Genomic DNA, 115343 nt, shown 5'->3' on the forward strand with positions numbered 1-115343 from the left:
CGGGCATTCTTATGGGTGTTCATCCGGCTGGGTTCCTGGAAGGTTGGGTGTTTGGCGACTTCCAGTCTCCCAGACTCAGTCCGGATGAACCATCGATACAACCTATTGAAGCTTCACACCTAGGCGGCGATCTCGGCCTTGGCCTTGGCGATCGCGGCGGCCTTGATCTCGTCGCCCATGTTGAGGCCTTCAGCACGCACGACCTTAATGTCGGTCAGGCCGATGAAGTTCAGCACGCTTCGCAGGTAGGTTTCCTGGAAGTCGAGACCAGCGGCCGGGCTGTCGCCAGTGTAGACGCCGCCGCGCGAGGAGGCGATGAACACCTTCTTGCCCTTGGGCAGCAAGCCTTCGGGCCCGTTCGCGCCATATTGGAAGGTGCGGCCGGCAACGCAGACGCGATCGATCCAGCCCTTCAGCTGCGATGGAACGGAGAAGTTGTACATCGGCAGGCCGATGACGATGATGTCGGCGGCGAACAGGTCGTCGATGTAGGCGTCACCAGCGGCCAGGTCCGCCCCGAGGCCCGGGTCCGACACCGCGCCGCCCTGGAAGACGGCCATGTGCCGATCTGACAGGTGCAGGGCGGCGTCTGCCACCAGATCCCGGTAGATCACCTTGGAGTCCGGGTGCAGGGCCTGTTGTCGGGCCACGATGTCGGCAGAAAGCGAGCGGCTAACCGAGTAGCCCCCGAGAATACTGGAGTCGATGTGTAGGATCGTCATGGATTTGACCTCCGGCTTGCGCTCGGGCCTGGGCATTGGGCGGAACAGGAGTTTTCTGAGCGCTTCAAACATGTGCGCATTATCCTGCCGCCTACTCTCTCTGACTAGTCGCGATATTCCGAACCGATCCATCGGCTAGGCAGATGGATGGCAGGATCGGCGGTTGCCGACCCAGAACGGCCCTTCAGATTTATCCAAAGCGGCCAATCGTTGTGACCTGCGGCGGGATTTTATAGCCTCGCTCGATGAGTATCTTGGCCTCGGCGCGACTGCGGAATCATTCCCGATTAAATCGCTTCTCCCGCAGCGTGCCGTTGGAGCCTTCAACGGAGTCGTTCTGCCAAGGGCGGCAAGAACGGACACAGCGTGTACGATCTGGTCTTCAAGAAAACCATCCAAGGAGAGAGGAATGAATCCCGAACAGGCCCGAGCCGAAGAAACCCAGGCGATGGAGCGCATGGTGGCCGCCACGCTGCGCGTGCAGAGTACGTTCACCTCGATGCAGAAGCAATTTCCGCCGCAAGGCAGCGGCGAGCCTTCGCCGTTCGCGCTGCAAACCTTTGATGCCGCCCTGCAGGAACTTGAAGACGCACAGGCCGCGTTCGATGCGCTGCTGAACGATCTGATCGACGGTAACCGCTAAAGGCTACGCCCTTATCCGCACCGATTGCCGACGATCTAAAAAGCTGTGTCGAGCGTCCGTTCGTGGCCGAACGCGGCCGGCCACCGCCCTGCACGACCCTAAGCGGCCAGTCGGCGCTACGCACTTTGCATCAGCGCACGTGCGTTGACCATCGGGCTTCAAACTCGTCTGCGGAAATCATGGTGCCAGCGAATTCGGGATCAGCGGCAGTCCCACACGTCGCATGGCCGGCGCACGCATAGCCGACCTGCCCATCCCTAAAAAACTCGAGCTTTCGGGTTTCCATGCGATGTTCGTCAAGCTCCGGGACGAGACGCGTGGGTTCCGCTTCAAAATGATGGCGCCATCGAACATCAACGAATTCGAATTGCATGAGTTCACATGCCCTTTCGTTCGAGCGTGGTGGACGTCAAATTATTAACGAAGTGCATCGCACATGTCGACCGACCGTTCGTGGTCGATTGCCGACCGATGTAGCCAGTTGCTGCGGCCTCCGTCGGTTCTCCACGAAACCTCATCGAACACGTTCGGGACCTGCCGGGAAATTTTTCGGCCACTGGTCGCTCGGCATGGCCCAAATCAATCTGAGCTAGCTCCGATGAAGATGGTGGCTTCCGAAGCAGCCCGGAACAAGAATGCAAAGTCCCAGAAAACCGGATAGAAGGGGTGCCCCTCTTTTAGCGTGAACGCCTCAACCTTTATCGCGTGCGATATTGTGAGCCGTAAGTCGGATACAAGCTTCTCGAGCATCCCCATCAAAACGTCCGATTCGAGCGTTCCTTTCGAGGTCCAGCAGCATCGTCCCCGGCGTAAAGGAGACAGCATTTCACCATCTCAATAACTGATTCAGAACTTATCTCCGCAAAATCGATCGCAATCGCTCCGCCTCCAAGAGCCGTTGAGACTATCTCCGTAGATTGAAGCGGTTCGGCAAGAACAACGGCGTAGGCCTTGAGAAACACGCAGTAATTCAAGCTACCACCGGCCAACTCATCGGAAATATCATCGAGCAGTAACTGATCAATAGTCATTCTTTGGTATCTCGGCCGGCTTCATGAAGAGGCAGGGGGTTACCGGAATAGCCCCGGACCCGATTGTCGACGATCCAGTCTGCGATGTCGAATGTCCGAAAATGCCGAACCCGACCACGGCTCAGCGACGCGCGGCTGTTGCAGGGCGAACGCAATCGAGCATCAGTCGACCGATTGCTATCGGCGGGTACTACAAAACGTGATGATCCCATGGAAACCGACCTCGGCAAGGTCAATCGCCAGTTGCTTGGCTGATGCGACGTCCCTCACTGCGACCCCTACCTCATGCCCGGCAAGACATTGATCGACCGCATGCTTTGCCTCCGCAAGACTCACGGGTGAATGTTGACGGATCAGCCGTATCGCTTGAACCTTGTTCGCCCCGACAGACCATCGCACGAGTCGAATCTGCGACTCTTCATAACCGTTAGCGTCCCCGCATGCGCGGTAGGCTTGGATCGACTCGGCAATTGGCCTGTGATAGCTGATGGAGGTGGCTTGGCCATCAGCTCGACTGACAAACAATGGCGCATTCCCCGCCAGGCGATCTCTCATGTCGCCTGATTCAAGGAAGCGCGATGATTGATAGAAGAAGACCCAGCCAACATCGAACTCCTGAGTGTATTCATCGATAACAACCGCTTCGCAGCCTTCCCCAACTGTCTTGGTGATGGCACGTTGGGCGACTTCCTTTGCTTGCTCGGCTGTGAGTTCCATCAGTCGTTAGTGTGGTGGAGTATACGATCCGTCAAAGTTCCGCGGCGGGAAGCAGCTGCTCGGCGTTGAAGAGCACAAAGCGTGTACACCTTTTCGCGCGCGTGTGAACCAAGTCAGCGCGAGAAAAACCATGGACCGGTCGACGCCCCCGACTCGACCCACCTCCCTACCGCCTACCCAACGCCTGCGCCAGCGCATCCCCCGCACCCAGAATATGCGCGGACAAAACCGCACACGCTGCGTCCACATCCCCCTCGCGTATCGCCCGAACGATGTCCCGATGCTCGTCGTTCGAGCGATCCTGCCAGTCAAGCTGCTGCCACGTCGCATACAAATGCCGCGCACTAGCCCGATGCATGTCGCCAATCGCGGCGACGAGCCGCGGCATCCCGCACCGCGCTGTCAATGCGCGATGAAACCTCAGGTTCAGCGTGCCAAGCACGGCGATGCCACGCGCCGCCGTCTCCTGATCGAGGATCGCATCGAGCTCCTCCAGCGCACGTGCGTCGAGAGCGGGAATCGCCTCCCGCAGCGCCAGCGCCTCGAAAGCAGCACGCATCTTCGCCATTTCAAGCACGTCCGCCGGCTCGAGCGGCGCCGCCCGCACGCCTCGTCGCGGCTCCACCACGGCCAACCCCTGCGCTTCCAGCCGCCTGAACGCCTCGCGCACCGGCACATGGCTCGCGCCGAACTCCGCCGCGATATGGTCCTGACGCAGCCACTCTCCCGGCGCGATGACGCCGGAGATGATGCGGTCCGCCAACGCGACAGCGATCCGATCGGCCAGCGAGCGATCCTCCTTGACTTCCAAATTCATCCCGACCACCATGCATAGATTATCTATTAAATTGTAACAAAACCGGAGGCTCGATGCGCCACCACCGCCCTGTCCGTCTGCAGCACATCGCCGGCATCGGCGTCGATCGCATGGGTTCGATCGCCGATCATGCCGACGTCGACCTTTTGCGACTCGAAAATCTCGATACTGACATCCCGCCTACCTCAGAAGCGCTCGCCTTCACCCGAGAAGCAATCCAGCGAGACTCGGCCAACTCCTATCTGCCATTCGTCGGCCAGGATCGGCTACGCGCGAGCGCTGCCGCACACGTGTCGGCGCTTTCCGGGCAGCGCTTCACGGCCGACCAGGTGGTGGTGTCGGCGGGCGGACTCTCCGGCATTCTGAACACGCTGCTCGCTACCGTCGAGACCGGCGACGAAGTCATCGTCACCGATCCGACGTACGCTGGTCTGCTGAACCGCGTCCGCCTGGCGGGCGGCGTGCCCCGCCAAGTCCCGTTCGCCTTCACACCGGGCGGCGAATGGAAGCTCGACCACGCCGCGCTGCGGGCCGCAATCGGTCCGAAAACGCGGGCCATGCTGCTGATGTCTCCTTCGATGCCTTCGGGCGGCTTCTTCGATGCGTCCGACTGGCAACTGATCGCGAGCCTGTGTGTGCAGAACGATCTGCTGCTGATCCTCGACAGCGCGATGGAACGGCTGCTTTTCGATGGGCGCACGGTCATCCATCCCGCCGGCCTGCCCGGCATGGCCCAGCGTACGGTCACGGTCGGCGCGGCGTCGAAGGAGCTGCGCATGATCGGCTGGCGGGTCGGCTGGATCGTCGCGCCGGAATGGCTGATTCCCGATCTCGTGGCCGTGTCGCTCGCCAATGTCGTGGTGCCGGTCGGCATTGCCCAGGAGGCTGCGGCGGTTGCGCTCGAACATTCCGCCTCCGATCTGCCTGGCTACGTGAGCGAACTCGAGAGACGGCGGGACACGGTCGCCGCGGAACTATCCGGGCTCCCGTTCGGGATGCCGGCGGGCGGCTGGTCGATGCTGCTGCGCGTGTCCGATTTCGGCCTGACCGGATCGCAAATCTCGGAGCGGTTGCTGCGCCGCGGCGTATGTGCGACGGCCATGACCGGATGGGGTGTCGCACACGGCGAGCAGTACGTCCGTTTCGTGTTCTCGAACGAGCCTGTCGAACGGTTGCGCACGCTCGGGGACAAGGTGCGCTTCGCACTGGAAGACGCTTGACGGCCGCTCACGAGAAAAGCGAGCAGCGCGCCGGGCGTCGCTGTTGGAGGTATCCGGAATTCCGTCGGTGATGGTCGAGCGAACTCACACGAGATCAATCCACATGACGTGATGCATCCGGCGCCGAGGCAGCGCGATGTCGCAGCCCCGGCCAAACGTAACGTCCCGCGAACGCCCTACCGCCCCACCGGCGGCCGCAAAATATCGCGCGGAATCGACGCGATCAGCACGCAGCTGACCAGCAGGCAAGCGCCCAGCGCATAGGTGCCGTTGTTGATGTTGCCGGTCATTTGCTTGGCGACGCCGGTGATCATCGAGCCCGTGAAGCCGGACAGGTTGCCCACCGAGTTGATCAGCGCGATACCGGCGGCCGCGGCCGTGCCGGACAGGATCTGCCCCGGAAAGGTCCAGTAGATCGGCATCAACGCGAGGATGCCGCAGGTGGCAATAGTCAGGAATACGATCGACAGCGCCACGTTCTGCGCGAACGCCGCGCTCAGGATCAGGAAGACGCCGCCGATCAGCGCGGGAATCGCCGCGTGCAGGCGGCGTTCGCCGGTTTTGCGCGAGTGCGACGCGTTCCACACCATCGCGAAGATCGCCGTCAGGTACGGAATGGCCGTCAGCACGCCGATATGCAGCGGGCTGTGCACGCCCGACGCGCGAATGATCGACGGCAGCCAGAAGGCCAGCCCGTAGAAGCCGGTATTGAACGTCAGCAGGATGAAGGTGAGCAGCCAGACGCGCGGGCTGCGCAGCGCGGCGCCGATGCTGTGCGACTTGTGCGCGGCCTCGGATTCGAGGTTGCGCGACAGCACCGCCTTTTCGTCGGCGGACAGCCACTTCGCCGTCTGCGGGCCGTCGCCGAGGCAGGCCAGCACGATGAACGCCACCACGATCGACGGCAGCCCTTCGAGCAGCAGCATCCATTGCCAGCCGCTCATGCCCGACAGGCCATGCGTCTGCTCCATCAGCCAGCCGGACACCACGCTGCCCAACGTCAGGCTCAGCGGAATCGCGACCAGGAAGCCCGACATCGCCACACTTTGGCGGCGCGCCGGGAACCAGTAGTTCATGTACAGGATGACGCCCGGGAAAAACCCCGCTTCGCACAGCCCCAGCAGGAAGCGCAGCGTGTAGAACATCGTGGTCGTCTGCACGTGGAAGAACTGCGCGAGCGGCACGATGAACGCCATCGACGACGACACGATGCCCCACGTGATCATGATTCGTGCGATCCAGAAGCGCGCGCCGTAGCGGTGCAGCAGCAGGTTGCTGGGCATCTCGAACAGGAAATAGCCCCAGAAGAAGATGCTGGCGCCGAGCGCATAGACGCCGTCGCTCAGGCTCAGGTCGTCCAGCATCTGCAGCTTCGCGAAGCCCACGTTGACGCGGTCCAGGTAGGCCACGACGTAGCACAGCAGCAGCAACGGCAGGATGCGCCGCATGACCTTGCGGTAAAGGGCGTCTTCGGACGAGTCGGCCGCGGCCGGTGCGGCAGCGGCCTGCGTAAGGGATGGCATCGGTCTGTCTCCTGATTGTGTAGGTCTTCTTCGTACCGTCGCGTGCGCTTCGCGCATCGATGTTACCGATAACATTCTGTGGCAAAAAAAAGCCGACGAGGCGACGGGAGCGATCGGCACGCTGATACCGGTAACAACGTTGAAGGTAGCATGCTGCAATACGCGCATACAAGTGCCGCCGAACGCGTGGTTTCCCTAGTACAGCCCTCCCCGCGACGGGTACGGCGCGACCCGCCTGCGCGGTATGCCGCACCGGTATGATGTAGCCTTTCCGGCTTTCTCCCGATCGCGATTCCGATGCCCAGTCCCACCGCCGTCCGGCCCGCCGGGCCGCCCCGCATGTCCGACGTAGCGCGCCTCGCCGGCGTATCGAAGATGACGGTGTCGCGCGTGCTCGCCGGCCACAGCGTGGCCGCCGAGACGCGCGCACGGGTCTGCGAGGCCATCGAGCAGCTCGGCTACGTGGCGGATGCCGCCGCCGGTGCGCTGTCGTCGGGGCGCTCGGAATTCGTCGCGGTGCTGGTGCCGTCGCTGTCGAGCTCCAACTTCTCGGACACCGTGCGCGGCCTGACCGATGCGCTCGAGCCGCATGGTCTGCAATTGCTGCTCGGCGATACCGATTACGACCTGGAACGGGAAGAACGGCTCGTCCGGTCGATGCTGCGACACCAGCCGCGCTGCATCGCGCTGACGGGGTCGCAGCATACCGATGCGACGCGCAAGGTATTGGAGCGCTCGGCGATTCCGGTGGTCGAGATGTGGGACCTGCCCACGCGCCCGATCGACACCGCCGTCGGCTTCTCGAACGTGCGCGCCGCCCGTGCGATGGTGCGTCATCTGGCCGAGCGCGGTTATCGACGCATCGGCTTTCTGGTCGGCGCGAGCGAACTGGATCGTCGCGGCCTGGACCGGCTCAAGGGATACCAGGCGGAGATCAAGGCGCTGGGCCTGGGCGAACCGCGCGTCGTGCGGCTGGGCGAATCGCCGATCACGATGAGCCACGGCGGGCCCGCGATGGCCGCGCTGCTGGAGCAATGGCCGGATACCGACGCGGTGATGTGCGTGAGCGACATGTCGGCATTCGGCGCGATCATGGAATGCCACCGGCGCGGGCTCGCCGTGCCTGCCGACATCGCTGTGGCCGGCTTCGGAAACTTCGAAGTGGCCGAGTGCTGCCACCCGACCATCACCACCGTGTCGGTCGATGCGTACGGCATCGGGCTGCGCACCGGCGAAGCGTTGCTGGCGACACTGCAAGCGCGCGACGGCGGCGAGCCGACCGAGTCGAAAAGCATCCGTATCGACTACACGATCATCGCGCGGGAAAGCGCCTGACGGGCCGACGGCCGCGCGCATCCCAGGACGCGACGCACGCGGCTTCGCACCGGCCCCTGCCCCACGCCTTCGCCACGCGCGCACGAAATCCCTTCCGCTACGCAAAAAAGCCGTGCTAACATCCAGTCGATGTTACCGGTACCATCCGGCACGCAAAATGAAGAAGGCCCCTTAGGAGACAGCCTGCCATGTCACACACCCCTCGCCGTCTGCGCAGCCAGGAATGGTTCGACGACCCCGCGCACGCAGACATGACTGCGCTCTATGTCGAGCGCTTCATGAACTACGGGTTGACGCGCGAGGAACTGCAGTCGGGCCGTCCTGTCATCGGCATCGCGCAGACGGGCAGCGACCTCGCGCCGTGCAACCGCCACCACATCGAGCTGGCCGAACGCACCAAGGCCGGCATCCGCGACGCGGGCGGCATTCCGATGGAATTCCCCGTACATCCGCTGGCCGAGCAGAGCCGCCGGCCCACCGCCGCGCTCGACCGCAATCTCGCCTACCTCGGGCTGGTGGAAGTGCTGCACGGCTTTCCGCTGGACGGCGTGGTGCTGACGACCGGCTGCGACAAGACCACGCCCGCGTGCCTGATGGCCGCGGCCACCGTCGACATGCCCGCGATCGTGCTGTCGGGCGGACCGATGCTCGACGGCTGGCACGACGGCAAGCGGGTCGGCTCGGGCACGGTGATCTGGCATGCGCGCAACCTGCTCGCGGCCGGCGAGATCGATTACGAAGGCTTCATGCAGCTGACCACGGCATCGTCGCCGTCGATCGGCCATTGCAACACTATGGGCACCGCACTGTCGATGAACAGCCTCGCCGAAGCGCTCGGCATGTCGCTGCCCGGGTGCGCGAGCATTCCCGCCGCCTATCGTGAGCGCGGCCAGATGGCTTACGCGACCGGCAAGCGCGCGGTCGAGCTCGTTCGCGAAGACCTTCGCCCGTCGAAGATCATGACGCGCGCGGCATTCGAGAATGCGATCGTCGTGGCCTCCGCGCTGGGTGCATCGACGAATTGCCCGCCGCACCTGATCGCGATTGCACGCCACATGGGCGTCGAACTGAGCCTGGACGACTGGCAGCGCCTGGGTGAAGCCGTACCGCTGCTCGTGAACTGCATGCCGGCCGGCGAATACCTCGGCGAGAGCTTCCACCGCGCCGGCGGCGTCCCCGCCGTGCTGCGCCAGCTCGATGCGGCCGGCCTGCTGCGGCGCGATTGCCTGACCGTATCGGGCCGCGCGATCGGCGAGATCGCCGACACCGCGCAGGACGCCGACCGCGACGTGATCCGTACGCCCGACGCGCCGCTCAAGCATGGCGCCGGCTTCATGGTGCTGTCGGGCAATTTCTTCGACAGCGCGATCATGAAGATGTCGGTGGTGGGCGACGCGTTCCGCCAGACTTACCTTTCCGAGCCGGGCGCGGAGAATACGTTCGAGGCGCGCGCGATCGTGTTCGACGGCCCCGAGGATTACCACGCGCGCATCAACGATCCCGCGCTGAACATCGACGAGCGCTGCATCCTCGTGATCCGCGGCTGCGGCACGGTCGGCTACCCGGGCAGCTCCGAAGTCGTGAACATGGCGCCGCCGGCCGAGCTGGTGAAGCGCGGCGTGACGTCGCTGCCGTGCATGGGCGACGGACGCCAGAGCGGCACGTCGGCCAGCCCGTCGATCCTGAACATGTCGCCGGAAGCCGCGGTCGGCGGCGGCCTCGCTCTACTGCGTACGAACGACCGCGTGCGCGTGGACCTGAACCGCCGCAGTGTCGACGTGCTCGTCGACGAGGACGAACTCGCGCGCCGCCGCGAAACCGCCAGCTTCACCGTGCCGCAGGCGCAAACGCCGTGGCAGGAACTCTATCGCCGGTTCGTCGGCCAGCTGTCCACCGGCGGCTGCCTCGAACCGGCCACGCTGTACCTGAAGGTGATCGAGCAGCGCGGCAACCCGCGCCATTCGCACTGACCCACCGTCCCCGACTCTTGCCGAGCTGACCATGCGTACTCCTTCCGTTTCCGACTGCCTGCCGCACGACCTCGACCACGCGCTGCTGATCGGCCGCGTCTGGCGGCACGACGGCGCCCACGCGGGCCCGAGCGTCGTCGCCGTGCGCGGCGGCGAAGTGTTCGACATCACGCGCACCGTGCCGACCACCGCCGACCTGTTCGACCGCCCCGATGCGGTCGCCATCGCGCGCACCGCGGCCGGCGAATCGCTCGGCCGCGTCGAGCCGCTGCTGCAGGCGGCGCTCGACGGCACGCCTGGCGCGACGCACCTGCTCGCGCCGTGCGACGTGCAGGCGATCAAGGCGTGCGGCGTCACCTTTGCGGTCAGCCTGATCGAACGCGTGATCGAGGAACAGGCCGGCGGCGATCCGGCCAAGGCGCGCGAAGTGCGCGACACCATCGCCGCGACCATCGGCACCGACCTGTCGAAGATCGTGCCGGGCTCGGAAGCCGCGCTGCGCCTGAAGGCGGAACTCGAGCGCCGCGGCGCGTGGTCGCAATACATGGAAGTCGGCATCGGCCCGGATGCCGAGGTGTTCTCCAAGGCGCAGCCGATGTCCGCGGTCGGCTTCGGCGCGGACGTGGGGCTGCTGCCCATATCGGTGTGGAACAACCCCGAGCCGGAGATCGTGCTGGCGGTCGCCAGCGACGGCAGGCCGGTCGGCGCGACGCTCGGCAACGACGTAAACCTGCGCGACGTCGAAGGCCGGTCGGCGCTGCTGCTCGGCAAATGCAAGGACAACAACGGCTCGTGCGCGATCGGCCCGTTCGTGCGGCTGTTCGACGACGGCTTCACGCTCGACGGCGTGCGGGCATGCAGCGTGTCTCTGCGCGTCGAAGGCGCGGACAACGGCTTCGTGCTCGACGGCATCAGCCACATGCGCGAGATCAGCCGCGACCCGGCCGACCTCGTCGCGCAGACCTGCGGCGCGCATCACCAGTATCCGGACGGCTTCATGCTGTTCCTCGGCACGATGTTCTCGCCGATCCAGGATCGCGACGCGCCCGGGGGCGGATTCACGCATCACCTCGGCGACCGCGTCACGATCTCCACGCCCGCGCTCGGCGCACTCGTCAACACCGTGCGGCTTTGCACGGAGATCGCGCCGTGGACCTTCGGCGTGCGCGCGCTGTATGCGAATCTGGCCGCGCGCGGGGTGCTTGCCGGATGAAAGCGGGAAAGGCGACGACCTGAAGCCCTTCGCGAACGACGTCGACGGACAATAAGCGAAGCGGTATGAAATGGCCGTTCGCGCCGGCACGCACGTGGCCGGCCTTCGCTGCGCGACCCGAACACTCGCAGAGCCGGAACGGCGCCGCCAGCCGATCCCGCCATCCCGCAGTCTTTCCGGCGGCACTCCACGGCCTCGACGGACGCGATTCGCCCCCACCGACGCCTCGTCGGCTGCGACAATACTGCGGCTGAGTCAATTCGAGGTGTCGATGGAACTGAGGCAACTGCGCTATTTCGTCTGCGTCGTGGAACACGGCAGCATGGGCAAGGCCGCGCTGGAACTGGGCGTGGTGACGTCCGCCCTGAGCCAGCAGATCAGCCGGCTCGAGAGCGAGTTGTCCACGCGCCTGCTGCAACGCACCTCCACGGGCGTCGTGCCGACGGACGCCGGCCTTGCATTCTGGAGACAGGCGCAACTCGCGTTGCGCCACGTCGACGATGCGGCGCTTGCCGCGCGTCAGGCGCGCCTGTCGGGGCACGTCAGCGTCGGGCTTGCACCCAGCACGACCGGCGTACTCGGTCTCGCGTTCATGCGGGCGATGCGACAGCGCTATCCGGATGTCCGCTTGCGCATGGTCGAGAGCCTGTCGGGCTATCTGGGCGCGATGCTGAGTGCGCGCCAAATCGACCTGGCGATCCTGTTTCGTGAAGAACCCGCGCAGCGCTGGAGCGTGATGCCGTTGCTCGACGAACATCTGTTCGTGATCGGCGCCCCCGGCCTGCCGGGGATGCCAGACGGGCCGCACGTCCGTCTGGCGGACCTCGGCGCCGTGCCGCTGATCCTGCCGAGCGGCCCGCATGGCCTGCGCGCGTTGCTGGATGCCGCATTCGCCCGCACCGGCTTCACCCCGCACATCGCCGCCGAAGTCGACGGCCTCGCGATGTTGATGGATGCGGTGCGCGGCGGGCTCGGAGCAACCATTCAACCGGGCGCGGCGCTTGCGCGGCTCGAGAACGCCGCGCTTACGAGCGTCCCGGTCGCGGACGCCCACGCGACGCGGCCGAACCTGATCGCGAGCGTCTCCGACGACGAGTTGTCGCCCGCCGGGCTCGCCGCGCGGGTCGTCCTCGCCGACGTCGCGCGCGAGATCGTCGCGGCAGGCGGGTGGCCCGGCGCCACGCTGCGCGAGCCGCCTCTTCACAAAAACTGAAGACGTGTTGCCGCTCCGCTGATGGCGACACGCGAGGCCGATCCGTAGAGTGCGTCTCAAAGGAGACAACTCAGATGGTCGATGTTCTCGTAATCGGCGGCGGCAACGCGGCGCTGTGCGCCGCCTTGATGGCGCGCGAAGCCGGCGCGTCGGTGCTGCTGCTCGAAGCGGCGCCGCGCGAATGGCGCGGCGGAAATTCCCAGCACACCCGCAACCTGCGTTGCATGCACGACGGCCCGCAGGACGTGCTGGTCGGCGCCTATCCGGAAGAAGAGTACTGGCAGGACTTGCTGAAGGTCACGGGCGGCATCACGAACGAGGCGTTGGCCCGGCTCGCGATCCGCGCATCGGCGACCTGTCGCCCGTGGATGCGCGCACATGGCGTGCGGTTTCAGCCGCCGCTGTCCGGCGCACTGCACGTAGCGCGCACCAATGCATTCTTCATGGGCGGCGGCAAAGCGCTCGTGAACGCGTATTACCGCAGCGCCGAAGCGCTGGGCGTCCAGATTCGCTACGACACGCCCGTCGACGCCATCGAACTCGACGGCGAACGCTTCGTCGCCGCGCGTAGCGGAAACCGGCGCTTCGAGGCGCGCAGTTGCGTGCTCGCGGCGGGCGGCTTCGAATCCAACCGCGCATGGCTGCGCGACGCGTGGGGACAAAACGAGCGTGGCGAATGGCCCGCCGATAATTTCCTCATCCGCGGCACGCGGTTCAACCAGGGCGTCCTGCTCAAGGCGATGCTCGACGCCGGCGCGGATGCGATCGGCGACCCGTCGCAGTCGCATTGCGTCGCAATCGACGCGCGCGCGCCGCTCTACGACGGCGGCATCTGCACACGGATCGATTGCGTGTCGCTCGGTATCGTCGTCAACCGAGATGCGCAGCGCTTCTATGACGAAGGCGAAGACTTCTGGCCGAAGCGTTACGCGATCTGGGGCCGCCTCGTCGCGCAGCAGCCGGGGCAGACCGCCTACTCGATCATCGATGCCAAGGCCGTCGGACGCTTCATGCCGCCGGTATTTCCGGGTGTCCGCGCCGATTCGTTGCCGGAACTCGCGCGCGGGCTGAACCTGCCCGAACGAGCGTTCGTGGAAACACTACGCGCGTACAACGCCGCATGCCGGGCAGACACGTTCGATCACACGACGCTCGACGACTGTCGCACCGAAGGCGTCAGCCCCGCGAAAACCCACTGGGCACGCCCGATCGATACGCCGCCCTTCTTCGGCTACGCGCTGCGTCCCGGCATCACGTTCACGTATCTCGGGCTCAAGGTCAACGAGCGCGCGCAGGTTCACTTCGGCGGACGGCCGAGCGACAACCTGTTCGTTGCCGGCGAGATGATGGCCGGCAACGTACTGGGCAAGGGTTACACGGCGGGCGTCGGGATGTCGATCGGCACCGCGTTCGGCCGTATCGCGGGCACCGAGGCGGCGAAGGCCGCGCAAACGACCGGAGTTCAACGTGCACAATATTGAAGAACAAGTTCGCGACACCCACGCGCTCACGCCCGCCGGCCGGCCGTCGACACGCGCGAGCGGCGCCGCCGTGATCCGCATCGTGCCCGTCACCGACCACGAAGCGGAAGTCGCGCGCCAGATGCAGATCTGCAATGCGTGCCGCTACTGCGAAGGATTTTGCGCGGTCTTTCCGGCGATGACGCGCCGGCTCGAGTTCGCGAAGGCGGACGTCAACTACCTGGCCAACCTGTGCCACAACTGCGGCGCGTGCTATCACGCCTGCCAATATGCGCCGCCGCACGAATTCGCGGTGAACGTGCCGAAGGCGATGGCGCAGGTCCGGCTCGATACGTATGTCGAATATGCGTGGCCCGCCGCGCTGAGCAAGCTCTACCGGCGCAACGGCCTGACCGTCGCGCTCGCGCTCGCGATCGGGCTGGTGCTTTTCCTGATGCTCGGCGTCGCGATGCACGGCTCGCTGCTGAATGGCCCGTCGGGCGGCCGTTTCTATGCGATCTTTCCGCACAACCTGCTCGCCGCGATGTTCGGCTCGGTGTTCGGGCTCGCCGTTCTGGCGCTCGGGGTGGGCGTGACGCGTTTCTGGCGCGACGTGTCGTCGGGCACGGCAAGCATGCCGGCGGTTGCCGAGGCGGCGAAGCACGCGCTCGCGCTCACCTATCTCGACGGCGGCCACGGTAATGGCTGCAACGAATCGGACGATGCGTTCACGCTCGCGCGGCGCCGGTTTCACCACTTCACCTTCTACGGTTTCATGCTGTGCTTTGCCGCCACGCTCGTGGCGACCGTCTATCACTACGCGCTGGACCTGCACGCGCCTTACGCGTTCCTGAGCCTGCCCGTGCTGCTCGGCACCGCCGGAGGAATCGGCCTGCTGATCGGGCCTGCCGGCCTCTTGTGGCTCAACCTGCGGCGCGACCCCGCGCGGACCGATCCGGCACAACGCCCGATGGACCGCGGCTTCATCGCGCTGCTGATGCTCGTGAGCGCGTCGGGACTGGCGCTGCTCGCGTGGCGCGACAGCAGCGCGATGGCGACCCTGCTCGCCGTTCATCTCGGCATCGTGATGGCGCTGTTCGCCACGTTGCCGTACGGAAAATTCGCGCACGGGATCTTTCGCTGCGCGGCGCTGCTCAAGTCGTCGATCGAAAAACGCCAGGCCGCCCGCCTGCAACTCGGCTCGGACTGAATCGGGCCGGTCGAAGCGGTCCGGCTTCCGGGCCGCTTCGCACAATACATCCAATTACATCCAACGGAGACACCCCATGCATCCCTCACCGTCGATCGCGCCGGACAGCACGGCCGCAGGCACGTCGAAGCTCGGCGCGGTCCTGCGCGTGACCAGCGGCAATTTTCTCGAGCAATTCGACTTTTTCCTGTTCGGCTTCTATGCGACCAGCATCTCGCGGGTCTTCTTTCCGGCCGCAAGCGAGTTCGCGTCGTTGCTGCTGACGTTTGCCGTCTTCGGCGCCGGTTTCCTGATGCGTCCGCTCGGTGCGATCGTACTCGGCGCCTACATCGACGAAGTCGGAAGACGCAAAGGGTTGATCGTCACGCTCTCGATCATGGCGAGCGGTACGATCCTGATCGCGTGCGTGCCGGGGTACGCGACGATCGGGCTCGCCGCACCAGCGCTGGTGTTGCTGGGACGCCTGCTGCAGGGTTTCTCCGCCGGGGCCGAGCTGGGCGGCGTGTCGGTCTATCTCGCGGAAATGGCCACGCCCGGGCACAAGGGCTTCTATACGAGCTGGCAGTCGGCCAGCCAGCAGGTCGCGATCGTCATCGCGGCGGCCCTGGGCTATCTGCTGAACCATCTGCTGACGAGCCAGGAAATCGGTGCATGGGGCTGGCGCATTCCGTTCTTCATCGGCTGCGCGATCGTGCCGGTCATTTTCGTGCTTCGCCGGACGCTGCAGGAAACGGACGAATTCAAGGCACGCACCCATCATCCGCGTGCACGCGAGGTGTTCGCGACGATGCTGCGGAACTGGCGCACCGTGTTTGCCGGCATGCTGCTCGTCGCGATGACCACGACGACGTTCTACCTCATCACGGTCTACACGCCGACGTTCGGCAGGGCCGTCCTGAAACTGTCCACGGCGGACAGCCTGATCGTCACGCTTTGCGTGGGCGTGTCGAATTTCTTCTGGCTGCCCGTCGGCGGTGCGCTGTCGGACCGCATCGGACGCAAGCCGATTCTCGTGGCCGTCGCGGTCGCGGCCATCGTGACGTCGTATCCCGCGCTCGCGTGGCTTTCATCCGCGCCCAGCTTCGGCCGCATGCTGGCCGTGCTGTTGTGGCTCTCGTTCTTCTTCGGCATGTACAACGGCGCGATGGTCGCGGCGCTGACCGAAATCATGCCCGCCAGCGTTCGCGTGGCCGGTTTCTCGCTCGCATTCAGTCTCGCGACCGCGGTCTTTGGCGGCTTCACGCCCGCGGTGTCGACCTATCTGATCGAGGTGACGGGCGACAAGGCCGCGCCCGGCTACTGGCTCAGCTTCGCCGCATGCTGCGGGCTGTGCGCGACCCTGTCGCTGTATCGCAAAGGCGGGACGGCGCGGCGTTCGGCGTCGCCTGTGTGAGAAGCGGTGCTCGCCTGCACGGACCGGCTTCGCGCCACCGCCATGCTCCGACAGTGCGTCGCATGAAGCCGAGGATTGCCGGCCCCCGTCAACCGGACCATCACGCCGGCACCGCACGCTCCGCCAGCTTGAACTCGCCGACCGTCTGCGCGAGCCGGGCCGCCTGCTCGCGCAGCGACGTCGCGGCAGCCGCCGATTGCTCGACGAGCGCCGCGTTCTGCTGCGTCGTATCGTCGAGTTGCGACACCGCCTGATTCACCTGTTCGAGCCCCGTGCTCTGCTCCTTCGCGGCGACGCTGATTTCGGCGATCACGCTCGTGATGTTGCGCACGCCGTCGACGATTTCGTCCATCGTCGCGCCGGCCGTCTGGACGAGCCCGGAGCCGCCCTCGATCTTCTCGACCGACGAGTGGATCAGCTGCTTGATTTCGCGCGCGGCCTGCGCGCTGCGCTGCGCGAGCGCACGCACCTCGCCGGCGACGACCGCGAAGCCGCGGCCGTGCTCGTTCGCGCGGGCCGCCTCGACGGCGGCGTTCAGCGCGAGAATGTTGGTCTGGAACGCGATGCCGTCGATCACGCCGACGATGTTGGCGATCTCCGCCGACGCCTGCGTGATGTCGTTCATGGTGGACACGACCTCGCGCACGACCGTGCCGCCCCGCAGCGCGACATCCGACGCCGATTCCGCCAGCCGGTTCACCTGGCTCGCCGCATCGGCCGAGTTGCGCGCCGTGCCGGCGATCTCCTCGAGCGCCGCGGCCGTTTCCTGCAAGCTCGACGCCGCGTGTTCGGTGCGGGCGGACAGATCCTGGTTGCCCTGCGCGATCTCGGCGCTCGCGAGGTTGACGGACGTGCTGAACGCGCGGATCTGCAGCAGGATCGCACTGATCTTCTCGGCGAACGCGTTGAACGCGCGCGCGATCTGCGCGGCTTCGTCCGCGCCGTCGGCCGGCAGGCGCTTCGTCAGGTCGCCGCTGCCGCTCGAGACGTCCGTGAGCGCGTCGCGCACCATCAGGATGCGCTTGAACGCCGCGTTCGTCATCGCGCCGACGAGCGCGGCGGCGATGCCGGCGACGATCACGATCGCCAACAGCGTCGTCGTCGCGACCGCCCGCATGCCGGCCGTCACGTCGCCCTTGTCGAGCGCGAGCACCAGCGACCAGTCGGTGCCGGCGATCGGTTGCGCGCGCATCAGCTTGGCGGCGCCGTCGATGTCGACCGCGACGGGCGCGGACGCCGCCTGCAGCGCGCCGAGGTGATCGGCATCGAGTTCCGGCGACAGACCGGTGGCCGGTTTCATGATCAGGTCGGTCTTGGCCGACGCGATCACGCGACCGCCCTTGTCCACGAGGAACGCGAAGCTCGCCGGCGTCGGGTGAACGGAGGTCACGATCGAGCTCACGTTCTCCATGAACAGGCTGGCGGCCAGCACACCCTTCACCGCGCCGTCGCGCACCACCGGCACCGCGAACGCGACGGCCGGCTTGCCGCTCGTCGCGTCGCGGTAGAGCGCCGTCACGACCAGATGGCCCGCGCCGACGGCCTGCTTGTACCAGGGTCGCGCGGTCGGATCGTAGCCGGGGGCGAGCGGCACGTTCGAGAAGGCGGTCTTGTCCGGCAGGCCGAGCGTCAGCACCTCGAAGCCGCCCGACTTGCCGAGCAGCTTCAACGCCGGCACCGGGTCGCCGTCGCCGATCGCGATCGTGTCCGCGAGCGCCTGGGTTTCGCGCGACCGGCTGGCCACCCATTCGTCGATCGCCAGTGCGTGGCCGGCGAGGATCGATTTGTGATTCTGGTCGATGGCCTCGTCGTTGTGAGTCTTGACGACGTAATAGACGAGCCCGCCGGTGACGGCCAGCGCCGTCACGACGATGGCGACACACGTCGCCAGGATCCGTGCGCGAATTGATGACAGCATGATGACTTCGGTCTCCGTTACCGCGTGATTGAACTGGATCGCTGAAAAAGGCGACCCTGATCCGTTTAACGGCACCGTCGGCGGGAAGTTGAGCGATGCCGGCAGGACGGCGACCGGCACGGGTACGTGGCGGCACAAACCGGTTGTGGCGGGCGAGAACGGAGCCGTTCGCCCGCTCGGCGTGACAAATGCGGAGCGCTGCCGGATTTTTTTGACGACAGGCAACCCGCAAACGATTGCCTCGGGCGACGGTCCTAAACTGTTCGTTCCCCGTTCCGTTAATCAGGAAATCTATTTAATACCCTCAACTGGATTCTTCTATGAACGATCGACGATTAACGGTTCGCACGAAGCTGATCATGGCTTTCGGACTTCTTACGTGCACGGTCGTGCTCGTCTCCGTCGTCGGCATCGTCTCGCTCGGCAACGCGAACGCGGCATTCGACCATTATGTCAACGGCATCAACGCCCGCGCGACCCTGGCGGACAAGGTGCTCGCCGCCGTCGACCGGCGCGCGATCGCCGCCCGCAACCAGGTCCTCGCGGCCAGCCCGCGCGACGCGGACATCGAGAAGGAAGCGGCACTGAAGGCCGACCACGAAGTCGGCGCGCTGCTGGGCGAACTGAATAATGCAGTCCGCGAAGGGAGCGGCGCGTCCGACAAGTCTCGCGAACTGGTTCGGCAAATCGGGGCGGTCGAGGCGCAGTACGGCCCGGTGGCGCGCGCTATCGTCGATGCGGCGGCGAACAACCGGCGCGATCAGGCGATCACGATGATCAACGAACAGTGCCGACCGCTGCTGGCCCAGCTCGTCGCGGCCACCGACGCGTACGCGACGTACTCGCGCTTGCGGGCGGACCAACTGGTGAAGGAATCGGACGACCGTTATACGTCGCGACGACTGATGCTGATCGCGATCTGCATCGCCGCCGCCGCCGCGGCCGCGATCTCGGGCGCCTTCATCACCCGCGGCCTGCTGCGCGCGCTGGGCACGGAGCCTGCCGTGCTCAGCGATATCGCCGGCCACATCGCCGCCGGCAATCTCGGCGCCGAATCCACGACCGGCGCCGCGCCGGCCGGCAGCGTGCTGGCTTCGATGCGCGACATGCAGGCGAACCTGATCCGCCTGATCTCGGAGGTTCGTACCGCATCGGGCAACGTCGCGACCGGCGCCGGCGAAATCGCGTCCGGCAACCAGGACCTGTCGTCCCGCACCGAACAGCAGGCGGCGTCGTTGCAGGAAACCGCGTCGAGCATGGAGCAATTGACCTCCACCGTGCGCCTGAACGCCGACAACGCGCAGCAGGCGAGCGGCCTGGCCAACAACGCATCGGAGGTCGCCGAGCGCGGCAGCGCGGCCGTCGGCCTGATGGTCGACACGATGACGGACATCAGCGCGAGCTCCGCCAAGATCGCGGAGATCACCGCGATCATCGAAGGGATCGCGTTCCAGACCAACATTCTCGCGCTCAACGCGGCCGTGGAAGCCGCCCGCGCCGGCGAACAGGGCCGCGGCTTCGCGGTGGTGGCGAGCGAAGTCCGAAGTCTTGCGCAGCGTTCGTCGAGCGCCGCGAAGGAAATCCGCGAGCTGATCTCGCAATCGGTCCGGAAAATCCAGGACGGCTCGCATATCGCGAACAACGCAGGCGATACGATGAGCGAGGTCACGCACGCGATCTCGCGCGTGACCGACATCATGGGCGAGATCGCCGCGGCGTCGAGCGAGCAGAGCCGCGGCATCGAGCAGGTCAATCTCGCCATTACGCAAATGGACGAGGTCACCCAGCAGAATGCGGCGCTCGTCGAGCAGGCGGCCGCCGCATCGAAGTCGCTCGAGGAACAGGGAAATCGGCTTGCCGAGGCCGTCTCGCTGTTCCGGCTGGACACGCGCACGACGAGCGCGTAGGCCGCCGCCCACCGCCCTGTATCTGTGACGGACGGCGGATGAATTCCGCCGTCCGTCATGTTCAGCACCGGAAATTAACCAAATAGTGGGAATTTTCACCCTCGGCGTACGACGCGAAACAATTCCGTAACGACCGCGTAACGTTCGCTCACCACAATCCTCCATCTTCGATCATCAGGATGGAGTCTTGCATGTTTGCGTCACGAAGCCGTTTCCCGCTGCACGTCGCGGCATTGTCGAGTGCGATCGTATTGGCTGCGTGCGGCGGCGGCGACGACGTCGCGTCGACCGCCACGATCGCCGCGGCCGTTCCGGCGCCGCCCGCCGACCCCGGCTTCGTCGACAGCGCGCCGATCCCGAGCGCGCCCGCTTTCGTCGACAACGTCGCGACCAACCAGCGCGGCGACGCGCGCTATGCGACGCTGTCGACCAACGCCGCGGTGCGCGTGTTGAGCCGTTTCCTCGACCTTTGGCAACCGGCGACGATGCTGGTCGACGCGGGCGTGACCGCGCCGGCGAACGGCGCGTTCCCGGCCATCTCGCCGTCGACCTGCTCCGGGCTGCCGACCAGCGGCGTGCCGTGCGGCACGATCCTGAACGATGCGGTGCTGTCGGCCAACGTGCAGTACGTGGTCAACGCGACGACCGCCCGCACGCCGCAACAGGCCGATGCCGCGTACTACGACGACCGGCGCGGCAAGGGCTACAGCGTGACCGACGGCATGGGGCCGCTCACCGCCGCGTGGCGCACCGCCGCCCAGCAGACCACCACCATCACCAGCGTGCCCGCCGATGCGACGACCGTGCTGTACAACGACGCGGGCAACAACGTCGGCGTCGGCAGCAGCGGCGGCAACGCCAGCTTCGGGAAGGTCGTCGACCTGCTCAACGAAATGGGCAACAACGCGTCGACCGAACCGTCGAAGCGCTTCTTCAAATATGCGCGCCCGTACCGCTGGAGCACCAGCGTGGTCGTCGCGCCGACGCTCGTGCCGGCCGAAAGCGCGACGCCCGCGACCGACGGCGGCTTCATCAGCGGCCACACGGCCGAGGCGATGCGCGATGCGACGACGATGGCGTGGCTCCTGCCGGAACGCTTCCAGGAAATGGTCAGCCGCGGCCTCGAACTCGGCGAGAACCGGATTCTCGCCGGCATGCATTCGCCGCTCGACGTGATCGGCGGACGCATGCTCGCGCTGGCCGTCAGCGCGGCGAACCTGACCGCGTACGCCGGCGACGCACAGGCCGCGTACACGCAAGCCCATCAGACGCTGCAACAACTGACGGGCACGAGCGCGACGACCTTCTCCGCCTTCGCGCGCTCCAGCACGACGGCCACCGACCGGTTCGCCGACTACACGACGAACAAGGCCGCGTTCCTTCGCCGCATGACGTTCGGATTCGGCGCGATCGAATCGACGAACGCGCCGCCGGTCGTGCCGAAGGGCGCGGAGATCCTGCTGCAGACGCGCTTTCCGTATCTGAGCGCCGACCAGCGGCGCGTCGTGCTGAAGACGACCGAACTGTCGTCCGGCTATCCGGTGATGGACGATGCGGAAGGCTGGGGCCGCCTGAACCTGTTCGCGGCCGCCGACGGCTACGGCGCGTTCAACGGCAACGTGATCGTGTCGATGGATGCGTCGCAGGGCGGCCTCAGTGCCGCCGACCTGTGGCGCAACGACGTCGCGGGCGCCGGCAAGCTGACGCTGCAAGGCAGCGGCACGCTGACGCTGGCGGGCAACAACGCGTACACGGGCGGCACGCAGGTGAGCGGCGGCACGCTGGCGGCCGCGTCGCCGACGGCGTTCGGCAAAGGCGACGTGTACGTCGGCCCGGGCGGCAGCGTGCGGATCGCGGCCGCCGCGCCGGTGACGATCGCCACCCGCTACACGCAGCTCGACAACACGACGCTCGAACTCAACATCGACGGCAACGGCGGCGGACGGCTGCGCGTGGGCGGGCCGCTCACCGTCACGGGCGGTACGTTGCACGTGAAATTCGTGAACGGCTACGCACCGAAGGCCGGCGACACGATCGCGCTGATCGACGGCGCGGCGGCTGCCGCGAAGTTCGCGACGGTGACGGTCGACGGGTTCAAGGCCACGCCGGTCTACACCGCGACGGGCGTGTCGATCACGCTGTCGGCGGCGTAACCGGCAGCGAAGCTCGATCCTGCAACGGCGCCGCTCACGGGCAAGGCCGCGTACCGAAGCGCCGTTGCAGTTCGATGATCGTCGGCAGGTTGAAATCGTGGACGTCCGGCGCGGCGCCACCCTGCCGCCGGCTGACCTCGACACAGAGTTCCAGCGCACGCGCGCGCGTCTCGGCGAGCAACCTCAGCGCCTCGCCCAGCAAGCCCTTCTCGAGTTCCGACAGCGAGCCGTCCTGATCGATTTCGCCGATCGTCGGCTCGCGCATGCGGGTTTCCATCGCGGCTTCTCCTTCGCTGTCCGATTGCGCGCTCGGTCGCACGTCGCGTCGCACGTCACATGACCGCGCCGCGCAGCCACGGCACGAATTCGCGTTCCCCGATGCCGTTGTCCTCGCTGCGGGATCTGCGTCCGGACGCGACGTCGAGCATCAGCCGGAACAGCCGTTCGCCCGCTTCATCGACCGTCAGCGAACCGGCGACGATCCCGCCGCTGTCGAAATCCATATCCGATTGCATCCGCTCGAACAGGCCGGTCGTCGTCGCGATCTTGATCGTCGGCACCGGCTTCGAGCCGAACACCGAACCGCGGCCCGTCGTGAAGCACACGAGATTCGCGCCGCCGGCGATCTGCCCGGTGGCCGACACCGGGTCGTAACCCGGCGTATCCATGAACACGAGCCCGGCCTGCCGCACCGGCTCCGCATAGTCGTAGACCGCGCGCAGCGGCGAGCGTCCGGCCTTCGACACCGCGCCGAGCGACTTCTCGAGAATCGTCGTGATGCCGCCCGCGAGGTTGCCGGGCGACGGGTTGTTGTTCATTTCGCCGCCGTTGTCGGCGACGTAGCGCTCCCACCACTGCAACCGGCCGAGCAGACGCTCGGCCACGTCGCGCGACGCCGCGCGCGCGATCAGCAGATGCTCGGCGCCGTAGATCTCGGGCGTCTCGGACAGAATCGCGGTGCCGCCGTTGCGGACCAGCAAGTCGACGGCCGCGCCGAGCGCCGGATTCGCGGTGATGCCCGAGTAGCCGTCGGAGCCGCCGCATTGCAGGCCGACCGTCAGCCGCGAGGCCGGCACGGCGCTGCGACGCGCGCCGTCGGCCGCCTCCACCAGTTCGCGCACGATCGACACGCCTTTGGCCACGGTGTCGCGCACGCCGCTCTCGTCCTGGATCACCAGCGTGCGCACGGTGCCGGGCGCGGCCGCGTCGAGCCGTTGCGCGAGCGCGCCGACCTGGTTGACCTCGCAACCAAGGCCGACGAGCAGCACGCCCGCAAAATTCGGGTTCCGTGCATAGCCGACGAGCGTGCGCCGCAACAGTTCGATGCCGTCCCCCGTCGCGGACATCCCGCAGCCGCTCTGATGGGTGATCGCGACGACGCCGTCGACGTGACCGAACGCATCGAGCGCGCCGTGCCGGTAGGCATCGGCGATCGCATGACAGACGCTCGCCGAACAGTTGACGCTCGCGATCACGCCGACGTAGTTGCGGGTCCCCACGCTGCCGTCGGGCCGCACGAATCCGTCGAAGGTATCGCGGCGATCCGTCGCAACGTTGGGCGCGTCGCCGACGAGCCCGTCGTCGTGCGCATGCCGCTCGGGCATCCCGACGTTGTGCACGTGCACGTGCTCGCCCGCGGCGATGTCGCGCAGCGCGACGCCGATCGGCTGCCCGCATTTGACGATCGCTTCGCCGCGCGCGATCGGCGCGGTGGCGACCTTGTGCCCGGCCGGCACCGCGTCCGCCAGTTGCAGCGGCGCGCCGCGCACGTCGATCGGCACGTCCGGCGCCAGCGCGTCGAGTGCGACGGCGACGTTGTCGTTGCCGTGAAGGATCACGACTGCCGGTTGCTTCACGATGTATTTCTCCCAGTGGTTGCGATGCCGGCCGGCTCATAGCGGGCGACGAGTTGCCGCAACCGCGGTTGTTCGGCCGGCATCGCCAGCGAATCCGCGAGCGCGAGCAGCGGCTCGATCCGCCGCGCGACCTTCTCGCGATGGTTGACCGCGATATCGGCGATGCGATGCGCGAGAAACGGATTCAGAAAGCGCTCGCGCACGCTGTCGATGTAGCGTTCGGCCGTTTCGTGCAAGCCCAGCGCGACGAATACCGGCATCACCTCATCGCGCCACACGGCTTCGAGACCGTCGCGCAGCCGCTCATCGTTCATCGCGTCCAGCACCGTTTCCGATGCGTCGCGCCCGGCCGCGAGCCACTGTTCCGCGAGCCAGCTGTGCCCGAGATTGAGGAAGAACAGCTTCAGCCGCTCGTGGCTGCGCAAATCGTCGGTGACGACGATCTGTGCATGCCGGCACGGCAGCGCCATGCCGGCACGCCGCTCGATCGCCCATAGCGCATAGGGCTCCGCGATCGCGCCGACCGGGTGAAGCGGCTCGGACACGATGCGGTCGACGAGCGAGTTGACCCAAATGCAGCGGTTGCCCAGATAGTCGGTGAACGCGTCGGACAGCCGCCACTGATGTGCGAGGCCCAGCACGATGTCGCGCAGCGTGTCGCCGTTGTTCGTCACCAGTTCGCAAGGCAGGATGGACACGCCGTCATCGGGCCGCACCTGCCAGCGCGCATGCAGCAGCGCGAGCACCTTCGCCGGAAAGCCGTGCGGCGCTTGCCCGGGTTGGGCCAGCAGGTCCACGGTGTCGCGCGGATCGGCACGATAGCCTGCGTCGCCGGTATTCGACACGATGACGTGCACCGTCTCGATCGCGGCGCCGCGTATTTCCGCCCAGTCGCGCTCGGCGTCCCATGCGCGATGCACGGCGTGGCACTCGACGACTTCGTCGACCACGCCGCCGCGGTCACGCCCGCGAATCCGCACCGGATAGCGACCGGTGGCGCGCAGCGCGTCGATGCGCGCGCGGCTGGCCGGATTACCGGTCGTCTGCACGATGCCGATGCCGCCCATCGCGTGGCCGTCGTCCAGCGCCTGCGAGACGAACAGGTCGACGTGCGCGAGCAGGAAGCGGCTCGTGCCGAATTGCAGGATCGGCGGCGTCATCGCGTGCGCTCCGCGTGCCGGATTCGCTGAATCAGCATTCGACGAGCGCCTTCACGACGGTCTGCCCCGCATCCAGCAGACGCGGCAGCGCGTCCGGCACCTCGTCGAGCCGCATCCGGTGCGTGTTCAGCGCGCGGTCGGGAATCCTCCCTGCCCGCATCGCGTCGAGCACCGTCGCGAAATCCTCGGCCGTCGCATTGCGGCTCGCGAGCAGCGTGGTTTCCCGCTTGTGGAATTCGGGATCCGAAAACGCGACGTGCCCACGCACGATCGAGATCAACGTGTATTTGCCGCCATGCGCGACGAATTCGAAACCGCGATTCATCGCATCGAGGTTGCCGGTCGCGTCGAACACCGCATCGAAATACTCGCCGTTCGTCAGCGCTGCGAGACGCGCCGCGTCGCCTTCCCCCACCTCAACCGCCGCATCGACCGCCAGATGCTGGCGGCAAAACGCGAGCCGGTCGGCCCGCGTGTCGAGGCACGTGACGTCGGCGCCGCGCAGCTTCGCGAAGATCATCGCGGCCATGCCGATCGGCCCGGCGCCAACGACCAGCGCGCGCTGCCCGGCACGGACGTCCGCGCGCCGCACCGCATGCGCGCCGATCGCGAGAAATTCCAGCATCGCCGCCTGGTCGAGCGAAATGCCGTCGGCCTTGTGGACGAACTGCGCGGGCACGCTCAGGTATTCGGCGAGTGCCCCGTCGCGATGCACGCCGAGCACCTTGATGTTCACGCAGCAGTTCGTGTTGCCGTGACGGCATGCGACGCAGTGTCCGCACGACAGATACGGCATCACGTATACCGCATCGCCGGCGCCGAGCCCCGACGCCGGCTCCGCGTCGACGACGACCGCGGAAAGCTCGTGGCCCATCACGCGCGGATAGTCGAGGTACGGCTGGTTGCCGGTAAAGATGTGCAGGTCGGTGCCGCAGATGCCGACCCGTTGCACGCGCAACAGCACTTCGCCGCTGCCGCGCACGGGCGGTTCGCGATGCTGCACGCGCAGCACGCCGGGGGATTCGCAAATCACGCTGAGCATGTCGGGTTCCTTTCGTTCTGGTTCATTCGTCGTGGCGTGCGGTGTCGATCCGGTAGAAGCGGCGCGCGTTGCCGCCGAAGAGGCCATCCCGCGCCGCGGCGCCGAGCAACCGCGCACAATCGTCCTCGCACGCGGCCAGCCATTCGCCGTAGCCGCCGCATGCCGACGCGAGCCGCAGCACCGGCCAGTCGCTGCCCCACATCAGGCGCGTCGGCCCGAACAGATCGGCCAGCGCATCGACATACGGCCGCGCGCGGGCGCGCACGGCATCCGGGCCGGCCGACGGCCCCGCTTCGGTCCAGAGGCCGGACAGCTTGCAGTGAAGGTTCGGCAGGCGCGCGAGCCGGCTCATCGCCGACAGCCACGGCTGCAATTCGCCGCGCTCGATGAACGGCTTCGCGCCGTGGTCGATCACGATCGGCAGATCCGGATGGCGTCGCGCGAACGCATGCAGCGCATCGAGATGACGCGGCATCACCAGCGCATCGAAACCCAGCGCATGCTTGCGCATCGCGGCGACCGCGCGATCCAGCCGCGGATCGTCGATCCACGCGTCGTCCGGCAGATCCTGCAGCATCGGTCGCAGGCCGCGCGCCTTCGGCGCGGATGCAAACGCCGCGATCCGCGCCGGTGCGTCGTCGGCCTTCAGGTCGACCCAGCCGACCACCGCGCCGACGCTCGGCGTTTCAGCCGCGAGATCGAGCAGAAAGCGCGTATCGGCTTCGCTCGGCAGCGACTGCACGAGGACGGTGGTATCGATGCGCGCCGCATCGAGCAGCGGCGCGAGATCGGCCGGGCCGAAGTCCCGGTGAATCGCATCGAGTTCGGCCGGCGGCCAGCAACCGGCTCGCGCACCGATGCGCCAGTAATGCTGATGGGCGTCGATCCGTGCGGTCATGCGCGTGCTCCCGGCACCGGCGCGTGCGCATCGATCAGACCTTCGTCACGCAACGCATCCCACAGCTCGGCCGGCGCGGGGCGCTCGAACCAGTCGATGCTCTGCTTCAACTGCGTCACGCTGCGCGCGCCGACCACGCACGACACGACGGCCGGATGGCCGAACGGAAACTGCAACGCAGCGGCGGGAAGCGGCACGTCGAAGCGATTGCACAGCGCGCCGAGCCGCGTGGCCTTGTCGATCACGTCGGCGCTCGCGTCCGCATAGTTGAACTTGCCGTTGCCGGCGAGCAGGCCGGAATTGAACACGCCGCCGATCACGATCGCCGTCCCGTCACGCGTGCACGCGTCGAGCAGCGGTTCGAGCGCCGTCTGTTCTAGCAGCGTGTAGCGGCCGGCCAGCAGCACCGCATCGAGTTCCGCTTCGTTCCGCGCGTCGGCCGCGACTTCCCATTCGTTCACGCCGAGACCGAACGCGCCGATCTCGCCGCCCGCGCGCAGCGCGTCGAGCGCGCGAAACCCGCCGCCGCGCGTCAACTGTTCCCAGTAGTGCGCGTGACGATCGCCGTGCGTCATCGCGCCGATGTCGTGCACGTACAGCATGTCGACCCGCGCGAGCCCGAGCCGCTGCCGGCTGTCGTCGTGCGAGCGCATGATGCCGTCGTAGCTGTAGTCGTAGACCGGCCGGAACGGCAGCGGCTCGGCCCAGCCGTCGTCGCCCGGCTGCACGCTGGCGTCGGCGCGCATCAGCCGCCCGACCTTCGTGCTGAGCGTGAACGCACGGCGCTCGCGCGGGGCGAGGCCGGCCCCCACGCGCCGCTCGGACAGCGTGTAGCCGTAATACGGCGCGGTGTCGAAATAGCGCAGGCCGGCCGCCCACGCGGCGTCGACGAGCGCGGCGGCATCGGCGGCCGACATCGGCCGATAAAGGCCGCCGAGCTGCGAGCAGCCGAGGCCGAGCGCGGACACCGTCAGCCCGCTGCGCGGCAAGGTGCGCGTATCGTTTGCGTTCATGAGGCGTGACTGGATGCGGGGTAAAGGGATCAGTACAGGACGTTCTTCGCCGCCTGCGAATCGAGGTTCTGCTTGTCGACCATCACGACGCCGGTATCGATCAGCTTCGGCGCGGGCTTGCGCTCGATCACGTCGAGCGCCGTGCGCACGCCCTGGTTCCCCATCTGCCACGAGCCCTGCACGGCGATCGCCTGCACGGTGCCGTCGCGCACGAAGCCCTGCAAGTCCTCGTTGCCGTCGAACCCGATCGCCACCACCTTGCCCGCCTTGCCCGACTGCTTCAGCGCCCGGCCCATGCCGACCGCGGTCGGCTCGTTCGCGCCGAAGATGCCCTTCAGGTCCGGGTTCGCCGACAGCACGTCGGTCGTCTGGTTCAGCGCGGTCGCCATTTGCGATTGCGAGTAGTACGGGCCGACGACCTGCAGCTTCGAATGACTCTCGATGTACTTGCGGAACCCGCCGACGCGGCTGACCTCGGAGCCCGCGCCCGGCACGTACGACATGATCGCGATCTTGCCCGACTGCCCGACACGGTCGATCAGCGCCTTCGCGCACAGCGCGCCCGCCTTTTCGTTGTCGGTCGACAGGAACGCCTGGTAGTACGGCTTGCCGGCGTCCGCGATCGCCGAGTCGATCAGCACGACGGGAATGTGCGCTTCCCACGCCTTCTTGATCGCGGGCACGAGCGCATCGGGATCGGACGGCGCGAGCACGATGCCCGCCACGTGACGCGTGACCGCGTTGTCGACCATGTTGACCTGCCCGCTGATGTCGGACTCGGCCGCCGGGCCCTGGAACGTCATCGTGTAGCCCTTGGCGCCGTCGAGCGCCGCCTTCGCGCCTTTCTGCACGTTCTGCCAGTAGTTCGAATTGACCGTCTTGACGATCACCGCGATCTCGCCGCCCGCCGCATGCGCGGCGCTGCTGCATACCGCGAACACGCACGCCGATGCCGCCAGCAGGATGGATTTGTTCATGTCTCGCTCCGCTTCTCGTTGGTAGGGACTGCTTGCTGCCGGTCAGGGCCGGCGATTGCGCAACTGGTCGATCCACACCGTGCCGAGGATCACGACGCCGATGATGATCTGCTGGATGAAGCTCGACACGCCGTTCATGTTCAGGCCGTTGCGCAGCACGCCGATCACGAACGCACCGATCGCCGTGCCGGAAATCGTGCCGACGCCGCCCATCAGCGACGTGCCACCGATGACCGAGCTGGCGATCGCGTCGAGCTCGTACATCACGCCTTCGTTCGGCTGCCCGGTGACGAGCCGCGACATCAGCACGCAACCGGTCACGCCCGCGAGCGCGCCGGACAGCACGTAGGTGAACAGCTTCACGCCCTGCACGTTCACGCCCGACAGCCGCGCGGCTTCCGCGTTCGACCCGACCGCGTAGATATGGCGGCCGAGCGACGTTCTCGACAGCAGCACGGACACCACGACGAACAGCACGACCATGATCACGACCGGATACGGAATGCCGGGAAAGGTCGTGTCGGGGAACCCGTCGGCGCCGATGCGCGAGATCCGCAGCAGCGCGCCGTTGCCGAGCGCGCCGAACGCGTCGCCGAGATCCGAGACCGGCCGCGCGCCGGTGATCTGCAGCGCGATGCCGCGCGCGACGAGCATCATGCCGAGCGTCGCGATGAACGGCGGCAAGCCCATCTGCGTCACGCAGATGCCGTATGCCGTTGACGAGCCCGCACAGCGCGCCGACCAGGATGCCGGCCGCCATCGCCGCGGGCACCGGCACGCCGGCCTTGACCAGCAGCGCCGCGCACACGCCGGCCAGCGCGAGCACCGAGCCGACCGACAGGTCGATGCCGCCCGTGATGATCACGCAGGTGGCGGCCACGCCCAGATAGGCGATCGACGTGACCTGCAGGCCGACCGTCATCAGGTTGTCGACCGAGAAGAACGCCGCGCTCGATATCGAGAACGCGAACACGAGCACGACGAGGCTGCCCAGCGCCGCGAACTTCTGGATCAGGTCGCGCCGCCGCTGTCGCGCCGCCCGTTCGTCGGCCTGGCTTCGTTCGGATGTCATTTCAAGCATGGGAACGCCCCGACGCGTAGTGCATGATCTCCTCCTGACTGGTGTGTTGAGTGTCGAGCAACGCGGTCAATCGACCTTCGTGAAACACGGCGATCCGGTCGGTCATGCCGAGCAGTTCGGGCAATTCCGAACTGATCAGCACCACGCCGACGCCGTCGGCGGTGAGCCGGTCCATCAACCCGTAGATCGCGAATTTCGCGCCGACGTCGATGCCGCGTGTCGGCTCGTCGAAGAACAGAATCTTCGAGCCGCGGTACAGCCATTTGCCGATGACGACCTTCTGCTGGTTGCCGCCGGACAGGTTGCGCACGCGCTGGTGCACCGACGGCGTGCGAATCGCGAGGTCCTGCACGTAGCGGCGCGCGACGTCGAGCTCGTCGTCGAAGCGCAGGAATCCGAAGCGTGACGTGATGCCGCGCACGTTCGCGAGCGTGAGGTTCGCCGCGACGGGCATCGGCAGCGCGAGCCCCTCCTTCTTGCGGTCCTCCGACAGATACGCGATGCCGTGCCGGATCGCCTCGCGCGGCGAGCGGATCGTCACGGGCCGGCCGTGCAGCGCGATCGTGCCGCCATCCGGGCGATCCGCGCCGAAGATCGCGCGGGCGATCTCGGTGCGCCCGGCGCCCATCAATCCCGCGAAACCGAGGATCTCGCCGCGGCGCAGCGCGAACGACACCGGCCCGAACACGCCGTCGCGGCGCAGGTCGCGCACGTCGAGCAGCACGTCGTCCGTCGGCACCGATTGCCGCGACGGATACGCGTCGTCGAGCGTGCGTCCGACCATGCGCGCGACGATGTCGTCGATGCTCACGTCGGCGAAATCGTCCGTCGAGATGTGACGCCCGTCGCGCAGCACCGTCACGCGATCGACGATCTGCGCCATTTCGTCGAGCCGGTGCGAGATATACAGAATCGCCACGCCGTCGGCGCGCAGTTCCTCGATGATCCGAAACAGCTGTACCGTCTCCGCTTCCGTCAGCGACGACGTGGGCTCGTCCATGATCAGCACGCGCGCATCGTGCGACAGCGCCTTCGCGATCTCGACCATCTGCTGCTGCGCGATGGACAGCACGCCGACCTTCGTCGTCGGGGCCACGTTCAGCCCGATGCGCGCGATGCAGCGCGCCGCATCCGCGTTCATGCGTTTCGTATCGACGAACGGCCCGCGCCGCGGCTCGCGCGCGAGGAACAGGTTCTCCGCCACGCTCAGGTGCGGGACGAGATTGAGTTCCTGGTGAATGATCGAGATGCCGGCCGCCTGCGCTTCGGAAGCCGAACGAAATCGCACCGGCGCGCCGCGATAGTGGACGACGCCGTCGTCGGGCAGGTACTGGCCGCTGATGATCTTCATCAGCGTGGATTTGCCCGCGCCGTTCTCGCCGCACACCGCATGCACCTCGCCGCGGCGCAGGTCGAGGCGAATCCCGTCGAGCGCGAGGACGCCCGGGAACCGCTTGCGAATCCCGTCCAGGCGCAGGATCTCCCGGTCGGCTTCGTCGTGCGCGGCCTGACCGGGCAGATTGCGAGGCATTGCCATTGCGTCTCCTTGGGGTGGATCGACCGCGGCACTATCCGGTCAGTCCAATTTGGATGAATTACAGCAATCAAACCAACTTTGGTCAAGCCAATTTAACTATCCTCATCCGATCTTACCAATAGTGAAAACCCCGACATCCGGATGAACCCGCGGCCACACGGGGCAAAGCGGCAGGCGTGATAGACTCCGCGACACGCGCTTGCGCCGAAAGCGCATTGATCCCTATCACTCGTATGAAATCGACAGAACCCAAGCGGCTTTACCAATCGGTCGCGGCCCAGATCGTCGCGTTGATTCGTCAGGGCGAATTCGCGATCGGCGAGCGGCTGCCGCCGGAGCGGGAGCTGGCGCTGACGCTCGGCGTATCGCGCCCGTCGCTGCGCGAGGCATTGATCGCCTTGGAAATCGGCGGGCAGATCGAGATCCGGATGGGCTCCGGCGTGTATGTGCGCGACGCGGCGGCCGACGCGGTCGGCCCGATGGCCACGCTCGGCGACAGTCCGTCGGAATTGATGCAGGCGCGCGCGGCCGTCGAAGGCAGCGTCGCCGCGCTGGCCGCCGCGCGGATGACGGCCGCGATGCTCGAGCGCCTGCGGCGCACGGTGCAGCGCATGAAGCGGCTCGCGGAGGCCGGCAAATCCCCGGTCGAAGCCGACCGGCAGTTCCACATGCTGATCGCGGAAGCCGCCGGCAATTCGGTGCTCACCCGCTTCGTCGGCGAGCTGTTCGACAGCCGCCACGACCCGATCGCGACCGCGATGCGCGGCCATGCGGAGAATCCGCAGACGTGGACCGCCGCCGTGCGCGAGCACGAGGACGTGCTCGCCGCGTTGCAGGCCGGCGACCCGATCGCGGCCCAGACGGCCATTCGTGCGCACCTTCGCGCGTCCGAAGCGCGGTGGATCGAAGGCGGGCTGAAAGCCGATCCGGATTGAGCATGCGAGCGCCGGCATGCGTCGGCGTCGCCATGCACCGCTCGTCGGGATCTTCTTGAACTGCCCGCTTGCTCGTCGATCCCGTCACTCGCGCGAGGCCGGCCATTCCGACGCTGGAATGACCGGCCTCCGCTTCGTCACCAAGACTCAGCCCGCTCTCAGCCCGCTGCGACCGCACTGCCTGCCGTGACCTCGCAGACCATGCGCCACTGGCGCTCGAGCGTTCGCGCGGTTTCGCCGACCACGGTCACGCAACCGGTCAGATGAATGTCCCGGCTGGAACTGCCGACCATGATGTCGAACTCGCCCGGCTCCACGATCCGCTCGCCTCGCTCATCGGTGAAGTTGAGCATATCGACGGGCAGCCGGACGTGCACCGTTCTGCGCGCACCGGCAGGCACGAAAATGCGCTGGAAGCCCTTGAGTTCCCGCACCGGTCGCACCACCGACGCCACGCGATCCCGCACGTAGATCTGGACGACTTCCGTCCCGTCGCGCGGCCCGACGTTCTCGACCTCGAACGAGAATGCGAAGACACCGTCGGCGATGCTCGCCCTGTGGTCGATCCAGTCGAGCGCGCGATAGCGGAATGCGGTGTAGCTCAGGCCGAAGCCGAACGGATAACGCGAGCCGAAATGGTAGGCAATCGGCGTGCCGGCGCTTTTCAGCTTGTGGTTGTACACGTAGGGCACCGCGCCCACGCTTTTCGGCATCGACAACGGCAATCTGCCGCTGAAGTCGGCCGCGCCGGAAATCAGCTTCGCCAGCGCGTCGGCGCCGCCCTGGCCCGGCGCGAACGCGACGATATGCGCGGCCACGGCATCTTCCAGGCCGCCGAGGTTGTACGGACGCCCGCCGGTCTGCACGACGACCGTCCGCGTCCCGCTCGCGACGACCGCGTCCAGCAGCGCCTGCTGCACGCCGGGCAAGTCGAGGCTGTCCGCATCCGATCCCTCGCCCACTGTCCCGGACTGAAACAGCCCGGCCAGATCGCCGACGAAGACGATCGCGATATCCGCGGATTGCGCCACCCGCACGGCCTCGGCGATCTGGTCGGTTTCGCGGCTGACCGGTGCCTGCCGGTCTTCGTCGATCGCGCGCGCCATGTCGACATCCCCCGGGAATACCGGCGTTCCCGCGCGGCGCTCGCGCAGAATCTCGCAACCCTTCGCGTAAGACACGCGATCGCTTCCGAAGCGCTCCCTGAACGCCTGCAACGGCGTCTTCACCGGCGAACGCGCATCCTCGCCGGTCGTGATCAGGTGCACCGGGAAGCTGTATCCGGCAAGCAGCGCGAGCGGATCGTCGGCCGTGGGTCCGATGATCGCCACGCGCGACGCACCGTCGGCTTCGATCGGCAGCACGGCGGCGTTCTTCAACAGGATGATCGATTCGAGTGCAGCCTGATCCGCCACCGCCGCCGCATCGGCGCCGTTCACGTCGACACCGTCCGGATCCGCGTACGGATGCTCGAACAGCCCGAGACGGAATTTCTCGGTCAGCACGCGCGACACCGCCGCATCGATCACCGGCATCCCGATGTCGCCGCGCTCGATCGCGGCCTTCAGGTGCAGCGCGCATTCGTGTCCCGGCAGTTCGACGTCGAGACCCGCATTGAACGCCAGCGCCGCGGCCCCCGCTTCGTCATCGGCGACGCCATGGTGCGTGTACAGCAGGTTGACGCCTGCATAGTCGGCCACGACCAACCCGTCGAATCCCCATTTTCCGCGCAGCGTTCCATCGATCAGCGTCGGGTCCGCATGGCACGGGATACCGTCGATGTCGTGGTAAGCCGGCATCACGGAGCCCGCATTGGCCAGCTTGACCGCCATTTCGAACGGCAGCAGGAAGACATCGTTGAATTCGCGCGGGCCGACATGGACCGGCGCGTGGTTGCGTCCGCCTTCGCTCGCCGAGTGCCCGGCGAAATGCTTGAGCGTCGCCAGCACGTCGCGGCGCTCGCCCTGCAGGCCGTCGACGTAACGACAGGCCAGCACGCCCGCCAGATACGGATCCTCGCCGAGCGTCTCCTCGGTGCGCCCCCAGCGCGGATCGCGCGATACGTCGAGCACCGGTGCGAGCCCCTGGTGGCAGCCGATCGAGCGCGCCTGCCGGCCGATTTCGCGCGCGACGGCTTCGACCAGTTCCGGGTTCCACGTCGCCGCGTAGTTGAGCGGCGCCGGAAACAGCGTCGCGCCTTCGATCATCAGGCCGACGAGACACTCCTCGTGCGACATGACGGGAATACCCAGGCGCGTGTCCTCGACCATCCTGCGCTGCAGCGCGTTCAAGGCGCGAACGCCTTCGCGTGCGTCGACCGAGTGCGTACCAAGCGGGCGCGTGATCTGTCCGAGGCCGTGCTCCAGCAGTTCATCGACGGTAATCCCCGTCTGGCGCTGCGCGAAATCGGCCAGCCGCCACGCATGGTTGCCGTCCGACGACAACCTCAGCCAGCCAGCATGCAACTGCGCGATTTTTTCATTCAGGGTCATGCGGCCGAGCAGATCGGCCACGCGCGCGGGAATGGGCGCGTCCGGATTGCGGTACAGCGCCGGTTGTTCTGCGAGATCGATTGACATAAGGAATCCAAAATAAATGACTGAATGGAAGAATGGGCCAGCGACCCGTTTCAGTACCCGACGCAAGCGGCAACGTGCACCGCGCCCGTCCGGTCGAATGCGTGCCCGCGGCGATCGACGCGCATCGGCGAAACCGACCGGGTATGCGGTGCGATCACGCCGATCGCAGCGCGTAATCCTGTTGCCGCGCCGCGGCGAGGCGCGGCAAGGCCATGCCGTCGGCATCGAAGACATGGCAGGCATCGGGCGACACATGAAGCGCGACGGCGCGGCCGCGCCCGATGTCGACATCGCCGGAGAGCTTCGCGATCACGCCGACGTCACGGCCCTCGCCAACGGTCGCATGCAGATACGTACACTCGCCGAAACGCTCGACCAGCCCGGTCGTCGCGTTGACGGCCTGACTTCGCGCGTCGCCCGCCGCAATGACGAAGTGCTCGGGCCGAACCCCCAGCGTGACGTCGGCGCCCACCTGCATGCCGCGTGCGTCGACAGCAGCCTGAATCAGCGCGCCGCCACGCAAGCTGAGCGAGAGCCCGCCCGAATCGGCCGCGACGATACGACCGGGCAGGAAATTCATCCGCGGCGAGCCGATGAAGCCCGCAACGAACCGGCTTCTCGGGTGGTGGTATAGATCCAGCGGCGCCCCAACCTGGGCCACGCTGCCATGGCGTTCCATGTCGGCGCCGGCGTGCAGCAGCACGATCTTGTCCGCGAGCGCCATCGCTTCGGTCTGGTCGTGCGTGACGTAAATCGCGCTCGCCCGGTTGAACTCGCGGTGCAGGCGCGCGATCTCCGTTCGCGTCTGCACCCGCAGCGCGGCGTCGAGATTCGACAGCGGCTCGTCGAACAGGAATACGCCCGGCTCGCGCACGATGGCCCGCCCGATCGCGACACGCTGGCGCTGCCCGCCCGACAGCGCCGCCGGCCGCCGCTCGAGGAGCTTCTCCAGCTGCAGCGACGCCGCGGCCCGCCTGACCTTGCCGTCGATCGTCGCGGCGTCGATCTTCGCCTGCCGCAGCGCGAAAGCCATGTTCTCGTAGACGGTCATGTGCGGATACAGCGCATAGTTCTGGAACACCATCGCCACGCGCCGCTTCGACGGATGCACGTCGTTGACGCGCGTACCGTCGATGCACAGGTCGCCGGCCGTGATGGTTTCCAGCCCGGCGATCATCCGCAGCAACGTCGATTTTCCGCAGCCGGACGGACCGAGGAACACGCAAAACTCGTTCGCGCCGATCTCGAGATCGACATCCCGAATGACCGGGGGATTGCCGTCGTACGCCTTCTGGACATGCTTGAGACTGATGCTTGCCATGATTCGCCTGACTGAACAAGTAAGTGGATCCCGCCATCCCGCGATGCGTGCCGGGCTGCGGTCGAGCGGTCGCTACCCCTTCAACGATCCGGCCATCATTCCCTTGATGATCCGTTCCTGCCCGAACGCGTAGGTGACGATCAACGGCAGCGACGTGAGCGTGACGACGGACAGCATCGCCGGAATGTTCGATGCGTACTGCCCCTGGAAATCCCACAACGCGAGCGGCAGCGTGCGGTGTTCCGGCGTGGAGGTCAGCACGTACGCGAAGATGAACTCGTTCCAGAGGGCGATCGCGTTGTAGATGGCCACCGTCGCGAGGCCCGGCATCGACAGCGGAAAGTAGATCCGCCAGAAGATCTTGAGTGGCCCGCATCCGTCGAGATAGGCGGCTTCCTCGAGTTCGTGCGGGATCTGCTTCATGAACTCGGTGAGAATGAAAATCGAGATCGGCAGGCTGAACGCGACGTACGGGCCGACGAGCGCCAGCGACGTGTCGTACAGGCCGACGTTGCGGATCATCAGGTAGATCGGCACCAGCGTCGCGTGAAGCGGCACGATCATCGATGCGACGACGAGTCCGAACAACGTCTTGTTGAAGCGGAACTGCAGGCGCGCGAACGCGTAGGCGGCCATCGCGCTGAGCAGCACGATGACGATCACCGACAGGCCGACCACGAAGAGGCTGTTGCGCAGGTACATGAAGAACGCGCCATGCAGCACGTCCAGATAGTTCGACAGGTCGAGCCGGGACGGCAGCGCCCACACCGAAGCCGAATAGGTTTCTTCCTGCGATTTGAGACTGGTGACGACCACGAACAGGAACGGCAGCGTGGTCACCGCGAGCCAGACGAGCGCCAGCAGGAAGATCACCGGATGCCGTCGGCTGGCCGCCTGCCGGACTGAACGAGCGAACATGGTCAGACCTTCTGTGAGTAGCGCTGCGTGACGCGCAGCGCAGCCGCCGCGACCAGCGCCACGATGATGAACATCGCCGAAGCGATCGTGCTGCCGTAGCCGAGCTGGAATGAGCTGAACACCCGACGGTACATGTAGGTGGCCATCAGTTCGGACGCATTCTCCGGGCCGCCGCCCGTCATCACGAAGATCAGGTCGAAGTAGCGCAGCGAGCCCAGTACCGCGAGCAGTGCGGCAGTTCGTACCGTGCCTTGCAGATGCGGCAGCTTGATGCGCCAGAAGATCGTCGATTCCGACGCGCCGTCGAGCCGCGCGGCCTCGCCCAGTTCCGCCGGAAAAGACGACAGCCCGGCGAGAAACAGGATCATGTAGAAAGGAATGTTCTGCCAGCAGATCACCGCGATCGTCGACGCGAGCGCGAAGCGCGGATCGCCGAGCCAGTCCTGCGCGAGCGCATGCAGGCCGAGCGCGTGCAAGCCGGCGTTCAGCGGGCCGAAGTTCGGATCGTAGACGTTCTTGAACAGCACGCCGATCGCGACGCTGGACATCAGCAGCGGCAGGAAATACAGGATCTTCAGCATGCGCGAGCCCTTGCCGGCCTTGTCGAGCAGCACCGCGAGCACCAGCGCGACAGGCAGCTGGATCACCACGGAGAACGCGGCGAGCAGCAAATTGTTGCCCAGCGCCTTCCAGAACACGTCGTCCTGGGCCAGATGCAGCCAGTTCGCGACGCCGACGAAACGCGCGTCGCTGCCGAGCCCGTTCCAGTCGACCAGCGACAACCGGAAACTGTCGACCAGTGGATAAAGCAGGAACACGACCAACAGCAGGACCGACGGCGCCAGCAACAGCGCCGCGGTCAACCGGTGCGGCGACACGGGGCGCGCTTTCGCGCGCGTCGCGATCATCGCTGTCTCCACCATGACCTCCTTCACGGTTGGTTCCACTCGCCTATCGGCCCGCTTCCGCCTTTGCCGCGTCTTCCATCTGTTGCGCAGCCGCCTCGGGCGTCACCGACAGCCCCAGCAGCGCCTGCGAAATCTCCTTGTGCCGCTCGCCGAGACGCGGCGACAGTTCCTGGTCGTACCAGAGCTGGACGTTCGGCGCCTGCGCGACCAGTTCCTGCACGCGCTTCAGCAACGGGTCCGCGATGGTCAGGTTCTTCACCGGCGGGAGTCGCGCATCGGCCAGTTTCGCGCGGATCGATTCGTCGTCCGTCATCGTCCTGATCAGGCGGACCGCCGCGTCGCGCTCGGGACACTGCGTCGATACGCTCAGGTAACTGTCGCCGAGCGTCCCGACGAGATCGCGAACGTCGCCCTTGCCGCCCGGCATGCTGGGAAACGGAAAGAAGTCGAGCTTCTTGAAGAACGCGGGATTTTCCTTCTGGATGGTCGACGCTTCCCAGCTTCCCATCAGCTCCATCGCGGCCCGGCCGGCGTACAGCAGGCGGCGAGACGCGCCGATGTCGTAGTCGAGCCCGTTGTAGCCGGGCGCGAATGCGCCGGCCTTGACGAGTTGCTGAAGATACTTGCCGGCGCCGACGAACACCGGATCCGCGAAACTGCCGCCCTTCGCGCGCTCGACGGCGCGACGGAAAACATCCGGGCCGCCGAGCCGGTCGACCAGATACATGTAGTACATCGACCCGGGCCACTTGTTCTTGTTGGCCAGCGCGAACGGCGCGACCCCGTGAGACGTCAGCACCTTCACGACGTTCATCAGGTCGTCCCAGGTCGCGGGCGGCGCGAGGTTGTATTGCCGGAACAGATCCTTGTTGTAAAAGATCACGGCAGCCGCCGTGTTCTCCGCCGGAACGCCATAAATCTTGCCGTCGTAGGTGACGGCCTTCCACGACGCGGGCAGGAAGCGATCGCGATAGGCCGGATCCTTCTGCAGATAGGGCGTGAGGTCCACGACCTGGCCTGCCTTCACATACTCTCTCAGCGGCCCGCCGCCCCACGTGTCGAACACGCAGGGCGGCTGTCCCGCGCCGAACGCCACTTTCAGCTTCGCCTTGTAGGAATCGTTGAGAACGTGGGAATCCTCGACCTTGTAACCGGGGTTCTGTTTCTCGAACCGGTCGGCGGCTGCGCGTGCGGTTTTGGGCCCATTGCCCTCCGTCTGGTGATCCCATTCGACGATGACTTTCGCCGACTGCGCATGACCGACGCCGGCCCAGAGCGCCGACGCTGCCAACAGCGCCGTCGCGGCGCGCGAGATCCTTCGAACCTTGATCGAAAGCATCCACGTCTCCATCGTTGTAGGTATCGCCAACCGATAGTTAGCGTTAACGTTATCGGATGTTAGGTTTGATTCATCGGCATCGCCATCCGGGTATACCCATCGTCGGAGTCGCCGCCCGCCTGCGCCGGTCAATTCGCATGAAAATGGCCCGCTAGCCAGGCAGGAAGCGGCTCGAGCCGTATCGCTCGCATCGGTTCAATTCCTGATCCGCATGTGACCTGTTAGAATAAACAGGAAAAACCGGACGTTATCGCTATCATCCATTGCGGAACGCGTGGGGCCCGGATAACCCCCTTCACCGCACGACCTCGCCAATGAGCAAACAGAATCCCACTCTCGCCCATGTCGCGCGTATCGCGGGCGTGTCACAGATGACCGCATCGCGAGCGCTCAACGACCGCCCGGGCGTTTCGCAGGAAACGCGCGAGGAAATCTTGAGAGTCGCGGCGAACATCGGGTATGTCGTCAACCGCAGCGCGCAGAAGCTGTCCGGCGGACGCAATGGCATCATCGGCATCGTGACGCCCACGCTCGACAACGAATTCGTCGGTGAACTGATCATTGGCGTGGGGCGCGCCGCGCGGGTAGCCGGGTACGAGACCTTCGTGTACACGGTATTCGACGAAGACCGTCACTCGCATCAGTCCGTGCTCGGGTTGATGAAGCAGTTCACCGACGGCGTCGTCGCCATCCTGCCGCGCGATTCGATCTACTTCGACGCGCTCGCCGCCGCGAACGTCCCGGTCGTCGTCATCGATCAGCGCGGCGCGCTCGCCGGGTTTCCGTCCATCTCCGTCGACAACTATGGCGGCGCATTGCGCGCAGTCGAACATCTGGCGGAACTCGGGCATACGCGCGTCGCCTTCATCAGCGGCGACGAGTCCATCGAAGGCGTGCGCGACCGGCGGCGCGGCTATCTCGATGCGGTCGCCCGATTGCGTCTGGCCGACGATCCCGGCTTGATCGCGCAAGGCGATCTGTCACAGATGAAGGCGTTCGACGCGGCATCGCAATTGCTTGCGCTGCCGGCACGCCCGACCGCGATCTTCGCGGCGAACGACCTGAGTGCGTTCGGCGTCATCGCGGCGGCAAGGGAAATGGGCCTGAAAGTCCCGCACGACGTCTCCGTGATCGGCTTCGACGACATTCCGATGGCGTCGCAGGTTCATCCGCCGCTCACGACGATACGCCAACCGTTCGGGCCGATGGGACGCGCCGCGGTCAACACGTTGCTGGCACAGATCGACAGCGACGAATCGGTGGCCCCTCGCATCGTGCTGCCGGCCGAACTCGTCATTCGACAATCGACCGGCCCCGCGCACGGTGCGGTCGCGGCGAAAGCCTCGCCGTCGCGCAATCGCTCGGCCACTTGATCGACGAACGCGGCATCCGCCCCCGGCCGCGCACTACTCAACGCCCTGCAACGCGGCCCGTTCGCTCGCCGTGCGGCGCGACGGCAGCGTGCGCGGCACCAGGCTCGTCACCAGCACCGAGCCGACCACCAGCAGCCCCGCGACCACCGCGAACCCGGCATACGGCGCGCCGGTACGTGCGAACAGGATGCCGACCAGCCACGAACTGAACGCGCCGCCGAGCGAACCCAGCATGCTGATCACCGCGATGCCGGCCGCCGCCGCCCGGCCGGTCAGTTGGGCAGACGGAATCGTCCAGAACACGATCGGCACGGTGAACGCGCACAGCTGCGCGATCGCCAGCAACGCGACGGTGATTCCTACATGGCCGACCGAGAAGCGCAGCAGCAGCAGACTGCACGCGGTGACGAGCATGCAGGCCACCGTATGCCAGCGGCGCTCGCCGTATCGGTCGGAACTCCATGCGATCGCCACGTTGCCGATCATCGTGAAGACGGAAATCAATCCGGACAACCAACCGATTCCGGTGACGCTCGCGACCCCGGCCGCCTTCAGCACCGTGGGCGACCAGAACGTCACCGTCCCCATCCCGACGTAGACGCAAAAATAGATCGCCGCCAGCCCCAGCACGCGCGCATGGCGAACGATGTCGAGCACGCCCGCCCGGACATGGCCGACCACGGCCGACGCCCGCTCCGCGTCCAGATCGCGCAAGAGCGCCTGCCGGTCCGCAGGCGCCAGCCATGCCGCCCGTTCCGGCCGGTCGCTCAGCATCAGCGGCGCAACCAGCCCGAGCGCGATGGCCGGCAATCCCTCGATCAGGAACAGCCACTGCCATCCGCGCAACCCCATCGTGTCCTGCAGGTGCGCCATGATCCAGCCGGACAGCGGTCCGCCGATCATCCCCGCGACCGGAACGGCGAGCAGCAGCACGCTGTTGACGCGGGCGCGCACCCTATCCGGAAACCAGTACGACAGGTACAGGATCAGGCCCGGAAAGAAGCCGGCCTCGGCGGCGCCGAGCAGGAAGCGCACCACGTACAGCGACACGCTGCCGGTCACGAACATCTGCGCGACCGTGCACAGGCCCCACAGCACCATGATCCGCATCAGCGTGCGGCTCGCGCCGATGCGCGCCAGCAGCAGGTTGCTCGGCACCTCGAATGCGGCGTAACTGATGAAGAAGATGGCCGTCGCGGAGCCGAATACGGCTTCGCTCAAGCCGAGGTCCTGCAGGAACTGCAGCTTGGCGAACCCGATGTTGACGCGATCGATGAAGTTGACGACGTAGCAGACGAACAGAAACGGAATCACGCGCAGCGCGATCCGGCGATACAACAAGGCAGGGGGTGACTCGGACATGGACCGCTCCCGGTATGTGGACAGGCGTCACGAACAGGCGAGGCGTTGCGGGGTAATTATACAAATCCCGTATTTCGGGATTTATTGGTAGTTAACACGAGAGGATGCGTCGCGCGTAGCCTGGGCCATGACGTGAATCGGCATCCGACAGTTTTGTAAGAAAATACCGATCGTGCACGATCGTGTTGACCATGAAGCCCCCGTTACTCGGCAGCGCATGACGCCATGCGTAAACCCCACCGCAAAAAATAAATTTAATCCCTTATAATGAGATTTTAAAAAAATAGGGTTGTCAACGACATTTGTCTGTCGATATCGCCCGGCACCCGAATTTCTTTCGGTTTGGTTATGCGCCGTCACCTCCGCGGGCCGCTCGCTCGACAAACGCCACCGGACTTTTCGATCGCGTCACGCAGTGTTTTTTTCTGGATATGATCGTCGGCAGGACTGACCGCGTCGCACCGCGCGTTCGGAAAGCCATCCGGGCGGCGCGCGCACATGGCGCGATCGCGCTGCCCGCGCCGGCAGCATGAGCCGGCTTCGACCGGCATCGAATTTGAAACGGGATGCATTCGCCACGCCATGAACCTGCGCGCTGAAACACTGTGCTTCTCGGATGTGTTCCTCCATTCCCAGGCGATCGTGAACTGGTCGCAGCACTACGACCAGATCAGTCCGGGCACCGCGACGACCACGCTGCGCCAGGTCGCCGGCCAGCGTTTTCACGTCTTTCGCGAACGCATCAACCAGCGCGTGATGCAGCACGGCCTCGCGCCGCGCGACCGACTCTGCTTCGCGCTGCCGATCGCCAGTGCGGTCGCGCCCGTGGTCCAGGGGCGCACCGTCGAGCGGCCGAGCCTGCTGACGCTGCGCGGCGGCGAGGAATTCGTCGCCCACCTGCCGTGCGACACCGAGGTGCTCGCGTTCACAATCGACCGCACGCTCGCGGCCGATCGCGAGGTGGACGAACTCGCGAACCTTCCCGCACGTTTCCTGAAGCAGCCGGTGCTGCCGATCTCGCCCGCGCGCTACCGCAACGCGCTGGACGGCCTCGAACGCGTGCTCGGCCAGGCGCTCGACAGCGGTTCGCTCACCGCGCGCGATGCGTTCGACGAACGCGTGCTCGCGCACAGTCTGGTCGGCATCCTGCTCGACCTCGTGCAGCCCGACGACCCGGATGCCGGTGCGCTGCCGTCGGCGTCGACGCAAAGCTACATCGTGCGCCGCAGCCAGGAAATCGCGCTGGAATCCGACGACGTACCGACGGTCATCGATCTCTGTCATCACCTGCGGATCAGCCGCCGCACGCTGCAATACAGCTTTCAGAACGTGGTCGGCACCACGCCGACCGCCTATCTCCGCTCGATCCGGCTGAACGCCGTGCGCCGCTTCCTGATGACGACGCCCGACACGATGCGGATCGGCGACGCGGCGGCGCAATTCGGCTTTTGCCACTTCGGACGCTTCTCCGCGTACTACCAGCAGCATTTCCACGAACTGCCGTCGCACACGCCGCGCCTGAGCTGAGCCCGCGACCAACGCATCGCGGCGTCGCATCCGGGTAATCCCCTGCCGCGCCCGCGCATGCGGATTGCCGATTACGGACAACGCCCGTTTTTTCGGCACCGTAAATTTTGTCGTCGGCCTTGCTCGCATGCGCGCTGCACCGCATCGAGCGGCCGTCCAAGCGCATACCTGTGTCGTCGGCGGAGGTCGGCATCGATTGCCGGCTCGTCAGGATCGGCGCGCGGCACGGGGATATCGATCAGGCATGCCGGTGTCGACTCCTGACGGACGAGCCGGCCAGCGGGACCCAATCATGAACGAATCGTCACCCCGGTCCGAAGCGGGGCTCAGCAAGAACGCCGTCGGACTCTCCCACATCGTCTTCTTCGTCGTCGCCGCGGCCGCGCCGCTCACCGCGATGGTCGGCGCGACGCCCGCGGCATTCTCGCTCGGCAACGGCCCCGGCGTGCCCGGCGTATTCGTGCTGGCCGGCGTCATGTACCTGATCTTCAGCATCGGCTATGCGGCGATGAGCCGACACATCTCCAACGCGGGCGCGTTCTACGCGTACATCGCGAACGGGCTCGGACGCCCCGCCGGCGTAGGCGGCGCGTTCGTCGCGATCGTCGCGTACAACGCGGTGCAGATCGCGATCTACTGCATGTTCGGCTTCTTTCTGAACGACAGCATCCAGCGGCACTACGGCGTCGACGTGCCCTGGTGGGCGTTCGCGCTCGCGTGCGTGGTCGCGGTCCACTTCTGCGGCGCGCGGCGCATCGAGTTCAGCGGCCGGCTGCTCGGCATGCTGATGATCGGCGAAATCGCGATCGTGATGCTGCTCGATCTCGCGATCGTCGTGCACGGCGCGAGCGCCGACGGCTTCAGCGCGAAACCGTTCAGCCCCGCGATGGTGTTCGCGCCCGGGCTCGGCACCGCGCTCGTGTTCGTGCTCGGCTCGTACATGGGCTTCGAGGCGACCGCGATCTTCTCCGAGGAGGCGCGCGACCCGAAGCGCACGATTCCGCGCGCCACCTACCTCGCCGTGATCCTCATCATGGCGTTCTACGCGCTGTCGTCGTGGGCGATCGTCGAGGCGTGGGGCGAGCGCGCGATCGCCGCGCAGGCCGCGCGCGATCCGGCCAATCTGTGGTTTGCCGTCAGCGGCCGGCTGCTCGGCAGCATCGCGACGGACGCGATGAACGTGCTGCTCGTCACGAGCCTGTTCGCGGCCATCCTGTCGTTCCACAACACGATCACGCGCTATTTCTACGCGATGGGCCGCGAACGCGTGCTGTGGCGCAAGCTCGGCCATACGTGCCCCGTGCATCGTTGCCCGGACGTCGCCGGCAAGGTGCAGACGCTGATCGCGCTCGCGGCCCTCGCCGGGTCGGCCGCGTTCCGCCTCGACCCGTTCGCGGTCGTGTTCTCGTGGATGAGCGCGCTGGCCACGATCGGCATCATCGCGGTGCAGATCCTCGTGGCGGCATCGGTGATCGCGTTCTTCGCGCGCGATCACCGCGACGCCGGCGTCGTGCACCGCCTGATCGCGCCGCTCGTCAGCGTGATCGCGCTCGGCGCGTGCCTCGTGCTCGTCGTGCGCAACCTGTCCGTGCTGAGCGGATCGGACTCGACCTTCGTCGCGATGTTTCCGTATTTCCTCGTCGCCGTCGGTGCGCTCGGCATCCGCGCCGCGCTGCGGTTGAAGCGCAGCGACCCGGACCTGTATCGCGAACTCGGGCGCGCCGCCCAGTAGCCGCCGACCGGACGGTGTCGCGCCGCACCGTCGTCTCGTTGTTCACTCCCCGAGCATTCCCCGCTGCCGACGCGATTCTCGATGCGTCGCGCCGGCACGGGTATTCCCTATCCCGATCGCGCCGCAACGATTGCCGATAGCGGACAAGGCGCGCGTTTTCATCGACATACAGTGAATGCGACGTCGAAGCCGAACCGCGGGTATCGCCCTCACCCGTTCGGCCCGACGATTCGCCCCTGGGAAACACGGAACACGACGATGAAAATTCAGAACCTGATCGACGGCAGGCATTGCGACGCAGCGGCCGGCCGTACCTTCGAAAAGCTGGCGCCGGCGACCGGCGACTATGTTGCCGCCGTGCCCGCATCGACCGCCGAAGACGTCGATCGCGCGGTGCGTGCCGCGCACGCCGCGCTGCACGGCGACGCGTGGGCCCGCGCGGGCGGCTCGGCCCGCGCGCGCTGGCTGCTTCGGCTGGCGGACCTGGTCGAGCGCGACCGCGACGCACTGGCGGAATGCCTGGCCGTCGAACAAGGGCGCCCGCTTGCCGAGATGCGGATGATGGGCCTGCCGATGTGCATCGACACGCTGCGCTATTTCGCCGGCTGGGCCGACAAGCTCGAGGGCCGCACGATTCCGACCGACGGCTTCATGGGCCGCCCGACGCTCAGCTACACGCGGCGCGCGCCGGTGGGCGTCGCCGGTCAGATCATCCCGTGGAACGCGCCGTTGATGATCGCGGTGTGGAAGCTCGCGCCGGCGCTCGCGGCCGGCTGCCCGGTGGTCATCAAGCCGTCGGAGGACACGCCGCTGGCCGTCGCCCGGCTCGGCGAACTCGTCTGCGAAGCCGGCCTGCCCGCCGGGGTCGTCAACATCGTCCACGGCGTCGGCGCGGAAGTCGGCGCCGCGCTGGTCGCGCACCCGCTCGTGAACAAGATCAGTTTCACCGGCAGCACCGAGGTCGGCCGCGCGATCGCGGGCGTGGCAGCGAAGACCTTCAAGCGCGTCACGCTCGAACTCGGCGGCAAGGCCGCGCAGATCGTGTTCGCGGATGCCGATCTCGACCGGGCGATTCCGTCGCTGATGGCCGGCATGTTCGCGAACCAGGGGCAGACGTGCGCGGCCGGCTCGCGCGTGCTCGCGCACCGCTCGATCGCGCAGGCACTCGAAGAACGGCTTGCCGACGCAGCTCGCGCGATGCGCGTCGGTCCGCCGTCGGAGCCCGGCGTGCAGATGGGTGCGCTGATCAACCCGCGCCACCTCGCGCGCGTCCGCGCGCTCGTCGACGGCGCGCTCGCCGAAGGCGCGGTGATGCTCGCCGGCGACGAACAGGTGCCGCCGCGCGGCTGCTTCATGCGCCCGACGATTCTGGGCGGCGTTCATCCGGGCATGCGGATCGCCCGCGACGAGGTGTTCGGCCCGGTCGGCATGGTGATGCCGTTCGAGACCGAGGACGACGCCGTTCGCATCGCCAACGACACGCCGTTCGGCCTGTCCGCTTCCGTGTGGACGCAGGACGTCGGCACCGCGCACCGCGTCGCCGAACGGCTCGACGTCGGCGCGGTCGCGATCAATGCGTGGAGCCCGATCGACGCGCGCCTGCCGTGGGGCGGCACCAAGCAAAGCGGGATCGGGCGCGACCTGTCGAAGGCCGCGCTCGATTCGTACCTCGAGGAAAAGATCGTCACCGCAGCCCTGTGACCCGACGGCGCACACCGCGCCCCAACCCTGTTCAAGTACTTCGCAAGAGAGACGAGAGACACCATGGACTATCAAAAGCGTGAAAAACGATTCTGGCACCCGATGAGCTCGGCGGCCGCCGGACATACGACCCCCACCGTGATCATCGAGCGCGGCGACGGCAACTACGTGTACGACGTCGACGGCCACCGCATGCTCGACGGCGTCGGCGGACTGTGGAACGTCAACGTCGGCCACAACCGGCCGGAAGTGAAAAGCGCGATCGCGCGGCAGATGGATGAACTCTCGTACTACCAGACCTTCGACGGCGTCGCCCATCCGCGCGTCTACGATCTGGCCGACCGCCTGTGCGCGATGTTCGCGCAGGAAGACATGCAGCGGGTGATGTTCGGCAGCGGCGGCTCCGACGCGATCGAGACCGCGCTCAAGATGGCGCGACAGTACTGGGTCGCCGCGGGCGAGCCGTCGCGCACGAAATTCCTGTCGCTGCGCAACGGCTATCACGGCGTGCATATGGGCGGCACGTCGATCGGCGGCAACGGCGTCTACCATTACAATCATGGCCCGCTGCTGCCCGGCTGCGTGCTGCTCGACACGCCTTGGCTCTATCGCAATCCGTGGAATTGCGACGATCCGCAACAACTCGTCGAGCACTGCATCCGGCAGCTCGAGGAAACGATCGCGTTCCACGGCCCGCAGACCATCGCCGCGTTCGTCGCCGAACCGGTGCAGGGCGCCGGCGGCCTGATCGTCCCGCCGGCCGATTACTGGGCGCGCGTGCGGGCCGTGTGCGACCGTAACGGCATCCTGCTGATCGCGGACGAGGTGGTCACCGGCTTCGGCCGCACCGGCAGCCTGCTCGGCAGCCGCGGCTGGGGCGTCGCCGCCGACATCCTGTGCGTCGCCAAGGGCATTTCCGCCGGCTACGTGCCGCTCGGCGCGACGCTGTACAACGGGCGCATCGCCGACGCGATCGAACATGGCGCGGGCTTCTCGCACGTGGTCATGCACGGCTATACGTACAGCGGGCATCCGCTCGCGTGCGCCGCGTCGCTCGCGGTGCTCGACATCGTCGAGGCCGAGGATCTGCCGGGCAATGCGGCGCGGGTCGGCCAGCGCCTGCTCGAGCAATTGCTGCCGCTGAAGGCCGACTTCGAGACCGTCGGCGACGTCCGCGGCAAGGGGTTGATGCTGGCGCTCGATCTGGTGACCGACAAGGCCAGCCGCACGCCGCTCGATCCGGGCAAGGGGTTCGCCGCCCGCGTGGCCGATGCCGCGCGCCGGCGCGGCGTGCTGGTGCGGGCGATCGCGAACAAGGTGGTGATGTCGCCGCCGCTGACGTTGCAGCCAGGCGAAGCCGACTTCATGGCCGTGACGCTGCGCGAGGCATTGCAGGAGTGCTGCGCGGATTCGCGCGCGATCGCCTGACCGCGCGAAACAGCCCGGCGCACGGATTTTTCGCCGAAGGTCCGTGCGCGTCGCCATCCGGCCTCGGTTCGACGAAGATCGCCGCGGGACGTCGAAGTCGACGATCGGCCTCCCGCCTGTCGCAATGTCGTTTCAAAGGAAGACAAGTCAAATGGACAACCAGGTCGTTGCTTTCTCGGTGGAGAAATACCCGCTCGCGCTTCGGCTGCTGCACTGGGTCAGGGCGATCCTGATCGGCGCGCAGCTGTGGACCGGCTGGACGATGGTCCGGCTCGACGACAACCTGCCGGCCAAGTTCGATTGGTACTACCCGACGCACAAGGAGTTCGGCGTGCTCACGCTGCTGGTGGTCGTCACGCAACTGGCGATTCGGTCTATGAAGCCGTTGCCGCCGCTGCCTTCCACGCTGCCGACGCTCGATCGCACGCTAGCCAAGATCGGCCACTATCTGCTGTATGCGCTCGCGATCATCGTGCCGCTGATGGGCTATTCGATGTCCAGCACGTATACGCAGAGCGACGGCGTGCCGTTCTTCTTTTTCCGCGTACCCGAGTTGCTGCCGAAGAACGACCATTGGTTCGAGGCGTTTCAATGGCTGCACAAAACGCTCGCCTATACGTTGCTCGCGCTCATCGTACTGCATGTGCTTGGCGCGCTGAAACACCGGTTCTTCGACCGCAACCCGGAAAACGACGTGCTGCGGCGGATGCTGTAACGCCGCCGCCACGCGGAACCGCGCGCCCGGCGCGGTTCCTCATTCGCTCCGCCCGATCGCGGCGGGCCCCTTTTCTTCGCATTTCATATTTCGTTTTACTAACGACAAGCGGACCCGCTACACGCGTCCGGTGCTGACGCATGCCGTCGGAAACCGCGCCGCGCCGCGTGTGCCGCCCACACCTGGAGATCGACGATGAAGAAGATGATAGCGGCCGTATCGGCCGCGAGCGCGATGGGATTCGGCCTGACAGCCCATGCGCAAAGCACCGTGACGCTGTACGGCCTGATCGACGAAGGCGTCAACTTCACGAGCAACGCGGGCGGCAGCAAGGCGTACCAGATGGTCAGCGGCGATACCGTCGGCAGCAACTGGGGGCTGAAAGGCACCGAGGATCTCGGCGGCGGGCTCAGAGCGCTGTTCCAGCTCGAGAACGGCTTCAACGCGAGCACCGGCGCGCTCGGCGTGACGTCGCGGATGTTCGGCCGGCAAGCCTACGTCGGGCTCGATTCCGACCGGTTCGGCACGCTGACGTTCGGCCGCCAGTACGATCCCACGCTCGACATGTGGAGCCCGTTCACGGCCACCGGCAACTGGCTCGGCGACTTCGGCGCGCACCCGTACGACAACGACAACGCCGACTGGGACTACCGCATCCAGAACAGCGTCAAGTACGTGTCGCCCTCCTACGCCGGCTTCAAGGGCGAAGTGCTCTACGGGCTCGCGAATCAGGCGGGCGGCTTCGCCCGCAATCGCGTCTATAGCGCCGCCGTGCAGTACCAGGCCGGCGCGTTCTCCGCCGCCGTCGCGTACCTGAAGGCCAACAACGGCGGCGCAACCACGGGCGGGGCGTTGTCGAGCGACGACACGGTTTTCAGCGGCCGCTCGCAGCAGAACATCGATGCCGGCATGTCGTACAAGTTCAGCGACAAGCTGACGCTGTCCGCCGCGTACTCGCACGTCGACGTGACCAACCCCGAGTCGAATCTGTACTTCGCGAACCAGCCGGCCGCAGGCTCGCAGCACGCGTGGAAGTTCGACAACTTCGAGGTCAACGGCCAGTATTTCTTCCGGCCGGACCTCTGGCTCGGCGCCGCCTATGCCTACACGCATGCGCATGTCGCGACGGCGGCAGGCGATGCGTCGCCGAGCTGGCATCAGATGTCGATGATGCTCGACTACGATCTGAGCAAGCGGACCTCGACGTACATCCAGGGAGCGTACCAGCATGCAACCGGCCATACCGGCACCGACTTCGACTACGCGCACGTGCTGGGCACGGCCGGACAGTCGTCGGGCCGCAACCAGTTGGCGTTGCGCGTCGGAATGATGCATCGGTTCTGAACTCGGCGGAACAACACGGGCTCGCGCGCGGCATACGCGGCAGCCCGTGTTCCTCGCGCGTCGTCAGAACTGATGCCGCAGCCCGAGCCGAACCGCGGTCTGCGTCGAGCCGGACGCCGCCCCGCCGAGCGCCGCCTCGACCTGCGCGCCATACGCACTGTCGTGCCCGCGTGCGAATACCGCGTAAAGGCCGGACCGCTTCGACAGCGAATAGTCGACGCTCAACGTGATCTGGTTGGCCGAGCCGATGTCGCCGCCGCGCTGCTGGTACTGGAAGCCGCCGCCCAGCTGCAACGCCGGCATGACCGCATAGGTCAACCCGGCGTCATACGTGGTGGCCCGCAGCGGCGCGGCGGCGCTGATCCGCACGTCCGACACCATGCCGAAGACACGATACGGCCCGACGTTGTAGCCTGCGCCGCCCGAGACATTGCGCAGATTGCCTCCCACCGTCACGTCGTGCTGGCCGAAATAAGCGAGCGCGGCGCTGAACGCGCCTTGCGTGTACGACAGCATCGCGCTTTGCACACTGCTGCGTGCGACCGTGCCGGGCACGTTGCCGAACCCCCATAGGCCGCCGAACGACAATCCGCCGAATGTCGGGCTCACGTACTTCACCGCATTGTTCACCTGGACGCCCCATACGCGGTTGTCGAGCGCGCCGCCCGCCGACGCGTTCGCGGGCAAGCCCCACGCGAGCAGGCCGGCCGGCGTGTTCGCACCGATCGCGAAAGCCGGCATCAGATCGCCGACGAAATCGAACTGGCGCCCGAGCGTCACGGCCCCCCAGTCGCCGCCGAGCCCGACGTACGCTTGCGAACTGAATGCGGAGCCCGGCACGGTCAGCGCACCGTCGGACGTCTGGAATTGGCTTTCGAGCCGGAAGACCGCATAGCTGGCGCCGCCGAGATCCTCCCTGCCCGTCAGGCCCCACACGTCGTTGCGCGACACGCCGGCCTGCAACGCGATCTGACGTCCGCCGCGCGGGGCGGACGCCACGTCGCTCGTATAGGTCACACCCGTGTCCAGCGAACCGTAGAGCGTCACGCTCGATTGCGCGAACGCCGGTGCGACGGCACCGCAGCCGCACCATGCCACCATCCGGAACCACCGTTTCATCTGCTTCTCCTCATCGAATTTTCCCGGACGATGCACGCGTGAACCGGCCGGCGCGGCAGCAACATCGATCCAGTGCGATTTCATTTTCTAAAATAGGAATCCATATCAATAGATGGCGAAGCGAGCCACGTCGATGCGCCGGCATCGCGTACCACACAAGCATCGATGCGGTTCCCCGTTGCCGCCCGCACGACTTAAGTTAGACTACGGCCTGTCGCCTGCGGCGCTGCATGCCGTGCCGCAGCGCGGCAACCCGAAACCGCATTCGCCCTTCGCGTTCCCTAGCCGCAAGCCGCCTGATCCCGGATTACGTCATGTCGAGCCTCACCAAAATGCTGTCCATCCTCGACGTCTTCTCTTCGTCGGCGACGTCGATGACCGCCGAGGAAATCGCCGAACACATGGGTTTTTCGCGCACCACGTGCTATCGCTACGTGAAGGAACTGGCCTCCGTCGGCCTGCTCGTCGGCACCAACGGCCGCTATACGCTGGGCCCGCGCATCATCCATCTCGACTACAACATGCGGCAGTCGGACCCGACGCTGACCGCCGCGAAGCCCGTGATCCAGAAGCTGGTCCAGGTCACTGGCGGCGACGCGCTCGTGTCGACGCTGTTCGACGAGCAGATCATCAACGTGATGCACGAAACCGGCGCCGAGAACCTGCAACTCGGTTTCGGCCGCGGCCGCATCATGCCGCTGTTCCAGGGCGCGTCGTCGAAAGTGATCGTCGCCGCGATGTCGCGCGCGCGGCTGAAGCGCCTGCACGAACGCCACAACGCCGAGCTCGGCGAGTTCGCGAGCGACTGGACGCAGTTCTGGCGCGCGTGCCAGCAGATCGTCGACGCGGGATACTGGATCTCGCGCGGCGAACTCGATGAAGGGTTCGTCGGCATCGCCGCACCGATTCGCACGGCCAGCAGCGGCGAGGTCAACAGCAGCCTGTCGCTGGTCTTTCGCGCCGAGCACTTCGCGCTGTTCGACGAGCACGTGCTCGGCAAGCTGCTGATCGACGCCACCGCCCAGATCGGCGACGCGACCTGAGCATGCGACCGTCGTCGCGCGCGACGGTCGACCGACATCCGGTCAGTTCATCTGCGTGATGAATTTGGTGACCAGATAGCCGTCGAACGTCTCCATTCCGCCCTCGCTGCCGAAGCCGCTGTCCTTCACGCCGCCGAACGGAATCTCCGCCGGCCCCATCCCGAAGTGATTGATGTTGACCATGCCGGCTTCGAGCGCGCGGCCGATCCGGTGCGCATCGCGCGCCGACGTCGTGAACGCGTACGACGCAAGACCGAACGGCAAGCGGTTCGCTTCGTCGAGCGCATCGTCGAGCGCGTCGAACGGCACGATCCCGACGATCGGGCCGAACGGCTCCTCGTTCATCAGCCGCGTGTCGCGCGCCGGGCCCAGTACGACCGTCGGCGCGAAGTAGTGCCCTGGTCCGGCCACGCGCGTCCCGCCGCATGCGATTTCCGCCCCTTTCGTCTTCGCGTCGGCAACGAACGCGTCGATCTCGGATACGCGCCGCGCGTGCGCAAGCGGCCCCATCGTGGTCGCCTCTTCCAGCCCGTAGCCGACGCGAATCTTGCCGACCGCCTCGAGATACGCGGCGACGAACCGGTCGAACACCGGGCGTTGCACGAAGAACCGCGTCGGCGACACGCAAACCTGCCCGGCATTGCGAAACTTGTACGCGGCCAGCATCGTCGCGGCGCGGTCGATATCGGCGTCCGCACAGACCAGCACCGGCGCATGCCCGCCCAGCTCCATGGTCACGCGCTTCATGTGCGACGCGGCGAGCGCCGCCAGTTGCTTGCCGACCGGCACCGAACCCGTGAACGAGATCTTGCGCACGAGCGGCGACTCGATCAGTTGCCTCGACACATCGGCCGGCACGCCCCAGACGATGTTCAGGCAACCCGCGGGCAAGCCGGCATCGTGAAAGATGCGCGCGAGCGCGACGATCGCGCTCGGCGATTCCTCCGGCCCTTTCAGCACCAGCGTGCAGCCCGACGCAAGCGCGGCCGCGATCTTGTGCATCGCCTGGCTGAACGGAAAATTCCACGGCGAGAACGCCGCGCACACGCCGATCGGTTCGCGCAACACCGTCTGCGCGACGTCCGGCGAGCGCGACGGCACGACGCGGCCATAGGTGCGACGCCCCTCCTCCGCATGCCATTCGAGCTGCTCGGCGGACGACACGACCTCGGCGATCGCCTCGCGAAGCGGCTTGCCCTGATCCATCGTGATGTGACGGCCAATCGCCGGCGCACGCTCGCGCACCAGCGCAGCCGCGCGGCGCAGGATGTCCGAGCGCGCGAGCGGCGACTCGCGGCGCCACGTCGCGAACGCACGATGCGCGGCGCGCACCGCGGCATCGATATCGTCCGGCGTCGCATGCGGCAAGTCGCCGAGCACGCAGCCGGTTCCCGGATCGAGAACCAGCTGCGTGCGCCGGCCATCGGCTTGAAGGAACCGGCCGTCGATATACAGATGGAGCGACGCGTAGTCGCGTTGCGCACCAGGCGTCATGCGGGAAGTCAGCGGCGTAAACGGGATCAAGACGGATACCTCGGTAGAGACTGTACGATGGGCCGGACATGCAACGAACGCGCATCACGCAGCCGATGGCGGTGCGCGCAGCAGACCGCCGATTTCCTGTCGGAGAATCTGGTTTTCCTGCCGGACGAGCAGATGCCGGACCTTGCCGCGAAACGTCCTGAAGTCGGGATCGGCCATCAGCACGGCACGGCGCCGCGCCCGATCGTCGAGCGAATCGAACGCCCACAGATAGACGAGCTGGTTCAGCACTCCGACTTCCGTCGCGAAACAGCCGACCATCGTGCCAAGCGCGTGCTCCTGCGGCGCGCGGCCGCACTCCGCATAGAGCCGCAGATACTCGGCGACGCCGCCCGGCACCAGCGTGTACGTGCGTTGCTCAACAAACATCCGCGGTCTCCCGTTGTCGCGGCGCAAACGCCTGGAACGCCGCGGTCACGCCTGCGATGCCGGCGGCATCCGTTTGCGCGGCCACGTAGCGATCGGGGCGCACGATCACGAGCGGGCCGCGATGCCGGTCGAACCATGCCGCCAGCGCGTTGTCGACATCCTCGACGCACACGCTGCCGTGGGCGCTCGTCACGCGCCGTGCGCGGCCCGTCCCGCTGCGCGAGCGGTTGACCTGAACGAAGGTCGCGCCCAGCGCCGTCCAGTACGCGCGATCGTCGTCGCTCAGGCACGCCTGCGGATCGCATTGCCAGCCAACGATCGAAAACCATGGGCCGAGCACGTCGTCAAGCTTGCGGCGCACGCCGTCGGCCGTTTCGACGTCGGGCTGCGCGATCATCCTGCCCGCCGCGTCGCCCGGCGCGCCCGGCAGCACGACGCCGCGCGTATAGCTCGGCATCGGCTTGAAGCGCATCTGCAGCACGTAGTCCTTCAGGCCCGGCGCATACCGCGCGAGCCCGAGGAACCGGTCGCGCAGAAACGCGACGACCCGGTTGGTCGGCATCAGCATCGCACCGAACGTGTCCGCGAGATCGATCATCGCCTTCGCGTGGTCGCGGCGCTCCGATTCGTAAGTAGGGATCACGCCGGGATCGAGCGTGCCGTTCACGACGCCCGCCAGTTTCCACGCGAGATTGCCGACGTCGCGCAAACCCGCATTCAGGCCCTGGCCGATCCACGGCGGGCTCAGGTGGGCGGCGTCGCCGACGAGCGCCACGCGGCCCGCCACGAAGCGGTCGGCCACGCGAGAATGGTGCGTATAGGTCCGCGCGCGCACGATCTCGATACGATCGACGTCGTCGACGTACGGCGCGATCAGCGCACGGATCGATTCCGGCCGCGCGATCGCGTCGGCGTCCTCGTGCGGGAATACGAGAAACTCCCAGCGCCGGAAGTCGAACGGCAGATAGATGCACACGTTCGGGCGGCGCGGGTCGCAGTTCAGCGCCGTGCACGGCTGGTCGAGCCCGGCGTTCTTCACGTCGACCACGACCCATTTGATCGGGTGCGTCGTGCCGGCCAGCTTGATGCCGAGCCAGTCGCGCATCGGGCTGCGTCCGCCGTCGGCCGCCACCACGTAGTCGGCGTCGAGCGCATACTGCCGGCCGTCCGCGTCGCGCACCTGCAACGTGACGCAGCGGTCGTCCTGTTCGACGCCGACCACTTCCTCGCCGGTCCACAGCGAGACGTGCGGATAGCGCGCCAGCCCGGCGCGCAGCGTGTGTTCGGCCAGTTGCTGCATGAAGATGTTGCGCCGCCACCAACCGAATTCGCGTATCGACGGGCGGATGTCGGCGAAGCATTCGCCATTGGCCTTGAACATGCGCAGCGGCACGTTCTGAATGATGTCGCGGCTCAGTTCGTCGGCGAGCCCCGCGGTCTGAAACATCCGCAACGCTTCGTCGTCGATGCCGACCGCGCGCGGAAAATCGACGACGTCCGCCGCCTTCTCGATGATCACCGTCGCGACGCCGTAAAGGCCCAGCAGATTCGCCATCGCGACGCCGTTCGGCCCCGCGCCGACGATCGCGACCGACGTCCGGTTCCGGTTGTTCGCTTTCATTCGCCCAGGCCTCCGCTGCGCCATTCAGGATCCTCGAGACGATCGAGCCACGACCGCAATGCGCGATTGAACGCATCGGGTTGATCGTCGTGCACGTAATGCGTCGCGCCGGGAATGTCGATCCGCTCGATTTCCGCATTGGCGGCCGCCATTTCGGCCGCCACGTCCGCGGACAGGAAATCCGAGTCGCCGCCGCGCACCAGCAACGTCGGCACGTGCAGGTTGAGGATCAACGGCCACAGATGGACGAGCTGCTCCGGCGTCGCGGCCAGCCGTGCGGCCGCGATCCCTTGCGCGTCGTGCCGCCAGACGATCCGGCCGGGCTCGCCTTCTTTCAGCGAATGCGCGATGCGCGAATCGAGCGCGGATTCCGCGATGTTCGGCCGCTGGCGCCGCCAGAACGCGCGTGCGTCGTCCCACGACGCGAACGCGTCCGGCGTTTCCTGCAGCTCGCGCTTGATGCGCTCGGAACCCGGCGAGCCGGCCGACGCGCCGGGGCCCATGTCCTCGATCGCAAGGCCCACGAGCCGTTCCGGCTGCGCCGCCGCGTAGACGAATGCATTGGCGCCGCCCATCGAGTGCCCGACCAGCACGAATCGTCGCAGGCCGAGCGCGCGAACCAATGCGTCGAGATCGCGCACGTAGGCCGCCGCGTAGTAGTCGCGCCGCGGGTCCCAATCGCTGAGCCCGCGCCCGCGCTGATCGAGCGCGACGACCCGGTAGCGGTCGGCCAGCGCAGCGGCGACGGGCGCCCAGGTATGCGCGTAACTGCGCAGGCCGTGCAGCATCACCACGGTCGGCGCATCGTCGCGCCCCCAGCTCACGTAGTGCAGCCGCAGTCCATCGTTGTCGATCCATCCATCGTTGACGGACGCCGTGTTCATCATCTGCTCCTCGCCCGACATGCGCGCTCAGACCAGACCGTCGCGACCGACGATCTCGCTCGCCTTCAGCCCACCGAGCCGCGCATGCAGCCGGCCGCGTGTCGCGAACGCGAAGATCACCAGTACTTCGTCGTCGTTCGGCGCATCGGGAAACAGGCACGTCACCGTGTCGTAGTGCGAGCGCACGTAGAGCGCATCCTTGTGCGCGAGCGGCACGTCGATCACCGTGTTGATCGGGCCGCGCTTGCCGCTCGACGGCACCCACGATTTGCCACCGCCCAGCGCCGCGCGGATCGGCTCCGCGAAGATCGACGTGAGGAACGCGTTGCCGTGTTCGTATTCGCCCGCCGAGCCGACCAGGCACGCCTTGCCGTAGCTCTCGATCGCGCGGCCGTCGGCGAGCGATTCGATGCGTCGCGCAAACTCCTTGCCGAGCGCGGGCGACGGACGCACGAGATCGTCGAGGTTTTCGCTGAATCGCCCTGCGTACGGGTTGTGAACGGCCGCGGCGATCACGATCTTGCGCAACGGCTCGCCGTCGGCAAGCTGGCCGGTTTCGTTCGCGAGCGAATCCTCGATCTGCGTGTACCACTTGCGGATATGAAAGCCTTCGAAATTGGCGGTCTTGCTCATTTGCATTCCTATATAAAACGTCGATGATGCGGATGGAAAGGCGGTGCGTCAGTCGAATAGCGGTTCGAGCTGGACGGGATCGCTCGGCGCGTTGTATCGATGCAGCACGCGCTTGCCCTCTTCGTCGTCCGTGACCATTTCGCAGAAGAATTCCAGCCGGTTGCCGTCCGGGTCCGTGAAATACACGCCGATCCCGACCTTGTGATCGGTGATCTTGACGATCGGCGCGTCGCGGCGAATCAGCATCCCGTACAGGCGGCGCAATTCGGTCAGCCCGCCCGCGATTTCGAGGCCGTAATGCTGCAGGCCGATCGTGCCGAGTTCCGCATCGGATGCCGCGCGAATCAGCGCGATGTCGTGGTGCTTCTGGCCGAACGACATGAACACCCACTGCTCGCCGCGCGCGGTTTCCGTCATGCCGAGCACCTCGGCATACCAGGTGCTCGAGCGAACGGGATCGCGCACGAACAGCGACAGGTGGGTGCGCTGCACGCGCGGCGTCGGTAGCGGCAGGCCGCTCGCGTTCGCACGTTCGGCGCGTTGGCGGATATCGGACGGTGTCATCGTTCGCTCCGCTCAGTGGGTCGACTGCGCGTGGGCGGCCAGCGGCGCCTCGAACGGCGTCCATGCCACCGCCGTGATCTCGCTGAAATCGCGCCATTCCTTGGTCCAGTTCCGGCCGCCGTCGCGCGAGCGGAACAGGTGCCCGTACTTGGTGCCCGCATACACGAGCGCCGGCCGGGCCGCATGCACGCCGAACGCCCAGAACGTGGAGTTCGGCGGCGTGTGCAGATCCGTCTCGTGCCACGCGTGGCCGCGATCGGTCGAGCGGTAGATGCGGCTGCGGCTGCCCGGCGTGCCGTCGCCGATCGCCATCAGCAGGTCGCCTTCCGGCTCCGGCAGTTGCACGACGGTGCGCGTGTAGTACAGCCCGTCGAAGCGGTCGCGCGACAGCTTGCCGTCCCACGTCACGCCGTCGTCCTCGCTCACGTACACCGCGTTGACCGTCAGCAGCACCGTGGTCTTCTGCCGGCCTTGCGCGGCGGACAGCACGGCGATCGCATGAATGTCGCTGTTGCGGATCGCGGTGCCGGGGCCGTCCACGCGCGCCCAGCTCGCGCCGGCATCGCGGCTGCGCCACGCGCCGCCCTCCTCCACGCCGTACCAGACGTTGCGGCTGTCTTCCGGGTCCACGCAGATCGTCAGCAGCCGCGGACGATTGACGCCCGAGCAAAACTCCGGAAACTCGGGCGCCGTTCGCGCCCAGGTCACGCCCGCGTCGTTCGACTTGTAAAGCGCGGCGCGCGACGGCGCGCCGGTGCCCGCATAGAGCACGGCCGGGTTGGCCGGATCGATCGCGATCGACCACACCGTCTGCCCGTTCAGCAGGTTCTCGGGCCGAAACCAGTGCGCGCCGCCATCGTCGCTGATGCACAGCCCCGAATCGGCGCCGGCATAGACGCGCGACGGCGTCGCCGGGCACACCGCGAGCGCGCGCACGATGCCGTCGAACTCGATCGGTTCGGCAAGCCCGAGGCGATGCCAGGTCTCGCCGTCGTCGTTCGAGCGCAGGATGCCTTGCCCGGCGGTGGCGACCAGTACGGTTGCGGTCATGAAGTGCTCCTTGTGTCAGAGAAAAATGCCGCGCGTGAGCCCACCGTCGCAGCCGATCGACTCGCCGGTGATCGAGCCGGACTTCGGCGACGCGAGAAACGCGACGATCCACCCCATTTCTTCCGGCTGCAGCACGCGGCGGATCGGCGTGACCTTCACGTAGTTGGCCTCGACTTCCGCGGCCGTGAGCCCCTGCTTCTGCGCTTCCTTCTCGTAGAGCTCATGGATGTGCGGCGTCTCGACGACGCCCGGATGAATCGTATTGACCGTGATCCCGAACGGGCCGAGCTGGTCGGATAGCGTCTTGGTCAGGTGCACGATCGCCACGTTGCGCATGCCGGACAGCTGCTTGCTGCCGCGCCCCGTCAGGCCGCCGATGTTGACGATCCGGCCGAAGCCGTTGCGCCGCATGTACGGTGCGGCCGCCTTCGCGCAGCGCAGGTAGCCGACCACCTTGATGTCGATATCCTGCAGCAGCCCCTGCGGGTCGGCGTGTTCGAGTTCGGCGCGTACGAGCCCGCCCGGATGCGCGGCGCCGTTCAGCAGGATGTCGAGCCGGCCGAAGCGCTCGACGCTCGCGGCCATCGCTGCTTCGATCGACGCCATGTCGGTCGTGTCCACCGTGACGGGCAGGATCTCGCCGGCGGCGTCGCCGAGCGGCGCGAGCGCCGTGCGAATCTCGGCGGCAGCCGCTTCGAGGTGTTCGATGCGTCGCGCGGCGATCGCGACGTTGACGCCTTCGCGCGCCAGTTCGAGCGCGACCGCCTTGCCGATGCCCATGCTGCCGCCGGTGATGAACGCGGCTTTTCCGTGCAGTTGCAGATCCATGTCGATGAAAGGTGAGAGTCGGGATTAAGGAAAGAAGCGCGTTGTGCGATCAGGACAACTGCATTTCGATGAGTGTCGGCCCGTCGGTATGTGCGAGTGCGTCGTCGAGCGCCTGCACCAGCGTATGCGCGTCGCTCACGCGTTGGGCCGGCACCCCGTAGCCGCGCGACAGCGCGAGCCAGTCGATCGGCGGGTCGTCCAGTTGCGTCAGGCGGCTCGCGTGCGGCGTGTCGGCCGGCAGGCCGCTGCGCGCGAGTTCGGTCTGCAGGATTCCGTAGCGCCGGTTCGATGCGATCAGCATCACGATCGGCAAACGCTCGCGCGCCATCGTCCACAGCGACTGGATCGTGTACTGCGCGCTGCCGTCTGACTCCAGCGCGAACACGCGGCGGTCCGGGCACGCGACGGCGGCGCCGAGCGCCACCGGCAGGCCCTGCCCGATCGCGCCGCCCGTGTTCGTCAAAATGGTGTGACGACGTGCGCGCGCCGATGCGGTCACGAACGGGTAGCCGCACGTGCCGCCTTCGATCGACACGATCGCGTCGTCGGGCAGCGCATTCGCGAGCACGCGGCCGACGGCCTGCGGCGTGAGCGGGCCGTCCTCCACGCGCCAGCGCTCGACGTGCACACCATCGTCATTCGCCGCCGCACCGATGCGATCGGCCAGCGCCTCCAGCGCGTCGTCCGCCGCATCGCCGGGCGTTGCGAGCGTCACGATGTCCTCGGGCCGCGCGAGTTCGCCCGGAATGCCGTCGTAGCCGAAGTAGGTGACGGGCGCGAGCGCGCCGGCCAGCACCACGCGCCGGCCGGCCAGCGCCGCGAGCGCCGGCTCGGGGAAATAAGGCAGGCGGTCGATGTCCGGCAGGCCGCCGCCGCGCTCCGCCCGCGCAGGAAAAGTCTCGCTGAAGCAGGTCGCGCCGGTGGCCGCCGCGATGCGCGCCGCCGCCCGCTGCCCGCGCGCCGACAGCGCGCGGGCGCCCATCAGCAGGACGGCGCGATGACCGCCGAGCAGCAGATCGGCCACCTGTTCGACCCGCGCGGCGTCGAACGACACCGCGGCCGGGCGTACGACGGCGGGCCACGCCGCGCCGCGCACGCTGGCCGACTGGAGATCGACGGGCAGCACGAGGGTCGCGACGCCACGCTGCGTGCCCATCGCGGCCGAAATCGCATCGGCCGTATCCGCCGCGAGATCGGTGTCGCGCGCCACGCTGCGATACCACACCGACACCGGACGGGCGAGCGATTCGATGTCGGACGTGAGCGGTGCGTCGTACTTGAGATGCTCGCGCGTGTGATCGCCGACGATGTTCAGGATCGGCGTGCGGGCGCGGCGCGCGTTGTGCAGGTTGGCAATGCCGTTCGCGTGGCCGGGCCCGAGATGCAGTAGCGTCATCGCGGGTTTGCCCGTCATGCGGCCATAGCCGTCGGCCGCGCCCGTGCACACGCCCTCGAACAGCCCGAGGATCGACCGCACGCCGGCCACGATGTCGAGCGCACCGACGAACGGCATCTCGGTCGTGCCGGGATTGGCGAAACAGACGTCGACGCCGGCGTCTCGCGCGGTGGCGAGCACGACGCTCGCCCCGCTTCTTGCTTCGGTATCGCTGTCCAACTGTGGGATGTTCATGCGGCTGCTCGACGGGTTTGGCTGAAGTATTTTTACTTTAATCCCGAATTACGGGATTTGTCAAACAGCCCAATTCACACTCCATGACTTCACCAAGGTCCACGTTTACCCGATATCCCTCGCCAATTTCCCTCAAGACGAACGTGAATGCGCTACCAGATCTCCACCACGGCACGATCTATTTCCCACCATTCGGAATTTCACGAAACACCTACACCCGATCGACCGCGTCCGCGCCGCGTACCGTTTCCCTTCCCGCACTCATTCTCAAAATTACGATTGCAAATGCCTCTCATTTGCATTAAATTGCCGCGCAAATGTACTGTTTGGAACACAGATGTCGGCGCGAGGCCGCCCGCCGTGCCCGAACGCGAACGACACAAAGAGGAGATGTATGAGCAGGAGCAATTGGGCGGCCGCACCGATGGCCATCGTCGTCGGCACGACCGGCATGGGCGCCGCCGACGCGCAGGAAACGGCGTTGCCCACCATCGAAATCTCCGCGCAACGTGCGACGGCGCCGTTCCGCACGCGCGAATCGACGAGCGCGACGCGCAGCGAGGCGGACGTGATGGAGATACCGTTCGCGGTCAGCAGCGTCGATACGAAGCTGATCCAGACCGTGGCCGCCACGCGCGGCGACGATCTTTACGACTGGGTCGCGGGCGTCTCGCGCCAGAACAACTTCGGCGGCCTGTGGGACAACTACGCGGTGCGCGGCTTCGCCGGCGACGGCAACACGTCCGGCACCGACTACCTGGTCAACGGCTTTTCGTGGAATCGCGGGATAAGCGTGCCGCGCGACACCGTCAACCTCGAGCGCATGGAAGTGCTGAAGGGGCCGGCATCCGCGCTGTATGGCCGCGGCGATCCGGGCGGGATCATCAGCTATACGACGAAGCAGCCGCAGTTTGCACGCGCGAACACCATCGGCGTATCGGCCGGCAGCTACGGCGCACTGCGCCAGACCCTCGACTCGACCGGCCCCGTCACGAAATCGCTCGCGTACCGCTTCGTCGCGATGAACGATAACAACGGCAGCTTTCGCGACACGGTGTCGAGCAAACGCTACCTGTTCTCGCCGTCGTTCACGTGGGACATCGGCGCGGACACGACGCTGCACTACGAATTCGAGAGCGCGCGCCAGCGCGCGCCGCTCGATCGCGGCGTGCTGGCGGTCAACGGCCAGCTTGGCGTGATCCCCGCGTCGCGCTTTCTCGGCGAGCCGCGCGACGGCGACTACGACGTGCGCAACACCGGCCACCAGTTCACGCTCGAGCATCGCATCGATTCCAGCTGGTCGATCAATGCCGGCGTCGCGCAACGCAACACCGACCTGTCGGGGCGCTCGTCCGAGGCATTCGCGTTGCAGCCGGACGGCCGCACGCTGTGGCGCCGCTACCGGCAAGTCGCGTTTCACTCGAACGACCTGCAAGGCCGCGTCGAAACCACCGGCTCGTTCCGCACGGGCGGTATCGGCCATACGCTCGTGATGGGTGTCGATGCGTATCGCTTCAACTACGACCAGTTCGTCGCGCGCTCTACCCCGAGCGCCGCGGCGCCGTATGCGATCGACATCTTCGATCCGGTGTACGGCCAGCCCGCACCGACGCCGCGCACCGCGACCAACCTGCTCGAACGCGATAACGGACAAGGCGTCTACGCGCAGGACACGCTCGCGTTCGGGCCGCACTGGAAAATCCTGGCCGGGCTGCGCTGGGATCGCTTCCACCAGTCGATCGACAACCGCCTGAAGGGCGTGACGACGAGCCAGTTGCAGACCGCGGTGAGCCCGCGTATCGGCGTCGTGTATGAAATGAGCCCCGCGTGGTCGTTCTATGCGAACACCGCGTATTCGTTCCGGCCGAACAACGGCGCCGACGTCGGCGGCAACGCGTTCGATCCCGAAAAGGGCCACGGCTACGAAGCCGGCGCGAAATGGGCGGGCGCGCGCTCGCTCACGACCGTCTCCGCGTTCTACGTGACCAAGCGCAACGTGCTCACCGCCGATCCGGCGAACGCCGGCTTCTCGCGCGCGGCCGGCGAAGTACGCAGCCGCGGCGTCGAATTCGAATGGAGCGGCGATCTCGGGCACGGCCTGCGCGGCATCGCCAATTTCGCGTACGTCGACGCCGAAGTCACGCGCGATACCGTGCTGGCGCCCGGCTCACGCCTCGTCGACGTGCCGCGTCTGAGCGGCAGCGCGCTGCTGATGTACGAGACGACCCTGCCGTTCGCGGACAAGGCCGGCGCCGGCGCCGGCGTGATCTACGTCGGGCGCCGCGCCGGCAACACGGCCAACACGCAGGATGGCTTCGAGCTGCCGGCCTACGCGACCGTGCAGCTCAACGGCTACGTGCAGGTCAACAAGCACCTGCGCGCGTCGGTCGTGCTGAACAACCTGTTCAATCGCACCACCTACGTCAGCTCGTACAACAGCCTGTGGGTCGCGCCGGGCGCGCCGCGCAGCCTGTTCGCGTCGCTCGCTTACTCGTTCTAAGCCGGCCCGGACGGCTGACGCCGCGCGCATCGCGCGTCAGCCGCCGACCACGAACCGCGCGCCCAGCGCGAGCAGCAACGCCGGCGGCATCACGCACGCGCCGACCGCGAGGAATGCGCGGAAACCGACCTGCAGCCCCTCGCGCCGGATCGCCGTCAGCCACAGAATCGTCGCGAGCGATCCGGTGATCGACAGGTTCGGGCCGAGATCCACACCGATCAGCATCGCATCGACCACCGTTTGCGGGCTGTGCGCAGCGTGGATCGTCGAGCTCGCGATCAGCCCGGCGGGCAAGTTGTTGACCCCGTTCGATACCAGCGCGACCGCGACGCCGGCCACGGCCGCGGCGACGTGCTCGCCGCTTTGCATCAGCATGTGCAGCAGGCTCGCCAGCGCGCGCACCGCGCCGGTCCGGTCGAGCGTCTCGACGACGACGAACAGCCCCGCGACGAGCGGCAACACGCTCCACGAAATCGCGCGAACGATCGGCACGCCCGCCGCGCGATCCCGCATCACCACGCACGCGACCGTGACGACACCCGCCAGCGCGGTCGGCAACCCAAGCGGGCGATCGGCGATCGATACCGCCATCAGCGCGACGGCCGTTGCGGCGATGCCTGCCAGCGCGATGCGGCCGCCGCCCGTCAGCGGCTGCACCGGCAGCCCGGATTCGCAACGGCCGGAAAGCGCACGTCGCTGCACGATCCGCAGCATGACGAACGTGCACGCGATCGACGCGACGGACGGCGCCGCGAAGTGCGCGAGCCAGACGCCGAGGGCCGGCATATGCGCGCCGTACAGCACCAGGTTCGCCGGATTCGAAATCGGCAGCACGAAGCTCGCGGCATTGGCGACGAGCGCGCAGCTGTACAGCAGCGGCATCGGATCGGCCTTCGCGCGACGCGCGGCGGCCAGCACCGCGGGCGTCAGCACGACGGCGGTCGCATCGTTCGACAGGAACACCGTGGTGACGGCGCCGACCGCGTAGATCAGCGCGAACAACCGCCGCGGCGAGCCCCGTGCGAGATTGACGACGTGCGTCGCGACCCAGTCGAACAGCCCCTCGCGACGGGCCGCCTCGGACAGCAGCATCATGCCCGTCAAGAACAGGTACACGTCGCCGCCTTTCGCGACGGCATCCAGCGCCTGTGCGACGGGCAACAGGTTCAACACGACCAGCAGCAGCGCGCCGCTCACGGCCCAGATGGCCTCGGGCCAGCCGAATGGGCGCGTGATGACGCCCGCGGTGGCGAGCGCGGAAATCAGCCAGGCAAGCGAAACAGGATTCATGGGCAAGTGGATGGAGGCATGGGAATCGACATCGCTGTCACGACGACGTCGCCGATAAATCAGTGGGCTTGCCGCACACGCTGCTCAGCGAGCGCGCATGCCCGAGCCACAGCGCGAGCGAGCCCGTCGACACGGCGCCCAGTACGACGAACGCGGCCGGATAGCCGAAGTGCTGCGCAAGCACGCCGCCCAGCACCGGGCTGAGCGCCGCGCCGATGCCCTGCGCGGTCGCGACGGCGCCCTGCCCGGCATTCACGCGCCCGGAGCCATGCAGCAGGCGCACCACGAGCGCGGGCACGACCACGCTTTGCAGGCCGGCGCCGATGCCGTCGAGCACCTGCACCGGCCATACGCCCGCTTCGCTCATCCACGTCGCGGCGACCAGCCCGCGCACCGGCAGCACGAGGTACGAGCACAGCAGCACCCGCCAGTAGCCGTGCGCGCGGATCAGACGGGGCGCGAGCCACGCCGCCGCGATCATCACGCACTGCGCGATGACGATCGTCTGCGCGGTAAACGCGCTCGCGTTACTCCGATGCGTGACGACGACGCCCATCCCGTAGAGTGGCAGCATCGCGGCGTTGCCGAGATGAAACAGCGCGAGCGACGCGCCGAGCAGCACCAGCGGCCGGTTCTCGGCGAGCGTGCGCAGGCCGCCGACGCGCGACGTCGACGCCGCGTCCGACGCAGGCGAATGCGCCGCATCCGTTCCCGGCGCAGCGCCGGCAGGATCGAGGCCACGTGCGGACGCATGATCGATCGCGTGCGCGGGAATCGCCAGCGTGCTCACGATCGCGAGGACCGTAAACACGCCGACGAGCGCGAACACCGCGTCGAATCCGACATGCCAGCCGAGCCACCCGGCGAGCGCCGCACCGGCGACGTTGCCGGCGTGGTTCGCCATCTGGTTGCGCCCGAACTGCCGGTCGAAACCCTGCCGGCGCACGATGCCGAGCGTCACGCCCGCGGCGGCCGGCGCCAGCACCGCGCCGCTGACCGCCGCGAGGATCTGCGACGCCGCCACCGCCGGATAGCTGTGGACGAACAGCATCGCCAGCGACGCAAGCGCCGTCGCCGCGGTCGCCACGACGATCAGCGCCCGCTTCGCGCGCACCGCATCGACGAGCGCGCCGGCCAACGGCGTCGCGGCCATCGCGGCAAGCCCGGCCAGCGTCATCACCGAGCCGATCGCATCGGCACCCCAGCCGCGCGACAGCAGGATGACGCCGATGAACGGGCCGATGCCGGCCTGCACGTCGGCCAGGAAGAAGTTGAGCGCTTCGAGCGCGCGTGCCGGTCTCATGGGCGTCTCACCGTCGCACGATCATTCGGCATCCGCATCGACGAGTTCGGCGATCTCGCTCACGTCGAGCGTCGTGCCGTGCGGCGTGACGACGCCGTGGCCCCACGCCTGCACATGGACGCCGGGAAGCAGATAGTCGCGCAGGGCTTCAGCCGCATGCGGCGGCACCCGCAGCGCGACGCCGCTCGTCAGCAACGCACCGTTCAACTCGCCTTTCGGGCCATGCAGCCCGAACGCGACTTCGCCGCTCGATTCCATCGGCTGTCGGGGCGGTCGCGGCGGCTTCGGGACGGCGTGCTCCGGCCCGGCGTCGATGATGTCGATGCCGCCGCGACCGGTCAGTTGCACGGCCGCGATCATCGCCGCGCGACGCGGCTTGACGCCCCGCACGCGGATGCGGTCGCCGACCGCGACATGACGCACCAGTTCGCGGCCCAGATGCGGCGGTACGTGCACCTGGAGGTCGCCGTTCAGGATCAGGCCGTCGATTTCTCCGTGCGGATTGAGCAGGAACTGCGTGACGCGGCCGCGCGTCTCGGGCAGGCACGCGGGATCGATCCAGTGCATGACAGGACTCCTTTCGATGGATGGGGAAATAGCGTCGCGCGATCAGCGCGCGACATCGTCGTAGAGATTCACGACATGGCCTGGCGCGCCGAACGCCGTCGCCTGCAACGCTTCGCCGTACGCATTGCGCGTGCCGTAACCGACCGCGGCCACGCGCTCGCCGGGAACGAGCAGCGCGCCGAATTGCTGCGCGGCCGGAACGGTCAGCTTGACGATCGCACCGCTGTCGAGCATCACGCCGTCCGGCTCGCCGCGCGGCGCGTGCGTCACGCGGCGCACGACGCCGGACACGCTCAGGCGGGCGAGATTGACGCCGCGCAGCATCGGCGGCACGGGTGCGACGGGCACGGGCGGCTGATCGGACAGCGACGCGCCGGTGCCGTCGTTGCGGACGACGCGTGCGCGGATTTCATCGTCGACGTGTCGTTCGCCGGCTATCGTGACACGCTGGCCCGATCGCACGAGCGCCGTCAATTGCGAACCGAGATGCGGCGGCACGCGGACGAGCGTGCCGTCGGTGAGCACGAAGCCGTCGACGGCGCCTTCCGGATTGATCGTCAGCCGCGACAGCGTGCCGGAAACCAGCGCATCCGACGCGGTGTCGTTTCCGGGCGCGGCAGGCACAAGCGCACGAGGCCGAGGAGGAGCAGGCGGCGGCATGGCGCCGGCCGGGTCTTCCGCGCGTGGCGCCGGCGGCACCTGCGCCGCGCTGACCGTTGCGACGGCAACGAGTGCGGCAGCGCAGAGCATGCGATACGACCGGTGAACGGCGGCACGGCGCCGCGACCGCGATCGAACGACAGGCAGGTACGACTTCATGACGGGCTCCGGCGACGGGTTGCGATGCATCGATATCCGCAATACCCATGCCAACCTGAGAAGCACCGTGTGGCCGTGCGCCGAATGGCGAAGCACGTCTGACGTGTCGGATTTCCCGACACGTCGCTTCACCGGATGTCGGCATTCCCGACAGTTGAAACAGCGCGACTAGTCGTCGCGTTCGATCCCGAGATTCGCCATGCGCGCATAGAGCGACTGGCGGCCGATCCCGAGCTGCCTCGCGGCCTCCGCGCGATTGCCGTTCGCGCGCTCGAGCGCGTGCAGGATCGCCGCGCGCTCGACCGTCGCCAGCGCATCGGGCAGCGGCATGTCGAGCAGGTGCGCTGGCACCGCCTCAGCGCCCGACTCGCGCGCCGGCACGGCGGCCAGACCGAGGTCGGCCGCGCTGACGGCCGGCCCCGGAGCGAGCGCGGCCGCCCGCTCCATCACGTTGCGCAGTTCGCGCACGTTGCCCGGCCAGCGGTGATCGAGCAGCGCGCGCTGCGCGTCGTTCGTCAGATGCAGCGCGCGCGTGCCTGCCGCGCTGCCGAGGAAATGCGCGGCGAGCGGCAGGATGTCGGCGACGCGCTCCGCGAGCGGCGGCAAGTGCAGCGGAATGACGTTCAGCCGATAGAACAGGTCTTCGCGGAACGTGCCGTTCGCGACGGCCGCGGCGAGGTCGCGGTGCGTCGCGGCCACGACGCGAATGTCGATCGCGGTCGGGCGATCCGCGCCGAGCGGCATTACCTGGCGCTCCTGCAACGCGCGCAGCAGCTTCGCCTGCATCGCGGCGGGCATGTCGCCGATCTCGTCGAGAAAAAGCGTCCCGCCGTCGGCCTCGACGAGCCGCCCCGCGCGATCGGCGTGCGCCCCCGTGAACGCGCCGCGACGATGCCCGAACAACTCGCTTTCGAGCAGATCGGCCGGGATGGCCGCGCAGTTCACGGCGACGAACGGCCCCGCATGCCGGGCCGATGCGGCATGCAGCACGCGGGCCGCCACCTCCTTGCCCGTGCCCGTCTCGCCGGTCACGAGCACGGTCGCGTCGCTCATCGCGGCGCGGCCGACCTGCTTTTGCACGTCGCGCATCGCGGCGCTCACGCCCAGCAGTTGCGGTCGGTCCGCCGACGGTTCGCCCGCGAAACCGCTGTCAGGCGGCGCGAGCGCGGGCGGCTGATTCGCCGACACGATGCGTTCGAGCAGTTGCGCGATGTCGCGACGCCCGATCGGCTTCGTCAGGTGATCGAATGCGCCGAGCCGCATCGCTTCGATGGTGTTGTCGCTGGTCGCATGGGCCGTCAGCATGACGACCGGAATCGCGGCCAGCACAGGATCGTCGCGCAGTTGCGCGAGCACGGCCAGCCCGTCCAGATCCGGCAGGCGGAAATCCAGAAAGATGCATTCGATGCCGCCGCCGTCGCGCAACGCGCTGAGCGCGGCGCGACCGGTTGCGGCCTCGACGGCGCGATGACCGAGATCGGCGAGCGTTTCGGCGAGGCTGTCGCGAAAGGCCGCGTCGTCGTCGACTATGAGGATGTTTGCCATGGAATTTCAATCACGAATGCGGCGCCCCCGTCGAGGCGCGCGTGCCCGCCATGCGCCGCCGCCACTTCGCGGACGACGGCGAGGCCGAGGCCCGAGCCATCCGCGCGGCCCGTCACGAACGGCTCGAAAATCCGCTCGCGCTGCGCGGCCGGCACGCCGGGGCCGCTGTCCGACACGGTGATGCACAGCCAGTCGCGCCCGGCAAACGCGCGCCGCTCGGCGGCGAGCGTGACCGCGCCACCGTCGCCCGCGTGGTGCAGTGCGTTGAGCAGCAGATTATCGAGCGCCCGCCGCATCTGGTCGGGATCGAAAGCGGGAAAATCCGACGGCCACGCGAGCCGCTCGCCCTGCCCCGCGAGCGACAGCGTCAGGTCGATCGCTTGCCGCTGCGCGAGCTCGCGGTGCGCGTCGACGACCTGCGCGAGCCACGCGTCGACGTCGACGCGTGTCGCATGCGGGCGCACCGGCTGCGTCAGCGCGAGCAGGCTCGACAATTGCGCATCGATGCGCTCGATCTGCGCGAGAATCACGCGCAGCGCGTCCTGCTGCCGCCGGCCGTCGCCCGCCAGTGCGTTTTCCGCCTTCAGCCGCATCGCGCCCATCGGATTGCGAATCTCGTGCGCGACTTGCGCGGCCAGTTTACCCAGCATGCCGAAGCGTTCGGCCTGCGCGAGCCGCGTGCGCAGTTCGTCGGCCTGCAGTTGCAGCTGGTCGGCGCGCCGCGCCCGCTCGTTGAACGCATCGATGACGCGGTCGAGATCGGGTTCGCCGACGTACGGCAGCTGATGCTCGCGACCGTCGGGCCCGAGCCCGCTCTCGATCCGCGCAAGATTGCGCTTCCATCGGCGCAGCGCCACGGCCAGCGCCGCCGCGATCGCCAGAATCACCGCGAGCACGGCCGCGAGGCCCGTGGCCAGCAATTCCCCGTGCCGGCCCAGCGGCGGGCGCGCACGCGTCAGCATCCACACGTACAGCCCCGATCCGCCGCGTACCGGGCAGGCCGCCGCGATCACCGCATCCTGCGCGCCTTCGACGACGTTCGCCGTCGCGGCATGCGTGGCGGCCGCGGCGCGCAGCGTGCGGAGGATCAGCGGCGTTTCCGCTTCCGGAACGTCGTGTTTGACGCCGCTGCCCTGATAAGTCGGAAAGGAATACGCGAGAAAGCCGCTCGCCGCCGGGGCGGCGCCGGGCATCCAGAACCCGCCCTCCATGTCCGGCGCGCGGGACAGCACGATGTCGAGGATCGCGTGCATCAGGTCCGGGGCGGGCCCGGCGCCCGCCGACGCGGAAGACGCGCCGTAACGCGACGCGACCGCTTCGCAGGCCGACGCGCCGGCGGCCTTCGCGCTGGCCACCTGTTGACTCTCGGCGGAACTCGCCGTGACCCAGACGACCGCGACCAGCGTCGCGCACAGCGCCGCGACGAGTGCCCAGAGCATGACGAGTTGGGTGGAAAACGACGGACGCTTCATCGGATCGGGCTGGCGGTTGAGGACGACAGAATAGCGTATTGCATGTCATGCGAAGCGGTCACGACCGGCATGCATTGCGCCGACTGCTGGCTCGATCGGATCGGATCGGATCGGATCGGATCGGATCGGATCGGATCGGATCGGCAACGGCGCGCGCCAGTGCCGTCACGCTCGCCACTTGCATTTCGGTATCGGCGACGAATCCCGCCGATCGCACGCGCCTGGGCCGCCTTGCCGCCATCGACATATGTGTCCGCAATCACCGCCTTCGCCGAGCCCGCGCCGTTGCGCCGACCGTGATCAGGCTTGAAGGTACCTGCCCGGAAAATTGCACGGGAATCAAAAACGCCCGCCGCCGGAAATCCGGCGTCGGGCGTCTCGACCCATCTTGGCGTGCGGCGCGCCCCTACCGCGCAAGCGCGGCGACTTGCGCCGCCGTCAGTGCACCGTGGTACACGCGGAAATCGCTCACCAAGCCGTCGAAGGCCGGATCGGCCGCGAACTGCGACCGCCCGATCCAGTTGTTCGCGGTCGGACCGAGCCGCCACGGCGCGAGAAACACGTCGGCCGCGCTGCCGACTGCTGCGCCGTCGACGTAGAGCGTGGCCGTCGTCCCCGCCAGCGTGACGGCCACGTGCGTCCACTGCGCGGCTCGCAGCGGCGCTTTCGCGTCGATGCGCCGCTCGCCATGTGCCCCGTTGACCGTGATCGCGAAGCGCAGCGCGCCGGTGTCGGCGAGCGGCGTGAGCATCATGTAGCGCCCGGTACCGACGCCGAAGTCGAACACCCGCGACCACTTCCGCACGGTGCGCGCGCACACCCATGCCGCGACCGTGAAATCCGACACGTCGGCGAGCACGCCTGCCGCAAGCGCGACATGGCCGCCCGCACCGTCGAGCGACAGCGCATTGCCGCTGCGCCCCGGCGCGAACGCCGCCCCGCCGACCAGCGTACCGGGGTGCCCGTTGCCGCTGCGATCGGCGGCGGTGACGCCGCGCGATTCGTCGAACGGCAGCCAGATCTGCAGCTGCTGGCCGGTCACCACGCGCGCCTCCGCGGAATGCTGCGTTTCGCCGGTCGGCGTGGTTGCGCTCACAACGTAATACCAAGTGCCCGCGGCCGGGCTGTCCGTCCACGTCAGCGGGTCGACGATGCCGGTCGCGACGGTCGCGTACGGGCCGCCCGACGCCGCGCCGCGCTTCACCGTATAGTGCGTGCCGTTCGCGACACCCCACCACGACAGCACCGCGCGCCCGGCGCTCGCGTGCGCGGTCAGCCCGCTCGGAGCGGGCGCAGAGCCGGCCGGATCGCGTATACATCAGCGTGCCGTAGCCGAGCTGGTCGTAGCCGCCGCTGTTCGGCCCGTAGTTGCCGCCGCCACCCTCGGGCTGTGCGGCGAGCGCGAAGCGCTTCGACCACGGCGCCGCGAGCCCCTTGCGATTCACGTAGTGGTTGTACACGAGCGCCCAGCACGGCCGGACCCCGCCCTGGCCGCCGGTCGCGAACTGCGTTTGCGTGACGTTCACGTTCGAGTAGGTCACGTAGGGCACGTCGAAGAACGGGCCGTCGGGCGATTGGCGCAGGTTCGCTTTCGCGACGTATTCGGCGCCGGCAAGAAAACGGTTGTTGTCGTACCCGTACAGATCGACGCCCTGGTTCCACGCCATCTCGCAGATCGCGCCGGCCAGCGCGATGCCGAGCGTGTTGTGCCCCTGATCGCGGCCACTCTCCTGCCACTGGCCGAGATGGCCCGGATGCAGGTAATACACCGCCTGCGGTATCGCGCCGTTGCCGGGCCCCGCGCGGAAATAGTCGATCGCCTCGTCGAACAGCGCGCGGTCGTCGCACAGCACGCCGATCGCGAGAATCGACGCGATATTGCACAGGTCCCAGTTCGCCCAGTAGTGCGTGATCTCGGTGTTGTTGTGACGATGCAGGAAATCGGTGTTGATCGGGTAGAACACGGTGCGCATCATCCGCTGGAACGCGGCGAAATCCGCGGCCGCCCAGCCCGGATAGCCGCGCATGATCTCGCCGGCATTCGCGAACTCGTAGCCGTACAGGCCGGCCGCGAGGTCGACGTTCGAATCGCCGCCCAGGCGCTTCAGCGTCGCCGCCCATGCGTTCATGATCCGCACGGCCGTGTCCGCATACAGCTTGTCGCCGGTCACCTTCCAGCGCAGCGCGCACGCATAGGCGGCGGCGACGTCGTTGTACAGGATTCCGTAGTTCTGCGGCCCGCTGCCGCCGCGATCGATCTCGACCTGCGGCCGCGGCTGCCACGACTGGCTCGCGTGGCCGTTCGCGATCAGCACCGACCAGCCGTCGAACCACGGTTGCGCGTGCGTCATCACCTTTTGCGCGACGCGATCGAAATCCGCCTGCGTATGCAGCAGGCCCGGATGGACGAAGGCCGCCGTCGAGCCCTGCGATACCGCGGCGAACGCGGCGCTCGCACCGCCGAACGTCCCGCCGCAGGCGAGCATCGCCCATGCGCCCAGACTGTGGAGAAACGTGCGCCGCGACATCGCGTCGTCCGACATCCATTCGGGTTGCGAAGCGTCGCCCGTGCGATGCGCGACCGCTTCGCGCATCGCGTTGTCCTTCGTCCAGTCCTTGCCGCTCATGCGTCTCCCTTGATCGTTGCGGCCACGCCCGCGCGCGGCCCTGAGTTCGAACTTCGTCGAACGTGTGCCGCTGTCGCCGGAAGTCCCGGCACGGCGAAGCGGACGGTGGTTGGTCAGGCATCTGCGGAAGCGCCCCGCTTCGCCTGCACCGGCTCCGGCCGCCACACGTCATGCCATCGTGAACGCAAACGATGACAGTGGCGGGAAGCGGCGGCAACCGCGCATGGTGCGCGTCGGGATCGGGCGGGTCAATTACGCGTTGTAAGGAAACGGCCGCATCGGCCCGCGACGCGGGGAATCGTCGTCGCCCGATCCGGTGCGATTCCGGCCCGAGACTCACCGCATTGAACGTCGACCGCGCGGCATGCGCGGCGCTCCCGGCGTGCGCCCCTCGCGTTGGGAGCCGCCTCGCCGTTCAGCGCACGCCCGCGGGCACGGCCGCGCGCTGCAACGCGCCGTCCCGCTCGACTCGCTCGACGATGCGCGCCAGCCGAATGATGTCGGTCAGCGCGAAATCGGCCGCATCGGGCCGGGGCCGGCCGCACTGGTCGGCCATGCGCATCGCGAACGCGAGCGCCTCGGAACGCTCGCGCAGCAGCGCGCGCAGGGCATCCGCGATCACCTGCCGGTCGCGCGGGTCATCCAGGTCCAGCACGGAGCCGGCATCCGGCATCGCGAACGGCCCGGCCGCCCGCACGGAACCATCCGGCACGCGCATCGTGTTTCGTTCCATGGTCGTCCTCTTCGTCGACTCGCGACCGACCGGCGCCGACCCGCACGTCAGCGCCGGTTCGACCGCGACACCACGTCGATCCACACCGCCAGCACCAGCACCGCGCCCTTGACGATCATCTGCCAGTACGCGTCGACGTCGAGCATCGACATCCCGTTGTCGAGGCTCGCCATCACGAGCGCGCCGATCAGCGCGCCGTAGACGGTGCCCGACCCGCCGCGCATCGACGTGCCGCCGATGAAGCACGCGGCGATCGCATCGAGTTCGCCCATCGAGCCGGCCGACGGCGACCCGGCCGCGAGCCGCGCCGTGTTGACGAGGCCGGCGAACGCGCACATCAGCCCCATCAGCGCGAAGATCACGAGCTTCACGCGATCGGTGTCCACGCCCGACAGCCGCGTCGCCTCCAGGTTCGATCCCACCGCATAGATGCGCCGGCCGAACACGGTCTGCGTCGCGATCCACGAAAACACGCCGAGCAGCACGAGCAGCAGCAGCACGGGCACCGGAATGCCGCCGTAACGGTCGAGCGTCGCGACGAACGCGAACAGCACGGCGCCCGCGCCGACGATCTTCGCAACGTCCTGCCACAACGGCGCGACCGAGAGCCGGTAGCGCCGCCGCGTGCCGCGCTGCCGCACCACCAGCAGCGTCGCGACCACGAACAGCAGCACCGCGAGGCCGTCCCCGGCGAGACGCGGCAGATAACCCTGCCCGATGAACACGAAGCCGTCCGACACGGGCGCGATCGTCGAGCCGCCCGTCACGCCGAGCAGGATGCCGCGAAACGCGAGCATCCCGCCGAGCCCGACGATGAACGACGGCACGCGCCGATAGGTCGACCACCAGCCGTTGAAGAGCCCGATCAGCACGCCGAGCGCGAGCACGGCCGGGACCGTCGCCGCAACCGGCCAGTGGCGGTTGACGTCGAGGATCGCGGCGACGCCGCCGAGCAGCCCGAGCAGCGAGCCGACCGACAGGTCGATCTCGCCCGCGATGATGACGAACACCATCCCGCACGCGAGCATGCCGGTGATCGACATCTGCCGCAGCAGGTTCGATACGTTGCGCGGCGTGACGAACGCGCCGTCCGTCAGCACCGAGAAGAACGCCCAGATCGCGACGACCGCGAACAGCAGCGCGAGCACCTTGTAGCGCGTGAAGACGTGGCGCAATGGCAGCCGCGGCGCGCGGCCGTCAGGGCGACGCGCGTCTGCATCCGGCGTCGCCGGGGTCGAGGAAGAAAGTTCGGAATTCATGTTGCACTCGCTGCGGTGGGTTCGGCCGGCAGCCGCGCGGGCTTCAGCGCGGCGCCGAGAATCTGTTCCTGCGTGAGGCCCTGGTTGACGAAATCGCCGCGCAATTCGCCTTCGCCGATCACCAGCACGCGATCGGCGAGGCCGAGCACTTCCGGCAGTTCCGACGACACGACGATCAGCGCGACGCCGCGCTTGGCCAGCGCGAAGATCAGCCGGTAGATCTCGGCCTTCGCACCCACGTCGACGCCGCGCGTCGGTTCGTCGAGGATCAGCACCTGCGGCTCGGTCAGCAGCATCTTCGCGAGCACCGCCTTCTGCTGGTTGCCGCCCGACAGGCTCGCGATCGACAGGAACGGGTGGGCGGCGCGCACCGACAGCCGCTGCATCTCGGTGCGGATCGCATCGAGCTCGGCGGCCGCGTCGATCCGCCCGCGCGCCGCGAAGCGCTGCAGCACCGTGAGCGTGATGTTGTGGCCGACGCCGAGCTGCGGCACGATGCCGTGGCGCTTGCGATCCTCGGGCACCATCGCGATGCCGGCGCGGATCGCGTCGGCCGGCGAGCGGATCGACAGCGGCCGGCCGTTCATCGTCACCGTCGCCGTGCACGCGCCCGGATACGCGCCGAAGATCGCCTGCATCAACTCGGTGCGCCCCGCGCCGACGAGCCCGGCCACGCCGACGATCTCGCCGCGCCGCACGCTGAACGACACGTCGTCGACGCGCTTGCGGCGCGCGTTCGTCACGTCGCGGCACGTCACGTGGCGCACGTCGAGCACGACGTCGCCGATCTCGTGCGGCTCGCGCGGATACAGGTCGCGGATCTCGCGTCCGACCATCATCGCGATGATCCGGTCGGTGGTCAGCGCGGCCATCGGCTCGGTCGCGACATGGCGACCGTCGCGAATCACGGTGACCGTGTCGCACACGGCCGCCACCTCGTCGAGCTTGTGCGAGATGTAGACGCATGCCACACCGCGCCGCTTCAGGTCGCGCACGATGTCGAGCAGGATCCGCGTTTCCGACGCGCTCAGCGACGACGACGGTTCGTCGAGGATCAGCAGCTTCGCGCGCTTGTTCAGCGCCTTCGCGATCTCGATCAGCTGCTGGTGGCCGCCGCCGTAGTTCATCACCGGCTGCGCGACGTTGATCGAGTCGATCCGCAATTCGTGCAGCAGTTCTTCGGCGCGCTGGACCATTGCCGCGAAGTGCATGCGCCCGCCCGGCAGCGTGATCTCGTTGCCGAGGAAGATGTTCTCGGCCACCGACAGTTCGGGTACGAGCATCAGCTCCTGATGGATGATCGCGATGCCCGCGCGCTCGGTGTCGCGCACGCCGGACGCCACGAGCGGCGCGCCTTCCCAGCGGATCTCGCCGTCCCACGTGCCGTGCGGGTACACGCCCGACAGCACCTTCATCAGCGTCGACTTGCCGGCGCCGTTCTCGCCGCACAGCCCGACGCATTCGCCGGGGCGCACGGTCAGGTCGATACCGTCGAGCGCCTTCACGCCGTCGAATGCCTTGACGATGCCGCGCATCGTCAGCAAGGGTTCCGTCATTCGTTCATTGCCTCGCAGTAAGCGGCCGCCGTCGCGGCGGCCGCGCGTCGCGTCCGTCGTACGCTTACTGGCTCGCCAGCTGGGCCTGGGTATAGAAGCCGTCCTTCACGACGACGTCGACGTTGCGCTTGGTCAGCAGCGTCGGCTGCAGCAGTACGGTGTCGACCTTCTTCTTGCCGTTGTCGTATTGCGCGTTGAACGCGGGCTTCGTGCCCTTCGCAAGATCGACCGCCAGCTTCGCGGCTTCGCTCGCGATCAGCTTCAGCGGCTTGTAGACGGTCATCGTCTGCGTGCCGGCGATCACGCGCTTGACCGCGGCCAGATCCGCATCCTGCCCGGACACCGGCACCTTGCCGGCCAGATGCTGCGCGGCGAGCGCCTGGATCGCGCCGCCGGCCGTGCCGTCGTTCGACGCGACGATCGCGTCGATCTTGTTGTTGTTCGCGGTCAGCGCGTCCTCGACGATCCGCAGCGCGGTCGACGCGCTCCATTCGGGCACCCACTGCTGGCCGACGACCTTGATGTCGCCGCGGTCGATCGCGGGCTTCAGCACCTTCAGTTGTCCTTCGCGCAGCATCTTCGCGTTGTTGTCGGTCGGCGCGCCGCCCAGCAGGAAGTAGTTGCCCTTCGGCTTCGCGTCGAACACGCCCTGCGCCTGCAGCTCGCCGACCTTCTCGTTGTCGAACGAGATATACGCGTCGACGTCCGCGTCGAGAATCAGGCGGTCGTACGACACGACCTTGATGCCGGCCTTGCGCGCTTCGGCGACGACGTTGCCGAGCGTCTTCGAGTTGAACGGCACGATCACGATCACGTCGACGCCGCGCGAGATCAGGTTCTCGATCTGCGAAATCTGCCGCGCCTCGCTTGCGTCGGCCGACTGCACCGACACCTTCGCGCCGAGTTTGGTTGCGGCTGCAACGAAATAGTCGCGATCGCGCGACCAGCGCTCGACGCGCAGGTCGTCGATGCAGAAACCGATCTCGGGCTTGTCCTTACTCGCATGGGCGAGCGGCGAGCCCAGTGCGAGGATCGCCAGCGCGGCGGCGCCGGCAAGCGAACTCAATACGGTACGACGCGTCACGGATTTCATGTCTCCACTCCTTGTTATGGAACCACTCACGAACCGCGGGCGGCCGCCGGATTGCACCGCCCGCATCGATTCACTGCAACGTGCGTGTCAAGCGCCCGTCGCAAACACCGGTTCGAGCGCCCGATACAGCGCGCGAAACGTCGGCCGGCGCACGTCGCGATACCACGCGTGCCGCTCGGGATCGGGCTCGCGCACCGCGACGACGGGCGGCTGCGGGCACACGTCGTCGAGCCGCGCACGCGGTTCGACCGCGAGGTGCGCGAGGCGCGCGGCGCCGAGCGCCGGCCCCACTTCGCCGCCTTCGCGCAGCGTCAGCGCGCGGCCGCTCAGGTCGGCGAGCATCTGCGTCCAGTACGCGCTGCGCGAGCCGCCGCCGATCACGGTGATGCTGTCGGGGGCGAGCCCGGCCGCATGCAGCGCATCGATGCCGTCGAGCAGCGCGAAGCCGACGCCTTCGAGCGTCGCGTTCGCGAGATCGGCGCGCCGCGTGTCCGGCGTGAGCCCGTAGAACACGCCCTTCGCGTTCACGTCGTTGTGCGGCGTACGCTCGCCGCTCAGGTACGGCAGGAACCACGGGCGGCTCGCGCGGGCGTTCGTCTCGGCATCGTCGAGCAGCGCCGCGACGCCGTCGTAGCCGGCCAGTTGCGCGGTGAAGTCGATGCAGCCGGCCGCGTTCAGCATCACCGACATCAGGTGCCACGTATCGGGCAGCGCATGACAGAAGCTGTGCACCGCCGATTCGGGATTCGCGCGAAATCCGTCCGACACCGCGAAATACACGCCCGACGTGCCGAGCGACAGCAGCGCGTCGCCGGGCCGCACGATCCCGACGCCGACCGCGCCGGCCGCGTTGTCGCCGCCGCCGGCCACCACCGGGATCTCGCGCAGGCCCAGCGCCCGTGCGACGGCCGGCAGCAGCGTGCCGGTGATTTGGTTGCCTTCGAATACGGCCGGCATCTGCGTGCGCGACAGCCCGCAGGCGGCGAGCAGCGTGTCGTCGTAATCGCGCTTCGCGACGTCGAGCCACAGCGTGCCGGCGGCATCCGACGGATCGGTCGCGAACGCACCGGTCAGCCGGTAGCGCAGATAATCCTTCGGCAGCAGCACGTAGGCGATGCGCGCGAACACGTCGGGCTCGTGACGCCGCACCCACAGCAGCTTGGGCGCGGTGAAGCCCGGCATCGCGATGTTGCCGGCCACCGTGCGCAGCGCGGGCGCGAGCCGTTCGAGTTCGTCGCACTCGGCGTCGGCCCGGCCGTCGTTCCACAAAATCGCGGGGCGCAGCACGTCGCCGTGCGCATCGAGCAGCGTCGCGCCGTGCATCTGGCCGGTCAACCCGAGCGCGTCGATGTCGCGCGGATCGATGCCGGCCGAACGCGCATCCGACACGAGTGAGGCGAGCGCGTCGCAGGCGGCCTCCCACCAGTCGCGCGGCGCCTGCTCGGACCAGCGCGGCTGCGGCCGGCTCACGGTGAGCGGACGGCTCGCGCTCGCGCGCACCGCGCCGTCGCGGTCGAGCAGCACCGCCTTCACGCCCGACGTGCCGAGATCGAGTCCGATGTACATGACGTCAGCGCAGCCCGTAGATCGCCTGGTTCACGATGTTCTCCAGCCGCTCCTGCGCACCGCTCGCATGTCGCGGGTCCACACCGCGCGCGAGCGCATCGGCCGCGAGCGACTCCAGCGTATAGCCGCCCGACAGGATCTTGCGGCCGAATTCATCGTCCCACTGCGCATAACGCTGGCGGCGCAGCGCGTCGAGCCGGTCGTTCTCGACCAGCACCGCCGCGCGTTCGAGCGCGAGCGCGAGCACGTCGATCGCGCCGACGTGGCCGTAGAACAGGTCTTCCGGATCGATGCTCTGGCGGCGCACCTTCGCGTCGAAGTTCATCCCGCCGGTCGTGAAGCCGCCGTGGCGCAGGATCTCGTAGAACGCGAGCGTCAGCTCCTCGACGCTGTTCGGGAACTGGTCGGTATCCCAGCCGTTCTGCGGATCGCCGCGATTCGCGTCGACGCTGCCGAACACGCCGAGCGCGAACGCGTTCGCGATCTCGTGATGGAACGAATGGCCGGCGAGCGTCGCGTGGTTCGCCTCGATGTTCACACGGATCTCGTCCTGCAGCCCGTACTGCACGAGAAAGCCGTGCACGGTCGCGACGTCGTAGTCGTACTGGTGCTTGGTCGGCTCCTGCGGCTTCGGCTCGATCAGCAGCGCGCCCTTGAAGCCGATCCGGTGCTTGTGCTCGACCACCATCGACAGGAAGCGGGCGAACTGGTCGCGCTCGCGCTTCAGGTCGGTATTGAGCAGCGTCTCGTAGCCTTCGCGTCCGCCCCACAGCACGTAGTTTTCGCCGCCGAGCCGGTGGGTCGCGTCGAGCGCATGGCACACCTGGGTCGCGGCCCACGCGAACACGTCGGGGTTCGGGTTCGTCGCGGCGCCGGCCGCGAAGCGCGGGTGCGAGAACAGGTTCGCGGTGCCCCACAACAGCCGCACGCCGCTCGCCTGCTGACGCTCGCCGAGATAGTCGACCATCCGCGCGAAATTGGCCGCGTATTCGCGCAGGCTGTCGCCTTCCGGCGCGACGTCGGTGTCATGGAACGTATAGAACGGCGTGCCGAGCTTCGTGAAGAATTCGAATGCGGCATCGGCCTTCATCCGCGCGCGTTCGAGCGCATCGCCCGGCTGGTGCCACGGCCGCTCGAATGCGGCCTGCCCGAAGATGTCGTTGCCCGGCCATACGAACGTGTGCCAATAGCAGACCGCGATCCGCAGATGCTCGGCAAGCGTCTTGCCGAGCACGCGCTTCTCGGGGTCGTAATGGTGATACGCAAGCGGATTGTCCGACTGCGGGCCTTCGTAGCGAATCGCGGGAATGTGTTCGAAATACGACATGGCGTCTCCGTGCAGGTTCTTGTTGCAGCGCAACGCGCGTCGCGGCGACGCACGCGGCCGAATTCGGTTGGCTGAATCGTGCCCCCGCGCCTGCCGGCCGGCAATTGCGAAATTGCGCAGCGCGCTTGATGTTTCTTGCCAGTCGTACGCGTGCGGCCTGCGTTCCGTCCTACAATCGCCGTACACCAGACAACCGCGCGCCGCAGTCGAGCGCGCCCCGGAGACAACGGCACGGCGCCCCGACGCGCTCACCCGACACCGAGATGACACGCGCCCCATCCGCCCAGACACCGCACCGCATCGCGCTGCTGTTCAACGCGAACAAGGTCTACGACCGCGAGATCATCAGCGGCATCGGCCAGTACCTGCACACGACGCGCGTCGTGTGGGACCTGTTCCTCGAAGACGATTTTCGCTGTCGGCTCACCGGAATCGAGCGTTTCGACGGCGACGGCATCATCGCGGACTTCGACGACCCGGCCGTCGCCGACGCGCTCGCCGGCTCGCCGCTGCCGATCGTCGCGATCGGATCGTCGTACGAGGACCCGGCGCAGTACCCGGACGATGTCCCATATATTGCGACGGACAACCCGAAGCTCGTGTCGCTTGCGTATACGCACCTGATCGGCGCCGGCCTCGCGCATTTCGCGATGTACAGCCTGCCGGTCGCGCAGGAAAACCGCTGGGCGCAGCAGCGCGAGCTGGCGTTCGACCGGCTCGCGCGCGCGGACGGGCTCGACGCGCCGATCTACCGCGGGCTGTCGACCAGCGCGTCGGGCTGGAATCACGCGATCGAGCAATTGATCGACTGGCTGCATGCGCTGCCGAAGCCGGTCGGCGTGATCGCGGTCACCGATGCGCGTGCGCGGCACTTGCTGCAGGCGTGCCTGATCGCCGGCATCGCGGTGCCGGAACAGGTCGCGATCATCGGCATCGACAACGATCCGCTCACGCGCACGCTGACGCGCATTCCGCTGTCGTCGGTGATCCAGGGCACCGAGGAAATGGGCCGTACCGCCGCCCACTTGCTGCACCGGATGCTGCGCGGCGCGCGCTTTCCCGGGCAGCGCATTCTCGTGCCGCCGGTCGGCATCAACGTGCTCGAATCGACGCGCCACCAGCCGCTGGCGAGCCCGCACGTGATGCGCGCCCGGCATTTCATCCGGCAGTACGCGTGCCAGGGCATCAAGACCGAACAGGTCGCCGACTATGTCGGCGTGTCGCGCTCGCTGCTCGAGGAGCATTTCCGGCGCGAACTCCAGCGCACCGTGCACCAGGAAATCCTGCGTCACAAACTCGAGGCTGCGCAGGCGCTGCTTGCCAGCCGGCAGGCGTCGAGCGCCGAAGTCGCGATCCGTTGCGGGTTCACGTCGCTTCAATACATGTACGCGGTGTTCCGGCGCGAACTCGGCTGCACGCCGCGCGAATATCAGGAACGCGCGACCGCCACGAACTGACGCCCGCCGCCCATTCGACATCCACTCATGCACATCGATACCGATTCCTCACCTCTGACACCCGGCGTGGCACGCGTGCTTGCCGAGCCGTGGGGCACGCTGCCCGACGGCGAGCCCGTGCGGCGCTACACGCTGCGCAACGCGCACGGGATGCGCGTCGTCGTCAGCGACCTCGGCGCGACCGTCGTGTCGTGGCTCGCGCCCGACCGCACGGGACGCCTGGCCGATATCGTGCTCGCGCACGACACGCCGGCCGAGTACCTCGAATCCGGCGCCTATCTCGGCGCGACGGTCGGCCGCTGGGCGAACCGGATCGCCGGCGCGCGCTTCACGCTCGACGGCGTCGACTACCTGCTCGACCGCAACGAGAACGGCAACCTCCTGCACGGCGGCGCGAACGGTTTTCACCGGGCGCGCTGGGACGTGGTCGACGATAGCGGCGGGCTGACGCTAAGGCTCGATTCGCCGGAAGGCGATGCGGGATTCCCGGGCAACGTGAGCGTGCAGGTGCGCTACACGCTCGACGACGACGGCACGCTGACGATCGACTATTCGGGGTGGACCGATGCGCCGACGCCGCTGAACCTGACGAACCACAGCTACTTCAACCTGAACGGGCGCGCGGGCAGCGACGTGCGCGGCCATCTGCTGCACATCGACGCCGACGCGTTCCTCGAAGTGGACGACGCGCTGATTCCGACCGGCACGGCCGACGTGACGGGCACGGCGTTCGATTTCCGGCAAAGCGCGCCGATCGGCGCACGCCTCGACTGGCCGCATGCGCAACTGGCACGGGCGCGCGGCTTCGATCACTGCTACGTCGTCGGCAACGGTGCGCGCGAGGTCCGGCCCGTCGCACGGATCTACGATCCGGAAAGCGGCCGCGAGTTGATCGTGTCGACCGATCAGCGCGGGCTGCAGCTCTATACGGGCAACTATCTCGACGGCCTGCGCGTGAGCGGCGGCACGCGCTGCGTGCAACACGCGGCGCTGTGCGTCGAGGCGGGCGGCTTTCCGGATCAGGTCAACATGGATGGCCTGCGCGACGACGTGATCGTTCGTCCGAGCGACGTCTATCGGCAAACCACGCGGTATCGGGTCGCGGTTCACGCATAGTGCGGGTGGGCGGTGCAGGCATCGACCGTCGTCACGTCATCCGGTTGTCGTCGCGGCGCGTGCGTGGCGCGTGCGTGGCGCGTCTCGACGCGTCCTCACGCATCCGCGCCCACGGCGTGGAACAGCTCCTCCTCCTGCGCGCAATGCAGGCGTACGATCGCCTCCAGCCCGTACAGCACGCGTTGTATTGCCTGGACCTGCATGGCGTCCGCCCCGTCGCGCGGCAGGTCCGCGACCATCTGCCTGAGCGATCGGACCAGCGTGAAGATTTCCCGGTGTGCGCCGCTCATCGCCGCGAGCGGATCCTCGCCGCCGAGCAACGGCGCAAGACGCGCGTAGACCTCCCGGTCGTCGGCGCGCTCGTGCGGCAGCAGCCGTTGATCCAGCGCGTCGACGACGTCGGCCAACTCGCTGGCGATGGCGGCTCCGGATAGTTGCGGCAAGCGGCCCGCGAGCTCCCTGATCCGGTCTAGCAACGGCGACAATGCCGCGTGCTCGCGCTTGAGTTGCTCGACGTCGACATCGGCCAGCCGGGTGTCCGGCGGCCGTGGGCGCACGAGCAGCACGCGCAGCGCATTGACGATCACGACGACGTCGACGACTTCCTGAATCACCGCGCCGGCGATCGGCGGCAGAAATCCCGCCGCCGCGATCGCCATCGCGACGGTCGACAACGACATGCCGATCACCACGCTCTCGAGCGCGATCCGGCGCGATCGACGGGCAATGCGCATCGCGTCCACGAGTCGATCCAGCCGATCCACCAGCAACACCACGTCGGCGGCTTCGGACGACGCGGCCGCGCCCCGCGCGCCCATCGCGATGCCGACGTCGGCCGCCGCCAGCGCCGGCGCGTCGTTCACGCCGTCGCCGACCATGATCGTCACGCCCTCCTTGCGGGCGGCCTGGATCGCGACGAGCTTGTCCGCCGGCGTCTGTCCGGCGCGCACGTCGGTGACCCCGATCAGTTCGCCGACGGCCCGGGCAATGTCGCGCCGGTCGCCGGTCAGCATGACGAGGCGCTCGACGCCTTCGCGTTTGAGCAGCCGTAACGCCCGCGGCGTTTCCAGCCGCACCTGGTCGGCCATCTGGATCGCGCCGACCATCACGCCATCGACGCCGACGAACACGGCAGCCCCGCCCGCGTTGCCGACGCGCTTCAGGAATGCTTCGCTCCACGGGGCATCCGCCGAACCTGCGCGGACGTACCCGACCTTGCCGATCCTGACGATCCGGTTCTCGACCCGGCCGGTCACGCCCTCGCCGGCCGTTTCGAGGACGTGCGACGGCGGCGACAGGTCGATTCGGCGTTCTCGCGCCGCGACCGTCAGCGCATCGGAAATGACGTGGCCCGACGCCTGGGCCAACGATGCCGCGACATGCAGCACGTCGTCCGTTCCGATGCCGGCGCCGCATTCGATCGCCACGATGCGTGCGCGCCCGCCCGTCAGCGTGCCGGTTTTGTCGAAGAACAGGATCGTTGCCTGCGCAAGGCGTTCGAGCGCGCCGCCGCCTTTGACGAGGATGCCGCGTTTCGAACAGCGCGACAGGCCGGACACGATCGCGACCGGCACGGCGAGGAGCAACGGACAAGGCGTGGCGACGACGAGCACGGCGAGCGCGCGCGCGACGTCGCCGGTCAGCAGCCACGCGATGCCGGCGACGAGCAGCGCGGCGAGCACGAAGAACGCGGCGTAACGATCCGCGAGACGCACGGACGGACCGCGCTCGTGTTGAGCACGCTCGACCATGCGGACGATGCCTGCGAACGTGCTGTCGCCCGCCGTGGTGCGGGCGACCATTTCGAATGGCGCGCCTGCGTTGACCGCGCCGCTGCAGACGTTTTCCCCCGACCGTCGCCGCTGGGTGGACGACTCGCCGGTCAGCATCGATTCGTCGAGCTCTGCGTCGCCGGTCAACGTGCCGTCGACCGGCGCGCATTCGCCGCTACGCACGAGCAGCCTGTCGCCGGGAAGGATGGTGTCCGGCGCGACGGCACGCCATTCGCCGTTCTCGAACCGGGTCGCCTGCCGAGGCGCGCGACCGAGCAGCGCGGTCATCTCGCGTTGCGCGCGGTCTTGCGCATACCGCTCCAGCGTCCGGCCGCTTGCCAGCATCAACGCGATGACCGCAGCCGTCAGCGTCTCGTCGAGCGCGATGGCCAGACCGATTGCCAGCCATGCGAGCACGTCGATGCCGGCCTGCCGTTTCACCACGGCCCTTGCAAGGGAGACTGTCAACGCGAGCAAGACCGGCACCGTGCCCATCAGCCATACGACCCGCGCGAGCGAAGGCAGGCCGAACGCCACGCACATGCCGCCTGCCGCGAGCGTAACGGCCGCCAGAACCAGCAACGCGAGATCGATCGACCAGCGGATACGGGACATGACCATTTTTCCAATTGCCGTGCGCGGCGGGTGCGCCGCATCCGGTTCCGGTTGCGGAGGGCCGGTTGCGGAGGGCCGGTTGCGGAGGGCCGGTTGCGGACGGGCGGTTGCGGACGGCGTGGCATCAGTCTAGGAAACGCCGCGGTTCGACCGTTGACCTGCGTCACGGCGAAGCGCGTCACGCACAAGGCCGGCATGGGGCGTTGCTTGACGTGAGTCAAGCGGCCGGCGCCTTTCGTCAGCACAATCGAAGCGTGACGCCGGAGCGCCTGGGATCGATATCGTGCTGACGCTGGCTGTACTCTTCGTGCTGATTCTTCTGCTGAATCTCATGCCGGCGTTCGCGCCGCCCACGTGGATGGCGATGTCGTGGGTCGGGTTCAACCTGCCCGACGGCAATCCGCTGGTCTTTGCCGTCGTGGCGGCCGGCGCGGCGACCATCGGACGCGTCATTCTGGCGACCTTCGCCAGGTCGCTCGTGCGCTCCCGCTGGATGCGGGACGCGGATCGCGAGAACATCGACGTCGCCACGCACTGGCTGCGCAAGCACCGGACGCTCACCGCCGGTGCGTTCTTCTTCTATGCGCTGAGCCCGCTTCCGTCGAACTACCTGTTCATCGCATACGGCCTTTCCGGATTGCCGCTCAGGATCATCGCCGCGGCGTTCTTCGTCGGCCGTGTCACGACCTATGCGATCTGGGCGCACCTCGGCCGCTTCGCGTCGACCCGGCTGGACCTGGAATCCGGAATCGAAGGCAGTTACCTCGGCGGATACTTCGTGGTCACGCAACTGGCGTTGCTCGGCGTCGTGTTCGCGTTGATGAAGCTCGATTGGCGCGCGCTGCTCAACGAACGCCGGTTGACGTTCCGGCGCGGCCATCCTCCGCACCGCGCGGAGTGACACCGCGCAGGCGCGCCGCGCCGATCGCCTGCGCCGGCCGCGGCCGCTCGTCGCGCAGTCTGTTCGTCCACGTCGATGACCGACTAGCCGGGCGCCGCCGTCTCATCGGCAACCGGCCACGACACGATCACGCGCAGTCCGCCGAGTGCGGACGATCGACCCACCTGGATGTCAGCGTCATGCGCCGCTGCGATTCGCCGCACGATCGACCAGCCGAGGCCGCTTCCCCCCGGCCGGGTTTCCGCCGGCCGAAAGAACCGCTCGCCCAGTCTTCGCAGATCGGCGTCGCCGATGCCCGGGCCGCTATCTTCGACCCGCAGCACGGTGCGCCCTTCCCGTTGGCCGACCGAAACGGTGATGCACGCCAGCGGCGGGCTGTAGCGAATCGCGTTGTCGACCAGGTTGCGCACCATCGACTCGAGCAAGGGTTCGTTGCCGCCGACGATGCATGGCAACGGCGCATCGAGTTCCAGCCTCTGCCGTTTCCCGATCGACCGCGGCGCGGCCTCCGCGACCACCCGTTTCGCCAGGGTCGATACGTCGACCGGTGCGCGGTCCGCCAATGCGCCCGCATCGAGACGCGACAGCAGCAGGAGCTGATCCACCAGGCGTGCGGCCCGATCGCACCCTTCGAGCACGCCCCGCAGTGCATGCCGGCGTCGCTCGTCATGGGGCTCCGCCATCGCGACCTGCGCCTGCGCCTTGACGGCCGCGAGCGGCGTGCGCAACTCGTGAGCCGCATCGGCCGTGAATCGGCGCTCCGCATCCATCACGGCACGAATCCGCTCGAACAAGCCATTCAGCGCATCCAGCATCGGCCGCATCTCGAGCGGCGTCCGATCGGGCCGAATCGTGTCGAGTGCCTGCGGATTCCGCTTCGCGAGCGTTCGCCCGAAATCGCGCAGCGGCGCCGTGCCGCGGCGCACCGCCCAGCCGATGGCCAGCACCAGCAACGGCAACGCAGCCGCCATCGGCCACAATGCGCTGCGCATGACGGCGCCCAGGATCGCCTTGCGTGAATCGATTCGTTCGCCCACGAACACCTGCACATCGCCGCGCACGCCGTGCACGACGAATACCCGCCACGCATTCCCGTCGATCACGACGGTCCAGAACCCGGAAGACCGATCGCGCCCGGTCAGCTCGGGCGCCACCATCGGCTTCGACGGCGCGTTTTCGGAATGCAGGCCAAGCCGACCTTCATGAAACACCTGAAAGGCCACGCGCGGCCCGTACGGATGAAGGATCGGCGCATCGATCGCATTGTCGTCGTCATCCGGCCCGCGCGCCTGTTGCGCGACGAGCAGTGCCGCGGCCTGCGCGAGGTGGCCGTCGAGCAGCCGGTCGATCTCGCGCCGCGCATCGAGCCAGGTCAGCATCAGCGTCGATAACCAGACAGCGAGGACCACGGCCGGCACGAGCGTCAGCAGCCGGCCATGCAGCGAACGCGCGGGCAGCACGGCTTTCATGCAGCGTCCCGCATCAACACATAACCCACGCCGCGCACCGTTCGGATCAGCTCGCTGCCGAGCTTGGCGCGCAAGCGATGGATGTGGACCTCGACGGCATTGCTCTCCACCTCCTGCCCCCAGCTGTACAGGTACTGCTCGATCTGCTCGCGTGACAGCACCCGGCCGGCATTCAGCATCAGGATGTGCAGCAGGTCGAACTCGCGCGTGGACAGCGCAACGGCCACGCCGGCGCGGCGCGCGGTTCGCGACGCGGGTTCCAGCTCGACGTCCTGCGCGTGGAGCCGCTCGGTCGGACGGCCATGAGACCGCCGGACCAGCGCCCTCAGGCGCGCACCGAGCTCGTACAGGTCCACGGGCTTGATCACGTAGTCGTCGGCACCCACGTCGAGCGCCCGGATGCGGTCGGGCACGGCATCGCGCGCGGTCAGGACCAGGACCGGCAACGCTATCCCGTCGCGGCGAATGCGCTGCAGCACATCCATGCCGTCCATGAGCGGCAATCCGAGATCGAGGACCGCCGCGGCATGAACATGCGCGCGCAGCTCGCGCTGGGCCGCGTCGCCGTCATGCACCCAGTCGACCTGGAACCCTTGCTGGCGCAGTCCGGCTCGAATCCCGTCGCCGAGCAGGACGTCGTCTTCCACGAGCAGGATGCGCACGATCGAATCCTCCGCCCGTGGCCGTCAGTCGTCGTCCCGGCCCGCCCCTTGCACGGGGCGGCCGGTGTCCGTCGCGACGGGCCGATCCGCTTGAACGGGCTGCGGTGCCGCCTGCCATTGCGTCCACCACCAGCCGATCACCGCTGCCGTCATCACGGCAGCGATCCCCCACCACGCACGCCGGATGCCGTCGATCGGCGTGCCGCGCTTGTAGCCGGTCACCATCGCGCCGGCCAGATTCTCACGATGCACGATGCTGCTGACGAGCACGGCGGCGACGTGGACCATGACGAGCGCGAGCATTACGTTCGCCGCGCCCTCGTGAAGATCGCCGAACGATTCGCCGTTTCCGTCGTAGGCTGCCCAGCCGGTCAATCCGACGACGACCGTCATCGCCAGCATCGCGACGATCGCGACCGCGCCGGCCGGGTTGTGGCCGACATGATGTTCGGGCCGGCCTTTCGCCAGGCTCCGAACGTAGCGCAAAACGGCCGCTGGCGAACGTACGAACAACGAGAACCGCGCATGACGCGTGCCGGCCACGCCCCATACGACGCGAAACGCGACGAGCGCCAGCATCGTGTATCCGAACGCGACGTGCATCAGCCGCCATCGCTCGCTCTCGGCGGTCAGCCACGCGCCCGCAAAGGCGATGACCGTCAGCCAGTGGAATACGCGCAGCGGAGCATCCCAGACGAGTATCCGTACGGGACGCGAGCGTGCCGGGTCACCGTGTGCTCGGGATGCGGACGAATCGTTCATCGAAATTTCCTTTGTCTGCTTGCGTATGACACGCGGCGCAATTCGACGGCCGCTTCACCGCGGCGCTGCGCCACACGGACGCAGGCACCTCGTCGTGCGTGGCGACGAACCACGCCGACCGGGTAATCCTGTCTTCCGGGGGACGGCGCGCCGCGGCGCCCGTCGCCGCGTGTGCCGTCAGCCACGTTTCCAGTTGCCCGATCGTTGTCGGGTCCAGCGTCGCATCGGTGCCGAAGTGGCGGTCGAGACCGTTCAGGATGTGCCGCCACGACTCGGCGGGCAGCGCCCCGGGCGGATAGGCGACATGGCAGGTCGCGCACTCCTGCCTGTACTTGGGCAGCAACGGAATCGCGGCGCTTCTCGTTTCGTCTTCCGCCAGTGCCGCGCGAGGCAGCAGCGACATCAGCAGCAGCGCGAGCACGCTTGCCCGTGCATGTCGCCGCGCAGCGATCCCGCGCGGCGACGTCGTCCAGTCGATGTTGTTCATGATCGTTCGTCGTCAAGGTTTCAGGCTCGTGAGCCAGCTCAGGACGTCGGCCTTTTCGATTGCCGAACATTCACGCCCGATGACGTCCTTGCAGTTTCTGCGAAACCATTTTTCGGTTCTGGCGCCGTCCGAGAACCGAGCCGGGTTGAAAGCGGGCGCGAGCGGCTCGATGGCCTTGCCGGTAACGACGTGCGTGCCTGCACCGGTCGGCGTATTTCCATGACACGTCGCGCAACTCCAGTCGCGCCCATGTCGGGACGTGAAGAACTGCTGACCGCGCGACGGCACGGCGTCGACGCCTGACTGCGCCGTGTAGCCGGCCAGCAATTGGGCCGGCGTTTCGGCACGTGCGTCGGCGATGGCAGCCACGCATATGGCAGCCGCCAGCCATGGCCGGCAAAGCATGCGAACCGAGTCGGATAGGCGCATCGTGGTTCTCCTGAGCGATGCGTTCATCTTCGGGAGAATTCCTTACCGCATTCTTAACGCGCGGATACCCGAGCGCCGTGCCAGGCGTTCGCCTCCGTACTCGTCCGTGCCGATCACAGCGTGGCTAGCGATCCGGTTGCGGCTGCGAGCCAGGGCACCCCGTACACAGCCGCATCGTCCCGCGCCGCTCAGGGTCGTGCCACGAAAAGCGCACATCGACGGCCCCCCGCGCCGGGACGACGACGTGCCGGATTTCCTGAACGGCCCTGTCGTGCGCGGACACGGTATATTGCCCCGGCGGCACGCGGGCGAACAGGAACGGCCCGTTCGTGTGAACGTCGAGCACTCTCGACTTGCCGGACGACAGCGTCACATCGACATCGGAAAGATACTGGCCGGACTTCGATGCGAACGTGAGCCGCAGGTTATATCGAGGCGCAACGTCGCGAAACGCGGTGACCTCGTCCTGGCCGATTCCGCCGGTGATATAAGCGACACCGTTGCGCACGACCGGTTCGGTCGACGTGTCGGCCAGCGCATTCGCGCCGACATTCAGCAGGCAGGCCGCCAGCAGCAGCATCTTCACGGTTGTGGTGCCCATCTTCGCTCTCCTGATTGACCACGCACATCGCACATGCGTATCGAGGACGATGCCAGCGTCGCGCGAAACCACAATCTCCCGTTGACGCATGTCAAGTGCGCGCCAGTCGAAGAGCACGCAACCGGTGGAGGCGCCGCGATACAGCCATCGCGCCCCGTCTTCCCGAGCGGCGCGGCAAGCCTGCACACGCGGGGGTTCCGGATCCGGACGTCGCAATCAGAAATGACGGCTGTCAGCCGATATTGCACGGCCCGTCGGAAATTTCCGACACGGTGGCCCGACACCGGACAGCAAGCTCAGGCCACGCTGATTGTCCCGCGCGGCGCCGCCGCCAATACTGGAGACGTAACAGGACACAACGTGTTTCGCGGCCGGGGCGCGGTTCTTCCGCCCCGCCGCCGGATCGAGGAGCTGGCGATGATTCAATCGACCGCAGCACGCGCCGACGACGCCATGCCGAATAGCGAGCCGTCGGTCGGTGCCCACCTCGTGACCCGTCGCCACGGCTATCTGCATCACGGGATCTACGTCGGCGACGGCAACGTGATTCACTACGCCGGATGGTCGCGCCACCTGAGCGGCGGCCCGGTCGAGATCGTGACCCTCGACGGCTTTCGTGCCGGTTTCGAATTCGCCGTCATCCGCCACGCGCGCACGCCGTACGACGGGATGGAAGCAGCACGCCGCGCGGCAACGCGCCTGGGCGAATGCCGCTACCGGCTGCTCACGAACAACTGCGAACACTTCTGCCTGTGGTGTCTGTTCGGCGTCGGGCGCAGCGAGCAGGTCGCGTCGTGCCTGCGCAATCCGGTGCGCGGCGTGGCGGTCGCGGTCACGCTGATCGCGTGCGTGCTGGTCGCACGATGGCATCCAGCGGCGGCCGGGCGCGAATGTCCGGTTCGGTAGTCGGCCTGGCATCGGTTGCGATGCCGTCGCTTCGTCGATCGCGACCTTGATCCGGACCTGCCGGTCAGCGCGGCAACGCGTCCGGATCGTAGCGATTGCGCGGGTTCCACAGCATCCAGCCATCCGTGCCTGCCGCATCGGCCGCGTCGACCTGCGCGCGAATCTCGTCGGCATCGAACAGCCGGCGATCGAATGCGTAGTCGCGAAACGCCTGGAGCCACGGCCTGAACCGGACGCCGTCCAGCCCGGTGCGGCGCTTCGCCTCCTCCAGCGACCGCGAAACGATCTCGCCCGGATGCTCGGTCGGTTTCCGGCAACCGGGCAGGCCCCACGTGAAGCCGGACGGATACAGCATCGGCGACACGTAGTCCACCACCGGCACGAGCGCATCGAGCCGCTGTCCGATTGCCGTATCGTCGGCATTCCAGCAGACGTACCCGAAGATATCGGCCGACAGGTAGAGGTTGTACGGCTGCAGCCGCGCACGCGCGCCGGTGAAGAATCCGCTGATCGCCGCGACCCGGTTGGCCTCGGTATTCGGCTCGGCGAACCGCAGGCCGTTGGCATCGGGAAAACGTAGGTAGTCGAACTGGATTTCGTCGAAACCCATGCGGGCCGCCTCTTCGGCGACATCGTAATTGTGTTGCCAGGCCGCGCGCGACGTCGGGTCGATCCAGCGCTGATGCTCTCGGTCCTGCCAGACCTCACCGGCCGCGTCGCGCACGGCCCACTCGGGATGAGCGCGCGCGAGCGGATCGTCCTTGAACACGACGATGCGCGCGATCAGGTAAAGGCCGCGTGCGTGGAACGTCCGCAGCAGGTCCGGCAGATCGGGCGGATGAACGATCGCGCCGGATACATTGTTCGCCGCGCCGGAAATCTCACGCGCCTGACTGCGATAAGGCGTCACGCCGCTGTCGCCCTTCACGTCGATGACGAGCGCATTGATCGCCGTCTTGTCCTGGAGGGCCAGCGCCGCGTCGCGCAGCGTGCGATCCGCGACGCCGTATGCGGACAGGTAGACCGCTTTCGGGCGCATCGGCGTCATCCGGATCGTGTGCGCGACCGCGGCCGGCGTCAGCGTGACTTCCGTTCGCGCGTAGCCCGCCGCGCGCACGCTGACGCGTGTCCCGCTCGCATCGAGCTCCAGTGAAAACGCGCCATCGCGATCCGCGGTCCAGCTCACGCCCGCCGCGTGGCCGATCGCGCCGGTCAGCGGGCGCCCATTCGCGGCATCGACGACGGTGATCGCGACCGGCGCCGCCTCGACGGCGAAACCGGCGAGCGACACGAGCAGACAGGCGAACAGGCGCTCAATCACGGTTGCCTCCGGCGGTTCTCAGCAACCCGTTCATGCATCGCGTGTCGCACGCGTCCGTCATCAGATAGCGCGGCAGCGCCATCACCGGGTCGGCGACACGAACGGGGTGTGCATCGAGCGTGAACGCCGCGACATAGCCTTCGCGTGCGGCGAGCTCGTCGGTCTGCGCATCGTGGATGCCGAACGGCCAGGCCAGCAGCCGGACCGGCTGGCCGGTTTCGGCCTCGAGCCGCGCGCGCGACCGGCTCAGCTGGAACGACACGAAACGCCGGTAGTCGTCCGGCGCCAGCCGGGCGCGCTCGGTGCGGAAATTCGGATGCCAGACCGTATGCGATTCGATGTCGAATCCGCCGGCGCGCCCGAGCGTGCGAAGTTGGTCCCACGTCATCGCGTAGCGGGCATTGGAGATGGCCGACGGATAGATGAACAGCGTGACCGGCACCGGATGCGCCGCCAGCAGCGGGCGCAGCACCTCGTACACGGAGCGGTGACCGTCGTCGACCGTGATCGCGACCGCGCGCACCGGCACGGCATCGCGCTGGCCGTCATGCCAGCGTACGACGTCGGCGAGCGGCACGATGCGGTAGCCGTTCGCCTCGATCGCCTGCAGCTGGTCGCGGAACGTGTCGACGCGCACCGTCATCGAATCCAGGCGCGCGGTGGCGAACCGGTGATAGGCCAGGATCAGCACGCGCTGCGGTGGAGAAGCGATCGTCGCGACGTCGGCGGACGCAACCGGCCGCACGCACGACAACAGCAGCAGGCAGGCGATCAGTCGAAAGGCCATGGCGGATCTCGTGGAACAGGTGCCCCATTTTTTGCGATCGCGCCGCGCCATCCGCTGCGCCAGATCAACGATCGATCGCGCCGTCGGCGCGCTTGACGCGCATCAAGCCGCAACGGGCGACAGTCGGCTGCAATGGGGGCGTCGCACGCGTGTGCCGAACCTGCCGCCCAGGTCCCGCGACATCGAGCACACGGAAACGTGCCGTTTCCGTGGACTAAACCCGCGGGCGCTGCGACATGCAGTCGCCCTGCCCATCGATCCGTTCGCCATGCCGAGAGCGCCACGTCTGCCGTTCACGTCGAACCGCGGAGCCGCACGACGAAAGACCATGCAATTCGATCGCGCGTTGCGTCGGCCTGCCACCTACCCCCATCCCGCAGGACGGATCGTACGGATCGAAACGCACCTGTCCGTCGTCTATCTGGCGGGACGCTACGCATACAAGCGCATCAAGCCCGTTCGATTCGCGTTCGTCGATCTCGTCCGCCCCGCGCAGCGTCGCCGCTGCGCGCTGGCGGAGTGCACGCTCAACCGGCCGTTCGCCGGCTCGCTTTACCTGGGCGTCTGGCCGATCATGGCGCGCGGCCGGCGCAGCGCCTTCGGGCCGCCCGTGCAAACCGGCGCGCGTCGCCGTCGGCAGCCGGCAGTGCCCGGCGAGTACGTGGTGCGAATGCGCCGGTTCGACGCGCAGGCCATGTTGTCGGCCCGCAGCGCATCACACGGCGCCGGGCTGGCGGACGCGGGCGCACTCGCGGATACACTGGCCCGCCATCATCTGCACGCGCCGCGCCGTGCGCCGCGCGGCCATCCGGGCAGCACGGCCAGCGTCGTGGCGCAATGCCGGCAGTTGTGCGACACGCTCGACGTCACGGTGCCCGGAGAAGCTGCGCTGCGCCGCTGGTACGAGGCCGAGCTGGCCCGCGTCGCACCGCAGTTCGCCGAGCGGCACGCACGCGGATTCGTGCGGGCGTGCCACGGCGATCTGCATCTCGACAACGTCGTCCGCTGGCGCAACCGCATCCTGATGTTCGACTGCATCGAGTTCGACGACACGCTGCGCTGGATCGACGTGGCGAGCGATCTCGCGTTTGCGCTGACGGATTATTCCGCCCGCGGGCGGGCCGACTGCGCCCACCACCTCCTGTCCGAATGGCTCGCCCGCACGGGCGACCATGCGGCGCTGGGCGTGCTGCCGTGCTACTTCGTCTATCGCGCGCTGGTGCAAGCGATGACTGCGCGGCTGCGCGGCGACGATGCGGCCCGCCGTCGGCATCTGCGGATCGCGTCGGACATGGCGCAGACACGGCGCGATGTGCGACCGGCATTGCTGCTGTGCCGTGGCGTGTCAGGTTCTGGCAAATCGGTGGCCAGCCGCGCGCTTGCGGCACAGATCGGCGCGATCCGGCTGTCCAGCGACGTCGAGCGCAAGCGCGACGCCCGCGCGCCCGAGCACACCCGGCTGTCCGCTGTCGCCTACTCGGATTCGGCGATCGACGCAATCTACGAAAGACTGCGTGAGCAGGCCGGCGTGGTCCTCGCCAGCGGCTACACGGCGATCGTCGACGCAACGTTCCTGCGCCGGCGCCACCGCGCGGCGTTCATCTCGCTCGCCGCGCAACTCGGCGTGCGCGTCGCGATTCTCGATTTCGTCGCGAGCCGGGCAACGCTCGTCGCACGTGTCGCGGCGCGGGCCGAGAGCGGACGCGACGCGTCCGACGCCGACCCGGCCGTACTGGCGCGGCAGATCGACCATGCCGAGACGCTGGCCCCGGCCGAGGCCGCGATCGCGATCCGCTTCGATACCGATTGCGACGCCGCGGCATACGGCGATCGCGCATTCTGGGCGCCGTTGTTCGCCGTACTACGTACGTAGCCGTGCGCCGTATGGCGCTCGTGGAACAATCCCGGCGTCCACGGCGGGTGCCGGGCCGGCGATGTTGCGCGCGGAAACGCCGCTCCCCGATCTGACACGTCGCATCGCATCGGATGGACGCGCGCGCGGTCAACGGCCGAATGTGCGCGTATGGTCGTCGTAATCGAACAGCCCGGCGTAACGGCCCCAGTCGGTCACGACGCGCAGCGCCTGATCCGCGCGGCGCGGATCGAGATGATCCTCGAGTTCCAGTTCAAAGCGCTCGCGAGGCGCGCGATGTTCTGCCCGCTCGCCCAGCACTTCGTCGATATGCGCGGCAAGCGGCACGAATTTGACGACATGCTCTCGAAACAGGCGCCGCCGGGCCTCGTCGTCGCTGTGCGCGAACACGTGGCCCGCCGCGCTCAGCCGGATGGTGCGGTCGTGCCACTCGGCAAAGGCGAGCAGATGGAGCGCGGCGGCGGTCGGATGGAGCGCGTCGGCCCGCAGCGCGAGCGCCGACGCAATCGTGCCGAGCTCCGCATGGCCGTCGTACGGTGCGGCCGCCAGTGTCTCGACGAACCCGGCGAGATGGTGGCTCGTCACGTCGGGCAGCGTCATCGCCAGCGCGCCGCCGGCCGTCTCGCGGTTCGCCGCCGCATCGGCGATGCGTGCGGTCAGCGTCGCGTAAATCTTGCCGACTATCGCCTGAAAGGCCGGATCGTGCCGGCTGCGCGGACGCGGCACCGGCACGTTCAGCGCGGTGTCGACGCGTGCGGGACCGACGCCGAGCACCAGGATGCGATCGCACATGAGCACCGCTTCCTCGATGTTGTGGGTCACCATCATCACCGATCGGATCGACAGCTGACGCGCGTCCCACAGATCGAGAAAATCGGTGCGCAGCGTTTCCGCGGTGAGCACGTCCAGCGCCGAGAACGGTTCGTCCATCAACAGCAGGACGGGTTCGCTGACGAGCGCGCGGGCAAACCCGACCCGCTGACGCATGCCGCCCGACAGTTCGCGCGGAAACGCCGATTCGAAGCCGTCGAGCCCGATCAGCTCGATCGCGGCAATGGCCCTTTCGCGCACGTCGCGTGGCGGGAGACTCAGCGCATCGAGTCCCAGCTCGACGTTTTCGACGACGGTCAGCCACGGGTACAGCGCGAAGGTCTGGAACACCACGGCGATGCCGCTGGTCGGACCGGCAAGCGTTGCGCCGCGATACGCGACCGCGCCCGACGAAGGCTCGACGAGCCCGCCCGCGATCCGCAGCAGCGTGGACTTGCCCGATCCGGAGCGGCCGAGCAACCCCAGTATCTCGCCCTCGCGCAGCGTGAAATCGATATCGGCCAGCACGTGCAGCGGTTCGCCGGACGGCTTCGTGAATGATTTGCATACGGCGCGCATCTCGAGCACGACCGGCGCTTGCTCCGATGACGGCGCGGCCGCGATCGCAACGTTCGCTTGCTTGCATTCATCGAGATTCGACACGCGTGTCTCCCGCGGGTAAAGGATGGGTCCGGACTCAATTGAGCCGCGTTCTGCGCTCCGCGAACGCATACATCGGGCGCCACACGAGCCGGTTGGTCGCAATCACGAGCAGCGACATGACGGCGACGCCGAGCGCGATGCGCGGAAAGTCGCCGGCTTCGGTCATCCGCGCGATGTAGGCACCGAGGCCACCGGCATTCAGGCGCGTGCCGCCCCAGCTCACGGCTTCCCCGACGATGCTCGCATTCCATGCGCCGCCGGATGCAGTGATCGCGCCCGTCACGAAATACGGCAGGATGCCCGGCAACATGACGCGACGCCACCAGGTCGACGGACGGACCCGGAAGCATGCAGCCGCTTCGCGCAGGTCGGCCGGGAACGCGCTCGCGCCCGCGATCACGTTGAACAGGACATACCATTGCGCGCCCAGGATCAGCAACGGGCACAACCAGATGTCGGGTTCGAGACGAAAACGCACGATCGCAAAGACGGCGACCGGAAACAGCAGGTTGGCCGGAAACGCGGCGAGGAACTGTGTGACCGGCTGAACGCGGGCGGCCACGCGCGGCCGAAGACCGATGGCGATCCCGATCGGCACCCAGATCGCCGACGCGATCACGACCAACACCGTCACACGGACGAAGGTGAGCGCCCCTTCGCCCGCCACGACACGCAGGTCCGTCCAGGTCAGCGTCGCGCGCCCGAGGCTGAACAGCCCGTACACCGCATACACGCATCCCGCGCCGCCAAGCGTGAGCCACAGCGCGTCACCCGCGTGCCGCGGCAGCGCCATCCGGCCGCGCCACGGCCATGTCGCCGCGGGCAGCCGCGCAAGCGCCACGCGGCGCAACAGCCTGCCGACCGGGCGGCCCGCGCGGGCCATCCATCGCGATCGATGGAACAGGTCGAGCAACCAGCTGCGCGGCGCGACCGCGGGCGCGGCATCGCCATGGCGGAACCGTTCCGACCACGCAACCAGGGGCCTGAACAGCAACTGGTCGTACAGGACGATTGCGATGCTCATCGCGACGATCGCCCAGCCCACGGCGGCCAGGTCTCGGTTCGCGATTGCCTGCGCGACATAGGCGCCCACGCCCGGCAGGTCGACGTGCAGGTTGCCGACCGCGATCGCCTCGGACGCGACCACGAAGAACCAGCCGCCCGACATCGACATCATGGCGTTCCAGACGAGGCCGGGCATCGCGAACGGCACGTCCAGGCGCCAAAAACGCTGCCACGCCGAAAGCCGGAAACTGCGACTGGCCTCGTCGAGGTCGAGCGGCACCGTGCGCAGCGCCTGGTAGAAGCTGAACGTCATGTTCCACGCCTGGCTCGTGAAGATCGCGAAGATCGCGGCCAGCTCGGCGCCGAGGATTCGCCCCGGGAACGACGACAGGAAGAACAGCGCCGTAAACGACAGGTAGCCGAGGACCGGCACCGACTGGAGCACGTCGAGCAACGGAATCAGCACCCGTTCGGCCGACCGGCTCCTGGCCGCCGCGGTCGCATAGACGAACGTGAAAACGATCGACGCGAGCAATGCCGCGAACATGCGCGAGACGGTACGCAGCGTATAGCCGGGCAACGCCGCGGGCGACAGCGAGATGGCCGGAGGATGCGCGACTGCGAGCGGGCCTGCCATCTGGTGCGCCGAGATCCCGGCGAGCAGCAGGACGCCGGCGACGATCAGCATCGCGGCGAGATCGCGCCAGCCCGGCGCGGGCAGCGTCCAGCGGCCGCCCCGCAATACCTCCGCATGGTGCTCCACGGTGCCCCTCCCCGTCGATGATGGCGGTTCATCTTCCGGGGCGGTGGGGCCAGCCGGGTTGACCTGCGTCAACCGTCCCGCAGTGGTGGGCGCCCGGCGCGCCACGCGGCAACCGTGCGCTCGGCCGCAACCGTGCGGCGGCGCCGCATGTCCCCACGCCCGTCGTCGAAACCGACCGGCTGCCCCGGCGCTTCGGCGGCCTGACCGGCTACGGGAACCTGCGCGTGATCGCCCGAAATCGCCATCGTCGCACCCGCTTCCCGGCCGTGCTCGCGCGCGCCGTTGCCGCGGACACGTCGCGACCGCCCCCGACGGACACCGCATCAGCCACGCTGTTTCTCCTCGAAATACGGCTGGCGTGCCGCCACGAGGCGCAGTTCGTCGAACAGCGCCGCGGCCGCGCGCAGCAGGTCGTCGAGCGACACGATGCCGACCAGCTCGCCGCCGTCGCCCACCACCGGCAATCGGCGTACGCCATGCTGGCGCATCCGCTTCGCGAGCAGCCAGAGATCGTCGTCGACGTCCGCGACGGCGACCGGGGCCGACATGATGTCCCCGACGAACAACGAACCGGCCGGTGCGTCGGGGCCGACGACGGCGAGCACGATGTCCCGGTCGGTCAGCATGCCGACCGGCTCGCATCGTCCTTCCCTTTCACGTACGACGACCAGGTCGCCGGCATGTGCGTCGCGCATCATCGCGGCCGCCTCGACGACGGTCGTCTGCGCGGAACACATGGCGACATCGCGGGTGCAAAGCATCGAGGCATTCATGTTCCCTCCCCTGCCCGGACGACGCGGGCCGTCGGTCGACGCCCGTCTCCGCCCGCCTATTCACGCAACGGTGATTCGATCGACCCCGTCGCGCACGGCGTCGATCGGTGGATCCGGTTCGAGCGCCTGCCCGACATCGTTCAGTTGGGCGCCGTTTTTCATGGTCACGGGCCTGTCCGTATCCCATGGCGATAACCGTGCATCCGGCAGCATCGCGGGATGCCTGATACGGATCAGCGAGGTGCCTCGCCCGAGGTCCGCCCCACCATCGTGAAATCGGCATCGCGGCCGGTTGCGTGCCTCGAGACGCGACACCATCTGCCGCCCCCGGTCCGACAGACGCACGTGCGCCTCCGCGAGCGGCACGGCATCCAGCCGGACGAGGCCCCGGTCCACAAGACAATGAAGATCGGCAGGGTCACCCTGCTGGCGTCGTGGTTCGCTGGCAAGCACCATCAGGATCGCAATCTCGTGGGGACTCAGCAGGCACTCGCCGTCGGTGTCGGGCGGTCGATGCCAGTGGGGTTCGGCTGACGGCAGGTTCGGCGTCCCGTCGATGGACAGCGTGATGATCGGGAAATCCGACGTGCGCGCAAACGAGGAGAGCATGATGGAGGTCCGTATCACGAACGTGAAGACGCAGACGGCACGGTGCATGTCGGTCCTCGATCGTGATCGACACGCGCGAACCTCGATCTTCGCTCTTGCGGCACGAGCGGGGTTGACGCAGGTCATCGAGCGCACGCATGCACCCGAAACAATCGGCGATTCGTCTGACGCAATGCCATCCGACGCCGCGGTGTCGCATGCCCGTTACGCCACGCCGAAGCAATCGGCGTACACGTCGAACGACTCTGATTGGTCCGCGCCGCCTGCCCGTCAACTTACCTGCGCAACCAGTTCGGCATGAATCCGCTCGACGTCGTCGCGCGTGCAGAGCGCCGTCCCCGGATGCTCGACCGAAGCGGCCGATGCCGCCAGCGCGTAGCGGCACGCCTCGTCGAACGGCACGCCGCGCGCCAGCGCCCACACCATGCCGCCGACGAAACTGTCGCCCGCGCCGACCGTGCTGCATACGGCTGCCGGCCTGCCGGGCAGGCGCAGCGTGCGATCGCGCGTGACGACCCAGGCGCCGCGCGCGCCGAGCGTCAACGCGACGATGTCGGCCTGGCCGCGCGCCACGAGTTCGCTGGCCTTCCGGCACGCCGACGTGTCGTCGAGCGGTTCGCCGGCCAGCGCGCTCAGTTCGCCGATACTGGGCTTGACGAGATGCACGCCGGCCTCGAGGGCCGCCTGCAGCGCCCGGCCCGCCGCGTCGACCACCACGCGGCTGCCCTTTGCCTTCGCCGCGCGCGCCAACGTCGCGTAGAGATCATCAGGCGCGCCCGGCGGCAGGCTGCCGCTCAACACGAGATAGCGCGGCGCCGGTTGCATCGCGTCGATGCGCGCCGCGCACTCGCGCCACTCGGCCTGCGTGAGCGTCGGCCCCGGCATCAGGAAGCGGTATTCGCGCCCGGTCGCGGTTTCGGTCACGCACACGTTCTCGCGGGTCTCGCCGGCAATCCGGATGCGCTCGCTCGGCAGATGCTCGGCTTCGAGCAGCCGCGTCAGGACGTCGCCGGTCGGCCCGCCGGCCAGGTACAGCGCGACGCAATCGCCGCCGAGCCGGTGAACGGTCCGGGCGACGTTGATTCCACCGCCGCCGGGGTCGCGCCGCGGCCGCGCGCAGCGCAGCTTGTGCGTCTCGACGATGTGCTCGACCGACGTAGCAACATCGACGGCGGGATTCAATGTGACGGTAACGATGTCGGTCATGGTTCGTGGCTCTCGGTCGATGGCAGGGACGCCCGCCGGCTTCTCGCGACGGACGCCGGCGCGGCGAAGCCGGCAACCGCCGCATGCCGGCCGTGGCTCCACATTACGTTCGCTGCCGGCCACCGCGTTGACCGCCGTCAAGCCACGCCGCGAAGGCGCCGCTTGCGCTCGATCAACGACGCGTCCGGGCGGACTCCTACAGTGAGTCATTCATCGTTGCCGAGCCCCGCCATGGACGAGCAGCCGCTTTGCACCACCGTGTTCACCGAACGCTATGCGCGGCCCGGCGAAACGTCTCGCGAGGCCCTGTTCCATCGCGTCGCGCATGCGCTGTCGCTCGCCGAGCCGGTCGATCTCCGTGCGCAGGCGGCGCGCGCGTTCTTCCGGAACCTGCAGCGCGGCGCGATCGGCGCGGGCCGCATCCTCGCGAACGCCGGCGCGGATACCGGCGGGACGATGGTCAACTGCTTCGTCCATCCGCTCGCGATTCCGCCGGGCGCGCCATGGGCCGCCATCGACGCAGCACTCGCGCATGCGCTCGACGACGCAAGGCTCACGCTGTTGATGGGCGGCGGAATCGGCTACGACTTCTCACCGGTGCCGCCTGCCGGCGCGTATGAACGGCGCGTGTCGTCCGAACGAGGCGCATGCGTCGCGATCGACCGCTTCGACGCGATGTGCCGGGCGCTGCCGTTCACCGGCCCGCGCCGGGGCGCACAAATGGGCGTGCTGCGCTGCGATCATCCGGATCTCGCGGCCTTCGTCGCCGCCAAGCGCGGACGATCGCGCTGGCCGACGTTCAACCTGTCGGTCGGCGTCACCGATGCGTTCATGGAGGCCGTCCGGCAGGATTTGCCCTGGGCACTCGTCCATCACGCGCGGCCCCGCTCCGGGGCCGGTGCACAGCCCCGGCGGCCGGACGGACGGTATCTGTACGCGACGATTCCGGCGCGCACGCTCTGGCACGAGATCGTCGGCGCGGCGCGCGACAGCGCCGAGCCGGGGCTGCTGTTCCTCGACACGATCCGCGACGCGAATCCGCTGCGCGAACACGAGCGGATCGACGCGACGAACCCGTGCGGCGAGCAGCCGCTGCCGGCGTACGGCAGTTGCGTGCTCGGGCCAATCGACCTGTCGCGGTTCGTCCATCACCCGTTCGGGGTCGACGGCAAGCCGCGCTTCGATTTCCCGGGGCTCGCCGACGCGGTGCGCATCCAGGTGCGCATGCTCGACAACGTACTCGACTTGACCGCATGGCCGCTCGCCGCGCACGCCCACGAGGCGCGGCGCACTCGCCGCATCGGGGTCGGCGTCACCGGCCTGGGCGACGCGCTGACGATGCTGCGGCTGCGCTACGACAGTATGCAAGCGCGGGCGCTCGCACGCCGGATCGTGCTGACGATGCGCGAGCATGCGTTCGCGGCTTCGGCCGCGCTTGCCGCCGAGCGCGGCGTGTTTCCCGCGTACGACCCCGCCGCCTATCTGACCGGCCCCGCGCACCGCATGCCGCTGCCGCTGAAGGTGCACCACGCGATCGCGCGGCACGGGCTGCGCAACAGCCATCTGCTGTCGTTCGCGCCGGCCGGCAGCGTGAGTCTCGCGTTCTGCGACAACTGTTCGAACGGAATCGAGCCGGCGCTCGGCTGGACGCAGCGTCGCCTCGTGCGCACCGCGGACGGACGGGTGCGGCCGTTTCGTGTCGAGAATCACGCGTATCGGCTGTTTCGCGACCTGCATGGCGGCCACGTCAGGCTGCCGGATTATTTCGTCGCGGCGGCCGATATCGCGCCGGTCGATCACGTCGCGATGCTCGCGGCGCTGCAGCCGTGCGTCGATGCCGGCATCTCGAAGACCGTGACGCTGCCGGCGCAGTGTTCGCTCGCGGACGTCGACGCCCTGTTCTTCCAGGCATGGCGTGACGGGCTCAAGGGCATCACGGTGTTCCGGCCCGATCCGCGGCTCGCGTCGGTCGTGACCGCCGATGCGGCGCAGGCGCGGCGCGAGCGCCCGGTCTGCATCGGCTGTTGAACGACGCACGCGGACCAGCGGCCGACGCTCGGCGCGGCGATCGTTCGTTCAGACGGGAGCGTCCGTGGTCGTTTCCGTGTCGGCCGGTGCGGGACTGCGCGCGTCGCCGGTATCGCCGGTATCGTCGGCCGGCGTGATGAGCGCCATCAGCCTGTCGTGATCGATCGATTCTTGCTCCAGCAAGCTGCGCGCGATCCGCTCCAGCGCATCGCGATGCTCGCCGAGCGTCGCCGCGACCCGCGCGTGCGCATCGTCGAGCAGCGCGCGCACCTCTTCGTCGATCAGTTGCGCGGTGTGCTCGCTGCAATGGCCGTCGCCCGATGTCCACACGGCCGGCACGCCGCCCTGCGATACCGCATCGTCGAGCGTCATCAGCCCGATCCGGTCGCTCATCCCGTACTGCATGACCATGTGCCGCGCGAGCGCGGACGCGCGTTCGAGATCGTTCTGCGCGCCGGTCGATACGTCGCCGAACGCGATTTCCTCGGCCACGCGCCCGCCGAGCAGGACATCGAGCCGGTCGAGCAGTTCGCTCCGGCGCAGCACGTAGCGATCCTCGGTCGGCACCTGCTGCGTATAGCCGAGCGCCGCGATCCCGCGCGGGATGATCGACACCTTCTTCACCGGGTCGCAGTGCACGCGGCTTTGCGCGACGAGCGCATGCCCGGCTTCGTGATAAGCGATGGTCCGCTTCTCCTGTTCGTTCATCACGCGGCTCTTGCGCTCCATGCCCGTCAATGCGCGGTCGATCGCCTCGTCGAAATCGGCCATCGCGATCGCCGGCTTGCCGAGTTCCGCCGCATGCAGCGCGGCTTCGTTGACGACGTTCGCGAGATCGGCGCCGACGAAGCCCGGCGTGCGCTGCGCCAGTTCCGCGAGGTCGACTTCCGGCGCGAGCTTCACGCGCTTCGTATGGACGGCCAGGATCTGCTTGCGGCCGGTCAGGTCCGGCCGGTCGATCGCGATGTGCCGGTCGAATCGTCCGGGGCGCAGCAGCGCGGGATCCAGGATTTCGGGCCGGTTGGTCGCGGCCATGATGATGACGCCCGAATTCGCCTGAAAACCGTCCATCTCGACCAGCAATTGATTGAGCGTCTGTTCGCGCTCGTCGTTGCCGGACATCAGCCCGACGCCGCGCGCCTTGCCGAGCGCGTCGAGCTCGTCGATGAACACGATGCACGGCGCCTTCTGCTGCGCCTGCTCGAACAGGTCGCGCACGCGGGCCGCGCCCACGCCGACGAACATCTCGACGAATGCCGAGCCGCTGATCGTGAAGAACGGCACGCCGGCCTCGCCGGCGACGGCGCGTGCCAGCAGCGTCTTGCCGGTGCCCGGCGCGCCGACGATCAGCACGCCCTTCGGAATCTTGCCGCCGAGCCGCTGATAGCGTTCGGGGCTGCGCAGGAACGCGACGATCTGCTGCAACTCGGCCTTCGCCTCGTCAATTCCCGCGATGTCGTCGAACGTGATGCCGGTTTCCTGCTGCACATACACCCGCGCCTGGCTCTTGCCCATGCCGCTCAGGTCCCTCATCCCGCCCGGCCGCCGCATCGTGAAGTTCCAGGCCAGCACGAGGACGATCATCGGCAGCAGCCACGTCGCGAGCATCGCGATCCAGCCCGAATCCGGCACGCCGCGATAGCGGATGCCGGCGGCCGTCAGCGCGGCGACCAGATGATCGTCGCCGACGCGGTTCGTCGTGAAGCGCCACGGCGGCCCTGCCTTCTTGACGGCGACCGCGTCGAACGCCGGCAGCATGGTGGCGGCCTGCGGCATGCGCAACGCGCCCGAGATCGACGACTGACCGATCTCGAGCTCGTCGACGAGCCGCGCGTCGACCAGCCGATGAAAATCGCTGTACGAAATCGATGTCGTCGCCGGCTGGGCCGACAGCAGTTGATAGGCGATCAGGACCGCGAATGCGATCGGGATCATCAACCCGGAGTAGTCGAATGTTTTCTTCATGACGTCGAGGCTGTGCGCCGGACTCGCGACCGTTCAGGCCGCGTCACGAGTCCAGTTCGCGCGCAGCATGTCCTCGCTGTCGCGATAGTTGAATGCCAGCGCGCCGGGAAGCGATCGATTCATGGCGGCTTCTCCGTGGGAATCGGCGGTACAGGGCGCAATGCTCACGCGACGGTCAACCGGTCGACGACCTCGCGCACGCCCCGGACCGACGCCGCCGCGCCGCACGCGGCACGCCTTTCCGCCAGCGACGCGACCGTGCCCGTCAGCGTGACGATGCCGTCGTCCGCCTCGATCGCGATCCCGGCGGATTCGCGCTGCGCGCGACGGGCCAGCGCTTCGGCAATCCGCGTGCCGACGTCGGGCACCGTCTGGTCGGCCCGCACCCGAATGCGGTTCGCGACACCGACGACGCCTTTCATCCGGCTCACCATTTTTTCCGCTGCACGGCTCTGGAACGCATGATCGACCTCGCCGTCGAGCGTCACGCAGCCGTGATCGACTTCGACGCGAATCTGGTGATCGCGCAATGCCTCCTGCCAGCCGAGCGCGAACGTGATCGCGATCGCCAGTTCGTGGTCGGCGCAGGCATCCTCCGGCGGCTCGACGTTCAGTTCGAGCACCAGCGCACGCGCATCCGCGACATGCAGCGCGGTTTTCTGCGCCTCGAGCTTCTGGGCCCAACTGTCGACGGTGCCGCGCAGCGTCACGATCCGGTCGCGTACGTCGACGTCGATCCGGCGCGAATCAATCGCCGGATTCCAGAACAGCGCCTGCTCGACATCCTGCTTGAGTGCTACATCGGACTTCATGTCGGTCTCCCGTCCCGGCGCGTGCCGATCGCGAAGCGTGCGACCGGACGTATGCCGTACCCGATTCAGCATCGCGCATGGCGGCACCGGCGGCTTGACGAGGATCAACCAACCGCGGGCTTACGGCAACGGCGGCCCCGTGCGTAACCGGCCGATTTGTCCGTTGATGCAGATCAACGGGGCGCCGGAGCGCGACTCGATCATAGCGACAGACGCTGCGCACGACGCGACGAAGCGAACATGTTGCAGCGATATGACAGAGCCGCTTTCCGGGGAGACCGTCATGAACCGAAAGCAGTACCGCATCGCACTCGCGACGCTCAGCGTGTTCATCGCGCTGGCGTCGCTGGCCGGCATCGTGCACGGCATGCTGTTCGACGAGCGGGTGTTCAGGTATTCGATCGTCACGTTGATCCTGAGCGTCCTGTCGTTCGTGGTGCTGCTGAATCTCGCGCCCGGCGACCGCCCGTAAGCGGAACATAGACTGACGAGAATTACCGCTGCCTGTCAACCGAGGCCGCACTCGACACGCATTCCCACCGCAGTGATTCAGATCAAGGGGGCGCGCGGCAATCGTCGGATATAAGTGAACCCGAAGCGGCGTCGCCACGAGCGCGGCGCCATCTCGTGTTCGTGTAGCCGATGAGGAACCCCATGCGCGCCGTCGCGCTTCCGCCGCTGTTTCAGCCTGCCGCCGCGCGGCGCGTTCGTCTCGTTGCGCTGGCAACCTGTGCGGGCCTGCTGTCGGGATGCCTGTCGCTCGCGCCACCCGACGAACGTCCCGCCGCGCCGATCCCCGCCGCGTTCCCCGATCCTGCCGCCCGCGGGGCCGCCATTGCGCAGGCGCCGCCCGCCTGGCAAGACTACTTCGTCGACGAACGTCTGCGCGCGTTGATCGAGCAGGCGCTCGCCAACAATCGGGATCTGCGCGCAGCCGTTGCACGCGTCGAACAGGCGCGCGCCGTCTACGGCATCCGCAGCGCGGACCAGTGGCCGACGATCGGCGCCGGCGCGGCCTATGCGCGCTTCCGCACGCCGGGCGGCTTCCTGACGCCGACGCCGGTGATCGGCCAGTTCTACGAGATCCAGCTGGCGGAGACGCAATGGGAGATCGATTTCTGGGGCCGCGTGCGCAACCTGAAAGCGTCGGCGCTGCAGCGCTATCTCGCGAGCGATGCGGCCCGGCAAGCGGTGACGTTGAGCGTGATCACCAGCGTGGCGGACGCCTATCTGACCGTGTGCGAGATCGATGAACGGATCGCGCTGACGCGCGCGACGATCGACACGCGACGCGAATCGCTGCGGATTTTCCGGCTGCGTCACGCGGCCGGCGCGATCTCGCGGCTGGACCTGACGCAATCGGAAATCCTGCTGCAGCAGGCCGAATCGCTTGGCGTCCAGTTGCAGCAGGCGCGGGCCTCGGCGGCCGATGCGCTGGCCTTGCTCGTCGGTGCGACGCCGGCGCTGGCCGACGCGCCGCTCGCGCTCGACGACGGCGCCGTGATGCCGTCGCTCGCGCCCGGCCTGCCGTCGTCGCTGCTCGCGCGGCGTCCGGACGTGATCGCGGCCGAGCACGAACTGCAGGCCACGCGCGCGAACATCGGCGCGGCGCGCGCGGCGTTTTTTCCGCGTATCGCATTGACGAGCGCGATCGGTTCGGGGAGCAGCGCACTGCACGACCTTCTGTCGTCCGGCGCGGGGGTGTGGTCGGTGATTCCCAATGTCACGCTGCCGCTCGTCGACGGCGGCCGAAATCGGTCGAATCTCGCCCTCGCACACGCGCAGCGCGACGAGGCGCTCGCCCAATACGAGAAGACCGTGCAACGCGCGTTTCGCGACGTGTCCGATGCACTCGCCGCGCGCTACTGGCTCGCCGACCAGGTCGCGATCGAACGAGCGACGCTCGCGTCGCAGGCCGAGCGCGCACGTCTCGCGAAACTGCGCTACGACAGCGGCGCCACGCGCTTCCTGGAAGTACTCGATGCACAACGGGATCTGATGAACGCCGAGCAGCAATGGGTGATGACGCGTCGTGCGCTGTTGTCGAGCCGCGTCGCGCTGTACGGCGCGCTCGGCGGCGGGACGACTGAGACCGACCGCGCCGCCGCGGCATCGAACCATCTTTCCATCGATTCGGGTTCCAGACCATGAAGACCATCAAGCGCCCTGTTCTGATCGGCGCCGGCGCGGCCGTGCTCGCGATCGGCCTCATTTACTACGGCTGGACGCGCTGGCGCGACGCACAGACGGACGCCGGGCTCGTCAGCGGCAACGGCCGCATCGAGGCGACCGAGATCGACGTCGCGACGAAGCTGCCGGGACGCGTCACCGCGATGCTCGTCGACGAAGGCGACTTCGTGAGCGCCGGTCAGCCGCTCGCCCGCATGGACGTCGTCGTGCTGCGGGCGCAGCTCGACGAGGCGCAGGCGCGGGAACAACAGGCGGTGAACACCGCCGCGAGCATCGACGCGCAGGTGGCCCAGCGTCGCAGCGACAAGGCCGCGGCGGCCGCGCTCGTCGTGCAGCGGGAAAGCGAGCTCGACGCGGCCACGCGCCGGCTGGCGCGTTCCGAGACGCTCTCGCGGGACGGCGCGTCGTCGCTGCAGGAACTCGACGACGATCGCGCGCGCGCCGGCAGCCTGCGGGCGACCGTAAACGCCGCGCGCGCCCAGGTGGAAGCCGCGCAGGCCGGGATCGACGCCACCCGGGCCCAGCTCGTCGCCGCGCGCTCGGCCGTGACGGCCGCGCAGGCGACCGTCGCACGCGTACAGGCCGATATCTCGGACAGCGAGCTGACGTCGCCGCGCGACGGGCGGGTCCAGTATCGCATCGCCGAATCGGGCGAAGTCCTGCCGGCAGGCGGCAAGGTGCTCAATGTCGTCGATCTGTCCGACGTCTACATGACGTTCTTCCTGCCAGAAACGGTTGTCGGCAGAGTCCCGCTCGGCGCCGACGTGCGGATCGTGCTCGATGCGGCGCCGGAATACGTGATTCCGGCACGCGTGTCGTACGTGTCGAGCACCGCGCAATTCACGCCGAAGACGGTCGAGACCGCCACCGAACGGCAGAAACTGATGTTTCGGGTCAAGGCGCGCATCGACCGCGATCTGCTGCAGCGCCACCTGAAGCTCGTCAAGACGGGCCTGCCGGGTGTCGCGTGGCTGAATATCGATCCGAAGGCGGATTGGCCCGCGCGCCTCGCGATCAAGGTGCCGCAATGAACGCGACGTTGCCCGTCGATACCGGTGCCGGCGCGGGCGAAGGTCCGTCCGCATCCGTTGAATCGGGCGCGGTCGCCCGGCTGTCGGGCGTCTCGTTGCGCTACGGCGATACGTACGCGCTCGACGACGTGACGCTCGATATCCCGGCCGGCAGCATGGTCGGGCTGATCGGACCGGACGGCGTCGGCAAGTCGAGCCTGCTCGCGCTCGTGTCCGGCGCACGTGCGATCCAGCAGGGCCGCGTATGGGCCCTCGGCGGCGACCTGTCGTCGCGTGGCCACCGCGCACGCGTATGCCGGCGCATCGCCTACATGCCGCAAGGGCTGGGCCGGAACCTGTACGCGACGCTGTCGGTCGAGGAAAACCTGCAGTTCTTCGCGAGACTGTTCGGCCACGATGCGGCCGAGCGACGCCGCCGTATCGACACACTCACGCACAGCACCGGCCTTCATGCGTTTCTCGACCGCCCTGCCGGCAAACTGTCCGGCGGCATGAAGCAGAAACTCGGCCTCTGTTGTGCGTTGATCCACGATCCCGACCTGCTGATCCTGGACGAACCGACGACCGGCGTGGATCCGCTGTCGCGCGCCCAGTTCTGGGAACTGATCGACCGTATTCGCACCGCGCGTCCGGCGATGAGCGTGCTCGTCGCGACCGCGTACATGGACGAGGCCCGGCGTTTCGACTGGCTGATCGCGATGGACGCCGGCCGCGTGCTCGCGACGGGCAGCCCCGGCGACCTGCTCGCCCGCACCGGTTGCGACACGCTGGAAGCCGCGTTCATCGCGTTGCTGCCGGAAGCGCGACGGAGCGGCCACCAGCCGATCCGGATCACGCCGTTCCAGCCCGACGCGACCGACGGCTACGCGATCGAGGCCGACGGCCTGACGATGCGGTTCGGCGATTTCGTCGCGGTCGACCACGTGAGCCTGAAGATCCGTCGCGGCGAAATCTTCGGCTTTCTCGGCTCCAACGGCTGCGGCAAATCGACGACCATGAAGATGCTCACGGGCCTGCTCGCCGCGTCCGAAGGCACGGCGACGCTGTTCGGCCGTCCGGTCGCCGCGAACGATATCGATACGCGCAGGCGCGTCGGCTACATGTCGCAAGGGTTCTCGCTGTACGGCGAACTGACCGTCCGGCAGAACCTCGTGCTGCATGCGCGCCTGTTCGGCGTACCGGAAGCGGACCTGCCCGCGCGCATCGACGAAATGGTCAAGCGCTTCGGGCTCGCCGAGGTGCTCGATGCGCTGCCCGAACGCCTGCCGCTCGGCATGCGGCAGCGGCTGTCCCTTGCCGTCGCGATGGTGCACAAACCCGAACTGCTGATCCTCGACGAACCGACGTCCGGCGTGGACCCGGTGGCGCGCGACGACTTCTGGCGATTGATGGTCGAGCTCGCGCGCAACGACCGCGTGACGATTTTCATTTCGACGCACTTCATGAACGAGGCCGCCCGCTGCGACCGCATCTCGCTGATGCATGCGGGCCGCGTGCTGGCGAGCGCCGCGCCGGACGAACTGGTTCGCCTGCGCGGCGCCGCCACGCTCGAGGACGCGTTCATCGGCTACCTGACCGACGCGCAACGCGGGGACGGCGCACCGGCGGACACGTCACCCGGCGCCGGCTGGCTCGCCGCATCGCCCGACACGAGCGACGCCGGCCGCGGTGCCGCGTGGTTCAGCCCGGCGCGCGCCGGCAGCTACCTGTGGCGCGAAGTGCTGGAGCTGCGCCGCGACCCGCTGCGCGCGACGCTCGCGCTGTTCGGTTCGCTCGTGTTGATGTGCGTGATCAGCATCGGCATCAGTCTGGACGTGGACAACCTGACGTTCGCCGTGCTCGATCGCGATCAATCGATGCTGAGCCAGGACTACGCGCAGAATCTCGCGGGCTCCCGCTACTTCGTGCCGCGCGCCCAGCTTGCCGACGACCGCGACATCGATCGCCGCATGCGCAACGGCCAGCTGTCGCTCGCGATCGAGATCCCGCCCGGTTTCGCACGCGACGTCGCCCGCGGCCGGCACGTGGAAATCGGCGCGTGGGTCGACGGCGCGATGCCGATGCGCGCGGAAACGATCCGCGGCTACGTGGCCGGCATGCACGAGAACTGGCTGCGCGATCAGGCGAAGCGCCGGCTCGGCGTGTCGCTCGTCCCGGCAGTCGACGTCGCGATCCGCTATCGGTACAACCCGGACGTCAAGAGCCTGCCCGCGATGATTCCCGCGATCATGCCGATGCTGCTGCTGATGCTGCCCGCGATGCTGACGGCGCTCGCCGTCGTCCGGGAACGCGAGCTCGGATCGATCGTCAACCTGTACGTGACGCCCGTGACCCGCGCCGAATTCCTGCTCGGCAAGCAGGCGCCGTACGTGATGCTGGCCATGCTGAATTTCCTGCTGATGGTCGTGCTGGCCGACGTCGTGTTCGGCGTGCGGATCAAGGGCAGCTTCGCGACGCTGGCCGCCGCGGTGCTGATCTTCAATGTCGTCGCCACCGGCATCGGGCTGTTTGCGTCGACGTTCACGCGCAGCCAGATCGCCGCGATCTTCATGACGATCGTCGGCACGCTGATCCCGGTCGTGCAGTTCTCGGGCCTGCTCACGCCGCTGTCGTCGCTCGAAGGCAGCGGCAAGTGGATCGGTACGATCTATCCGGCCACCTACATGCTCGCGATCAGCCGCGGCGTCTACAACAAGGCGCTCGGGCTGGCCGACCTGTCGTCCCAGTTCTGGCCGCTGCTCGCGGCCGTGCCGGTCATCATGGTGACGACCGGCGTCCTGCTGCGCAAACAGGAGCGCTGACCATGTCGCGCCTGCTCGCCATCTACCGGCTCGGGATCAAGGAACTGTGGAGCCTCGCCCGCGACCCGATCCTGCTCGCGCTCATCGTGTATACGTTCAGCGCGTCGATCTACGTCGCCGCGACCGCACGCCCCGAAACGCTGCACAAGGTGCCGATCGCGCTCGTCGACGAAGACGCGTCGCCGCTGTCGGCACGGATCGCGGCGGCGTTCTTTCCGCCGCAGTTCGCGCCGCCCCCGATCGTCGACGCCGGCGCGGCCGATCGCGGCCTCGACAACGGCGACTACACGTTCTCGCTCGACATTCCGCCGGACTTCCAGCGCGACGTGCTGGCCGGCCGTCGTGCGACGATCCAGCTCAACGTCGATGCGACGCGCATGACGCAAGCCTTCACCGGCAGCACCTACATCCAGCAGATCGTATCGGGCGAGATCGACGCATTCGTGCGGCGCTATCGCGGCACGCCGCTGCCGCCCGTCGATCTCGCGCTGCGGATGCGCTTCAACCCGAATCTCGACGAGGTCTGGTTCGGCGCGCTGATGGAACTGATCAACAACGTGACGATGCTGTCGATGATCCTCACCGGCGCCGCGCTGATTCGCGAGCGCGAACACGGCACGATCGAACATCTGCTCGTGATGCCGGTCACAGCGGCGGAGATCATGCTCGCGAAGGTGTGGTCGATGGGGCTCGTCGTCACGGTGGCGGCCGTCGCGTCGCTGACGGGCGTCGTGGGCGGCGCACTGCACGTGCCGATTCCCGGCTCCATCCCACTGTTCGTGGCCGGAATGGCGCTGCACCTGTTCGCCACGACGTCGATGGGGATCTTTCTCGCGACGCTCGTGCGCAGCATGCCGCAGTTCGGCATGTTGCTCGTGCTCGTGCTGCTGCCGCTGCAACTGCTGTCGGGCGGATTGACGCCGCGCGAAAGCATGCCGGCGGCCGTGCGGGACATCATGCTGGCCGCGCCGACCACCCATTTCGTCGAGCTCGCGCAACGCATCCTGTACCGGGGCGCCGGCTTCGATGCGGTGTGGCCGCAGTTCGCGGCGCTGCTCGCGATCGGGGGTGCGCTGTTCCTGCTGTCGCTGATGCGATTCCGCAAGACCATTGGTCAGATGACTTGATCGCCCCACTGCCACAACCGCAGCATCGCCCGATCGCGCGCGCGGCCGGGATTCGCCTGTTGATACAGATCAACCGCGCCGGAAGCCGGTACGCGATCATGACGCCATAGCTTGCGAAATCGCAAACTGCCGCTGCGCGCCAACGCGGACGAACGCCAGCCGCTCCACGGGAGAACGTCATGATTCGTCATTCGTACCGGACCACGCTCGCCACGCTGGGCGTGTTCATCGCACTCGCGTCGCTGCTGGGCGTCGTGCACGCGATGCTGGT

92 protein-coding genes and 2 pseudogenes (1 of these 94 running past the window's edge) are annotated in these 115343 nt (G+C 67.7%); 33 read left to right on the forward strand and 61 right to left on the reverse strand.

Annotated elements, in window-relative coordinates; all coding sequences use genetic code 11:
* Positions 1-119 precede the first annotated feature (119 nt).
* Positions 120-722 carry an NAD(P)H-dependent oxidoreductase gene (locus tag HWX55_RS11840; RefSeq protein ID WP_175975892.1) on the reverse strand — a complete coding sequence of 201 codons (603 nt, stop codon included), beginning with the start codon at positions 720-722 and terminating at the stop codon, positions 120-122.
* A 409-nt stretch (positions 723-1131) separates the two neighbouring features.
* Here HWX55_RS11840 and HWX55_RS11845 point away from each other — a divergent pair, with 409 nt between their 5' ends.
* Positions 1132-1365 carry a hypothetical protein gene (locus tag HWX55_RS11845; RefSeq protein ID WP_175975744.1) on the forward strand — a complete coding sequence of 78 codons (234 nt, stop codon included), beginning with the start codon at positions 1132-1134 and terminating at the stop codon, positions 1363-1365.
* 130 nt (positions 1366-1495) lie between these two features.
* Here HWX55_RS11845 and HWX55_RS11850 read toward each other — a convergent pair whose 3' ends face one another.
* The 4 genes from HWX55_RS11850 to HWX55_RS11865 form a co-directional block, all read right to left on the reverse strand.
* A complete protein-coding gene (locus HWX55_RS11850; RefSeq protein ID WP_175975745.1) occupies positions 1496-1738 on the reverse strand; it encodes a hypothetical protein in 243 nt (80 codons plus the stop codon).
* A gap of 382 nt (positions 1739-2120) precedes the next feature.
* A complete protein-coding gene (locus HWX55_RS11855) occupies positions 2121-2396 on the reverse strand; it encodes a hypothetical protein (RefSeq protein ID WP_175975746.1) in 276 nt (91 codons plus the stop codon).
* 177 nt (positions 2397-2573) lie between these two features.
* Positions 2574-3113 carry a YrhB domain-containing protein gene (locus HWX55_RS11860; RefSeq protein ID WP_175975747.1) on the reverse strand — a complete coding sequence of 180 codons (540 nt, stop codon included), beginning with the start codon at positions 3111-3113 and terminating at the stop codon, positions 2574-2576.
* Between the two features lie 166 nt (positions 3114-3279).
* Positions 3280-3930, reverse strand: coding sequence for a GntR family transcriptional regulator (locus tag HWX55_RS11865; RefSeq protein WP_244140542.1), 651 nt, complete (start codon positions 3928-3930; stop codon positions 3280-3282).
* Positions 3931-3983: 53 nt separating this feature from the next.
* Between HWX55_RS11865 and HWX55_RS11870 the strand changes: the two genes are divergently transcribed.
* Positions 3984-5150, forward strand: coding sequence for a pyridoxal phosphate-dependent aminotransferase (locus HWX55_RS11870; protein ID WP_175975749.1), 1167 nt, complete (start codon positions 3984-3986; stop codon positions 5148-5150).
* Positions 5151-5326: 176 nt separating this feature from the next.
* Here HWX55_RS11870 and HWX55_RS11875 read toward each other — a convergent pair whose 3' ends face one another.
* Positions 5327-6673, reverse strand: a complete 1347-nt coding sequence (locus tag HWX55_RS11875; protein WP_175975750.1) for an MFS transporter — start codon at positions 6671-6673, stop codon at positions 5327-5329.
* A 297-nt stretch (positions 6674-6970) separates the two neighbouring features.
* Here HWX55_RS11875 and HWX55_RS11880 point away from each other — a divergent pair, with 297 nt between their 5' ends.
* The 7 genes from HWX55_RS11880 to HWX55_RS11910 all read left to right on the forward strand — a co-directional run bounded on the left by HWX55_RS11880 (position 6971) and on the right by HWX55_RS11910 (position 16467).
* Positions 6971-8008 carry a LacI family DNA-binding transcriptional regulator gene (locus HWX55_RS11880; protein WP_175975751.1) on the forward strand — a complete coding sequence of 346 codons (1038 nt, stop codon included), beginning with the start codon at positions 6971-6973 and terminating at the stop codon, positions 8006-8008.
* A 188-nt stretch (positions 8009-8196) separates the two neighbouring features.
* Positions 8197-9978, forward strand: a complete 1782-nt coding sequence (locus tag HWX55_RS11885) for an IlvD/Edd family dehydratase (RefSeq protein ID WP_175975752.1) — start codon at positions 8197-8199, stop codon at positions 9976-9978.
* A gap of 31 nt (positions 9979-10009) precedes the next feature.
* Positions 10010-11191 (forward strand): fumarylacetoacetate hydrolase family protein, encoded by a 1182-nt coding sequence (locus tag HWX55_RS11890; protein ID WP_175975753.1) that lies wholly within the window; start codon positions 10010-10012, stop codon positions 11189-11191.
* A gap of 271 nt (positions 11192-11462) precedes the next feature.
* Complete coding sequence (locus tag HWX55_RS11895) at positions 11463-12404, forward strand: LysR substrate-binding domain-containing protein (protein ID WP_175975893.1); 942 nt, start codon at positions 11463-11465, stop codon at positions 12402-12404.
* Between the two features lie 74 nt (positions 12405-12478).
* Positions 12479-13885 carry an FAD-dependent tricarballylate dehydrogenase TcuA gene (gene tcuA / locus HWX55_RS11900; RefSeq protein WP_175975754.1) on the forward strand — a complete coding sequence of 469 codons (1407 nt, stop codon included), beginning with the start codon at positions 12479-12481 and terminating at the stop codon, positions 13883-13885.
* Between the two features lie 70 nt (positions 13886-13955).
* Positions 13956-15074: a tricarballylate utilization 4Fe-4S protein TcuB gene (tcuB, locus tag HWX55_RS11905; RefSeq protein WP_175975894.1), complete on the forward strand. Its 1119-nt coding sequence runs from the start codon at positions 13956-13958 to the stop codon at positions 15072-15074.
* Between the two features lie 76 nt (positions 15075-15150).
* The gene (locus HWX55_RS11910) at positions 15151-16467 is read left to right on the forward strand and encodes an MFS transporter (protein WP_175975755.1); all 1317 of its coding nucleotides are present in this window, start codon (positions 15151-15153) and stop codon (positions 16465-16467) included.
* Positions 16468-16567: 100 nt separating this feature from the next.
* Here the strand turns inward: HWX55_RS11910 and HWX55_RS11915 are convergent, their stop codons facing one another.
* Entirely contained in the window at positions 16568-18385 is a 1818-nt protein-coding gene (locus HWX55_RS11915) for a methyl-accepting chemotaxis protein (protein ID WP_175975756.1), read from the reverse strand.
* Positions 18386-18705: 320 nt separating this feature from the next.
* On the opposite strand from HWX55_RS11915, the gene HWX55_RS11920 reads away from it, so the two are divergent.
* On the forward strand, positions 18706-20292 hold the full coding sequence (locus HWX55_RS11920) for a methyl-accepting chemotaxis protein (protein WP_175975757.1): 1587 nt from the start codon (positions 18706-18708) through the stop codon (positions 20290-20292).
* A gap of 191 nt (positions 20293-20483) precedes the next feature.
* Positions 20484-22445, forward strand: a complete 1962-nt coding sequence (locus tag HWX55_RS11925; RefSeq protein ID WP_175975758.1) for a phosphatase PAP2 family protein — start codon at positions 20484-20486, stop codon at positions 22443-22445.
* Between the two features lie 34 nt (positions 22446-22479).
* Here HWX55_RS11925 and HWX55_RS11930 read toward each other — a convergent pair whose 3' ends face one another.
* From HWX55_RS11930 to HWX55_RS11970, 9 genes and pseudogenes are all read right to left on the reverse strand, one after another.
* Positions 22480-22722 carry a hypothetical protein gene (locus HWX55_RS11930; protein WP_175975759.1) on the reverse strand — a complete coding sequence of 81 codons (243 nt, stop codon included), beginning with the start codon at positions 22720-22722 and terminating at the stop codon, positions 22480-22482.
* 55 nt (positions 22723-22777) lie between these two features.
* The gene (locus HWX55_RS11935; protein WP_175975760.1) at positions 22778-24301 is read right to left on the reverse strand and encodes an altronate dehydratase family protein; all 1524 of its coding nucleotides are present in this window, start codon (positions 24299-24301) and stop codon (positions 22778-22780) included.
* Positions 24298-25461 carry a mannitol dehydrogenase family protein gene (locus HWX55_RS11940; RefSeq protein WP_175975761.1) on the reverse strand — a complete coding sequence of 388 codons (1164 nt, stop codon included), beginning with the start codon at positions 25459-25461 and terminating at the stop codon, positions 24298-24300. The genes HWX55_RS11935 and HWX55_RS11940 overlap by 4 nt, the downstream gene beginning before the upstream one ends.
* A 31-nt stretch (positions 25462-25492) precedes the next feature.
* Positions 25493-26503 (reverse strand): zinc-binding alcohol dehydrogenase family protein, encoded by a 1011-nt coding sequence (locus HWX55_RS11945; RefSeq protein WP_089490426.1) that lies wholly within the window; start codon positions 26501-26503, stop codon positions 25493-25495.
* 22 nt (positions 26504-26525) lie between these two features.
* Positions 26526-27401 (reverse strand): amidohydrolase family protein, encoded by an 876-nt coding sequence (locus HWX55_RS11950; RefSeq protein ID WP_175975762.1) that lies wholly within the window; start codon positions 27399-27401, stop codon positions 26526-26528.
* Entirely contained in the window at positions 27398-28414 is a 1017-nt protein-coding gene (locus tag HWX55_RS11955) for an aldo/keto reductase (RefSeq protein ID WP_175975763.1), read from the reverse strand. The genes HWX55_RS11950 and HWX55_RS11955 overlap by 4 nt, the downstream gene beginning before the upstream one ends.
* 29 nt (positions 28415-28443) lie before the next feature.
* Positions 28444-29391 carry an ABC transporter substrate-binding protein gene (locus HWX55_RS11960; RefSeq protein ID WP_175975764.1) on the reverse strand — a complete coding sequence of 316 codons (948 nt, stop codon included), beginning with the start codon at positions 29389-29391 and terminating at the stop codon, positions 28444-28446.
* A gap of 42 nt (positions 29392-29433) precedes the next feature.
* Positions 29434-30472, reverse strand: a pseudogene (locus HWX55_RS11965) (ABC transporter permease).
* Positions 30465-32009: a sugar ABC transporter ATP-binding protein gene (locus HWX55_RS11970; protein WP_175975765.1), complete on the reverse strand. Its 1545-nt coding sequence runs from the start codon at positions 32007-32009 to the stop codon at positions 30465-30467. The pseudogene HWX55_RS11965 and the gene HWX55_RS11970 overlap by 8 nt, the downstream one beginning before the upstream one ends.
* Positions 32010-32242: 233 nt before the next feature.
* Between HWX55_RS11970 and HWX55_RS11975 the strand changes: the two genes are divergently transcribed.
* Positions 32243-32944 carry a FadR/GntR family transcriptional regulator gene (locus tag HWX55_RS11975; RefSeq protein WP_175975766.1) on the forward strand — a complete coding sequence of 234 codons (702 nt, stop codon included), beginning with the start codon at positions 32243-32245 and terminating at the stop codon, positions 32942-32944.
* Between the two features lie 158 nt (positions 32945-33102).
* On the opposite strand, the gene HWX55_RS11980 is transcribed toward HWX55_RS11975, so the two are convergent.
* The 5 genes from HWX55_RS11980 to HWX55_RS12000 all read right to left on the reverse strand — a co-directional run bounded on the left by HWX55_RS11980 (position 33103) and on the right by HWX55_RS12000 (position 40009).
* A complete protein-coding gene (locus HWX55_RS11980) occupies positions 33103-35523 on the reverse strand; it encodes a glycoside hydrolase family 3 N-terminal domain-containing protein (protein WP_175975767.1) in 2421 nt (806 codons plus the stop codon).
* 154 nt (positions 35524-35677) lie between these two features.
* Positions 35678-36844, reverse strand: a complete 1167-nt coding sequence (gene ugpC, locus HWX55_RS11985; protein ID WP_175975768.1) for a sn-glycerol-3-phosphate ABC transporter ATP-binding protein UgpC — start codon at positions 36842-36844, stop codon at positions 35678-35680.
* Between the two features lie 72 nt (positions 36845-36916).
* On the reverse strand, positions 36917-37762 hold the full coding sequence (locus HWX55_RS11990) for a carbohydrate ABC transporter permease (protein ID WP_175975769.1): 846 nt from the start codon (positions 37760-37762) through the stop codon (positions 36917-36919).
* A 2-nt stretch (positions 37763-37764) separates the two neighbouring features.
* Positions 37765-38709, reverse strand: coding sequence for a sugar ABC transporter permease (locus HWX55_RS11995; RefSeq protein ID WP_244140543.1), 945 nt, complete (start codon positions 38707-38709; stop codon positions 37765-37767).
* A 4-nt stretch (positions 38710-38713) separates the two neighbouring features.
* A complete protein-coding gene (locus HWX55_RS12000; RefSeq protein ID WP_175975770.1) occupies positions 38714-40009 on the reverse strand; it encodes an extracellular solute-binding protein in 1296 nt (431 codons plus the stop codon).
* A 314-nt stretch (positions 40010-40323) separates the two neighbouring features.
* On the opposite strand from HWX55_RS12000, the gene HWX55_RS12005 reads away from it, so the two are divergent.
* Complete coding sequence (locus tag HWX55_RS12005; protein ID WP_175975771.1) at positions 40324-41382, forward strand: LacI family DNA-binding transcriptional regulator; 1059 nt, start codon at positions 40324-40326, stop codon at positions 41380-41382.
* Positions 41383-41415: 33 nt separating this feature from the next.
* Here HWX55_RS12005 and HWX55_RS12010 read toward each other — a convergent pair whose 3' ends face one another.
* The gene (locus tag HWX55_RS12010) at positions 41416-42744 is read right to left on the reverse strand and encodes an MFS transporter (protein ID WP_175975772.1); all 1329 of its coding nucleotides are present in this window, start codon (positions 42742-42744) and stop codon (positions 41416-41418) included.
* Between the two features lie 582 nt (positions 42745-43326).
* Between HWX55_RS12010 and HWX55_RS12015 the strand changes: the two genes are divergently transcribed.
* From HWX55_RS12015 to HWX55_RS12040, 6 genes are all read left to right on the forward strand, one after another.
* Positions 43327-44271, forward strand: a complete 945-nt coding sequence (locus tag HWX55_RS12015; protein WP_050016792.1) for a helix-turn-helix domain-containing protein — start codon at positions 43327-43329, stop codon at positions 44269-44271.
* Positions 44272-44563: 292 nt separating this feature from the next.
* Positions 44564-46003: an APC family permease gene (locus tag HWX55_RS12020; protein WP_175975773.1), complete on the forward strand. Its 1440-nt coding sequence runs from the start codon at positions 44564-44566 to the stop codon at positions 46001-46003.
* 258 nt (positions 46004-46261) lie between these two features.
* Positions 46262-47704: an aldehyde dehydrogenase family protein gene (locus HWX55_RS12025; RefSeq protein ID WP_175975774.1), complete on the forward strand. Its 1443-nt coding sequence runs from the start codon at positions 46262-46264 to the stop codon at positions 47702-47704.
* A 63-nt stretch (positions 47705-47767) separates the two neighbouring features.
* Complete coding sequence (locus HWX55_RS12030) at positions 47768-49132, forward strand: aspartate aminotransferase family protein (protein WP_175975775.1); 1365 nt, start codon at positions 47768-47770, stop codon at positions 49130-49132.
* Positions 49133-49283: 151 nt separating this feature from the next.
* Positions 49284-49847, forward strand: coding sequence for a cytochrome b/b6 domain-containing protein (locus HWX55_RS12035; protein ID WP_175975776.1), 564 nt, complete (start codon positions 49284-49286; stop codon positions 49845-49847).
* A 195-nt stretch (positions 49848-50042) separates the two neighbouring features.
* Entirely contained in the window at positions 50043-51191 is a 1149-nt protein-coding gene (locus HWX55_RS12040; protein ID WP_175975777.1) for a porin, read from the forward strand.
* 63 nt (positions 51192-51254) lie between these two features.
* On the opposite strand, the gene HWX55_RS12045 is transcribed toward HWX55_RS12040, so the two are convergent.
* Entirely contained in the window at positions 51255-52310 is a 1056-nt protein-coding gene (locus HWX55_RS12045; RefSeq protein WP_175975778.1) for a porin, read from the reverse strand.
* A 314-nt stretch (positions 52311-52624) separates the two neighbouring features.
* Here HWX55_RS12045 and HWX55_RS12050 point away from each other — a divergent pair, with 314 nt between their 5' ends.
* Positions 52625-53353 carry an IclR family transcriptional regulator gene (locus HWX55_RS12050; protein ID WP_039356037.1) on the forward strand — a complete coding sequence of 243 codons (729 nt, stop codon included), beginning with the start codon at positions 52625-52627 and terminating at the stop codon, positions 53351-53353.
* 42 nt (positions 53354-53395) lie between these two features.
* Here the strand turns inward: HWX55_RS12050 and HWX55_RS12055 are convergent, their stop codons facing one another.
* From HWX55_RS12055 to HWX55_RS12095, 9 genes are all read right to left on the reverse strand, one after another.
* Positions 53396-54847 (reverse strand): NAD-dependent succinate-semialdehyde dehydrogenase, encoded by a 1452-nt coding sequence (locus HWX55_RS12055; protein WP_175975779.1) that lies wholly within the window; start codon positions 54845-54847, stop codon positions 53396-53398.
* An 84-nt stretch (positions 54848-54931) separates the two neighbouring features.
* The gene (locus HWX55_RS12060) at positions 54932-55264 is read right to left on the reverse strand and encodes an NIPSNAP family protein (RefSeq protein ID WP_175975780.1); all 333 of its coding nucleotides are present in this window, start codon (positions 55262-55264) and stop codon (positions 54932-54934) included.
* A complete protein-coding gene (locus HWX55_RS12065) occupies positions 55254-56885 on the reverse strand; it encodes a bifunctional 3-(3-hydroxy-phenyl)propionate/3-hydroxycinnamic acid hydroxylase (protein WP_175975781.1) in 1632 nt (543 codons plus the stop codon). Before HWX55_RS12065 ends, HWX55_RS12060 begins: the two co-directional genes overlap by 11 nt.
* The gene (locus HWX55_RS12070; protein WP_175975782.1) at positions 56882-57769 is read right to left on the reverse strand and encodes an alpha/beta hydrolase; all 888 of its coding nucleotides are present in this window, start codon (positions 57767-57769) and stop codon (positions 56882-56884) included. Before HWX55_RS12070 ends, HWX55_RS12065 begins: the two co-directional genes overlap by 4 nt.
* Before the next feature lie 27 nt (positions 57770-57796).
* A complete protein-coding gene (locus tag HWX55_RS12075) occupies positions 57797-58402 on the reverse strand; it encodes an amino acid synthesis family protein (RefSeq protein WP_027809147.1) in 606 nt (201 codons plus the stop codon).
* A 48-nt stretch (positions 58403-58450) separates the two neighbouring features.
* Positions 58451-58966: a VOC family protein gene (locus HWX55_RS12080; RefSeq protein WP_175975783.1), complete on the reverse strand. Its 516-nt coding sequence runs from the start codon at positions 58964-58966 to the stop codon at positions 58451-58453.
* Between the two features lie 12 nt (positions 58967-58978).
* The gene (locus HWX55_RS12085; protein WP_175975784.1) at positions 58979-60016 is read right to left on the reverse strand and encodes a sialidase family protein; all 1038 of its coding nucleotides are present in this window, start codon (positions 60014-60016) and stop codon (positions 58979-58981) included.
* Positions 60017-60031: 15 nt separating this feature from the next.
* Entirely contained in the window at positions 60032-60844 is an 813-nt protein-coding gene (locus tag HWX55_RS12090) for an SDR family oxidoreductase (RefSeq protein WP_175975785.1), read from the reverse strand.
* 49 nt (positions 60845-60893) lie between these two features.
* Positions 60894-62474, reverse strand: a complete 1581-nt coding sequence (locus HWX55_RS12095) for an acetolactate synthase large subunit (RefSeq protein ID WP_175975786.1) — start codon at positions 62472-62474, stop codon at positions 60894-60896.
* Between the two features lie 394 nt (positions 62475-62868).
* Between HWX55_RS12095 and HWX55_RS12100 the strand changes: the two genes are divergently transcribed.
* Positions 62869-64974, forward strand: coding sequence for a TonB-dependent receptor (locus tag HWX55_RS12100; RefSeq protein ID WP_175975787.1), 2106 nt, complete (start codon positions 62869-62871; stop codon positions 64972-64974).
* Positions 64975-65010: 36 nt separating this feature from the next.
* Here HWX55_RS12100 and HWX55_RS12105 read toward each other — a convergent pair whose 3' ends face one another.
* From HWX55_RS12105 to xylA, 13 genes and pseudogenes are all read right to left on the reverse strand, one after another.
* Complete coding sequence (locus HWX55_RS12105; protein WP_175975788.1) at positions 65011-66264, reverse strand: arsenic transporter; 1254 nt, start codon at positions 66262-66264, stop codon at positions 65011-65013.
* A gap of 37 nt (positions 66265-66301) precedes the next feature.
* Positions 66302-67567: an MFS transporter gene (locus HWX55_RS12110; protein ID WP_175975789.1), complete on the reverse strand. Its 1266-nt coding sequence runs from the start codon at positions 67565-67567 to the stop codon at positions 66302-66304.
* A gap of 21 nt (positions 67568-67588) precedes the next feature.
* Positions 67589-68134 carry a hypothetical protein gene (locus tag HWX55_RS12115; RefSeq protein ID WP_089490443.1) on the reverse strand — a complete coding sequence of 182 codons (546 nt, stop codon included), beginning with the start codon at positions 68132-68134 and terminating at the stop codon, positions 67589-67591.
* 42 nt (positions 68135-68176) lie between these two features.
* The gene (locus tag HWX55_RS12120; protein ID WP_244140545.1) at positions 68177-68758 is read right to left on the reverse strand and encodes a hypothetical protein; all 582 of its coding nucleotides are present in this window, start codon (positions 68756-68758) and stop codon (positions 68177-68179) included.
* 363 nt (positions 68759-69121) lie between these two features.
* Positions 69122-70498: a sigma-54 dependent transcriptional regulator gene (locus tag HWX55_RS12125; protein ID WP_175975791.1), complete on the reverse strand. Its 1377-nt coding sequence runs from the start codon at positions 70496-70498 to the stop codon at positions 69122-69124.
* On the reverse strand, positions 70480-71970 hold the full coding sequence (locus HWX55_RS12130; protein ID WP_175975792.1) for a HAMP domain-containing sensor histidine kinase: 1491 nt from the start codon (positions 71968-71970) through the stop codon (positions 70480-70482). The genes HWX55_RS12125 and HWX55_RS12130 overlap by 19 nt, the downstream gene beginning before the upstream one ends.
* A gap of 406 nt (positions 71971-72376) precedes the next feature.
* Positions 72377-74513: pseudogene (locus HWX55_RS12135) on the reverse strand (LamG-like jellyroll fold domain-containing protein).
* A gap of 499 nt (positions 74514-75012) precedes the next feature.
* A complete protein-coding gene (locus tag HWX55_RS12140; RefSeq protein ID WP_347879627.1) occupies positions 75013-75270 on the reverse strand; it encodes a hypothetical protein in 258 nt (85 codons plus the stop codon).
* Positions 75271-75377: 107 nt separating this feature from the next.
* Complete coding sequence (locus tag HWX55_RS12145) at positions 75378-76589, reverse strand: sugar ABC transporter permease (RefSeq protein ID WP_175975794.1); 1212 nt, start codon at positions 76587-76589, stop codon at positions 75378-75380.
* On the reverse strand, positions 76586-78145 hold the full coding sequence (gene xylG / locus HWX55_RS12150) for a D-xylose ABC transporter ATP-binding protein (protein WP_175975795.1): 1560 nt from the start codon (positions 78143-78145) through the stop codon (positions 76586-76588). Before xylG ends, HWX55_RS12145 begins: the two co-directional genes overlap by 4 nt.
* A 64-nt stretch (positions 78146-78209) precedes the next feature.
* Complete coding sequence (xylF, locus tag HWX55_RS12155; RefSeq protein ID WP_050016752.1) at positions 78210-79238, reverse strand: D-xylose ABC transporter substrate-binding protein; 1029 nt, start codon at positions 79236-79238, stop codon at positions 78210-78212.
* An 87-nt stretch (positions 79239-79325) separates the two neighbouring features.
* Positions 79326-80804 carry a xylulokinase gene (gene xylB / locus HWX55_RS12160; protein WP_175975796.1) on the reverse strand — a complete coding sequence of 493 codons (1479 nt, stop codon included), beginning with the start codon at positions 80802-80804 and terminating at the stop codon, positions 79326-79328.
* Between the two features lie 4 nt (positions 80805-80808).
* Positions 80809-82131 carry a xylose isomerase gene (gene xylA / locus HWX55_RS12165; protein WP_175975797.1) on the reverse strand — a complete coding sequence of 441 codons (1323 nt, stop codon included), beginning with the start codon at positions 82129-82131 and terminating at the stop codon, positions 80809-80811.
* A 263-nt stretch (positions 82132-82394) separates the two neighbouring features.
* On the opposite strand from xylA, the gene HWX55_RS12170 reads away from it, so the two are divergent.
* Positions 82395-83588: a DNA-binding transcriptional regulator gene (locus HWX55_RS12170; protein WP_175975798.1), complete on the forward strand. Its 1194-nt coding sequence runs from the start codon at positions 82395-82397 to the stop codon at positions 83586-83588.
* 27 nt (positions 83589-83615) lie between these two features.
* Positions 83616-84704, forward strand: coding sequence for an aldose epimerase family protein (locus HWX55_RS12175; RefSeq protein WP_175975799.1), 1089 nt, complete (start codon positions 83616-83618; stop codon positions 84702-84704).
* 95 nt (positions 84705-84799) lie between these two features.
* Here HWX55_RS12175 and HWX55_RS12180 read toward each other — a convergent pair whose 3' ends face one another.
* The gene (locus tag HWX55_RS12180; RefSeq protein WP_175975800.1) at positions 84800-87091 is read right to left on the reverse strand and encodes a heavy metal translocating P-type ATPase; all 2292 of its coding nucleotides are present in this window, start codon (positions 87089-87091) and stop codon (positions 84800-84802) included.
* 283 nt (positions 87092-87374) lie between these two features.
* Here HWX55_RS12180 and HWX55_RS12185 point away from each other — a divergent pair, with 283 nt between their 5' ends.
* Positions 87375-87992: a hypothetical protein gene (locus HWX55_RS12185; protein ID WP_175975801.1), complete on the forward strand. Its 618-nt coding sequence runs from the start codon at positions 87375-87377 to the stop codon at positions 87990-87992.
* Positions 87993-88075: 83 nt separating this feature from the next.
* On the opposite strand, the gene HWX55_RS12190 is transcribed toward HWX55_RS12185, so the two are convergent.
* The 6 genes from HWX55_RS12190 to HWX55_RS12215 all read right to left on the reverse strand — a co-directional run bounded on the left by HWX55_RS12190 (position 88076) and on the right by HWX55_RS12215 (position 92402).
* Positions 88076-89461 carry an ATP-binding protein gene (locus HWX55_RS12190; RefSeq protein ID WP_175975802.1) on the reverse strand — a complete coding sequence of 462 codons (1386 nt, stop codon included), beginning with the start codon at positions 89459-89461 and terminating at the stop codon, positions 88076-88078.
* Entirely contained in the window at positions 89458-90123 is a 666-nt protein-coding gene (locus HWX55_RS12195; RefSeq protein ID WP_077020733.1) for a response regulator, read from the reverse strand. Before HWX55_RS12195 ends, HWX55_RS12190 begins: the two co-directional genes overlap by 4 nt.
* Before the next feature lie 24 nt (positions 90124-90147).
* The gene (locus HWX55_RS12200; protein WP_175975803.1) at positions 90148-90885 is read right to left on the reverse strand and encodes a cytochrome b/b6 domain-containing protein; all 738 of its coding nucleotides are present in this window, start codon (positions 90883-90885) and stop codon (positions 90148-90150) included.
* Positions 90851-91372, reverse strand: a complete 522-nt coding sequence (locus HWX55_RS12205; protein WP_175975804.1) for a diheme cytochrome c — start codon at positions 91370-91372, stop codon at positions 90851-90853. The genes HWX55_RS12200 and HWX55_RS12205 overlap by 35 nt, the downstream gene beginning before the upstream one ends.
* 12 nt (positions 91373-91384) lie before the next feature.
* A complete protein-coding gene (locus HWX55_RS12210) occupies positions 91385-91777 on the reverse strand; it encodes a DUF1924 domain-containing protein (protein ID WP_244140551.1) in 393 nt (130 codons plus the stop codon).
* Positions 91778-91925: 148 nt separating this feature from the next.
* Positions 91926-92402, reverse strand: coding sequence for a carboxypeptidase regulatory-like domain-containing protein (locus tag HWX55_RS12215; RefSeq protein WP_175975897.1), 477 nt, complete (start codon positions 92400-92402; stop codon positions 91926-91928).
* Positions 92403-92819: 417 nt separating this feature from the next.
* Here HWX55_RS12215 and HWX55_RS12220 point away from each other — a divergent pair, with 417 nt between their 5' ends.
* A complete protein-coding gene (locus tag HWX55_RS12220) occupies positions 92820-93308 on the forward strand; it encodes a lecithin retinol acyltransferase family protein (protein ID WP_175975805.1) in 489 nt (162 codons plus the stop codon).
* Between the two features lie 64 nt (positions 93309-93372).
* On the opposite strand, the gene HWX55_RS12225 is transcribed toward HWX55_RS12220, so the two are convergent.
* Positions 93373-94629 (reverse strand): putative glycoside hydrolase, encoded by a 1257-nt coding sequence (locus tag HWX55_RS12225; protein ID WP_175975806.1) that lies wholly within the window; start codon positions 94627-94629, stop codon positions 93373-93375.
* Positions 94622-95416 (reverse strand): polysaccharide deacetylase family protein, encoded by a 795-nt coding sequence (locus HWX55_RS12230; protein ID WP_175975807.1) that lies wholly within the window; start codon positions 95414-95416, stop codon positions 94622-94624. The genes HWX55_RS12225 and HWX55_RS12230 overlap by 8 nt, the downstream gene beginning before the upstream one ends.
* Between HWX55_RS12230 and HWX55_RS12235 the strand changes: the two genes are divergently transcribed.
* On the forward strand, positions 95415-97289 hold the full coding sequence (locus tag HWX55_RS12235) for a bifunctional aminoglycoside phosphotransferase/ATP-binding protein (protein WP_244140547.1): 1875 nt from the start codon (positions 95415-95417) through the stop codon (positions 97287-97289). The genes HWX55_RS12230 and HWX55_RS12235 overlap by 2 nt on opposite strands.
* A 129-nt stretch (positions 97290-97418) precedes the next feature.
* On the opposite strand, the gene HWX55_RS12240 is transcribed toward HWX55_RS12235, so the two are convergent.
* From HWX55_RS12240 to HWX55_RS12260, 5 genes are all read right to left on the reverse strand, one after another.
* Positions 97419-98678 carry a nitrate/sulfonate/bicarbonate ABC transporter ATP-binding protein gene (locus HWX55_RS12240; RefSeq protein ID WP_244140552.1) on the reverse strand — a complete coding sequence of 420 codons (1260 nt, stop codon included), beginning with the start codon at positions 98676-98678 and terminating at the stop codon, positions 97419-97421.
* Between the two features lie 118 nt (positions 98679-98796).
* A complete protein-coding gene (locus HWX55_RS12245; protein WP_175975809.1) occupies positions 98797-100530 on the reverse strand; it encodes an ABC transporter permease subunit in 1734 nt (577 codons plus the stop codon).
* Between the two features lie 323 nt (positions 100531-100853).
* Positions 100854-101303: a CBS domain-containing protein gene (locus tag HWX55_RS12250; protein ID WP_175975810.1), complete on the reverse strand. Its 450-nt coding sequence runs from the start codon at positions 101301-101303 to the stop codon at positions 100854-100856.
* Positions 101304-101363: 60 nt separating this feature from the next.
* Positions 101364-101960 (reverse strand): hypothetical protein, encoded by a 597-nt coding sequence (locus HWX55_RS12255; protein ID WP_175975811.1) that lies wholly within the window; start codon positions 101958-101960, stop codon positions 101364-101366.
* 222 nt (positions 101961-102182) lie between these two features.
* Positions 102183-103118 (reverse strand): 1-phosphofructokinase family hexose kinase, encoded by a 936-nt coding sequence (locus HWX55_RS12260; protein WP_175975812.1) that lies wholly within the window; start codon positions 103116-103118, stop codon positions 102183-102185.
* 231 nt (positions 103119-103349) lie between these two features.
* On the opposite strand from HWX55_RS12260, the gene HWX55_RS12265 reads away from it, so the two are divergent.
* Positions 103350-105146 (forward strand): adenosylcobalamin-dependent ribonucleoside-diphosphate reductase, encoded by a 1797-nt coding sequence (locus tag HWX55_RS12265; protein WP_175975813.1) that lies wholly within the window; start codon positions 103350-103352, stop codon positions 105144-105146.
* A 48-nt stretch (positions 105147-105194) separates the two neighbouring features.
* Here the strand turns inward: HWX55_RS12265 and ftsH are convergent, their stop codons facing one another.
* Complete coding sequence (ftsH, locus tag HWX55_RS12270; RefSeq protein WP_175975814.1) at positions 105195-107111, reverse strand: ATP-dependent zinc metalloprotease FtsH; 1917 nt, start codon at positions 107109-107111, stop codon at positions 105195-105197.
* 164 nt (positions 107112-107275) lie between these two features.
* On the reverse strand, positions 107276-107923 hold the full coding sequence (locus tag HWX55_RS12280) for a BON domain-containing protein (RefSeq protein WP_175975815.1): 648 nt from the start codon (positions 107921-107923) through the stop codon (positions 107276-107278).
* Between the two features lie 283 nt (positions 107924-108206).
* On the opposite strand from HWX55_RS12280, the gene HWX55_RS12285 reads away from it, so the two are divergent.
* The 6 genes from HWX55_RS12285 to HWX55_RS12310 form a co-directional block, all read left to right on the forward strand.
* Positions 108207-108395: a DUF2964 family protein gene (locus tag HWX55_RS12285; protein WP_124555404.1), complete on the forward strand. Its 189-nt coding sequence runs from the start codon at positions 108207-108209 to the stop codon at positions 108393-108395.
* Between the two features lie 182 nt (positions 108396-108577).
* Positions 108578-110074 carry an efflux transporter outer membrane subunit gene (locus HWX55_RS12290; RefSeq protein ID WP_175975899.1) on the forward strand — a complete coding sequence of 499 codons (1497 nt, stop codon included), beginning with the start codon at positions 108578-108580 and terminating at the stop codon, positions 110072-110074.
* A complete protein-coding gene (locus tag HWX55_RS12295; protein WP_175975816.1) occupies positions 110071-111144 on the forward strand; it encodes an HlyD family efflux transporter periplasmic adaptor subunit in 1074 nt (357 codons plus the stop codon). The genes HWX55_RS12290 and HWX55_RS12295 overlap by 4 nt, the downstream gene beginning before the upstream one ends.
* Positions 111141-113945 carry a ribosome-associated ATPase/putative transporter RbbA gene (gene rbbA / locus HWX55_RS12300; protein ID WP_244140548.1) on the forward strand — a complete coding sequence of 935 codons (2805 nt, stop codon included), beginning with the start codon at positions 111141-111143 and terminating at the stop codon, positions 113943-113945. Before HWX55_RS12295 ends, rbbA begins: the two co-directional genes overlap by 4 nt.
* Before the next feature lie 2 nt (positions 113946-113947).
* Positions 113948-115072, forward strand: a complete 1125-nt coding sequence (locus tag HWX55_RS12305; RefSeq protein ID WP_175975817.1) for an ABC transporter permease — start codon at positions 113948-113950, stop codon at positions 115070-115072.
* A 179-nt stretch (positions 115073-115251) separates the two neighbouring features.
* Positions 115252-115343, forward strand: the 5' end (the start) of a protein-coding gene (locus HWX55_RS12310; protein ID WP_175975818.1) for a DUF2964 family protein. 94 nt of this gene lie beyond the right edge of the window; 92 of the gene's 186 nt are visible here — the first part of the coding sequence; it begins with the start codon at positions 115252-115254; the stop codon falls past the right edge of the window.

Origin of the sequence: Burkholderia sp. BCC1047, assembly GCF_902833155.1 — a bacterium.
Classification (GTDB): domain Bacteria; phylum Pseudomonadota; class Gammaproteobacteria; order Burkholderiales; family Burkholderiaceae; genus Burkholderia; species Burkholderia sola.

Bases quoted from the DNA above. Each gene is read 5' to 3' on its own strand.
- xylB (WP_175975796.1), bottom strand. From the start codon at position 80,804: ATGTACATCGGACTCGATCTCGGCACGTCGGGCGTGAAGGCGGTGCTG.
- HWX55_RS11870 (WP_175975749.1), top strand. From the start codon at position 3,984: ATGCGCCACCACCGCCCTGTCCGTCTGCAGCACATCGCCGGCATCGGC.
- HWX55_RS12005 (WP_175975771.1), top strand. From the start codon at position 40,324: ATGAGCAAACAGAATCCCACTCTCGCCCATGTCGCGCGTATCGCGGGC.
- ftsH (WP_175975814.1), bottom strand. From the start codon at position 107,111: ATGAAGAAAACATTCGACTACTCCGGGTTGATGATCCCGATCGCATTC.
- HWX55_RS12235 (WP_244140547.1), top strand. From the start codon at position 95,415: ATGGCGGATCTCGTGGAACAGGTGCCCCATTTTTTGCGATCGCGCCGC.
- HWX55_RS12070 (WP_175975782.1), bottom strand. From the start codon at position 57,769: ATGAACACGGCGTCCGTCAACGATGGATGGATCGACAACGATGGACTG.
- HWX55_RS12145 (WP_175975794.1), bottom strand. From the start codon at position 76,589: ATGAATTCCGAACTTTCTTCCTCGACCCCGGCGACGCCGGATGCAGAC.
- HWX55_RS11930 (WP_175975759.1), bottom strand. From the start codon at position 22,722: ATGGAAACCCGCATGCGCGAGCCGACGATCGGCGAAATCGATCAGGAC.
- HWX55_RS12230 (WP_175975807.1), bottom strand. From the start codon at position 95,416: ATGGCCTTTCGACTGATCGCCTGCCTGCTGCTGTTGTCGTGCGTGCGG.
- xylG (WP_175975795.1), bottom strand. From the start codon at position 78,145: ATGACGGAACCCTTGCTGACGATGCGCGGCATCGTCAAGGCATTCGAC.
- HWX55_RS12030 (WP_175975775.1), top strand. From the start codon at position 47,768: ATGGACTATCAAAAGCGTGAAAAACGATTCTGGCACCCGATGAGCTCG.
- HWX55_RS12175 (WP_175975799.1), top strand. From the start codon at position 83,616: ATGCACATCGATACCGATTCCTCACCTCTGACACCCGGCGTGGCACGC.
- HWX55_RS11855 (WP_175975746.1), bottom strand. From the start codon at position 2,396: ATGACTATTGATCAGTTACTGCTCGATGATATTTCCGATGAGTTGGCC.
- HWX55_RS12095 (WP_175975786.1), bottom strand. From the start codon at position 62,474: ATGAACATCCCACAGTTGGACAGCGATACCGAAGCAAGAAGCGGGGCG.
- HWX55_RS12215 (WP_175975897.1), bottom strand. From the start codon at position 92,402: ATGGGCACCACAACCGTGAAGATGCTGCTGCTGGCGGCCTGCCTGCTG.
- HWX55_RS12255 (WP_175975811.1), bottom strand. From the start codon at position 101,960: ATGCACCGTGCCGTCTGCGTCTTCACGTTCGTGATACGGACCTCCATC.
- HWX55_RS11875 (WP_175975750.1), bottom strand. From the start codon at position 6,673: ATGCCATCCCTTACGCAGGCCGCTGCCGCACCGGCCGCGGCCGACTCG.
- HWX55_RS12015 (WP_050016792.1), top strand. From the start codon at position 43,327: ATGAACCTGCGCGCTGAAACACTGTGCTTCTCGGATGTGTTCCTCCAT.
- ugpC (WP_175975768.1), bottom strand. From the start codon at position 36,844: ATGGCAAGCATCAGTCTCAAGCATGTCCAGAAGGCGTACGACGGCAAT.
- HWX55_RS12280 (WP_175975815.1), bottom strand. From the start codon at position 107,923: ATGAAGTCCGATGTAGCACTCAAGCAGGATGTCGAGCAGGCGCTGTTC.
- HWX55_RS12295 (WP_175975816.1), top strand. From the start codon at position 110,071: ATGAAGACCATCAAGCGCCCTGTTCTGATCGGCGCCGGCGCGGCCGTG.
- HWX55_RS12110 (WP_175975789.1), bottom strand. From the start codon at position 67,567: ATGAGACCGGCACGCGCGCTCGAAGCGCTCAACTTCTTCCTGGCCGAC.
- HWX55_RS12130 (WP_175975792.1), bottom strand. From the start codon at position 71,970: ATGAAGCGTCCGTCGTTTTCCACCCAACTCGTCATGCTCTGGGCACTC.
- HWX55_RS12290 (WP_175975899.1), top strand. From the start codon at position 108,578: ATGCGCGCCGTCGCGCTTCCGCCGCTGTTTCAGCCTGCCGCCGCGCGG.
- HWX55_RS12250 (WP_175975810.1), bottom strand. From the start codon at position 101,303: ATGAATGCCTCGATGCTTTGCACCCGCGATGTCGCCATGTGTTCCGCG.
- HWX55_RS11880 (WP_175975751.1), top strand. From the start codon at position 6,971: ATGCCCAGTCCCACCGCCGTCCGGCCCGCCGGGCCGCCCCGCATGTCC.
- HWX55_RS11975 (WP_175975766.1), top strand. From the start codon at position 32,243: ATGAAATCGACAGAACCCAAGCGGCTTTACCAATCGGTCGCGGCCCAG.
- HWX55_RS11910 (WP_175975755.1), top strand. From the start codon at position 15,151: ATGCATCCCTCACCGTCGATCGCGCCGGACAGCACGGCCGCAGGCACG.
- HWX55_RS12040 (WP_175975777.1), top strand. From the start codon at position 50,043: ATGAAGAAGATGATAGCGGCCGTATCGGCCGCGAGCGCGATGGGATTC.
- HWX55_RS12045 (WP_175975778.1), bottom strand. From the start codon at position 52,310: ATGAAACGGTGGTTCCGGATGGTGGCATGGTGCGGCTGCGGTGCCGTC.
- HWX55_RS12055 (WP_175975779.1), bottom strand. From the start codon at position 54,847: ATGACGCCTGGTGCGCAACGCGACTACGCGTCGCTCCATCTGTATATC.
- HWX55_RS12025 (WP_175975774.1), top strand. From the start codon at position 46,262: ATGAAAATTCAGAACCTGATCGACGGCAGGCATTGCGACGCAGCGGCC.
- HWX55_RS12125 (WP_175975791.1), bottom strand. From the start codon at position 70,498: ATGGCAAACATCCTCATAGTCGACGACGACGCGGCCTTTCGCGACAGC.
- HWX55_RS12060 (WP_175975780.1), bottom strand. From the start codon at position 55,264: ATGTTTGTTGAGCAACGCACGTACACGCTGGTGCCGGGCGGCGTCGCC.
- HWX55_RS12075 (WP_027809147.1), bottom strand. From the start codon at position 58,402: ATGAGCAAGACCGCCAATTTCGAAGGCTTTCATATCCGCAAGTGGTAC.
- HWX55_RS12010 (WP_175975772.1), bottom strand. From the start codon at position 42,744: ATGTCCGAGTCACCCCCTGCCTTGTTGTATCGCCGGATCGCGCTGCGC.
- HWX55_RS11845 (WP_175975744.1), top strand. From the start codon at position 1,132: ATGAATCCCGAACAGGCCCGAGCCGAAGAAACCCAGGCGATGGAGCGC.
- HWX55_RS11920 (WP_175975757.1), top strand. From the start codon at position 18,706: ATGAACGATCGACGATTAACGGTTCGCACGAAGCTGATCATGGCTTTC.
- HWX55_RS12205 (WP_175975804.1), bottom strand. From the start codon at position 91,372: ATGAACAACATCGACTGGACGACGTCGCCGCGCGGGATCGCTGCGCGG.
- HWX55_RS11860 (WP_175975747.1), bottom strand. From the start codon at position 3,113: ATGGAACTCACAGCCGAGCAAGCAAAGGAAGTCGCCCAACGTGCCATC.
- HWX55_RS12080 (WP_175975783.1), bottom strand. From the start codon at position 58,966: ATGACACCGTCCGATATCCGCCAACGCGCCGAACGTGCGAACGCGAGC.
- xylA (WP_175975797.1), bottom strand. From the start codon at position 82,131: ATGTCGTATTTCGAACACATTCCCGCGATTCGCTACGAAGGCCCGCAG.
- HWX55_RS11955 (WP_175975763.1), bottom strand. From the start codon at position 28,414: ATGAACGCAAACGATACGCGCACCTTGCCGCGCAGCGGGCTGACGGTG.
- HWX55_RS12260 (WP_175975812.1), bottom strand. From the start codon at position 103,118: ATGACCGACATCGTTACCGTCACATTGAATCCCGCCGTCGATGTTGCT.
- HWX55_RS11850 (WP_175975745.1), bottom strand. From the start codon at position 1,738: ATGCAATTCGAATTCGTTGATGTTCGATGGCGCCATCATTTTGAAGCG.
- rbbA (WP_244140548.1), top strand. From the start codon at position 111,141: ATGAACGCGACGTTGCCCGTCGATACCGGTGCCGGCGCGGGCGAAGGT.
- HWX55_RS12305 (WP_175975817.1), top strand. From the start codon at position 113,948: ATGTCGCGCCTGCTCGCCATCTACCGGCTCGGGATCAAGGAACTGTGG.
- HWX55_RS12170 (WP_175975798.1), top strand. From the start codon at position 82,395: ATGACACGCGCCCCATCCGCCCAGACACCGCACCGCATCGCGCTGCTG.
- HWX55_RS12050 (WP_039356037.1), top strand. From the start codon at position 52,625: ATGTCGAGCCTCACCAAAATGCTGTCCATCCTCGACGTCTTCTCTTCG.
- HWX55_RS11925 (WP_175975758.1), top strand. From the start codon at position 20,484: ATGTTTGCGTCACGAAGCCGTTTCCCGCTGCACGTCGCGGCATTGTCG.
- HWX55_RS11885 (WP_175975752.1), top strand. From the start codon at position 8,197: ATGTCACACACCCCTCGCCGTCTGCGCAGCCAGGAATGGTTCGACGAC.
- HWX55_RS11865 (WP_244140542.1), bottom strand. From the start codon at position 3,930: ATGAATTTGGAAGTCAAGGAGGATCGCTCGCTGGCCGATCGGATCGCT.
- HWX55_RS11945 (WP_089490426.1), bottom strand. From the start codon at position 26,503: ATGCTCAGCGTGATTTGCGAATCCCCCGGCGTGCTGCGCGTGCAGCAT.
- HWX55_RS11890 (WP_175975753.1), top strand. From the start codon at position 10,010: ATGCGTACTCCTTCCGTTTCCGACTGCCTGCCGCACGACCTCGACCAC.
- HWX55_RS12265 (WP_175975813.1), top strand. From the start codon at position 103,350: ATGGACGAGCAGCCGCTTTGCACCACCGTGTTCACCGAACGCTATGCG.
- HWX55_RS12020 (WP_175975773.1), top strand. From the start codon at position 44,564: ATGAACGAATCGTCACCCCGGTCCGAAGCGGGGCTCAGCAAGAACGCC.
- HWX55_RS12100 (WP_175975787.1), top strand. From the start codon at position 62,869: ATGAGCAGGAGCAATTGGGCGGCCGCACCGATGGCCATCGTCGTCGGC.
- HWX55_RS12090 (WP_175975785.1), bottom strand. From the start codon at position 60,844: ATGGATCTGCAACTGCACGGAAAAGCCGCGTTCATCACCGGCGGCAGC.
- HWX55_RS11960 (WP_175975764.1), bottom strand. From the start codon at position 29,391: ATGAACAAATCCATCCTGCTGGCGGCATCGGCGTGCGTGTTCGCGGTA.
- HWX55_RS11940 (WP_175975761.1), bottom strand. From the start codon at position 25,461: ATGACGCCGCCGATCCTGCAATTCGGCACGAGCCGCTTCCTGCTCGCG.
- HWX55_RS12240 (WP_244140552.1), bottom strand. From the start codon at position 98,678: ATGCGCGCCGTATGCAAATCATTCACGAAGCCGTCCGGCGAACCGCTG.
- HWX55_RS11840 (WP_175975892.1), bottom strand. From the start codon at position 722: ATGACGATCCTACACATCGACTCCAGTATTCTCGGGGGCTACTCGGTT.
- HWX55_RS12190 (WP_175975802.1), bottom strand. From the start codon at position 89,461: ATGAAAGCCGTGCTGCCCGCGCGTTCGCTGCATGGCCGGCTGCTGACG.
- HWX55_RS12105 (WP_175975788.1), bottom strand. From the start codon at position 66,264: ATGAATCCTGTTTCGCTTGCCTGGCTGATTTCCGCGCTCGCCACCGCG.
- HWX55_RS11915 (WP_175975756.1), bottom strand. From the start codon at position 18,385: ATGCTGTCATCAATTCGCGCACGGATCCTGGCGACGTGTGTCGCCATC.
- HWX55_RS12200 (WP_175975803.1), bottom strand. From the start codon at position 90,885: ATGAACGATTCGTCCGCATCCCGAGCACACGGTGACCCGGCACGCTCG.
- HWX55_RS12065 (WP_175975781.1), bottom strand. From the start codon at position 56,885: ATGAAAGCGAACAACCGGAACCGGACGTCGGTCGCGATCGTCGGCGCG.
- HWX55_RS12085 (WP_175975784.1), bottom strand. From the start codon at position 60,016: ATGACCGCAACCGTACTGGTCGCCACCGCCGGGCAAGGCATCCTGCGC.
- HWX55_RS11990 (WP_175975769.1), bottom strand. From the start codon at position 37,762: ATGTTCGCTCGTTCAGTCCGGCAGGCGGCCAGCCGACGGCATCCGGTG.
- HWX55_RS11980 (WP_175975767.1), bottom strand. From the start codon at position 35,523: ATGTCAATCGATCTCGCAGAACAACCGGCGCTGTACCGCAATCCGGAC.
- HWX55_RS12140 (WP_347879627.1), bottom strand. From the start codon at position 75,270: ATGCCGGATGCCGGCTCCGTGCTGGACCTGGATGACCCGCGCGACCGG.
- HWX55_RS12115 (WP_089490443.1), bottom strand. From the start codon at position 68,134: ATGCACTGGATCGATCCCGCGTGCCTGCCCGAGACGCGCGGCCGCGTC.
- HWX55_RS12000 (WP_175975770.1), bottom strand. From the start codon at position 40,009: ATGCTTTCGATCAAGGTTCGAAGGATCTCGCGCGCCGCGACGGCGCTG.
- HWX55_RS12180 (WP_175975800.1), bottom strand. From the start codon at position 87,091: ATGTCCCGTATCCGCTGGTCGATCGATCTCGCGTTGCTGGTTCTGGCG.
- HWX55_RS12035 (WP_175975776.1), top strand. From the start codon at position 49,284: ATGGACAACCAGGTCGTTGCTTTCTCGGTGGAGAAATACCCGCTCGCG.
- HWX55_RS12210 (WP_244140551.1), bottom strand. From the start codon at position 91,777: ATGCTTTGCCGGCCATGGCTGGCGGCTGCCATATGCGTGGCTGCCATC.
- tcuA (WP_175975754.1), top strand. From the start codon at position 12,479: ATGGTCGATGTTCTCGTAATCGGCGGCGGCAACGCGGCGCTGTGCGCC.
- HWX55_RS12285 (WP_124555404.1), top strand. From the start codon at position 108,207: ATGAACCGAAAGCAGTACCGCATCGCACTCGCGACGCTCAGCGTGTTC.
- xylF (WP_050016752.1), bottom strand. From the start codon at position 79,238: ATGAAATCCGTGACGCGTCGTACCGTATTGAGTTCGCTTGCCGGCGCC.
- HWX55_RS11970 (WP_175975765.1), bottom strand. From the start codon at position 32,009: ATGGCAATGCCTCGCAATCTGCCCGGTCAGGCCGCGCACGACGAAGCC.
- HWX55_RS11950 (WP_175975762.1), bottom strand. From the start codon at position 27,401: ATGACCGCACGGATCGACGCCCATCAGCATTACTGGCGCATCGGTGCG.
- HWX55_RS12220 (WP_175975805.1), top strand. From the start codon at position 92,820: ATGATTCAATCGACCGCAGCACGCGCCGACGACGCCATGCCGAATAGC.
- HWX55_RS11895 (WP_175975893.1), top strand. From the start codon at position 11,463: ATGGAACTGAGGCAACTGCGCTATTTCGTCTGCGTCGTGGAACACGGC.